Source organism: Sphingopyxis sp. P1IMeth2, assembly GCF_900185685.1.
GTDB classification, from domain to species: domain Bacteria; phylum Pseudomonadota; class Alphaproteobacteria; order Sphingomonadales; family Sphingomonadaceae; genus Sphingopyxis; species Sphingopyxis terrae_A.
On the sequence record NZ_FYAT01000014.1, the window covers coordinates 110,077 to 219,221 of the forward strand.

112 protein-coding genes and 1 riboswitch (2 of these 113 only partly in view) are annotated in these 109,145 nt (G+C 65.8%); of the genes, 67 read left to right on the forward strand and 45 right to left on the reverse strand.

The features are described 5' to 3' along the window. A protein-coding gene (locus P1IM2_RS14030) for a YbaY family lipoprotein (protein ID WP_186402853.1) crosses the window boundary here: on the reverse strand, nucleotide 1 shows a 1-nt sliver of it. The gene continues 422 nt to the left of window position 1, outside the view; only 1 of the gene's 423 nt is visible here; its start codon straddles the left edge of the window (only 1 of its three bases is visible, at nucleotide 1); the stop codon falls past the left edge of the window. A gap of 64 nt (nucleotides 2-65) precedes the next feature. Then, the gene (locus tag P1IM2_RS14035) at nucleotides 66-632 is read right to left on the reverse strand and encodes an HNH endonuclease (protein WP_003041310.1); all 567 of its coding nucleotides are present in this window, start codon (nucleotides 630-632) and stop codon (nucleotides 66-68) included. A gap of 170 nt (nucleotides 633-802) precedes the next feature. Here P1IM2_RS14035 and gluQRS point away from each other — a divergent pair, with 170 nt between their 5' ends. The 8 genes from gluQRS (at nucleotide 803) to P1IM2_RS14075 (ending at nucleotide 7,628) form a co-directional block, all read left to right on the forward strand. Then, nucleotides 803-1,663: a tRNA glutamyl-Q(34) synthetase GluQRS gene (gene gluQRS, locus P1IM2_RS14040; RefSeq protein WP_186402854.1), complete on the forward strand. Its 861-nt coding sequence runs from the start codon at nucleotides 803-805 to the stop codon at nucleotides 1,661-1,663. 9 nt (nucleotides 1,664-1,672) lie between these two features. Continuing rightward, complete coding sequence (locus tag P1IM2_RS14045; protein ID WP_003041307.1) at nucleotides 1,673-1,897, forward strand: HIG1 domain-containing protein; 225 nt, start codon at nucleotides 1,673-1,675, stop codon at nucleotides 1,895-1,897. A 31-nt stretch (nucleotides 1,898-1,928) separates the two neighbouring features. After that, complete coding sequence (locus P1IM2_RS14050; protein WP_062901668.1) at nucleotides 1,929-2,510, forward strand: cob(I)yrinic acid a,c-diamide adenosyltransferase; 582 nt, start codon at nucleotides 1,929-1,931, stop codon at nucleotides 2,508-2,510. Nucleotides 2,511-2,616: 106 nt separating this feature from the next. Beyond that, a complete protein-coding gene (gene egtB / locus P1IM2_RS14055) occupies nucleotides 2,617-3,939 on the forward strand; it encodes an ergothioneine biosynthesis protein EgtB (protein WP_186402855.1) in 1,323 nt (440 codons plus the stop codon). Between the two features lie 2 nt (nucleotides 3,940-3,941). Next, the gene (gene egtD / locus P1IM2_RS14060; RefSeq protein ID WP_186402856.1) at nucleotides 3,942-4,928 is read left to right on the forward strand and encodes an L-histidine N(alpha)-methyltransferase; all 987 of its coding nucleotides are present in this window, start codon (nucleotides 3,942-3,944) and stop codon (nucleotides 4,926-4,928) included. An 82-nt stretch (nucleotides 4,929-5,010) separates the two neighbouring features. Continuing rightward, complete coding sequence (locus P1IM2_RS14065; protein ID WP_186402857.1) at nucleotides 5,011-5,877, forward strand: 3-hydroxyacyl-CoA dehydrogenase NAD-binding domain-containing protein; 867 nt, start codon at nucleotides 5,011-5,013, stop codon at nucleotides 5,875-5,877. A gap of 80 nt (nucleotides 5,878-5,957) precedes the next feature. Then, on the forward strand, nucleotides 5,958-6,449 hold the full coding sequence (locus P1IM2_RS14070) for a hypothetical protein (protein ID WP_186402858.1): 492 nt from the start codon (nucleotides 5,958-5,960) through the stop codon (nucleotides 6,447-6,449). Between the two features lie 36 nt (nucleotides 6,450-6,485). Beyond that, complete coding sequence (locus tag P1IM2_RS14075) at nucleotides 6,486-7,628, forward strand: epoxide hydrolase family protein (RefSeq protein ID WP_186402859.1); 1,143 nt, start codon at nucleotides 6,486-6,488, stop codon at nucleotides 7,626-7,628. A gap of 19 nt (nucleotides 7,629-7,647) precedes the next feature. Here P1IM2_RS14075 and P1IM2_RS14080 read toward each other — a convergent pair whose 3' ends face one another. The 3 genes from P1IM2_RS14080 to P1IM2_RS14090 form a co-directional block, all read right to left on the reverse strand. Further along, the gene (locus P1IM2_RS14080) at nucleotides 7,648-7,968 is read right to left on the reverse strand and encodes an MliC family protein (RefSeq protein WP_186402860.1); all 321 of its coding nucleotides are present in this window, start codon (nucleotides 7,966-7,968) and stop codon (nucleotides 7,648-7,650) included. An 11-nt stretch (nucleotides 7,969-7,979) separates the two neighbouring features. Continuing rightward, on the reverse strand, nucleotides 7,980-8,591 hold the full coding sequence (locus P1IM2_RS14085) for a beta/gamma crystallin-related protein (RefSeq protein ID WP_186402861.1): 612 nt from the start codon (nucleotides 8,589-8,591) through the stop codon (nucleotides 7,980-7,982). A 131-nt stretch (nucleotides 8,592-8,722) separates the two neighbouring features. Next, a complete protein-coding gene (locus P1IM2_RS14090) occupies nucleotides 8,723-10,078 on the reverse strand; it encodes a NupC/NupG family nucleoside CNT transporter (protein ID WP_186402862.1) in 1,356 nt (451 codons plus the stop codon). Between the two features lie 157 nt (nucleotides 10,079-10,235). Here P1IM2_RS14090 and P1IM2_RS14095 point away from each other — a divergent pair, with 157 nt between their 5' ends. From P1IM2_RS14095 to P1IM2_RS14125, 7 genes are read left to right on the forward strand one after another with little or no spacing between them, the layout of a single operon-like run. Beyond that, complete coding sequence (locus P1IM2_RS14095; protein ID WP_222103031.1) at nucleotides 10,236-12,200, forward strand: alpha/beta hydrolase family protein; 1,965 nt, start codon at nucleotides 10,236-10,238, stop codon at nucleotides 12,198-12,200. Nucleotides 12,201-12,243: 43 nt separating this feature from the next. Continuing rightward, nucleotides 12,244-12,921 carry a queuosine precursor transporter gene (locus P1IM2_RS14100; RefSeq protein WP_003041276.1) on the forward strand — a complete coding sequence of 226 codons (678 nt, stop codon included), beginning with the start codon at nucleotides 12,244-12,246 and terminating at the stop codon, nucleotides 12,919-12,921. Continuing rightward, nucleotides 12,918-13,826 carry an acetylglutamate kinase gene (argB, locus tag P1IM2_RS14105; RefSeq protein ID WP_186402864.1) on the forward strand — a complete coding sequence of 303 codons (909 nt, stop codon included), beginning with the start codon at nucleotides 12,918-12,920 and terminating at the stop codon, nucleotides 13,824-13,826. The genes P1IM2_RS14100 and argB overlap by 4 nt, the downstream gene beginning before the upstream one ends. 45 nt (nucleotides 13,827-13,871) lie before the next feature. Beyond that, a complete protein-coding gene (locus P1IM2_RS14110; protein WP_003041270.1) occupies nucleotides 13,872-14,171 on the forward strand; it encodes a YggT family protein in 300 nt (99 codons plus the stop codon). Beyond that, a complete protein-coding gene (gene folD / locus P1IM2_RS14115) occupies nucleotides 14,171-15,076 on the forward strand; it encodes a bifunctional methylenetetrahydrofolate dehydrogenase/methenyltetrahydrofolate cyclohydrolase FolD (RefSeq protein WP_186402865.1) in 906 nt (301 codons plus the stop codon). Before P1IM2_RS14110 ends, folD begins: the two co-directional genes overlap by 1 nt. Further along, a complete protein-coding gene (locus tag P1IM2_RS14120) occupies nucleotides 15,076-15,750 on the forward strand; it encodes a hypothetical protein (protein ID WP_186402866.1) in 675 nt (224 codons plus the stop codon). The genes folD and P1IM2_RS14120 overlap by 1 nt, the downstream gene beginning before the upstream one ends. Then, nucleotides 15,747-16,376, forward strand: coding sequence for a MarC family protein (locus P1IM2_RS14125; protein WP_003041264.1), 630 nt, complete (start codon nucleotides 15,747-15,749; stop codon nucleotides 16,374-16,376). Before P1IM2_RS14120 ends, P1IM2_RS14125 begins: the two co-directional genes overlap by 4 nt. A 58-nt stretch (nucleotides 16,377-16,434) precedes the next feature. Here the strand turns inward: P1IM2_RS14125 and P1IM2_RS14130 are convergent, their stop codons facing one another. After that, nucleotides 16,435-17,124 (reverse strand): OmpA family protein, encoded by a 690-nt coding sequence (locus P1IM2_RS14130; protein ID WP_062901680.1) that lies wholly within the window; start codon nucleotides 17,122-17,124, stop codon nucleotides 16,435-16,437. A 212-nt stretch (nucleotides 17,125-17,336) separates the two neighbouring features. On the opposite strand from P1IM2_RS14130, the gene P1IM2_RS14135 reads away from it, so the two are divergent. Next, nucleotides 17,337-18,662, forward strand: a complete 1,326-nt coding sequence (locus P1IM2_RS14135; protein ID WP_186402867.1) for a hemolysin family protein — start codon at nucleotides 17,337-17,339, stop codon at nucleotides 18,660-18,662. A gap of 48 nt (nucleotides 18,663-18,710) precedes the next feature. Here the strand turns inward: P1IM2_RS14135 and P1IM2_RS14140 are convergent, their stop codons facing one another. From P1IM2_RS14140 to P1IM2_RS14155, 4 genes are all read right to left on the reverse strand, one after another. Then, nucleotides 18,711-18,860: a hypothetical protein gene (locus P1IM2_RS14140; RefSeq protein ID WP_156000971.1), complete on the reverse strand. Its 150-nt coding sequence runs from the start codon at nucleotides 18,858-18,860 to the stop codon at nucleotides 18,711-18,713. A gap of 103 nt (nucleotides 18,861-18,963) precedes the next feature. Next, nucleotides 18,964-19,542 carry an LptA/OstA family protein gene (locus P1IM2_RS14145; protein ID WP_062901682.1) on the reverse strand — a complete coding sequence of 193 codons (579 nt, stop codon included), beginning with the start codon at nucleotides 19,540-19,542 and terminating at the stop codon, nucleotides 18,964-18,966. After that, entirely contained in the window at nucleotides 19,539-20,177 is a 639-nt protein-coding gene (locus P1IM2_RS14150; RefSeq protein ID WP_186402868.1) for an LPS export ABC transporter periplasmic protein LptC, read from the reverse strand. The genes P1IM2_RS14145 and P1IM2_RS14150 overlap by 4 nt, the downstream gene beginning before the upstream one ends. 16 nt (nucleotides 20,178-20,193) lie before the next feature. Beyond that, a complete protein-coding gene (locus P1IM2_RS14155) occupies nucleotides 20,194-20,811 on the reverse strand; it encodes a ribonuclease D (RefSeq protein ID WP_003041249.1) in 618 nt (205 codons plus the stop codon). A 260-nt stretch (nucleotides 20,812-21,071) separates the two neighbouring features. Here P1IM2_RS14155 and P1IM2_RS19020 point away from each other — a divergent pair, with 260 nt between their 5' ends. After that, complete coding sequence (locus tag P1IM2_RS19020; RefSeq protein ID WP_062901684.1) at nucleotides 21,072-21,869, forward strand: cold-shock protein; 798 nt, start codon at nucleotides 21,072-21,074, stop codon at nucleotides 21,867-21,869. Between the two features lie 78 nt (nucleotides 21,870-21,947). On the opposite strand, the gene P1IM2_RS14165 is transcribed toward P1IM2_RS19020, so the two are convergent. The 3 genes from P1IM2_RS14165 to P1IM2_RS14175 form a co-directional block, all read right to left on the reverse strand. After that, on the reverse strand, nucleotides 21,948-22,400 hold the full coding sequence (locus tag P1IM2_RS14165; RefSeq protein WP_062901685.1) for a Dps family protein: 453 nt from the start codon (nucleotides 22,398-22,400) through the stop codon (nucleotides 21,948-21,950). A 123-nt stretch (nucleotides 22,401-22,523) separates the two neighbouring features. Continuing rightward, nucleotides 22,524-23,087 (reverse strand): hypothetical protein, encoded by a 564-nt coding sequence (locus tag P1IM2_RS14170; RefSeq protein ID WP_062901686.1) that lies wholly within the window; start codon nucleotides 23,085-23,087, stop codon nucleotides 22,524-22,526. A gap of 128 nt (nucleotides 23,088-23,215) precedes the next feature. After that, nucleotides 23,216-23,611, reverse strand: a complete 396-nt coding sequence (locus tag P1IM2_RS14175; RefSeq protein ID WP_254535701.1) for a YkvA family protein — start codon at nucleotides 23,609-23,611, stop codon at nucleotides 23,216-23,218. A 24-nt stretch (nucleotides 23,612-23,635) separates the two neighbouring features. Between P1IM2_RS14175 and P1IM2_RS14180 the strand changes: the two genes are divergently transcribed. Next, entirely contained in the window at nucleotides 23,636-24,622 is a 987-nt protein-coding gene (locus P1IM2_RS14180) for a dipeptide epimerase (protein WP_062901687.1), read from the forward strand. A gap of 50 nt (nucleotides 24,623-24,672) precedes the next feature. After that, nucleotides 24,673-25,158: a MarR family winged helix-turn-helix transcriptional regulator gene (locus tag P1IM2_RS14185; RefSeq protein WP_186402870.1), complete on the forward strand. Its 486-nt coding sequence runs from the start codon at nucleotides 24,673-24,675 to the stop codon at nucleotides 25,156-25,158. On the opposite strand, the gene P1IM2_RS14190 is transcribed toward P1IM2_RS14185, so the two are convergent. Next, nucleotides 25,155-25,619: a pyridoxamine 5'-phosphate oxidase family protein gene (locus P1IM2_RS14190; RefSeq protein WP_062901689.1), complete on the reverse strand. Its 465-nt coding sequence runs from the start codon at nucleotides 25,617-25,619 to the stop codon at nucleotides 25,155-25,157. The genes P1IM2_RS14185 and P1IM2_RS14190 overlap by 4 nt on opposite strands. A 62-nt stretch (nucleotides 25,620-25,681) precedes the next feature. After that, on the reverse strand, nucleotides 25,682-26,077 hold the full coding sequence (locus P1IM2_RS14195; RefSeq protein WP_186402871.1) for a VOC family protein: 396 nt from the start codon (nucleotides 26,075-26,077) through the stop codon (nucleotides 25,682-25,684). 88 nt (nucleotides 26,078-26,165) lie between these two features. Here P1IM2_RS14195 and soxR point away from each other — a divergent pair, with 88 nt between their 5' ends. After that, nucleotides 26,166-26,636, forward strand: a complete 471-nt coding sequence (gene soxR, locus P1IM2_RS14200) for a redox-sensitive transcriptional activator SoxR (RefSeq protein ID WP_186402872.1) — start codon at nucleotides 26,166-26,168, stop codon at nucleotides 26,634-26,636. A 59-nt stretch (nucleotides 26,637-26,695) separates the two neighbouring features. Here the strand turns inward: soxR and P1IM2_RS14205 are convergent, their stop codons facing one another. Continuing rightward, on the reverse strand, nucleotides 26,696-27,001 hold the full coding sequence (locus P1IM2_RS14205) for a hypothetical protein (RefSeq protein WP_062901691.1): 306 nt from the start codon (nucleotides 26,999-27,001) through the stop codon (nucleotides 26,696-26,698). A 173-nt stretch (nucleotides 27,002-27,174) separates the two neighbouring features. Between P1IM2_RS14205 and P1IM2_RS14210 the strand changes: the two genes are divergently transcribed. Both P1IM2_RS14210 and aqpZ read left to right on the forward strand, forming a co-directional pair. Next, on the forward strand, nucleotides 27,175-28,458 hold the full coding sequence (locus P1IM2_RS14210; protein WP_186402873.1) for a methyl-accepting chemotaxis protein: 1,284 nt from the start codon (nucleotides 27,175-27,177) through the stop codon (nucleotides 28,456-28,458). 109 nt (nucleotides 28,459-28,567) lie between these two features. After that, nucleotides 28,568-29,293, forward strand: a complete 726-nt coding sequence (aqpZ, locus tag P1IM2_RS14215; RefSeq protein WP_003041215.1) for an aquaporin Z — start codon at nucleotides 28,568-28,570, stop codon at nucleotides 29,291-29,293. A 48-nt stretch (nucleotides 29,294-29,341) separates the two neighbouring features. On the opposite strand, the gene galU is transcribed toward aqpZ, so the two are convergent. The 6 genes from galU to P1IM2_RS14245 form a co-directional block, all read right to left on the reverse strand. Continuing rightward, a complete protein-coding gene (gene galU / locus P1IM2_RS14220; RefSeq protein ID WP_062901693.1) occupies nucleotides 29,342-30,205 on the reverse strand; it encodes a UTP--glucose-1-phosphate uridylyltransferase GalU in 864 nt (287 codons plus the stop codon). A 54-nt stretch (nucleotides 30,206-30,259) separates the two neighbouring features. Further along, nucleotides 30,260-30,769 (reverse strand): OmpA family protein, encoded by a 510-nt coding sequence (locus P1IM2_RS14225; protein ID WP_186402874.1) that lies wholly within the window; start codon nucleotides 30,767-30,769, stop codon nucleotides 30,260-30,262. Nucleotides 30,770-30,789: 20 nt separating this feature from the next. Further along, a complete protein-coding gene (locus tag P1IM2_RS14230) occupies nucleotides 30,790-31,998 on the reverse strand; it encodes a diguanylate cyclase domain-containing protein (RefSeq protein WP_062901695.1) in 1,209 nt (402 codons plus the stop codon). Then, a complete protein-coding gene (locus P1IM2_RS14235; protein WP_238929624.1) occupies nucleotides 31,995-32,537 on the reverse strand; it encodes a YfiR family protein in 543 nt (180 codons plus the stop codon). The genes P1IM2_RS14230 and P1IM2_RS14235 overlap by 4 nt, the downstream gene beginning before the upstream one ends. Nucleotides 32,538-32,677: 140 nt before the next feature. Next, on the reverse strand, nucleotides 32,678-33,211 hold the full coding sequence (gene msrA / locus P1IM2_RS14240) for a peptide-methionine (S)-S-oxide reductase MsrA (protein ID WP_058812172.1): 534 nt from the start codon (nucleotides 33,209-33,211) through the stop codon (nucleotides 32,678-32,680). A gap of 84 nt (nucleotides 33,212-33,295) precedes the next feature. Then, entirely contained in the window at nucleotides 33,296-34,267 is a 972-nt protein-coding gene (locus P1IM2_RS14245; protein WP_062901697.1) for a M48 family metallopeptidase, read from the reverse strand. Nucleotides 34,268-34,366: 99 nt separating this feature from the next. Here P1IM2_RS14245 and P1IM2_RS14250 point away from each other — a divergent pair, with 99 nt between their 5' ends. The 5 genes from P1IM2_RS14250 (at nucleotide 34,367) to P1IM2_RS14270 (ending at nucleotide 38,042) form a co-directional block, all read left to right on the forward strand. Further along, complete coding sequence (locus P1IM2_RS14250; RefSeq protein WP_186402875.1) at nucleotides 34,367-35,410, forward strand: COX15/CtaA family protein; 1,044 nt, start codon at nucleotides 34,367-34,369, stop codon at nucleotides 35,408-35,410. Further along, a complete protein-coding gene (locus tag P1IM2_RS14255) occupies nucleotides 35,407-36,186 on the forward strand; it encodes a hypothetical protein (protein WP_186402876.1) in 780 nt (259 codons plus the stop codon). The genes P1IM2_RS14250 and P1IM2_RS14255 overlap by 4 nt, the downstream gene beginning before the upstream one ends. Nucleotides 36,187-36,363: 177 nt before the next feature. Next, a complete protein-coding gene (gene rplM / locus P1IM2_RS14260; protein ID WP_003041188.1) occupies nucleotides 36,364-36,843 on the forward strand; it encodes a 50S ribosomal protein L13 in 480 nt (159 codons plus the stop codon). Then, nucleotides 36,843-37,340, forward strand: a complete 498-nt coding sequence (gene rpsI / locus P1IM2_RS14265; RefSeq protein WP_003041184.1) for a 30S ribosomal protein S9 — start codon at nucleotides 36,843-36,845, stop codon at nucleotides 37,338-37,340. Before rplM ends, rpsI begins: the two co-directional genes overlap by 1 nt. Nucleotides 37,341-37,481: 141 nt before the next feature. Next, entirely contained in the window at nucleotides 37,482-38,042 is a 561-nt protein-coding gene (locus P1IM2_RS14270; RefSeq protein WP_062901700.1) for a type 1 glutamine amidotransferase domain-containing protein, read from the forward strand. Here P1IM2_RS14270 and P1IM2_RS14275 read toward each other — a convergent pair. The 4 genes from P1IM2_RS14275 to P1IM2_RS14290 form a co-directional block, all read right to left on the reverse strand. Further along, on the reverse strand, nucleotides 38,039-39,082 hold the full coding sequence (locus P1IM2_RS14275; protein ID WP_062901701.1) for a phosphotransferase family protein: 1,044 nt from the start codon (nucleotides 39,080-39,082) through the stop codon (nucleotides 38,039-38,041). The two genes, P1IM2_RS14270 and P1IM2_RS14275, sit on opposite strands and share 4 nt — an antisense overlap. Beyond that, nucleotides 39,079-40,170 carry a hypothetical protein gene (locus P1IM2_RS14280; protein ID WP_260834164.1) on the reverse strand — a complete coding sequence of 364 codons (1,092 nt, stop codon included), beginning with the start codon at nucleotides 40,168-40,170 and terminating at the stop codon, nucleotides 39,079-39,081. Before P1IM2_RS14280 ends, P1IM2_RS14275 begins: the two co-directional genes overlap by 4 nt. Nucleotides 40,171-40,232: 62 nt before the next feature. Further along, nucleotides 40,233-41,078: a metallophosphoesterase gene (locus tag P1IM2_RS14285; protein ID WP_186402878.1), complete on the reverse strand. Its 846-nt coding sequence runs from the start codon at nucleotides 41,076-41,078 to the stop codon at nucleotides 40,233-40,235. Next, a complete protein-coding gene (locus P1IM2_RS14290; protein WP_260834165.1) occupies nucleotides 41,078-41,908 on the reverse strand; it encodes a diacylglycerol/lipid kinase family protein in 831 nt (276 codons plus the stop codon). Before P1IM2_RS14290 ends, P1IM2_RS14285 begins: the two co-directional genes overlap by 1 nt. 137 nt (nucleotides 41,909-42,045) lie before the next feature. Here P1IM2_RS14290 and P1IM2_RS14295 point away from each other — a divergent pair, with 137 nt between their 5' ends. Beyond that, nucleotides 42,046-42,969, forward strand: a complete 924-nt coding sequence (locus P1IM2_RS14295; protein WP_062901704.1) for an alpha/beta hydrolase — start codon at nucleotides 42,046-42,048, stop codon at nucleotides 42,967-42,969. Continuing rightward, the gene (locus P1IM2_RS14300; protein WP_186402880.1) at nucleotides 42,966-43,748 is read left to right on the forward strand and encodes a nucleotidyltransferase family protein; all 783 of its coding nucleotides are present in this window, start codon (nucleotides 42,966-42,968) and stop codon (nucleotides 43,746-43,748) included. Before P1IM2_RS14295 ends, P1IM2_RS14300 begins: the two co-directional genes overlap by 4 nt. A 10-nt stretch (nucleotides 43,749-43,758) precedes the next feature. On the opposite strand, the gene P1IM2_RS14305 is transcribed toward P1IM2_RS14300, so the two are convergent. Further along, on the reverse strand, nucleotides 43,759-44,778 hold the full coding sequence (locus tag P1IM2_RS14305; RefSeq protein WP_186402881.1) for a glycosyltransferase family 2 protein: 1,020 nt from the start codon (nucleotides 44,776-44,778) through the stop codon (nucleotides 43,759-43,761). Beyond that, nucleotides 44,775-45,842: a glycosyltransferase family 2 protein gene (locus P1IM2_RS14310; protein ID WP_186402882.1), complete on the reverse strand. Its 1,068-nt coding sequence runs from the start codon at nucleotides 45,840-45,842 to the stop codon at nucleotides 44,775-44,777. The genes P1IM2_RS14305 and P1IM2_RS14310 overlap by 4 nt, the downstream gene beginning before the upstream one ends. Before the next feature lie 276 nt (nucleotides 45,843-46,118). On the opposite strand from P1IM2_RS14310, the gene P1IM2_RS14315 reads away from it, so the two are divergent. Both P1IM2_RS14315 and P1IM2_RS14320 read left to right on the forward strand, forming a co-directional pair. Then, nucleotides 46,119-47,393 carry a lipopolysaccharide biosynthesis protein gene (locus P1IM2_RS14315; RefSeq protein ID WP_186402883.1) on the forward strand — a complete coding sequence of 425 codons (1,275 nt, stop codon included), beginning with the start codon at nucleotides 46,119-46,121 and terminating at the stop codon, nucleotides 47,391-47,393. Continuing rightward, nucleotides 47,390-48,556 (forward strand): hypothetical protein, encoded by a 1,167-nt coding sequence (locus P1IM2_RS14320; protein WP_062901709.1) that lies wholly within the window; start codon nucleotides 47,390-47,392, stop codon nucleotides 48,554-48,556. Before P1IM2_RS14315 ends, P1IM2_RS14320 begins: the two co-directional genes overlap by 4 nt. Here P1IM2_RS14320 and P1IM2_RS14325 read toward each other — a convergent pair. Next, nucleotides 48,553-49,245, reverse strand: a complete 693-nt coding sequence (locus P1IM2_RS14325; protein ID WP_238929625.1) for an HAD-IB family hydrolase — start codon at nucleotides 49,243-49,245, stop codon at nucleotides 48,553-48,555. The genes P1IM2_RS14320 and P1IM2_RS14325 overlap by 4 nt on opposite strands. 126 nt (nucleotides 49,246-49,371) lie before the next feature. Here P1IM2_RS14325 and P1IM2_RS14330 point away from each other — a divergent pair, with 126 nt between their 5' ends. From P1IM2_RS14330 to zapE, 3 genes are read left to right on the forward strand one after another with little or no spacing between them, the layout of a single operon-like run. After that, nucleotides 49,372-50,154: a succinate dehydrogenase iron-sulfur subunit gene (locus tag P1IM2_RS14330; RefSeq protein ID WP_003041149.1), complete on the forward strand. Its 783-nt coding sequence runs from the start codon at nucleotides 49,372-49,374 to the stop codon at nucleotides 50,152-50,154. Beyond that, nucleotides 50,151-50,642 (forward strand): PaaI family thioesterase, encoded by a 492-nt coding sequence (locus P1IM2_RS14335; RefSeq protein WP_003041146.1) that lies wholly within the window; start codon nucleotides 50,151-50,153, stop codon nucleotides 50,640-50,642. Before P1IM2_RS14330 ends, P1IM2_RS14335 begins: the two co-directional genes overlap by 4 nt. Then, on the forward strand, nucleotides 50,639-51,760 hold the full coding sequence (zapE, locus tag P1IM2_RS14340; RefSeq protein ID WP_062901711.1) for a cell division protein ZapE: 1,122 nt from the start codon (nucleotides 50,639-50,641) through the stop codon (nucleotides 51,758-51,760). Before P1IM2_RS14335 ends, zapE begins: the two co-directional genes overlap by 4 nt. Here the strand turns inward: zapE and P1IM2_RS14345 are convergent. Beyond that, a complete protein-coding gene (locus P1IM2_RS14345) occupies nucleotides 51,731-52,774 on the reverse strand; it encodes a polysaccharide deacetylase family protein (protein ID WP_062901712.1) in 1,044 nt (347 codons plus the stop codon). The genes zapE and P1IM2_RS14345 overlap by 30 nt on opposite strands. An 82-nt stretch (nucleotides 52,775-52,856) precedes the next feature. Further along, nucleotides 52,857-53,408 (reverse strand): phosphatase PAP2 family protein, encoded by a 552-nt coding sequence (locus tag P1IM2_RS14350; RefSeq protein ID WP_186402884.1) that lies wholly within the window; start codon nucleotides 53,406-53,408, stop codon nucleotides 52,857-52,859. Nucleotides 53,409-53,763: 355 nt separating this feature from the next. Between P1IM2_RS14350 and mdh the strand changes: the two genes are divergently transcribed. The 8 genes from mdh to P1IM2_RS14390 all read left to right on the forward strand — a co-directional run bounded on the left by mdh (nucleotide 53,764) and on the right by P1IM2_RS14390 (nucleotide 63,629). Beyond that, nucleotides 53,764-54,726: a malate dehydrogenase gene (gene mdh / locus P1IM2_RS14355; protein ID WP_062901714.1), complete on the forward strand. Its 963-nt coding sequence runs from the start codon at nucleotides 53,764-53,766 to the stop codon at nucleotides 54,724-54,726. Further along, the gene (locus P1IM2_RS14360; protein WP_186402885.1) at nucleotides 54,726-55,034 is read left to right on the forward strand and encodes a hypothetical protein; all 309 of its coding nucleotides are present in this window, start codon (nucleotides 54,726-54,728) and stop codon (nucleotides 55,032-55,034) included. Before mdh ends, P1IM2_RS14360 begins: the two co-directional genes overlap by 1 nt. 27 nt (nucleotides 55,035-55,061) lie before the next feature. Next, on the forward strand, nucleotides 55,062-55,952 hold the full coding sequence (gene sucD, locus P1IM2_RS14365) for a succinate--CoA ligase subunit alpha (RefSeq protein WP_062901716.1): 891 nt from the start codon (nucleotides 55,062-55,064) through the stop codon (nucleotides 55,950-55,952). An 80-nt stretch (nucleotides 55,953-56,032) separates the two neighbouring features. Then, the gene (locus P1IM2_RS14370; protein ID WP_186402886.1) at nucleotides 56,033-58,855 is read left to right on the forward strand and encodes a 2-oxoglutarate dehydrogenase E1 component; all 2,823 of its coding nucleotides are present in this window, start codon (nucleotides 56,033-56,035) and stop codon (nucleotides 58,853-58,855) included. A gap of 31 nt (nucleotides 58,856-58,886) precedes the next feature. Continuing rightward, nucleotides 58,887-60,113 carry a 2-oxoglutarate dehydrogenase complex dihydrolipoyllysine-residue succinyltransferase gene (gene odhB / locus P1IM2_RS14375; RefSeq protein WP_186402887.1) on the forward strand — a complete coding sequence of 409 codons (1,227 nt, stop codon included), beginning with the start codon at nucleotides 58,887-58,889 and terminating at the stop codon, nucleotides 60,111-60,113. A gap of 40 nt (nucleotides 60,114-60,153) precedes the next feature. Then, entirely contained in the window at nucleotides 60,154-61,566 is a 1,413-nt protein-coding gene (gene lpdA, locus P1IM2_RS14380) for a dihydrolipoyl dehydrogenase (protein WP_062901718.1), read from the forward strand. Nucleotides 61,567-61,705: 139 nt separating this feature from the next. Beyond that, nucleotides 61,706-62,329, forward strand: coding sequence for a trimeric intracellular cation channel family protein (locus tag P1IM2_RS14385; RefSeq protein ID WP_186402888.1), 624 nt, complete (start codon nucleotides 61,706-61,708; stop codon nucleotides 62,327-62,329). 400 nt (nucleotides 62,330-62,729) lie between these two features. After that, entirely contained in the window at nucleotides 62,730-63,629 is a 900-nt protein-coding gene (locus P1IM2_RS14390) for an alpha/beta fold hydrolase (protein ID WP_062901720.1), read from the forward strand. Nucleotides 63,630-63,650: 21 nt separating this feature from the next. On the opposite strand, the gene P1IM2_RS14395 is transcribed toward P1IM2_RS14390, so the two are convergent. Beyond that, nucleotides 63,651-64,280, reverse strand: coding sequence for a hypothetical protein (locus tag P1IM2_RS14395; RefSeq protein WP_062901721.1), 630 nt, complete (start codon nucleotides 64,278-64,280; stop codon nucleotides 63,651-63,653). A gap of 59 nt (nucleotides 64,281-64,339) precedes the next feature. Then, nucleotides 64,340-65,617, reverse strand: coding sequence for a phosphoribosylamine--glycine ligase (gene purD / locus P1IM2_RS14400; RefSeq protein WP_062901722.1), 1,278 nt, complete (start codon nucleotides 65,615-65,617; stop codon nucleotides 64,340-64,342). On the opposite strand from purD, the gene xseA reads away from it, so the two are divergent. The 4 genes from xseA to P1IM2_RS14420 all read left to right on the forward strand — a co-directional run bounded on the left by xseA (nucleotide 65,616) and on the right by P1IM2_RS14420 (nucleotide 71,713). Beyond that, nucleotides 65,616-67,046 (forward strand): exodeoxyribonuclease VII large subunit, encoded by a 1,431-nt coding sequence (gene xseA, locus P1IM2_RS14405; protein ID WP_186402889.1) that lies wholly within the window; start codon nucleotides 65,616-65,618, stop codon nucleotides 67,044-67,046. The two genes, purD and xseA, sit on opposite strands and share 2 nt — an antisense overlap. A 76-nt stretch (nucleotides 67,047-67,122) precedes the next feature. After that, on the forward strand, nucleotides 67,123-67,335 hold the full coding sequence (locus P1IM2_RS14410) for a DUF2093 domain-containing protein (RefSeq protein WP_003041102.1): 213 nt from the start codon (nucleotides 67,123-67,125) through the stop codon (nucleotides 67,333-67,335). Further along, nucleotides 67,332-68,270 carry a M23 family metallopeptidase gene (locus P1IM2_RS14415; RefSeq protein WP_186402890.1) on the forward strand — a complete coding sequence of 313 codons (939 nt, stop codon included), beginning with the start codon at nucleotides 67,332-67,334 and terminating at the stop codon, nucleotides 68,268-68,270. The genes P1IM2_RS14410 and P1IM2_RS14415 overlap by 4 nt, the downstream gene beginning before the upstream one ends. 254 nt (nucleotides 68,271-68,524) lie before the next feature. Then, entirely contained in the window at nucleotides 68,525-71,713 is a 3,189-nt protein-coding gene (locus P1IM2_RS14420; RefSeq protein ID WP_186402891.1) for a TonB-dependent receptor domain-containing protein, read from the forward strand. Nucleotides 71,714-71,925: 212 nt separating this feature from the next. Here P1IM2_RS14420 and P1IM2_RS14425 read toward each other — a convergent pair whose 3' ends face one another. Beyond that, nucleotides 71,926-72,942, reverse strand: a complete 1,017-nt coding sequence (locus P1IM2_RS14425; protein ID WP_260834166.1) for a hypothetical protein — start codon at nucleotides 72,940-72,942, stop codon at nucleotides 71,926-71,928. Between the two features lie 44 nt (nucleotides 72,943-72,986). On the opposite strand from P1IM2_RS14425, the gene P1IM2_RS14430 reads away from it, so the two are divergent. The 4 genes from P1IM2_RS14430 (at nucleotide 72,987) to P1IM2_RS14445 (ending at nucleotide 75,337) form a co-directional block, all read left to right on the forward strand. Further along, the gene (locus tag P1IM2_RS14430) at nucleotides 72,987-74,171 is read left to right on the forward strand and encodes an aspartyl/asparaginyl beta-hydroxylase domain-containing protein (protein ID WP_062901728.1); all 1,185 of its coding nucleotides are present in this window, start codon (nucleotides 72,987-72,989) and stop codon (nucleotides 74,169-74,171) included. A gap of 125 nt (nucleotides 74,172-74,296) precedes the next feature. Beyond that, complete coding sequence (locus P1IM2_RS14435) at nucleotides 74,297-74,593, forward strand: hypothetical protein (protein WP_234178496.1); 297 nt, start codon at nucleotides 74,297-74,299, stop codon at nucleotides 74,591-74,593. 35 nt (nucleotides 74,594-74,628) lie between these two features. Further along, nucleotides 74,629-74,982, forward strand: coding sequence for a hypothetical protein (locus tag P1IM2_RS14440; RefSeq protein ID WP_234178497.1), 354 nt, complete (start codon nucleotides 74,629-74,631; stop codon nucleotides 74,980-74,982). 61 nt (nucleotides 74,983-75,043) lie between these two features. Beyond that, nucleotides 75,044-75,337, forward strand: coding sequence for a hypothetical protein (locus P1IM2_RS14445; protein ID WP_234178498.1), 294 nt, complete (start codon nucleotides 75,044-75,046; stop codon nucleotides 75,335-75,337). 30 nt (nucleotides 75,338-75,367) lie between these two features. Here P1IM2_RS14445 and clpB read toward each other — a convergent pair whose 3' ends face one another. Beyond that, nucleotides 75,368-77,947, reverse strand: coding sequence for an ATP-dependent chaperone ClpB (gene clpB, locus P1IM2_RS14450; RefSeq protein WP_186402893.1), 2,580 nt, complete (start codon nucleotides 77,945-77,947; stop codon nucleotides 75,368-75,370). Between the two features lie 130 nt (nucleotides 77,948-78,077). Here clpB and P1IM2_RS14455 point away from each other — a divergent pair, with 130 nt between their 5' ends. The 4 genes from P1IM2_RS14455 (at nucleotide 78,078) to P1IM2_RS14470 (ending at nucleotide 84,955) form a co-directional block, all read left to right on the forward strand. Further along, nucleotides 78,078-80,231, forward strand: coding sequence for an acylase (locus tag P1IM2_RS14455; RefSeq protein WP_186402894.1), 2,154 nt, complete (start codon nucleotides 78,078-78,080; stop codon nucleotides 80,229-80,231). 94 nt (nucleotides 80,232-80,325) lie between these two features. Further along, nucleotides 80,326-83,211, forward strand: coding sequence for a pitrilysin family protein (locus P1IM2_RS14460; RefSeq protein WP_186402895.1), 2,886 nt, complete (start codon nucleotides 80,326-80,328; stop codon nucleotides 83,209-83,211). A 25-nt stretch (nucleotides 83,212-83,236) separates the two neighbouring features. Next, the gene (locus tag P1IM2_RS14465; protein WP_186402896.1) at nucleotides 83,237-83,539 is read left to right on the forward strand and encodes a hypothetical protein; all 303 of its coding nucleotides are present in this window, start codon (nucleotides 83,237-83,239) and stop codon (nucleotides 83,537-83,539) included. A gap of 204 nt (nucleotides 83,540-83,743) precedes the next feature. After that, on the forward strand, nucleotides 83,744-84,955 hold the full coding sequence (locus P1IM2_RS14470) for a multidrug effflux MFS transporter (RefSeq protein ID WP_234178499.1): 1,212 nt from the start codon (nucleotides 83,744-83,746) through the stop codon (nucleotides 84,953-84,955). Nucleotides 84,956-85,012: 57 nt separating this feature from the next. On the opposite strand, the gene P1IM2_RS14475 is transcribed toward P1IM2_RS14470, so the two are convergent. The 5 genes from P1IM2_RS14475 to P1IM2_RS14495 all read right to left on the reverse strand — a co-directional run bounded on the left by P1IM2_RS14475 (nucleotide 85,013) and on the right by P1IM2_RS14495 (nucleotide 95,708). After that, the gene (locus P1IM2_RS14475) at nucleotides 85,013-86,569 is read right to left on the reverse strand and encodes an amino acid permease (RefSeq protein WP_062901737.1); all 1,557 of its coding nucleotides are present in this window, start codon (nucleotides 86,567-86,569) and stop codon (nucleotides 85,013-85,015) included. A 104-nt stretch (nucleotides 86,570-86,673) separates the two neighbouring features. Further along, on the reverse strand, nucleotides 86,674-88,803 hold the full coding sequence (gene pbpC, locus P1IM2_RS14480) for a penicillin-binding protein 1C (RefSeq protein WP_186402897.1): 2,130 nt from the start codon (nucleotides 88,801-88,803) through the stop codon (nucleotides 86,674-86,676). Between the two features lie 171 nt (nucleotides 88,804-88,974). Beyond that, the gene (locus tag P1IM2_RS14485) at nucleotides 88,975-94,812 is read right to left on the reverse strand and encodes an alpha-2-macroglobulin family protein (RefSeq protein ID WP_186402898.1); all 5,838 of its coding nucleotides are present in this window, start codon (nucleotides 94,810-94,812) and stop codon (nucleotides 88,975-88,977) included. A gap of 137 nt (nucleotides 94,813-94,949) precedes the next feature. Continuing rightward, entirely contained in the window at nucleotides 94,950-95,327 is a 378-nt protein-coding gene (locus tag P1IM2_RS14490; protein ID WP_186402899.1) for a histidine triad nucleotide-binding protein, read from the reverse strand. Nucleotides 95,328-95,363: 36 nt separating this feature from the next. Then, a complete protein-coding gene (locus tag P1IM2_RS14495; protein ID WP_062901739.1) occupies nucleotides 95,364-95,708 on the reverse strand; it encodes a phosphoribosyl-ATP diphosphatase in 345 nt (114 codons plus the stop codon). 92 nt (nucleotides 95,709-95,800) lie between these two features. On the opposite strand from P1IM2_RS14495, the gene ung reads away from it, so the two are divergent. The 5 genes from ung (at nucleotide 95,801) to P1IM2_RS14520 (ending at nucleotide 98,603) form a co-directional block, all read left to right on the forward strand. Next, nucleotides 95,801-96,514 carry a uracil-DNA glycosylase gene (gene ung, locus P1IM2_RS14500; RefSeq protein WP_186402900.1) on the forward strand — a complete coding sequence of 238 codons (714 nt, stop codon included), beginning with the start codon at nucleotides 95,801-95,803 and terminating at the stop codon, nucleotides 96,512-96,514. Further along, the gene (locus tag P1IM2_RS14505) at nucleotides 96,511-97,269 is read left to right on the forward strand and encodes a sulfite exporter TauE/SafE family protein (RefSeq protein ID WP_186402901.1); all 759 of its coding nucleotides are present in this window, start codon (nucleotides 96,511-96,513) and stop codon (nucleotides 97,267-97,269) included. The genes ung and P1IM2_RS14505 overlap by 4 nt, the downstream gene beginning before the upstream one ends. Continuing rightward, nucleotides 97,266-97,730 carry a YaiI/YqxD family protein gene (locus tag P1IM2_RS14510; protein WP_186402902.1) on the forward strand — a complete coding sequence of 155 codons (465 nt, stop codon included), beginning with the start codon at nucleotides 97,266-97,268 and terminating at the stop codon, nucleotides 97,728-97,730. The genes P1IM2_RS14505 and P1IM2_RS14510 overlap by 4 nt, the downstream gene beginning before the upstream one ends. Nucleotides 97,731-97,778: 48 nt before the next feature. After that, nucleotides 97,779-98,111 carry a DUF962 domain-containing protein gene (locus tag P1IM2_RS14515; RefSeq protein WP_186402903.1) on the forward strand — a complete coding sequence of 111 codons (333 nt, stop codon included), beginning with the start codon at nucleotides 97,779-97,781 and terminating at the stop codon, nucleotides 98,109-98,111. A gap of 63 nt (nucleotides 98,112-98,174) precedes the next feature. After that, nucleotides 98,175-98,603 (forward strand): OsmC family protein, encoded by a 429-nt coding sequence (locus tag P1IM2_RS14520; protein ID WP_062901743.1) that lies wholly within the window; start codon nucleotides 98,175-98,177, stop codon nucleotides 98,601-98,603. 42 nt (nucleotides 98,604-98,645) lie between these two features. Here the strand turns inward: P1IM2_RS14520 and P1IM2_RS14525 are convergent, their stop codons facing one another. Beyond that, entirely contained in the window at nucleotides 98,646-99,104 is a 459-nt protein-coding gene (locus tag P1IM2_RS14525; RefSeq protein WP_062901744.1) for a glycine zipper 2TM domain-containing protein, read from the reverse strand. A gap of 185 nt (nucleotides 99,105-99,289) precedes the next feature. On the opposite strand from P1IM2_RS14525, the gene P1IM2_RS14530 reads away from it, so the two are divergent. Beyond that, on the forward strand, nucleotides 99,290-100,156 hold the full coding sequence (locus P1IM2_RS14530) for a TauD/TfdA family dioxygenase (protein WP_186402904.1): 867 nt from the start codon (nucleotides 99,290-99,292) through the stop codon (nucleotides 100,154-100,156). A gap of 31 nt (nucleotides 100,157-100,187) precedes the next feature. On the opposite strand, the gene arr is transcribed toward P1IM2_RS14530, so the two are convergent. Beyond that, complete coding sequence (gene arr, locus P1IM2_RS14535; protein ID WP_062901746.1) at nucleotides 100,188-100,628, reverse strand: NAD(+)--rifampin ADP-ribosyltransferase; 441 nt, start codon at nucleotides 100,626-100,628, stop codon at nucleotides 100,188-100,190. Nucleotides 100,629-100,675: 47 nt separating this feature from the next. Between arr and P1IM2_RS14540 the strand changes: the two genes are divergently transcribed. Next, nucleotides 100,676-100,852, forward strand: coding sequence for a hypothetical protein (locus tag P1IM2_RS14540; protein WP_186402905.1), 177 nt, complete (start codon nucleotides 100,676-100,678; stop codon nucleotides 100,850-100,852). A gap of 460 nt (nucleotides 100,853-101,312) precedes the next feature. Next, complete coding sequence (locus P1IM2_RS14545) at nucleotides 101,313-102,038, forward strand: GGDEF domain-containing protein (RefSeq protein ID WP_186402906.1); 726 nt, start codon at nucleotides 101,313-101,315, stop codon at nucleotides 102,036-102,038. Here P1IM2_RS14545 and P1IM2_RS14550 read toward each other — a convergent pair. From P1IM2_RS14550 to P1IM2_RS14560, 3 genes are all read right to left on the reverse strand, one after another. Beyond that, nucleotides 102,035-102,331 carry a hypothetical protein gene (locus P1IM2_RS14550; RefSeq protein WP_186402907.1) on the reverse strand — a complete coding sequence of 99 codons (297 nt, stop codon included), beginning with the start codon at nucleotides 102,329-102,331 and terminating at the stop codon, nucleotides 102,035-102,037. The genes P1IM2_RS14545 and P1IM2_RS14550 overlap by 4 nt on opposite strands. Nucleotides 102,332-102,477: 146 nt before the next feature. After that, nucleotides 102,478-104,364, reverse strand: a complete 1,887-nt coding sequence (thiC, locus tag P1IM2_RS14555; RefSeq protein WP_186402908.1) for a phosphomethylpyrimidine synthase ThiC — start codon at nucleotides 104,362-104,364, stop codon at nucleotides 102,478-102,480. A 27-nt stretch (nucleotides 104,365-104,391) separates the two neighbouring features. Next, nucleotides 104,392-104,829: a hypothetical protein gene (locus P1IM2_RS14560; RefSeq protein WP_186402909.1), complete on the reverse strand. Its 438-nt coding sequence runs from the start codon at nucleotides 104,827-104,829 to the stop codon at nucleotides 104,392-104,394. A 55-nt stretch (nucleotides 104,830-104,884) separates the two neighbouring features. After that, a riboswitch (TPP riboswitch) is annotated at nucleotides 104,885-104,996 on the reverse strand. Between the two features lie 139 nt (nucleotides 104,997-105,135). Here P1IM2_RS14560 and P1IM2_RS14565 point away from each other — a divergent pair. The 5 genes from P1IM2_RS14565 to P1IM2_RS14585 all read left to right on the forward strand — a co-directional run. After that, a complete protein-coding gene (locus tag P1IM2_RS14565; protein WP_186402910.1) occupies nucleotides 105,136-105,417 on the forward strand; it encodes a hypothetical protein in 282 nt (93 codons plus the stop codon). 122 nt (nucleotides 105,418-105,539) lie between these two features. Further along, the gene (locus P1IM2_RS14570) at nucleotides 105,540-106,772 is read left to right on the forward strand and encodes a cytochrome P450 (protein ID WP_186402911.1); all 1,233 of its coding nucleotides are present in this window, start codon (nucleotides 105,540-105,542) and stop codon (nucleotides 106,770-106,772) included. 118 nt (nucleotides 106,773-106,890) lie between these two features. Beyond that, entirely contained in the window at nucleotides 106,891-107,340 is a 450-nt protein-coding gene (locus P1IM2_RS14575; protein ID WP_186402912.1) for a hypothetical protein, read from the forward strand. 3 nt (nucleotides 107,341-107,343) lie between these two features. Next, complete coding sequence (locus P1IM2_RS14580; protein ID WP_062901755.1) at nucleotides 107,344-107,643, forward strand: transcriptional regulator; 300 nt, start codon at nucleotides 107,344-107,346, stop codon at nucleotides 107,641-107,643. 75 nt (nucleotides 107,644-107,718) lie between these two features. Continuing rightward, nucleotides 107,719-109,145: the 5' portion of a hypothetical protein gene (locus tag P1IM2_RS14585; protein WP_186402913.1), read on the forward strand. The gene runs 43 nt beyond the window's last position; the window shows 1,427 of its 1,470 coding nt (coding positions 1-1,427); the start codon lies at nucleotides 107,719-107,721; its stop codon lies beyond the right edge, outside the window.

Consider the following 109,145-nt stretch of genomic DNA (forward strand, 5'->3'; position numbering starts at 1 on the left):
TGGCGATACTCCTGTTGACCAAATATCTGGCAATCGCCTGGCATCCTCCGGCTGAACCGGGCCTGTCAGCCCTCCAGTTCGACATCCCAGTAAAGCCAGTCGATCCAGCTTTCGTGCAGATAGCCCGGCGGAAAGGCGCGGCCATTGTCCTGAAGCTGCCAGCTCGTCGGACGCCACGGCTTCTGGTGCAGCGGCATATGCGCCTGCGCCGGCGTCCGCCCGCCCTTGCGCAGATTGCACGGCGCGCAGGCGGTGGTGACATTTTCCCAGCTCGTCCGTCCGCCCAGCCGCCGCGGCACGACATGATCGAAGGTCAGGTCCTTGCCTGACCCGCAATATTGGCAGGCGAAGCGATCGCGCAGGAACAGGTTGAAGCGCGTGAAGGCGGGATATTGCGACGGCTTCACATATTGGCGCAGCGCGATGACGCTGGGGATCGGCATTGTCCGCGTCGGCGAATGGATTTCGCGCTCGTAATTCTCGACGATCGTGACGCGATCGAGGAATACCGCCTTGACCGCGGTCTGCCACGGCCACAGGCTCAGCGGGTAATAACTCAGCGGCGTATAATCTGCATTGAGGACGAGAGCCGGACAATTATCGGGATGCCGGGCAAGATCGGGATGGAACATGGCTTGGTAACGCTGCCCCCTATGCTGCTCGGGATGGCGCGCCACTGCCTTCCTCGCGTGACACCATCATTACATGACGCATCAGAATCTGGCGTCAAGGGGGGATGTGTCGCAATATATGGAATGGATGGATTGAGAGCCCCACAGCATATGGATTCGGTCGCTGAGCCATGCTGACCCGCTTCGCCCCCAGCCCGACCGGCGAACTGCACCTTGGCCACGCGTTCAGCGCGATCCTCGCGCATGATGCCGCGCGCGCCGCGGGCGGCGGGTTCCACCTCCGCATCGACGACATCGACGGCAGCCGTTCGCGCGAGGCGTTTGTCGGCGCTGCGCTTGCCGATCTCGAATGGCTCGGCCTGACATTCGACGGTGCGCCGGTTCGCCAGTCGCAGCATCTGGGCGATTATGCCGCCGCGCTCGCCGATCTTCGCCAACGCGGGTTCGTCTACCCCTGCTTCTGCACCCGCGCCGATATTGCCGCCAGCCTCGCGGCGCCGCACGGAGCACCGCCGGACGGCGCGCCGCTTTATCCCGGCACCTGCCGCCACCTCGGCGCGGCCGAGCGCGAACGGCGGTTGGCGCAGGAGGCGCATTGCTGGCGGCTCGACATGGCAAGCGCGGTCGCGATTGCGGGCCCGCTCGTCTGGGAGGAGGGGGGGCGGGGGGGGCGCGCCGCCGATCCCGCCGCGCATGGCGACGTCGTCCTCGCGCGCAAGGATGCCCCTGCCAGCTATCATCTCGCGAGCACGATCGACGACGCTGCGATGGGGGTGACGTTGGTGGTTCGCGGCGCAGATCTGATCGCCTCGACCGACGTCCACCGGCTGCTTCAGGCGCTGCTCGGTTTTCGGCCCCCGGTCTACCGCCACCATGCGCTTGTCTGCGGCGCCGACGGCAAGCGGCTCGCCAAGCGCGACGGCGCGGCGGCGCTTGCCGCGCTGCGCGCTGCGGGCGCGGACGGGCGCGCGCTGGCCGACGATTTGCGCGCCGGGCGGCTTCCGGCTGGATATTCGCTGCAAATGCCCTAAATAGAAGACATGCAGGTGCTTCTCATCCTTGCGGTCGTTGCGTCGGCCGGCCTCGTCCTCTTCGCGCTCGCGCGCGGGCTCTTCTATTTCGCGCAGGGTCACCGCGCCGCGATGGAGGGCAATGAGCATGAAAATCAGCTCATGCAGAACCGGATGATGATGGCGCGCGTGAAGTGGCAGGCGGTGACGATCATCCTGATCGTGCTCATCGGCCTTCTCGCCGCGGGTAGCTGATCGCGGCGCGTCCGCCCGCAGCCCCTCGCTTATGGTCAAGCTCAACAAAATCTATACGCGCACCGGCGATGACGGCACGACGGGCCTCGTCGACGGGTCGCGCATCGCCAAGTCCGACGCGCTGATGGAAGCGATTGGCGATGTCGACGAGGCGAACAGCGCCCTCGGCATCGCGGTCACGGCGCTGCCTGCGGGCGGCGAGGCAGCGGCGATGTTCGCGCGCATTCAGAACGAATTGTTCGACCTTGGCGCCGATCTCGCGACGCCTGCCGATCCGCAGCATGGCTTCGGCCCGCACCAAATGGCGCTGCGCATCGTCGCGAGCCAGATCGCGCGGCTGGAGGCGGAGATCGACGCGATGAACGACAGGCTCGCGCCGCTGTCCAGCTTCATCCTGCCCGGCGGCACCGAAGCCGCGGCGCGCCTCCACCTCGCGCGCGCGATCGCGCGCCGCGCCGAACGGGCGGCGGTCGCCGCGGCGGCGACGCGGCCGCTCAACCCGCTGGCGCTTGCCTATCTCAACCGCCTGTCCGACCATCTGTTCGTCGCGACGCGCCACCTCAACGCCGCGGCGGGCGGGGACATCCTGTGGAAACCCGGCGCGACGCGCTAGGCCCGATCGCCTTATTGTTCTTTGTTTGTTCTGTACAATTCTCCGTCCTGTAACCATATTGGGGCAGGCGACGAAACCGAATCGCTCTTCGGGGGATTGTCAAACCATGGCCAGCCGAACCGATGCTTCGCCCACGACCGCTCCTTCGGCGGACGACCTGACCCGGCGCTTCACTGCGACGCGGCAGCTCTCGCTCGACCTTGTCGCGCGCCTGTCCGACGCCGACGCTAGCGTACAGTCGATGCCCGACGCATCGCCCGCCAAATGGCATCTGGCGCATACGAGCTGGTTTTTCGAAACCTTCGTCCTGCGTGATCATTGCCCCGGCTATTCGCTGTTCGATGACCGCTTCGCCTATCTGTTCAACAGCTATTATGAGGCAGAGGGGCCGCGCCATGCGCGCCCACGCCGCGGCCTGCTGACGCGGCCGTCGCTCGATGCGGTGCGCGATTGGCGCGCGCATGTCGATGCGGCGATCGTGAAGGCGCTGCCGACGCTGTCGCCGGCTGCACGCGCGCTCGTCGAGCTTGGCATCCATCATGAACAGCAGCATCAGGAATTGCTGCTCACCGACATCAAGCATCTGTTCGCGCAGAACCCGCTCGGGCCCGCCGTCTGGGACGCCTCCGACAGTGCAATCGCGAATGAAGTTGCGCAGTTTTCCGCCGGTTCTTCGGCATCGTCTGTCGCGGCGGGGCCGCTGCGCTGGATCGCGGGTACCGAGGGGATCGTTGCCGTGGGGCATGAGGGCGAGGGTTTCGCGTTCGACTGTGAACTTCCCCGCTTTTCGGCGCTTCTTGCGCCGCATGCGCTCGCCAATCGACCGGTAACGAACGGCGAGTGGCGCGACTTCATCGCCGACGGCGGCTATCGCACCCCGTCGCTGTGGCTCAGCGACGGCTGGACATGGGTCCAGGCCGAAGGCGTCGACGCCCCCGCTTATTGGGAGGGTGATCGCCAGTTCACCCTTGCCGGATGGCAGGGGATCGACCCCGCCGCTCCCGTGACGCACATCAGTTTTTTCGAAGCCGACGCCTTCGCCAGTTGGGCGGGCGCGCGGCTGCCGACCGAATTTGAATGGGAAGCGGCGGCGGCGGGATATGATCCGCGCGCGGGGCAGCAGCTCGATGCCGCCGGCCCGGTGCATCCGGCGGCGGCGGACGGCTCCGCATCGGACGGCGCTGCGCTTGCGGGGATGTTCGGCGGGGTCTGGGAATGGACCGGCAGCGCCTATCGCCCCTATCCCGGTTTTCGCGCCGCGCCGGGCGCGGTCGGCGAGTATAACGGCAAGTTCATGAGCGGCCAGTTCGTGCTGCGCGGTGGCAGCTGTGCGACCCCGCGCGGCCATGTTCGCGCCTCCTACCGCAATTTCTTCTACCCCCACCAGCGCTGGCAGTTCACCGGCCTGCGCCTTGCCAAGGATTTGTGATCATGGGCGTTGTTCGCCAATTGCGGCAGGTCGATGCCGATGACAGCGGCGTCGATATCGCCTTTCGCGCCGACGTTCATGCGGGATTGTCGCAGGCGCAAAAGGCGATTCCGGCGCGCTGGTTCTACGACGCGACCGGATCGGCGTTGTTCGAGGATATCACCGGGCTGCCCGAATATTATCCGACGCGCAGCGAGGTGGCGCTGCTCACCCGCCATGCGGGCGAACTGGCGGCGGCGATCGGGCCGGGCCGCGCGGTGGTCGAACTGGGATCGGGCAGCTCGACGAAGACGCCGCTGCTGCTCGATGCCATTGCCCCCGGCGCCTATGTGCCTGTGGATATTTCGGGCGATTTCCTGCGCGATAGCGCGGCCGCCCTCTCGGCACGCTTTCCCGATCTTCCGGTCTATCCGGTCGAGGCCGACTTCACCCAGCCGGTGGCGCTCCCGCGCGAGATTTGCGGCCTTGCCAAACTCGGCTTCTTTCCGGGCTCGACGATCGGCAACATGGTGGCGCGCAGCGCCATCGATCTGCTCCGCCATTGGCGCAGCGCGCTCGGCGACGGCGCACTGATGCTGATCGGGGTCGATCGGATCAAGGAGATCGGCACCCTCGAACGCGCTTATGACGATTCGGCCGGTGTCACCGCGGCGTTCAACCTCAACCTGCTCGAACGGATCAACCGCGAGCTGGACGGCACGATCCCCGTTGCCAATTTCGACCACCGCGCCTGCTGGAACGATGTTCATGCGCGTATAGAAATGCATCTGGTGGCGGCGTGCGACCTCGAATTCATGGTCGATGGCCGTCCTTATACGATGGCGAAGGGCGAAACGATCCACAGCGAGAACAGCCATAAATATGGGCCGCGCGACGCCAGCCTGCTCCTCCGCGCCGGAGGCTGGACGCCGATCGCGGCGTGGGACGATGTCGATCCCGCTTTCGCGCTGATCCTCGCCGAAGCGACCGAGGTGCGCGCCGCGCCCTGACGCGCGCGCCCGACTCTCGGCCTTGACGACGCTTGCCCAGTCCCTAGGGGCAGAGCTGCGATTTCCAGCGAAAGGGCATATAATGATCGTCGGCGTTATCGGGGCAGGGCAAATGGGCGCGGGGATCGCGCAGGTATCGGCAGGCGCCGGCCACGATGTGCTGCTGTCGGACATCGACATCGCCCGCGCCGAAGCCGGCAAGGCCGGGATCGGCAAGGCACTCGGGCGGCTGGTCGCCAAGGACAAGATAACGCAGGGCGATGCCGACGCGCTGCTCGGCCGGATCACCCCCGTCGCCGACCACGCCGCCTTCGCCCCGGCTGCGCTGGTGATCGAGGCCGCGACCGAGCGCGAGGAGATCAAGCGCGCGATCTTCGCCAGCGTCGGCGCGCATCTTTCGGACAGCGCGATCCTCGCCTCTAACACCAGCTCGATTCCGATCACCCGACTGGCGCAGGCGGCCCCCGATCCGGCGCGCTTCATCGGCGTCCATTTCTTCAACCCGGTGCCGGTCATGGGCCTGATCGAACTGATCCGCGGCCTTGCGACCAGCGACACGACGCTTGCCAGCGTCGAAGCCTTCGGCCGCGGACTCGGCAAGGAAATCGTCCATGCCAACGACGCGCCCGGCTTCATCGTCAACCGCGTGCTGATGCCGCTGATCAACGAAGCGGTGTTCGCGCTTGGCGAAGGGGTGGCGACGATGCAGGACATCGACACCGGATGCCGGCTCGGCCTCAATCACCCGATGGGGCCGATCACCCTTGCCGATTTCATCGGGCTCGATACCTGCCTTGAAATTATCCGCGTGCTGCACAGCGGCACCGGCGATCCCAAATTCCGTCCTGCGCCGCTGCTCGTCCAATATGTCGAGGCGGGCTGGGTCGGCAAAAAGGCCGGACGCGGCTTCTACGACTGGACCGGCGAGGCGCCCGTTCCCACGCGCTGACCCGGCGGGAGCCGAATCGGTCCTCGTTCGTTATCCCGCTGGCGCCGGTGCGGGCGCCTGCGGGCAACAGGAGGACAGGGATGATGCGGAGAACATGGCTGCCGCTGGCGATAATCGCCGCGCTATCGGTCAATGGTGCGGTGCAGGCGCAGGAAGGCGCGCCCGAGGATTCGACGCTGAAATCGACCGCGAACAGCGTGACCGAGCCCTTCGACGGCAAGGAAGTGCCCGACAAGCTGAAAGCGATCCAGGACAATCCCTATTCACTCGCGGGCTTGCGCAAATGTTCCGCGATTATCCGCGAGGTCAGCGAACTGAACGACGTGCTCGGCCCCGACGTCAACGAACCTGCCGACAAGAGCGCAGCGAAAAAGCGCGAGGAAACCGTCGGCCGCGTCGCGGGCAGCGTCGCCGGGTCGATCATTCCCTTTCGTAGCCTGATCGGCGAGGTCACGGGTGCCAACGCCGAACGTCGGCGCTATGCAGAGGCGGTCTATGCTGGCACGGTGCGTCGCGGCTTCCTGAAGGGCGTCGGGTTGCAGCGCGGTTGCAAGGCGCCGGCGCGGCCCTGACACAAAGCCGAAGCAGTCAGGTGGGGGAGAGGCCGAATGAAGGTCGAAAATATCCGCGCGTTCCGCGCCGAGGTTCCGCAGGCAGCGATCGATGATCTGAAAGACCGGCTGGCGCGCACGCGCTGGCCCGAAAAGGAGACCGTCGACGATTGGGACCAGGGCGTCCCGCTCGCCTATGCGCAGGAACTCGCGGCCTATTGGCGCGACGATTATGACTGGCGCACGGTCGAGGCGCGGCTCAACGCGCTGCCCAATTTTCTGGCCACGGTCGATGGCCTTGACATCCATTTCCTTCATATCCGCTCGGACAATCTGGCGGCGCGGCCGCTGGTGCTGACGCACGGCTGGCCGGGGTCGGTGCTCGAATTTCTCGACGTGATCGCGCCGCTGTCGGCCGACTATCATCTCGTGATCCCGTCGCTGCCGGGCTACGGCTTTTCGGGCAAGCCCGCGGCCGCGAAATGGAGCGTCGAACATATAGCTGCGGGTTGGGACGCGCTGATGCGCGCGCTCGGTTACGATCGCTATTTCGCGCAGGGCGGCGACTGGGGCAGCGCGGTTACCTGCGCCATCGGGACGAACCATGGCGACCATTGCGCGGGCATCCATGTCAACATGATCGTCGGCCAGCCCGACCCGGCGCTGATGGCCGATCTGACCGACGCCGAAAAACTCTATCTCGCGCGTTTCGGCTGGTATCAGGCAAAGGACAGTGGCTATTCGACGCAGCAGGCAACGCGGCCGCAGACCATCGGCTATGCGCTTACCGATTCACCCGTCGGGCAGATGTGCTGGATCGTCGAGAAATTCCACGGCTGGACCGATTGCGGGCATCAGCCGGGCGGCCAGTCGATCGGCGGCCATCCCGAACGCGCGCTGTCGAAGGACACGATGCTCGACACCGTCAGCCTCTATTGGTTCACCGCCAGCGCCGCGTCGTCGGCACGGCTCTATTGGCACAGTTTCCGCAGTTTCGCGGCAGGGGAGATCGAGGTGCCGACCGGCGGCAGCCTGTTTCCGAACGAGATCATGCGCCTGTCGCGCCGCTGGGCCGAAAAGCGCTATCGCAACATCGTCTATTGGAACGAGGTCGACCGCGGCGGCCATTTCGCGGCGTGGGAGCAGCCCGCCCTTTTCGCGCGCGAGGTCCGGGCGGCGCTTGCGCAAATGACGCTGTAACGGGGGAGAGGCGCCCCGCCTACATCGGCCGATTGACGGGGCGGCAGCTCTCGGGCGCGGTGCGCGCGGCGGTGTTCCACGTCACCTCATTGCCGCTGCGGTACAGCCGCGCGCCGCTCTTGTTTTCATAGGCCTGCCCCATGTTGGTCGGCGCGGCCTTGAGCACCATGCTGCGGCGGCCGTCGACGCGGACGATTGCGCCGTTGGCGACATAATCGACCTGCAACCGCGTGCCGCGATTGCATTCGTAAAGCGTGCCGGTGTTTTGCGGGTAGGAGGCACAGCCCGCAACGACAAGAATGGCCGCGCCCGCGGCGGCCAGCTTCGCGATTCGGATCATCTCCATTCCCCTCAATAGCCCGAACGGACGCACAGCACGTCGGCCAGATATATGCGGCCCGAAACCGTCTCCATATGTTCGCGGGCCGATCCGTTCCAGCCGATCGAGCGGCACCATGTGTCGGCAGTCCGCGCCGCGCAGGCGGCAGTCGCCGATCCGCTCTGGCACGCGAGAATGCGATAATTTGCGGTGGCGGGCTGGGTATGGAATTCGGCGAAATTGCCGCGCGCAACCTGATCGTTGGCGACCGGGCCGGGATTCCAGCCGCCGCCCGATCCGACGGGGCGGATAGACTGGATCTTGATGCCGCGCAGGATATTGCCCAATATCGGGGTGTCGCGTTCGACCGTCCGGCAATTGCCGCGATAGCGCGTCTTCTCGCACAGTTCCCAGCGACCGCTGGTCACGCGGATCGAATTGACCGGCCACGACAGGCCCAGATCGGGCTTCGCTTCGCCAATGAACACCGCCGGCCCCTTGTAGGCGGCGTCGCGATAGATGGTCGCCTCAGTCGGACGCATCATCCTGTCCTCGGGCGATTGCGCCTGCGACGCGGCAAGAAAACCGCCGCCGAGCGACACGGCAGCGGCGGCGAAGAGCGACCAGCGATGGATGGATTTCATCAACAACCTCCCTGTTTGGCGAACGCGACCCCGGGATTCGTTTTTCCGGGGCCGAAACTACGCCACAACAGGGGGACTTGCAAATTATCCCGTGCCGACCGGGCCTTGTGCGGCCCGGCGCTGCCCGCGCGTCAAGGTGCCTTGGCCGCGGCGGGGGCAGCGGTATCGGCGGCAGCGGGCGGCGCACCGGGAAGCGGCGCCGCCGCAACCGGCGCGGCGGTCGGGGGCGGCGGTGTGGCGACCGGCGCGGTGAAACTGAGCATAAGGCCGGCGAGCGCCGCCGACATCAGGTTCGACAGGCTGCCCGCAAGCAGCGCCTTCAGCCCCAGCCGGGCGATCATCGGCCGCTGATTGGGGGCGAGACCGCCGGTCACGGCCATCTGGATCGCGATCGAGCTGAAATTGGCGAAACCGCACAGCGCAAAGGTGGCGATCGCAACCGACACCATCGACATCCCCCCCTGGATTTTACCAAGGTCGATGAAGGCGACGAATTCGTTGAGCACGACCTTGGTACCGAACAGGCCGCCGACCGCGGCGCTTTCGTCCCACGGCACGCCCATCAGCCACATCACCGGGCGGAAGATCGCGCCGATGACCGCCTGGAACGACAGATCGGGATAGCCGAACCAGCCGCCGATCCCGGCGAGCAGCCCGTTGGCGAGCGCGACGAGCGCGACGAAGGCCAGCACCATCGCGCCGACCGCGACCGCCAGCTTGACGCCGGTTTGCGCGCCCTGCGCCGCTGCCATGATGATGTTCGCCGGCTTTTCCTCGTCATGGCTTGCCTCTGGCATGATGACGGGTTCGATACCCAAATCCTTGGGGTCGTCGGGCATCATGATCTTGGCCATCAGGATGCCGCCCGGCGCCGACATGAAGCTGGCGGCGAGCAGATAGGGCAGCAGCTGTTCGCCGATCATGCTGGCATAGGCGCCGAGGATGGTCCCCGCGACCCCGGCCATGCCGACCGTCATCACCGTAAAGAGCTGCGACGGGGTAAGACCGGCGAGATAGGGACGGATGACGAGCGGGCTCTCGCTCTGGCCGACGAAGATATTCGCCGCGGCGCCCAGGCTTTCGACCTTGGTGATTCCCGTAATCTTCTGGATCGCCCCGCCGACCCATTTGATCACGAATTGCATGATGCCGAGATAATAGAGGATCGAGATAAGCGAGGCGAAGAAGATGATCACCGGCAGCGCGGCGATCGCAAAGCTGTGGCCGCCCATTTCGGGTCCGGCGAGCGGGCCGAAAATGAAGTCGGTTCCCGCCTTGGCATAACCCAGAAGATTGGCGACGCCGGTCGACATCGCCTGAATGATCGCGCGGCCCCACGGCGTACCGATCACCAGCAGCGCGAACCCGGCCTGCAACAGAAAGGCCGGCACGACGACGCGCAGGCGAATCCAGCGACGGTTCGATGAAAACAGCACGGCAATCGCAAGCAATGCAACGATTCCGAGCAGGCCGATAAGATGTCCCATAAGTGTTTTGCGTCCCCCGCAAGTTTATTGCGCCTGTCTAGCGGGCTTTGCGGATCGGGCAAGGGGGGCGGCGGAGCATTGCAGTCATCCATAACGGCAGCGATCCTGCTTGGCGGCTCCGTGACGGCTTGATAGGCAGCGCTGAAACAGGGGGAATATGATGCGGACTGGCGTTGCGGGACATGTAATCTTGGCGATATGCGCGCTGGTGCAGGCGGGCGTGCCCGCGGCGGCGCAGGCGCCCGCCACGACCGCATCGACCCCCGCTCCGCCATTGCCCACGGCCGCCTTTGCGCAGCTTCCCTTTGCGGAAAATACCGAATTATCGCCTGACGGAACGCATATGGCGGGCCTGTTCGCGGTCCGTGGGGAACAGCGGATCGGCATCCTTCCCGTGCTGGGCGATCAGAGCAAATCGGTCATTATTGCGGTTCCCGACCAGACCGAAATCGATTGGCTGACCTGGGTCAACGACGAACATCTGCTCGTCGGCCTGCGGGCGTTGATGCCGGTGGAGGCCGACAATTGGTACGTCACCCGCATCATCGCCATCGACCGGGCCTCGGGCAAGATCACGCGGCTGTTATGGGATCTCAAGGGCCAGAATGCGTCCGATGTCGTCTGGCTGCCCAAAGACGGCAGCAGCGAAATTCTGGTCGCGGGTCAGGACTCGATATATGACAACGCCGATTTCTGGCCGGCTGTATACCGCATCGATGTGAAGACGGGGCGCAAGAAGACCGAACTGCGGTCGCGCACCGGGGTTATGGACTGGGGCGCCGACCATCTCGGCCGGGTGCGCTACGGCATCGGCTATCGCGACGATACGACCCGGGCCACGCTGCTCTATCGTAGCGCCGGAGAAGGGGCTTTCCGGTCGATCGAGCGCGCTTCGCTACGCGATGACGAGCGGCTGACGGTGCCGATCCTCTTCGTCGACGGCACCGACAACGGATTGGTGTACAAGGACCGGGACGATGGCAAGACCACGATTGCCGAGGTCAATCTTGCTACCGGTGCCGAAGTCCGCACGGTCGTTGCGCCCGACGCGGGCGACATATTGGGCGCCATTCGCGCGCCCGACGGATCGAGGCTGCTCGGCGTTCACGTCGCCGACGACTTGAAACCGGTGCGCTGGCTCGACCCGGCGATGGCAGCGCATCAGGATACGCTGGACGCGACGGCCCGCGCGGCGCGTGTCCGGATCGACAGCTATAGCCGCGACCTGAAGAAAATGCTGGTGCGGATCAGCACCCCCGACAATCCGGGGCTGCTCTATTATTATGATTCGACGACCGGCGATTTGTCGCGTCTTGCGGCAATGAACGAACGGATCGGAGCGAAGCGCCTCTCGCGCGCGAAGCTCGTCCGGTACAAGGCGCGCGACGGGCTGGAGATCGAGGGCGTGCTGACGATGCCGCGGGGCCGAGCGGCAACCAACCTGCCGTTCATCGTGCTGCCGCACGGCGGACCGTGGGGCCAGGATGAGCTGACCTACGATTATTGGGCGCAGTTCCTCGCCGAACGCGGCTATGCGGTATTGCAGCCCAATTTCCGCGGCTCGACCGGCTATGGCGCCGAGTTCGAAAAGGCCGGCGAGGGGCAGCTCGGCTTTGCGATGCAGGATGATGTGACCGACGGCGTGCGCTGGGCGGTCACCGAAAAGATCGCCGACCCCAAGCGCGTGTGCATCGTCGGCGCCTCTTATGGCGGCTATGCAGCGATGTGGGGGATCGCCAAGGATCCTGACCAGTATCGCTGCGCGATCTCGATCGCCGGGGTCGCCAATCTGCGGCGCGAGGTCAATGATTTCGGCGGCACGCTGCGCGCCAATCTGTACCGGACGCAGTGGAAGCGCATGACCCCCGACTTCGCGGCGGTGTCGCCGATCAACGCCATCGACCGGATCAAGACGCCGCTGCTGCTGATCCACGGCAAGAAGGATGTGACAGTCGATCACAGCCAGTCAGCGCGCATGTATGCGGCAATGACCAAGGCGGGGAGGACGGTGGACTTCGTCTCGCTGCCGCTCGCCGATCATTATTTCACGCGCGAGGCCGATCGCCTGATGTTGCTGCAATCGATCGAATCCTTCCTCGCCAAGTATAATCCCGCCGATTGACCGGCATCTTTCCACGCGTCGCAAAAGCGACTATCGGGCGCCGATGACCGAACCGACCTCGACCGCGCTGCCGCGCACGATCACCCCTTCGCTTTTCCTGTTCACGATCATCTATGGCGGCATGGTCGTGCTCGCCGGCGTGCTCGGGAACAAGCAGGTCGCGCTGGGCGCCGGTCTTGCGGTTGAGGCCGGGATTTTCCCGTTCCTGATCCTCGTCGCGCTCTCGAGCACCGTGTCCGAACTGCACGGACAGGCGACCGCGAACCGGCTGGTGCTGTGGGGTTTCGTGCCGCTGATCCTGTCGATCATGCTGACCTCGCTCGTCTATTTCGTCCCCGCCGCGCCCGAGATGGACCCGGCCCGGCTGGCATCGTTCGAAATGATATTGGGACAAACGCCGCGCCTGATGGCAGCCGGTATCGTCGCCTATGGCACGTCGCAGTTTCTGAACGTGACCATCTTTTCCAAACTGCGCGGCCGTGAAGGCGCGGGGACGGGGTCGACCTGGCTCGCGATCCGCGGCGCAGTCGCCAGCGCGCTCAGCCAGATCGTTGACACGCTGCTGTTCGTCACCATCGCCTTTTACGGCGTTTTTCCGATCGCCAATCTGATGGCGGGACAGATGCTGGCGAAGGTCGCGCTGTCGATCGTCGTCATTCCGGCGGTGATCACCGGCCTCGTCGCGCTCGGCCGCAGCCTCGACGCGAAGACCGCGGAATGATGACGATGACCGATCCCACGACCATGCCCGATCTGCTGACCAAGGCCGAAACGCTCGTCGAGGCGCTGCCCTATCTTCAGCGCTATGCGGGCGAAACCTTCGTCATCAAATATGGCGGCCACGCGATGGGCGATCCCGAGGCGCAGCGCGATTTTGCCGAGGATGTGGTGCTGCTGAAGGCGGTGGGGATCAACCCTGTCGTCGTCCATGGCGGCGGGCCGCAGATCGGCGCGATGCTCAAGCAACTCGGCATCGAATCGCAGTTCGTCGGCGGGCTGCGCGTCACCGACGCCGCGACCGCGGAGGTCGCCGAAATGGTCCTGGCGGGCAAGATCAACAAGGAAATCGTCGGATGGATTGCCGGGCTTGGCGGCCGCGCGATCGGTCTGTCGGGCAAGGACGCCAATCTGGTGCTGGCCGAAAAGGTCCACCGTACCGAGCCCGATCCCAATTCGGGGATCGAACGCCACGTCGACCTCGGCTTCGTGGGCGAACCCGTCGCGGTCGACCCGACGATCCTGCAGCGGCTGTCGGCCGACAATTTTATTCCGATCGTTGCTCCCGTCGCGCTCGGCGCCGATGGCGCGACCTATAATATCAACGCCGACACCATGGCCGGGGCGATCGCCGGCGCGCTTGGCGCGCGGCGTTTCTTCCTGCTGACCGACGTGGCCGGCGTGCTCGACAAGTCGGGTGCTCTGCTGACCGATCTCGACCGTCCGGCGATCGACGGGCTGAAGGCCGACGGGACGATCACCGGCGGCATGATTCCGAAGGTTGAAACCTGCGTCGCGGCGGTCGATGCGGGGGTCGATGCCGCGGTTATCCTCGACGGCCGGGTGCCGCACGCGATGCTGCTCGAAATTTTCACCGCAAGGGGTGCAGGCACGCTCATTCACCGCTAAGAGGGCCTGCAAGACCCCCCTTTACGGAGACCCGCCTTGCTTCTCATGCTCATCCAGATCGTCGACATCATCCTGACGGTCCTGTGGTGGTTCATCATCGCGCAGGCGGTGATGTCGTGGCTGATCGCCTTCAACGTCATCAACACCCACAATGACTTCGTGGCGCAGCTGTGGATGATGCTCGACCGCATCACCGAGCCGCTCTACCGGCCGTTCCGGCGCATCATGCCCGATTTTGGCGGGCTCGACCTGACGCCGATGCTCGTCCTGATCCTGATCATCATCATTCAGGGGCCGGTGCTGGGCTATCTCGCGCGCCTCGCCTATTCGAGCGGAATGGCCTGATGTCCGTCGCGACCGAGGCGCGCATCATCGACGGAAAGGCTTTCGCGGCGGGTTTGCGCGCGCGCATTGCCGGCGCCGTCCCAGCGTTCGAAGCCGCGACCGGCCGCGTGCCGGGGCTGGCGGTCGTGCTCGTCGGCGACGATCCGGCGAGCGCCGTCTATGTCGGCTCCAAGGGCAAGGCGACGGTCGCCGCCGGGATGGCGAGTTTCGAACATCGCCTGCCCGCAACCGCAAGCCAGGACGAGGTCGAGGCGCTGCTCGCGTCGCTCAACGCCGATCCCGCGGTCGACGGCATCTTGCTCCAGCTTCCGCTGCCCGGTCATCTCGACGAGCAGCGCGCGGTGGCGACGATCGATCCCGAAAAGGACGTCGACGGGCTGACCCCGGTCAGTGCCGGACGGCTCGCGCTCGGCATCCCAGGCATGGTGCCTTGCACACCCTTTGGCTGTCTGTTGCTGTTGCAGGATGTGCTCGGCGATCTTGGCGGCAAGGATGCGGTGGTGATCGGCCGCTCGATTCTGGTCGGCAAGCCGATGGCGGCGCTGCTGCTCGGCGCCAATTGCACCGTGACCATGGCGCACAGCCGCACCCGCGATCTGCCCGATCTGGTCCGCCGCGCCGATATCGTCGTGGCGGCGGTCGGCCGGCCCGAAATGGTCAAGGGCGACTGGATCAAGCCCGGCGCGGCAGTCATCGACGTCGGCATCAATCGCCTGCCGCCCGAAGCGGGCGCGGCCAAGGGGCGGCTCGTCGGTGACGTTGATTACGCCAGCGCGGCGACGGTGGCGGGCGCAATCACCCCGGTGCCCGGCGGTGTCGGCCCGATGACGATTGCCTGCCTGCTGCGCAACACGCTGGTCGCCGCGCACCGCCGCGCCGGCCTCGCCGATCCGGAGGGGTTCTGATGCGCCGACTACTCCTTGCCGGGCTTGTGCTGACCGCGCTCGTCGGTTGCGCGCAGCAGGGGCCGGAGGCGCGCAAGCGCCCGCTTTCGGCGAATCCGAGCGGCTTTATCGCGGCGGAAATCGCCTTCGCGCGGCTGGCGCAGGAAAAGGGGCAATGGACGGCCTTTCGCGAAACCGCGGCGCCCGAAGCGGTGATGTTCGTGCCGCAGCGGGTCAACGCCCGCGACTGGCTGAAGACGCAAAAGGATCCGGCCGAGGCGGTGCGCTGGCAACCGCACAAGGTGTTCGTAAGCTGTGACGGCAACAGCGGCGTGACGACGGGCGCATGGCAGAAGGGTGCGGCGCAGGGATTCTTCACCACCGTGTGGTCGCGCGATCCGATGAAGGGCGACATGCGCTGGCTGCTCGATTCGGGCGATGCGCTTGCGACCCTGCGCGTAGCGCCCGACTTCATCGAATCGAAGCAGGCGACCTGCACCGGCAAGCCGGGCGTCACGGTGACCGCCGCCGCGGAGGGTGACGATATGATGGTCGGCATGTCGCGCGACCAGACTCTGAACTGGACTTCGGTCGTGCGCCCCGACGGATCGCGCAGCATCACCGTGCGGCTGTGGGACGGGCATGACATGACGACCGTTATCGATGACCGCATCGCGGCTCCGAAGCAGCCATGATCGACCTTTTCATCTCGGCCTTCGTGACGCTTTTCGTGGTCATCGATCCGCCCGGCTGCGCGCCCATCTACGCCAGTCTGACGACGGGAGCCAGCGCGGCGCAGCGCCGGTCGATGGCGATCCGCGCGACACTGATCGCCGGTTTCATCCTGATCTTCTTCGCGATGTTCGGCGAGGCGCTGCTCAGTTTCCTGCACATCGATCTCGACAGTTTCCGCATCGCGGGCGGGGTCATGCTGTTCATCATCGCGATCGACATGGTGTTCGAAAAGCGTACCGAGCGCCGCGAACAGCGCGCCGAAAAGCTGATGGCAACGCCCGAGGTCGAAGATGTATCGGTGTTTCCGATGGCGATGCCGATGCTCGCGGGGCCGGGATCGATTGCGTCGGTGATGCTGCTGGTGTCGCAGAACAGCGGGCTTGACCGCGCGCTGGTGATTTTCGGCGCACTGCTGCTCGTGCTTCTGCTGACGCTCGCCGCGCTGCTGCTCGCCGGACCGTTCATGCGCTTGATCGGCAACAAGGGCGAGGCCGTCATCACCCGCCTGCTCGGCGTGCTGCTCGCGGCGCTCGCGGCGCAGTTCGTCATCGACGGGCTGAAAGCGAGCTTCTCGAGCCTCGCCTGACACGGTAAAGGGCGCCGCCACCCGGCGACGCCCTTTCCATCCTCCACGGGAATGGACTTTATCGTGCGGCGGCCACGTCCGCCTGCGTCACCGGCGCAATGCGGATTTCGACGCGGCGGTTGCACTGATAGTCGGCCTGCGTGCGTTCGGGTGCGCATTTGAGCTGCGTTTCGCCATAGCCCATCGTCGCCATGCGCGCGCGGTTGACGCCGCGACCTGCCAGATAGTCGGCGACCGACGCCGCGCGCCGTTCGGACAGCCCCTGATTATAGGTTTCGCTGCCCTGCGAATCGGTGTGGCCGTAAACGTCGATATAGGTGCTCGGATATTCCGACAGGGTCGAGGCGACGCTGTCGAGCGCGCCCCGGAACTGCGACTTCACGACCGCGCTGTTGAGGTCGAATGTCACGTCGCCGGGCATGTTGAGCACGAGCTGGTCGCCCTGGCGTTCGACATCGATGCCGGTGCCCGCGGTGCGTTCGCGCAGCTTCTTTTCCTGCTGATCCATATAATAGCCGACGCCCGCGCCGGCGACGGCGCCGATGCCCGCGCCAAGGATCTTTTCGGTCCGGTCATTGCGTCCGCCGACGAGATCGCCGAGCAGATAGCCGCCGAGCGCGCCGCCGATGCCGCCGATCGCGGCCTTGGAGATGCGCTGCTTGCCCGTTTCGGGGTCGGTGACGCAACCGGTCAGCGTGAGCGCGCCAAGGCTGGCGACGGCCGCTAGCTTGATCGTCCTCTTGTTCATTTCTGGCTCCCTTTTTTGGGCATCGCCGGTCCATGCGATGCCACGACCACAAGGATAACATATGATCGCGCTTTCCGTTCCGTCATTCATGCTGAACGCTGGCTGAGCGTGCCGATGTCGTCGCCATTGTGCAGCACCGCGGCTTTGGCCTATAGGACCGGCATGACCGAAGCTGACAGGGGCCGGGCGCGCCAGCGCCGTACGACCGCCCAATGACCCCTTTTCCCTGGGCGGATGTGGCGATCATCCTGATCCTTATCCTGCTCAACGGCGTTTTCGCCATGTCCGAACTCGCGATCGTTTCGGCGCGCGACCCGCGGTTGCAGGCCGCTGAGAAGCGCGGCAGCAGTGGAGCGCGGATCGCGCGTCAGCTTGCCTCCGACCCCGGCCGCTTCCTGTCGACGGTGCAGGTTGGCATCACGCTGATCGGCGTGCTGACGGGCGCCTATTCGGGGGCCAGCCTGGGCCAGCCCGTCGCCGAACGGTTGCAGGCATGGACCGGCCTTGATGCCGACACCGCGCGCACGGTTGCGTTCGCCCTCGTCATCGCGCTTACGACTTATGCCTCGCTGATCGCGGGCGAGCTTGTCCCCAAACAATTCGCGCTGCGCGCACCCGAACGGATTGCGATCTTCGTCGCGCCGATGATGTTTTGGCTTGCGCGCATTGCGGCTCCGCTGGTCTGGCTGCTCAACAACAGTTCGGGTCTGGTGTTCCGCCTGCTCGGTCTCAAGCGCGAATCGGACGATCAGGTGACCGCCGAGGAACTGCACCTGATCGTCGCCGAGGCGTCGAAATCGGGCGTGATCGAGGAGAGCGAGCGCGCGATCATCTCGGGCGTCGTGCGGCTTGCCGACCGGCCGGTGCGCGAAGTGATGACGCCGCGCAAGGATGTCGACTGGATCGACATCACGCTCGACGCGAAGGGTGTGCGCGACAAGCTGCTCGAAACGCCGCACAGCCGTCTGCCGGTCGCGCGCGGGTCGGTCGACGATATCGTCGGAGTCGTGCAAGCGCGCGACATCGCGGCGGCGCTGTTCCGTGGCGACCCGATAGACCTCGAGCGGCTGATGCGCCGCGCCGCGGTCATCCACGACCAGATCGATGCGATGGACGCGCTCGCGGCGCTGCGCCTTGCCGAAGTGCCGATGCTGCTCGTTCACGACGAATATGGCCATTTCGATGGACTGGTGACGCCCGCCGACCTGATGTCGGCGATCGCGGGTGAGTTCGCGTCCGATCAGGATATCGGCAGCGAACCCTTCGTCGTCGAACGCGAGGATGGCAGCCTGCTGATCGCCGGGTCGATGCCCGCCGACCAGATGGCCGAGCGGCTGGGGATCGAACTCGACGACGACCGCGACTATGCGACCGCCGCGGGCCACGCGCTCGCGATCCTCAAGCATCTGCCCGAGGAAGGGGAGGCCTTCACCGATCGCGGCTGGAGGTTCGAGATCGTCGATATGGACGGCCGCAAGATCGACAAGCTGCTGGTCAGCGAAATGCGCAAGCCCAAGGTCGAAGCCGAGGGCGATTGATCGGGGTTCGCGGCCTCAACGGCCGGGACTGAAGTGGCAACTGGCCGTTTATCGGGGTCGCGTCGGTCCGACATGATGCATCACCGCTTCCGCGAGTTTTCGCTCCTCGCGGGTCGGACGGACCGGCTCGGTTTCGGGCGTCGCGTGGCGCCGTCCGAACATCGGGCGGCGGACAGGAAGCAGGGGGGCATAACGCATCGGAGCACGCCTTGATCGCACGGCCGCCCCCCGGCACCGCAATGGGTCTGGTCCCCGAAACCATTCTTGCGCGCGCGGCTTGCGCGACGCTTAACGGACAGCGTTACTGGTTTCTTTGCGGTACGCTGAAGGTGCCCTTGACGCGGCCGCCCGAACCGTCGGTGACCGGATTGCCGTCGGGGCCGCGGGCAGCGCCGCGACCGTCGACCGTCGCGCGTCCGCTGTTGAGGTCGATTACAAGTCGTCCGCCCGACAGGCGGTTCGCGCCCTGCGTTAACTGGACATTGCCGACCATCGTGATCAGCCGCCGGTCGAGATCGTAGATCGCGACATTGCCCTTTGCCGTTTCATTGCCCTTGGTGACGGTGACGCCGCCCGTCGCGTCGAGCCGGTTGACGTCGGTGTTGCCGGCGCGGGTATAGGCGACGGTCATGCGCGGTGCGACCACGGTCAACCCCGCCTGCGTTACTCGCACGCCGCCCGCCAGTACGACGCGGTCGGCGCGATCCTGCACCTCGATGCTGCCCGCGTCGAAATCGACGGGGGCGTTGCTGTTGTGATTCGCCAGCGCCTGCGCATAGGCCGCGCCGCCACCATGTCCGCTTGCCAGAATCGCGAGGCTGGTCAGCACGAAGCTGGCGCCGGCCAGCGTCAGGCTCTTCACGGTCCAAAGCCCCTTCATTTGAGCGCTCCCTGGTTGATCCGAAGATGGGCGTTCCCCGACAGGCGGACGATCCGCTGGTCAAGGTCGGCGGTCAGTTCGTTGGCCGAAAAATTACCGATGTTCAACGCGCCATTGACGCCGCCGGTACCGACGAGGCTGCGATTCTTGAGGTCGATGGCGACATTGTTCGCATCGATGCGATAGCCGTCGGCGCCCTTGACTTGTACCAGTCCCGGCACGGTCACCTGTTCGCTGTCCATGTCATATTGTCCGTTCGCGGCGGCGATCGTCGCCGGGCCGTCGGCCAGCTTGATTGCCCCGGACAGTCCGTTCATCCGCACGATCGGTTCGGTCGAGCTTTTCTGCACCGCGCTATCTGCGATGAGCGCAAAGGGCTGGCCTTTGGTGTCCTGGCCGCGATATTCGGCACGCACGACCTTCATCCGCTCCTTCGCCACCTCGACCTTGTCCTTGGCGAGCAGGAAGCTGACCTCGCTGCGCTGGGTGAAGGGCGAAAAGACGAGCACCGCCGCAACGACGCCGATAACGAGCGGCAGGCCGTAGCGCAAAATGCGCACCACGCGGTCGTGGCGCGACCCGCTGGCCGCCCACAGGCGGCGCATCGTGCGGTCGATTTCGGCGCGTTCGGACACCCGCGGCGGCTCCCCGTCAGCTATGCGCGAAGATGTCGACCTCGGGCCATCCGGCGAGGTCGAGCGCGGCGCGCGTCGGGAGGAAATCGAAGCAGGATTGTGCGAGTTCGGTGCGCCCCTCGCGCGCGAGGCGGGCGTCGAGCACCTCCTTCATTGCGTGCAGAAAGCGGACATCGCTCGCGGCATAGTCGCGCTGCGCCTCGCTCAGTTCGGCAGCGCCCCAGTCGCTCGACTGCTGCTGCTTCGATACATCCTGTCCCAGCAGTTCGCGGACCAGTTCCTTGAGCCCGTGGCGGTCGGTGTAGGTGCGCACCAGCTTCGACGCGATCTTGGTGCAATAGACGGGGGCGGTGACAACGCCGAGCGCCTGCTGCATCGCGGCAATATCGAAACGGGCGAAATGGAACAGTTTCAGCCGGTCAGGATCAGTGAGGATCGCCTTGAGGACCGGTGCGTCATAGCGGCTGCCGGGGCCGAATCGCACCAGATGCTCGTCGCCCTTGCCGTCGCTGATCTGGACGAGGCACAGCCGGTCGCGCAGCGGGTTGAGTCCCATGGTTTCGGTGTCGATCGCGACGGGGCCGGGGCCGATCGCGCCTTCCGGCAGATCTTCTTCGTGGAAATATACGGTCATCGACTTGCCTTAGGCGAAGCGGCGGCGCCGCTCAATGACTGGTTTTCGCGGTACCGCCCCTCGGCGCCAGCGCTACGGCAAAGCTTGGAAATCCGCCGATCGCGGCTTTGAATTTTCTGTTCGCAGATGCCGTTCATATAGGTTATATATTGCGCCGTTAGCGGCACGGGGCGAGTCTGTGCCCATGGTGAACTGCGTCCCCGTCCGGCGCAAGGAGCCGGTTCAATCGGGTGTGGACGACCGAAAGCGACTACTAAGCAATGAGTTTCAACAAGGATCGCCGTGGCCATCGCGGACGCGGCAAGCGCGACGACTTCGGCAATTTCGACAGTTTCGAACCGGCACCTTATGGCGGCGGCGGCTTTGGCGGTGGCGACCGCGGTGGTTTCGGTGATCGCGGCGGCTTCGGTGGCGGCGATCGTGCCGGCGGCGATCGTGGTGGTGGTTTCGGCGGTGGCGATCGCGGCGGCTTCGCCGGCGGCGGTCGCGGCGGCTTTGGCGGTGGCGGCGGCGGTGCCCGCGGCGGCATGCCGGCACAGGTCGTCGGCGAAGGCCAGGGCCAAGTGAAATTCTTCAACCCCTCGAAGGGCTTTGGCTTCATCGCGCGCGACGATGGCGGTGAAGACGTGTTCGTGCACATCAGCGCGGTCGAACAGGCGGGACTGCAGGGCCTCGCATCGGGTCAGCCGCTCGGTTTCACGCTCGTCGAACGCAACGGCAAGGTGTCGGCCATCGATCTCAAGATCGAAGGCGAACCGATGCCTGTCGAGGACTTCGCCCCGCGTCCGCGCGAGGATCGTCCCGCTGCGGGCGGTGCGCGCGGCCGGCGTCAGCTGACCGGCGAACGCACGTCGGGCACGGTGAAATTCTTCAACACGACCAAGGGTTTCGGTTTCATCGCGCGCGATGACGGACAGGCGGATGCCTTCGTCCACATCAGCGCGGTGCAGCGCGCCGGCATGGCGGGCCTCGAAGAAGGCGACCGCGTCGCTTTCGACATCGAGGTGGATGATCGCGGCAAATTCGCCGCGGTGAACCTCCAGCCGACGCAGGACTGATTCGGCGTCCACCGGATGAACGAAGGGCGGCCCCGCAAAGGGCCGCCCTTTTTCGTTACCGGTGGTCTGCGCAGCCCCTCAGGCGAGGGTGGCCTTCAGGAACCAGATACGCTGCTGCGTTTCGTCCGCCCAGCCATCGACCAGGCCGCTCGTCGCAATGTCGCCATCGGCTTCGGCCGCCGTCTTGGCATCCTTGAGCTGGGCGAGCAGCGTCTCGTTGTCGGCGGCAAGGTTGCGCACCATCGTTTCGGCGTCGACGCTCGCTGCGTCGTCGTCCTTGATCGACTGGTGACGGCTGATGTCGCCGATCGAGCGGAGCGTCGCTGCGCCATTCTTGCGCACACGCTCGGCGATCAGGTCGGTCGTCGCGAGGATCTGGGCCGCCTGCTCGTCGAACAGAAGGTGCAGGCTGCGAAAACTGGGGCCCTTGACGTGCCAGTGATAATTTTTGGTCTTCAGATAGAGCGCGAAACTGTCGGCGAGCAGCGCGTTCAGCGCATCCGCAACGGCAGGCTGATTCTTGTTGGACATGGGAAAGCCTCCTTTTTCTGCTTCCCGGCCAATATAGTGCCGTAGCGGCAAAGCTGCCCATGAAGCCTGTTCGATGCTGTGATCGATAAAATCGATTACTCGGCGCCATAATCGGATTTTCTGTCAGAGACCGAAGGCGCGCATCGCGGCGTTGAGGCCCCATAGCGTGAGAATCGCGGCGCTCATCAACCGGGCGATCCGTGCCGCGGCCTGATCGGCGAGCGCGGCGCCAAAAGCGAGGAACGGGACCAGCGAGAGCGTCCAGCCGATCAGCCCCCCCGCGGCCGCCCACAGCCCGGCGCCACTCGTCGCCGCCAGCGCGCCGATCAGGAAATGGCTGCGGTCGCCGAGTTGAGCCAGAAACAGCCGTGCCGCGAGCGAGGGCAACGGAGCTTCCTCCAGACTTTGGACCGCCGGGCCGAGGCGCCCCCGCCAGACGAGCGCGACCGCCGCACCGAGCAACGCGAAGGCGAGCAGCAGCGCTACGATACCCTGACCGATCACCCGGTTTGCTGCCGTCCCCGCGACCGCCGCGATGGTCGCATTGGCCAGAAAGGCGGCGAAGGCAATCGCGACGACGGCGCGGCGATCCCCGCGCGCCGCCATCACCTGCGACAGCAAACGTCCGGTTCGGCCATCGGCGTTGGCTAGCAATACCGCGACGAGGGCAAGCATGATGGCATCCATGACGACCAGCCTACTCCAGCTATGGCAGCGAAGAAACGGGGCGGCAGAAGCATCGCAGGGCGCGGAGGATGCGCACGCCGGCCGCCTCCCGACTTCGAATCCCGCCTCCCGACTTCGAATCCCGCCCATCAATGCCAAGGCGAGGTCCGGACCGCCCAATAGACGAGGTAGAGCAGCCCTGCCCACAACAGAAGGATGAAGGCCATGCCCGCGCGGCTCGAGGGGCGCTCGCTCGCAAGCTCCGCCGCTGCATGCAATTCGCTCCACAGCGGATCGGGGATCATCTGTCGGACCAGCCACAGACCCGCTGGGACGATCAGCAGATCGTCGAGCCAGCCGAGTATAGGGACGAAATCGGGTATCAGATCGATCGGCGACAGCGCATAGGCAGCGACGGCGACCGCCAGCAGCCTGGCAATCAGTGGCGTCCGCGGGTCCCGCGCGGCGAGCCACGCGGCGTGCGCCTCGACGGAAAGCCGATGGCCCAGATCGCCGATGCGTTCGGAAAGGGATTTGCCCGTCATCGCGTCGCACATTAGTCTTCCTGCATGGCTATCCAACTGAAAAGCGCACGCGTCGAGCGTTGGCCCGTCGCGGGCGAATTCGTCATCAGCCGCGGTGCAAGCGACCATGTCGATGTCGTCGTCGCCGAAGTCGAGGAAGACGGCGTCGCCGGGCGCGGCGAGGGAACGCCGATCTACTATCAGGGCGAAGATGCGGCCGGCTGCCGCGACGCTCTGCTGCGCGTCATGCCGCATCTCGCGGGACTGGGCGCGGCGGCCGCGCGGGCAGCGGTGCAGGAATTGATGGGGGCGGGTGCGGCGCGCAACGCGATCGACTGTGCGCTATGGGATCTCGAAGCGCGCCAGCGCGCCGTCCCGCTGTGGCAGCTCGCCGGCTGCGAAGCGCCGGCGCCGCGCGTCACCGCCTTCACCATTTCGCTCGGCGGCCCTGGCACGATGGCGGCGCGAACCGAGGAAGCGGTGATGGCGGGCTATCGCCTGTTCAAGATCAAGCTGGCCGGCGACGCCGAAGATCGCGCGCGCGTTGCCGCGGTGCGGGGCGCGGCGCCCGGCGCCCGCCTGATCGTCGATGCGAACGAGAGCTGGGGCGCGCTCGACCTGCTTCCTGAGGTCGAGGCGCTCGCCGACCTCGGAGTCGAAATGATCGAGCAACCGGTGCCGGTCGGCACCGACGTGCTGCTCGACGGCATCTATGCCCCGCTGCCGTTCATCGCCGATGAAAGCTGTCATGTCGCTGCGGATGTGCCGCGCATCGGGGCCTTTTACGACGGCGTGAACATCAAGCTCGACAAGGCGGGCGGGCTGACCGAGGCACTCAAGCTGGCCGATGCCGCCGACGCGGCGGGTCTGAGCATCATGGTCGGCTGCATGCTGTCGACCAGCCTGGCGATCGCGCCGGCGTATCTGCTCGCGCAGCGGGCGCGATGGGTCGACCTCGACGGCCCCGCCTTGCTGGCGCGCGATCGCGCCGATGGCTTCAGCTTCGCCAATGGCGAAATTAGTCCATTTTAATGATAGTAAATTATATTGACTAAATGGCCGAAGCGGGAAATATTCGCCGAATGAGCAATTCGGACACCGCCCGCCACCGCGAGATCGTTATGCCCGCCCTTCTGCGCCATGCGCGCACCATCTATGGCGGAGCAATGCGCCGGGCGCTTGATCGCGCCGGATTTGACGACATCCCGGCAAACGGGCTCTATGTGATCGGCGGTTTGGCGCTGGGGGCGGAGGAGGTGCCGCTGGGGGCTCTGATCCGCGATCTGCGCATATCGAAGCAGGCGGCGGGGCAGCTTGTCGATACGCTCGTCATGCGCGGCTATCTGGAGCGCCAGGCCGATCCCGCCGACCGGCGCCGACTGACTGTGCGCCTGACCGAGCGCGGCGCCGAGGCGGCGACGATCCAGGGTCAGGCGCGCGATGCCATCGACGCGAAGCTCGCGGCGCGGGTCGGCGCCGAGGACGTCGCCGCCGCGCGCCGCGTCCTCTATGCGCTGGTCGAGATGGGGATCGAGGCCCGCGAGCGCGATGCGGCTTCTTCGTCCTAAAGCGCCACCTCGGCATGGCTGCCGAGTTCGCCTTCCTTCACCGTCGATCCGGTCATCAGGCGGAACAGACCCTTGATCCCGGCCTCTGCGGTCCAGATTTCGGCATCGTCGAGATCGAAGCGCAGCATCAGCAGGTCCGGGTCATCCTTGCCGCCTTCGTACCAGGCCTCGACCGGCTTCGACCAATATTTGTCGATCGTCGCACGGTCGGTCACCGGAGTCAGCGTGCCGGAGACGCATGCGAACAGGTCATGGCCTTTGGCGACATATTGCGCCATCGCGCGCCCGCCTGCGGCGAGACGGCCACTCTTGGCGTGGAAAAAATGGAAATAGCCGTCATTGTCTTTGTCGAGCTGCGCGGTCATCGGGATCGCATGGGCGTGACCGGCGTCGAGCGCGACCATCAGATAGGGATTGTCGGCCATTTCCTTCCAGAAACGCTGTTTGATGTCCTTGCTCATCGGGGAGGCTCCTTTCTGCTTGTGTCATGCTAACGCGCGGAGCCGCCCCGATGTTGCGCGCTTTAGCGCGCGGGCCGCGCGGCGTAGCTCACCACCTCATATTCGATGCCGTTCAGGTCGAAGAAATAGAAGCGGCGCCCGGGTTCGTAAACGCCGTGATTGAAAGGGCGCAAACCGGCATCGACCACTTTCGCCTCGATCGCATCGAGATCGTCGACCTGGATGCCGACATGGTTGAGCGGTTCGCCTTTCGCGAAATGCGCGTTCGCATGAAGGCCGTCGGGACCGGTGTAGAATGCGACATAGGCCTCATCCGATCCGACGTGGATCGACATGCCGCCGTCGCGCGCCGGCCCGCGCCAGCGTTCGTGCCAGCCGAAGATCCGCGCCATCAGCGCGGCGCTGCGTTCGGGGTCGCTGACGGTCAGATTCACATGTTCGATAAAGGGATGCGTCACGGGCTGAAACTCCTGATTCGGGTTGACGCAGACAGATATGAAAGTTCAACTAAGCTTTAGATCAAGCATATTTCGCGAAGGGGCTTTCGTGCACCGTGCCGACCTTCTGCCCATCGGCGAGCTTGCCGCACGAACCGGCGTTGCGGTGTCGGCGATCCGTTTCTACGAAGCGAAGGGACTGATCGCGTCGCTGCGCACGGCGGGCGGACAAAGACGCTTTCTGCGCGCCGACACGCGGCGCTTGTCGTTTATCCTTATCGCGCAGCAGATGGGGCTCAGCCTCGACGAGATCGCGGCGGAACTGGCGCGCCTCCCTTCGGAACGTACCCCCAATGCCGCCGACTGGCGCCGGATCAGCACCGGCCTGCGCGCGCGGATCGACGCACAGATCGCGGCGCTGGAACGGACGCGCGACCTGCTGGACGGCTGCATCGGTTGCGGTTGCCTGAGCCTGAAGAAATGCGGGCTTTATAACGCCCGGGACAAGGCGGCGCAGCGCGGCGCCGGCCCGCGCTATCTGCTGGGCGACCGATCGGGCGACATTGCCGATGCGCGATAGGGCGCAAGGAAGTAGGGATTATTCGCTGTTGCCACGGAGGCGGCCAGGTCGCGCCGGGCTTACATCGGTTCGGCCATCACCGCTTCGATTTCATGGTTCAGCACTTCGGCGCGGCGGCATTGATCGTGGTCGCCGCGCTCGCATTTTTCAGCCGCCTTGTCGCGCTGGCGCGAAAGCTTGCCCAGCCTCTCCTCGCGTTCGCGCATCGCCCGGCCGCGGTTGCGGTCGGCCTCGTCCTGGCTGGTGGTCGACCAGTCGACGACCTGTCCTGCGGCCTTCACCGGCGCGGTGACGACCGATTTCACGGTGCTTACACAGCCCGCAAGCAGGGGCAGCGCCAGCATCGCCCCGAACCATATCCGCATCGTCCTTCTCCTCGGCGTCCGGCGTTGCACATTGCCGCAGCAATGGCCAGCGGCTTGCGGCCAAAAGTGCAGCCTTTCGGCGCTTCTGTCATATCACTGAAACAAATAGTTAAATTCGCATTAACCCTCTTGGCCTAGGTCGCCCTGCATCGCTTTGCAGTCAAGAGAGACAGATGACGCCCCCCGATCCGCTATTGGCCCCCGCGACCGGACATTCGATGGCGATCGCTCACGATGCGCATCTGTCGGCGGTGATCGACATTTTCCGGGCGCAGCCGCAGTTGCGCGTCCTGACGATCGTCGACGCCGCGGGCCATCCGGTCGGAATCATCCGCGAACAGCGCGTGCGCGAATTGCTCTTTTGTCCCTATTGGTTTTCGCTGATGCAAAACCCGTCGATCGGGGGATCGATCGCCTCGCTCATCGATCCGTGCCAGATCGCCGATGTCGGCGAGAGCACCGCCGCGCTGCTGAGGATCGCCGCGCAGTCGGCGGCGCAGGAACTCGTGCTTGTCGATCGCGGCCGCTTCGTCGAAACGCTCGACTCGGCGCAACTGTCGAAATTGGCCATGCTGCGCGAGATCGAGGTGGCGCAGGAACGCAGCGCGCGCGCCGCGACGGTCGAAGCAAGCGGGCGCCGCTTCGAACAGGATATCAGCGCGCTGACCGCGACGCTCGCCGAGATGGCGCGTGAGGCAGAGGCGGTGGCGCAGGGGCTGGGGACGCGTGCCGACGAGACGGGGCGCGACGCGGTGTCGGTCGCGGGCGCAACCGCCCAGACGCTCGCGGGGCTTCAGGAGCTTGGGGATCGGGGGCGGGGGCTCGCCGCCAGCATGGCGCGCATCGTCGCCGACGGCACCCGGGCGCGCGACGTGCGGCGTCACGCCCATGCGCGCGTCCGGTCGGCGAGCGAGCGGGCGACCGCGCTGCGCGAGGCGAGCCAGTCGATCGAGCATATGCTGCGCCTGATCATCGACATGGCCAGCCGCACCAACATGCTGGCGCTCAACGCCGGGATCGAGGCGGCGCGCGCGGGGGAGGCGGGGCGCGGCTTCGCTGTCGTTGCCCAGGAAGTGAAGAATCTCGCGGCGCAGACCCGTGCCGCGGCAAGCGACATTTCGCCCTTCATCGACCATATTCGCGAAATCGTCGGGCAGGTTGCCGAAGGCTTTGCCGAGGTCGAACGCGCGATCGAGGCGAACAACGCCTTTTCGGATGCCGTCGATACGGCGGTCGACGGCCAGAGCGCGACGACCCTGCTGATCGCAAGCTATGTCGAGCAGGCGGTTGCCGCGGGGAAGGAGATCGACACGCGCGTCCATCAGATCGGCCGCGGCGCCGCGGCGGTCGGACAGGAGGCGATTGCGCTCGGCGAATTGTCGTCGGGGCTGACCCGCGCGGCGCGATCGTTGCATCAGCGCGCGAGCCAATTCGTCGAGACCGTCGCTGCGGCCTGAATCCCGCCGCGGGACATATGGTTTACAAAGACTTGCCGGGGGCATGGGCTGTGATAGGTTGCTCCCGCGCCCGCGGCGCTTCCGGCCCCGGGCGGGAGGGAGGGTCCATATGACCAATATGCAAAAGGGTCTGGCCGAGTTTATCGGCACATTCTGGCTTGTCTTCGGCGGTTGCGGCAGCGCGGTTCTAGCGGCGGCCTTTCCCGATGTCGGCATCGGATTGCTCGGCGTCGCGCTCGCCTTCGGCCTGACGGTCGTCACCATGGCCTATGCCATCGGCCATATCTCGGGCTGCCATCTCAACCCCGCGGTCACGGTCGGCCTTTGGGCCGGCGGCCGCTTTCAGTCGCGCGACATTCCACTCTATGTCGTCGCGCAGGTGCTGGGCGCGATCGTCGCCGCTTTTCTCCTCTATTATATCGCGAGCGGAAATCCCGATTTCGATCTTGCGACCAAGGGCCTCGCTGCCAACGGTTTCGGCGACGGCTCGCCCGGCCATTACGACATCTGGTCGGCGCTGATTATCGAGGTCGTGCTGACCGCCGGCTTCCTGTGGGTCATCATGGGTTCGACCGACGGCCGCGCACCCGCGGGTTTCGCGCCGCTGGCCATCGGCCTCGCGCTCACGCTCATCCACCTCATCTCGATCCCGGTGACCAACACCTCGGTCAATCCGGCGCGCAGCACCGGCCCGGCGCTCGTTGTCGGCGGGCTGGCGCTTCAGCAGCTCTGGCTGTTCTGGCTCGCACCTCTCGCCGGCGGGCTTGCCGGCGGCTGGCTCTACAAGACGCTGGGCGCCGATCGCTTTCCCAAGCCCGATATCGAGGGCGAATGACGGACGGACCGGCGGGGCGCGTCCCCGCCGGTTTCCGCCCTGCACTTCCTATTTGAGCAGATCGAGCGCGAAGGCGCGCACGTCGGCGGCCATGTCGGGGCGTTCGAGCGCGATCGCCAGATTGGCCTGGATATAGCCGGCCTTTGATCCGCAGTCGTAACGGGCGCCGTCGAAGGTGACCGCGTGAAAGGGCTGCCGGCCGATCATCGTCGCCATGGCGTCGGTGAGCTGGATTTCGCCGCCTGTGCCCTTTTCCTGGCTTTCGAGCACGCGCATCACGTCGGGCTGAAGGATATAGCGGCCCGAGATGATAAGGTTCGACGGGGCATCGTCGATCGCGGGCTTTTCGACAAGGCCGCGGACTTCGGTCAGGGCGCCGTCGGCGCGGCCCGGCGCGATCACGCCATAGCTCGACACCTGTTCGTGCGGCACTTCGAGCACCGAGATCAGGTTGCCGCCGACCTTGTGATAGGCATCGACCATCTGCTTCATGCAGCCGGGGCTGCCGTGCATGAATTCGTCGGGCAGGAAGATCGCGAAGGGTTCGTCGCCGACGATGTCGCGCGCGCACCAGATCGCATGGCCCAGCCCCATCGGCTCCTGCTGGCGGACGTAGGCGCAATTGCCGGGACCGAGCCGCGTGGGTTCCAGGACCGACAAATCCTTGCCGCGTTCGGACATCGTGCGTTCGAGTTCGAAGGCGATGTCGAAATGATCCTCGATCGCGCTCTTGCCGCGGCCGGTGACGAAGATCATCTGCTCGATCCCCGCCTCGCGCGCCTCGTCGACCGCATATTGGATCAGCGGCCGGTCGACGACAGGCAGCATTTCCTTGGGGATCGCCTTGGTCGCGGGCAGGAAGCGCGTGCCGAGGCCGGCGACGGGAAAGACGGCTTTGCGGATCGGTTTCATGGCCGGGCTCTTAGCGCGGATCGGGCAGTGTGGAAAGGCAGGGCCGACGGCGCTTCAGGGCGTCACGATGATGACGACGCGGCGATTGTCCTGCCGGCCTTCGGGCGTGTCGTTCGAAGACAGCGGCATGGTTTCGCCGCGTCCGATAATCTGGCCGGGGGCGAATTGCATTCCGCCCGCGATCAGCGGCGCGGCAACGGCCTGGGCCCGGGCTTCGGAGAGCTTCTGGTTATAGTCGGGAGCGCCCGTTGAATCGGTGTGACCTTCGACACGCGCGCTGGGGATGCCGACCGCGATCAGGCGCCGGGCAAGCGTGCCGAGGCGTTCGGTCTGTTCGGGCTGGATTGCGCTTTCGTTGGTCGCGAACAGCAGGCGATCGGCCATCGTGAGCTGCCAGCTGTCGTCGGCGGCCGCGGGGGCGGGGATGAAGCCTTCTTCCTTCAGCACCGCGATCTGTGCGGCATTGAAGCCCTTTGGCGCCGGCATGCTCTGGCACGCTGCGAGCAATGCGGCGACGGCCAGCGCGAACAGGGTGCGAAGGTGGCGGGGGGCGGCATGGGTCATTGCAGGTCTCCGGGGGGTCGTCATTTCGAAAGCTTGCCGAGCTTGTCGGCATACATGGCGGCGTCGGCCGCGGTCAGCATCGCGGTGGGATCGGTGCCGTCGGCAGGATGCACGGCAACGCCGATGCTCACCGACAGGCGGTAGCTGTCGCCGCCGGGCAGCGTGATCGGATCGGCGATGGCCGCGCGAAGGCGCTCGGCGAGCGAGTCGGGTTGTGCGTCATGTCCGGCCGGATCGACGATCATCACGAATTCGTCGCCGCCGATGCGCGCGGCGAAATCGCCCGGGTGAAGCAGCGCCTTGATCCGCTGCGACAGCGCGACGAGCACCGCGTCGCCGGCGGCGTGACCAAAGCCGTCATTCACCGCCTTGAAATTGTCGGCATCGATGAACAGCAGCGCAAAGCGGGCGGCACCCGCAGCCAGCCTCGCCGCCAGCGCTTCGTCGAACGCCGCGCGGTTGGGCAGCGCGGTGAGCGGATCGTGCGAGGCGCGGTGGGCGAGCAGCGCCTTTTCGCTTTCCATATGCCCCTGCCAGCCCTGCAGCTCGTCAAGCAGGGCATTGATGTCGCCGCCGAGCCGGTCAAGCTCGGCAATGCCGAGCCCCTGCACCCGCTTGTCGAAGCGGCGGTGCAGCCGGACATCGTGCGCGACGGTAGCAATCTCGCCGAGCGGCTTGACCAGCTCATATTCGAAGCGCCGGGCGAGGATGACCGTGCCGATCGCGGTAATGAGCAGACAGGCGAGACCGGCGAGCAGGCCGAGCCGTACATAATGGGTCAGCGTCGAACTGTCGCCCCACACCTCGATCGTCCCGATGACCGATCCGTTGCGCTGGACGGTGGTCGCAAAGGGCCGCGGAAAGAAAAAGCCCGTCAGCATCGGCATTGCATCGCCGTGCGGCGACACCCATTCGGTGAGCAGCCGTCCCTTGTCGTCAAGCACGCGCAGGCGCGCGATGCCGGGAATTCGGGTGAGCGGTTGCAACCCCTCGCGCGCCGCTTGGGGATCGTTGAAGACGAGCGCGGGTTCGACGCCATAGGCCGCGACCTGCGCCGCCAGCTCCATGTTGCGATCTGCATAGCCGCGCAGCGTCGTGATCCCGGCGAGCAGGATGGTGATCCCCGATAGGGCGACCGCAAGCAGCGTCACCCCGAAATGAAAGCGCGACAGCAGCTTTTGCAGGGTGGTGTGCGCGCCGCTGCGTTCGGGGGCAGGAGCCGGCGTCATCGCGGCCCCCCGTCGCTGCCGATCTTGAGCACGCGCGGATCGACGCGCACCGATCCGCGGCCGATCGAATCGAGATTGACCGAAAAGCTGAGCCGCTGGCCCTGCGCGCTCAGGCAGAACATCGCGCCGAGGTTGCAGTTGTTGTCATCGTCAGTGACGGTCAGGATCGCCTTTCCGTGCACCCAGCCGATCAGGCGTTGCCGGTCCGCCACGGGCATCTGCCCGAGATAGAGCATATGACAGCCCGCCCCGCCGATTGCCGCTGCGGCGCTGATGCGCCGGACGCTCACCGATCCGCGGCCGGGCAGGTCGGGCGCCGGACGTTCGGTCAGGCGCGGCGTGCCGATGATGCACATGGTGCGCGGCGCGCCCGACGCCTCGTTCGGCCATGTCGCATAGGTCACGATGCCGCCGAGCATGCGGTTGACCGCCAGCGCCATGCCGCCTGGACTGTCATCCACGACAGTTTGCGCCGCCGCCTGCATGGCGAGCTGCGGCGCCGTCATCGACGAGCCGATCAGAAGCAATGGTATCAGCACGCTGTAGCGGTCCCCACCTCGGATGGGGGTGATCCTGCCCCCGCGAGGCGGCGTCCGCTAGAGAAAAGCGCCGCTAAGTCAAGGAAAAGTGACGCCATGCGGCCATATTGCAACAGTCGGCCGGACGATGACCGACGGGCTCAGGCCTCGCGCAGCCGCTCCGAAAAGCCCTTGCGCAGCTTCGCGAGCTTCGGCGGGATTACCGCCATGCAATAGGGGTTGCGCTGGCCTTCGCCGTCCCAATAATCCTGATGATAATCCTCGGCCGGATACCAGGTCGAAGCCGGTTCGATGCGGGTCACGATCGGCGCGGGCCAGTCGGGCTGCGCGCGCGCGATTGCGGCCTCGGCGGCGGCGGCCTGCGTTTCGTCGAGCGGGAAGATGGCGCTGCGATACTGGGTGCCGATGTCGTTGCCCTGGCGATTGAGTTGCGTCGGATCGTGCGTCGCGAAGAACACGTCGAGCAGATCGGCATAGGAAATGGCCGCCGGATCATATCCGATGCGGATCGCCTCGGCATGGCCGGTATCACCGCTGCACACCTGCTTGTAGGTCGGATTGGCGACCGACCCGCCGATATAGCCGCTTTCGACGCTTTCGACCCCCGCCAGCGATTTGAATACCGCTTCGGTGCACCAGAAGCAGCCTCCGGCAAAAATGGCGGTCTCTGTCATCGCGTCGATCCTTTGATGGGGTGGGCCTTTGATGGAGTGGGCCTTGGATAGGGTGGGAGACGTCCAGATAGGATCGGGCGCTCCTTATTCCAAGGGCGGCGGTGCGCCGATGAGTGGCGGCGCGAGCGGCTGCCCCGCCGCGCGCAGCGCGTCGATCGCCCGAACCTCCTTTTCGATCGAGGCGGCGCGGTCCTCCCAACGAGGGTGGGTTCCCGCCTGAAGCAACGGACGGCCGGCACGTTGGCCGAAAGCGGTCCAGAAGCGGACTGCGGCGCGCGGATCATAGCCGGCATTCGCCATCAGCCAGGGCGAGAGGCGATCGGCTTCGATCTCTGTCTGCTTGAACAGCCGCGCATTGCGGCCGAACTGCTGCAACAGTCCGCGATCGACCCCCGCGGCGTCGAGCCGGGCGCGGTGCCTAAGAATATTATGCGCGAGTTCGTGCGCGACGGCGGCCGCCAGCTCGGCGTCGTCCTTTGCGAATTGCGCCAGCCCTGCGGAAATGACGACGAGCCGGCCGTCGGCGGCCCCGTCGGGGCGGTCGCGGGCGTCGACGCGGAAATCGGTCGCGCAGCCGACCACCGGTACGATCCGTACCGGAGCCTTGCCGGTGTCGAGCATGGCGGGCCGGTCGCTCGGCAGGCCTGCAAAAAGCCTTTCGAGGGCGGCGATGCGGGCATAGGCGTCGCTGCCCTCGCCTTGCGGCGGCAGGGAACCGGCCAGGCCTTGCACCAGGCTCCCCGCATGCAGCCCGGCGGCGGCAGCGGGCGAGCCCGCGGCGACCGCGGCGAGGAACGGCGTGTCGGTGTCCGCGGCGTCATAGGCGGCCTCGGCATCCGGGCGCTGCGCGTCGGAATAAAGCCGCGGATCGCCCCATAGCCAGCCGAACTGCGGCTGGACCCTCGCGCACCATGGGGCATTGCCCGTCGTCAGGCGGTAGCCGATGGTCGCGACGCGCGCCTCGAGCGCCGCGAGCGCCGGATAGGGAGAGGGCTCGGCCATCGCGGCGGCGGGGGCGGCGATGGCAAGCAGAAGGGCGGCGGACAGGCGCAGCATGGGGGCCGACTTATCAGCGCCTTTCTGTCGGAGCCATGAATTTCGAGCGGCGCCGCCGCCTCTTGCCTATCGCCCGGCAAGCGCCGATAGGGCGGGGCGATGTTGAACGCTTCGTCATCGGCCCGGCCGCTCCATCCCCGCCCCGCCGCGCTCGCGCGCTGGCTGTGGGCCGTCGCCATCCTCGTCATCATGGTTGTCGCCGTCGGCGGCATCACCCGGCTGACCGAATCGGGGCTGTCGATCACCGAATGGAAGCCCGTATCGGGGGTGCTGCCGCCGCTGACCGAGGCCGGATGGCAGGCCGAGTTCGAAAAATACAAGCAGATCCCCGAATATAAGGAGATCAACCTCGGCATGTCGCTCGCGGCCTTCAAGGGGATTTTCTTCTGGGAGTGGCTGCACCGGATCCTTGGCCGTCTGGTCGGCATGGCTTTGCTGGTGCCGCTTGCCTGGTACGCGTGGCGCCGCGCGATTCCGGCCGGCTATGGCTGGCGGCTGTTCGCGCTCGCCGCGCTTGTCGGCCTGCAGGGCGCGATCGGTTGGTGGATGGTCGCGTCGGGACTCGAATATCGCACCGATGTCAGCCATTTCCGGCTCGCGACGCACCTCCTGACCGCGTTGTTCCTGCTTGCGGGGCTCGTTTGGACGGCGCGCGACCTTGCGCTGCTGGCGCGCGATCCCGGTGCGCGCCCGGCGCGCCTGACGGGCGCGGCGATTGCAGTCATTGCGATTCTGATCGTCCAGCTCCTGCTCGGCGCGTGGGTTGCCGGGCTCAATGCGGGCTATGTCGCGAGCACCTGGCCGCTGATGAATGATCATTTTGTTCCCGAAGGTATCGACTGGTCGGGTGGGACCTGGCTCGCCGTCACCAACGATCCCTTGCTCATCCATTTCCTCCATCGCTGGTGGTCGTGGGTCGCGGCGGGCGCGTTGCTGTTGCTGGCGCGCTCGCTCGCCCGGCAAGGGTCTCGGCGCGAGGCCGGTCTGCTGCTGCTGGTCGTCGCGGCGCAGATGACGCTCGGCATTCTGACGGTCGTGACCGGCGTATCGATGTGGATTGCGGTGTTGCACCAGGTGACGGGCGCCATTCTCGTCGCGACGACTGCCGCCGCGCTCCACCGGCTCGGTCGCGCAGCGGCATGATCGTCCTCGGCGCCCTGTTGCTGCTTGCGGCGCAGGCGCCGGAGCCTCCGGTCCCTTCGGAAACGCAGCAGGTTGCCGCACTCGCGTTCGCACCGCCGCTCGATCGTCCGCTCACCTACCGCGTCGCAACGCGGCGGTCGAGCCGCGACGGCGGCTTCACCAGCTTTGCGCTCATTTATGATTTGCGGTGGCGGCGCGTCGGGCGCGGTTATCAGTTGTTGGCGCGGTTCGACCGCGTCGAGTCGGACGCGCATCCCGAAGTCGTGCGCACGCTGCGGCTGCTGATCGACCCGCTGATTGGCGAGACGCTGACCTACTTCGTCCCCGCCGACGGCAGCTCGGTCGATATGGTCGACCCCGAAGGACTGTGGCGCCGCGTCGTCGACCGGGCGCAGGCGCTTGCGGATGCGTCCGGCCGCCCCGAGGCGAAGCGGGCCGCGCAGATCATCGCCACCTTGCCGCCAGCCGAGCGCGACAAGCTGGCGAGTGCCGACATCCGTGCCCTCGTCGTGCCCGCAAACGGCGCGATCCCGAACGGCGCCGACGGCCCGATCATGACCGTGACGGTTGCCGGTCGGCGCACCATATCGGCGAGCGAGCCGCCCGCTGCCGGCCCGGCGCAGCCGATTAAGGTCGATACGCGCTGGACGATCGATCTGGGGACCGGGCTGCTCGCCGAGGAGCGCCGCCAGAGCTTCCTGACGAGCGGAAACGCCACCGATCGCAAGCTGGTCGAGGAGCGGATCAGGGCACTCGAACCGGGTGATCCCAGCTGATGGTATCATAATACCCGTCAGCAAAGCCGCTCTCAGCTTGACTTTCGGTCTGTCTAGCGCCATTGGCCCGCGTCGAAGCGCCGCTGAGTCCCCCTGGGGTCGGGCGGCGCGGTTTGTTTTCGGGTTGGCGGGCCTTCCGGCCGGTCACTCCCGTCCATCTCTGTCAAGGAGCGTGCCATGAAGGCGCTGACCAAGACGACCCAGTCGGCGAACGCCGGTACGGTCGAGAAGAAATGGGTGCTGATCGACGCCGACGGCCTGGTTGTTGGCCGCGTCGCTTCGATCATCGCCAATATCCTGCGCGGCAAGCACAAGCCGAGCTTTACCCCCCACGTCGATTGCGGTGACAATGTCATCGTCATTAACGCCGAAAAGGTGAAGTTCACCGGCAAGAAGCTGTCCGACAAGGTCTATTACAAGCACACCGGCTATGCCGGCGGCATCAAGGAAGTCACCGCCCAGAAGGTTCTGGAAGGCCGCTTCCCCGAGCGCGTGCTCGAAAAGGCGATCGAACGCATGATCCCGCGCGGCCCGCTCGGCCGCCAGCAGATGCGCAACCTGCGCATTTTCGCCGGCAGCGAACATCCGCACGAAGGGCAGAGCCCCGAAGTGATCGACGTCGCGTCGATGAACCGCAAGAACAAGGTGGGTGCATAATGGCTGACGAACAGACCATGACCGATCTCAAGGATCTCGCCGGCGCCGTCGAAGGCACCGTCGCTCCGGCCGCTCCGACGGCTCCGCTCCGCGAAAAGCAGGTCGACAAGCAGGGCCGCGCTTATGCGACCGGCCGCCGCAAGGACGCCGTCGCCCGCGTGTGGGTCAAGCCCGGCACGGGCAAGATCACCGTCAACGGCCGCGACCAGGAAGTCTATTTCGCGCGCCCGACGCTGCGCCTCGTCATCAACCAGCCCTTCGGTCTGACCGAACGCGCCGGCCAGTATGACGTCGTCGCGACCGTCAAGGGCGGCGGCCTCTCGGGTCAGGCAGGCGCCGTTCTGCACGGCATCGCGCAGGCGCTGACCCGCTTCGAACCGGCGCTTCGCGGCACGGTCAAGGCGGCCGGCTTCCTGACTCGCGACAGCCGCGCGGTCGAGCGTAAGAAGTACGGCAAGGCGAAGGCCCGCCGCAGCTTCCAGTTCTCGAAGCGCTAAGTTTCTTCCGCCGACGGGTGGAGAAAAGGAGGGCGGTCCGGCGACGGGCCGCCCTTTTTGCGTGGTGCTTTCTAGGCGCCGACTGCAACATCGGGCGATGGCGGCGCGTTGGTTTGGCAACAACATCGAAGGAGAAAGCCCATGCCGAACGCCGCAGCGCTCAGCGGCCGCCAGATATTGATCATGGCGACCGATGGTTTCGAACAATCCGAACTCGAAGTGCCGTTGAAGCAGCTTGAGGAGGCAGGCGCCGACCTAAGCATCGCCTCGCTGGGGACGGACGATATTCGTGGCTGGGACGGCGACGACTGGGGCGACAAGGTCGCGGTCGATTGTCTGATCAAGGACGTCGAGGTGGAGGATTATGACGCGCTGGTGCTCCCCGGCGGGCAGATCAATCCCGATCTGCTGCGCGTAGAGGACGCGGCGATCGACCTCATCCGCGCCTTCGCCAAGGCGGGTAAGCCGATTGCCGCCATCTGCCATGCGCCATGGCTTCTGATCGAGGCCGGACTGGCCGAAGGTCGTCGGATGACCGGTTACAAATCGATCCGCACCGACATAGGCAATGCCGGTGCAAGGCTGCTCGACGAAGCCGTGGTTGTCGATCGCGGGATCATCACCAGCCGCTGCCCCGACGACCTCGACGCCTTTTGCGCTGCGATCGTCGAAGCAGTCGCCGACAGCCGCGTCGCCACCTAAAGGAGGTCGAGGCTGCCCAGCGCAATCGCCTGCCGCGCGGGGCGCTCGGCCATCACCGCGAACATTTCGTCGCCGCGTTCGGTGCGTTCGACGTTCATCGACGCGAACACCGCCATGAAATATCCGCTGAGCGCGCCGACGCGGTAATCGTCCCACAATTCCGCCTCGTCGGGTTCCACGCCGCGCGCGCGCAGCGCAGAGATCCAGGCGTCGAAGGCGGCGCGATCGGCGGCCGCGCGTTCGGCGGGATCGGCGATGCTCGTCCCCACCAGATAGGCGATGTCGGTCGCGCCGCTGCCACGGCCCAATGTCTGCCAGTCGACCAGCCAGCAACGCGCTCCGTCGGGGGCGAAGAGGATATTGTCGATGCGCAGGTCGCCGTGAACGATCGTGCGCGCGGCCGGCGTGCGGGTCAGATAGGCGTCGAGACGATCGACGATCCCGGCGCCGAGATCGAGCGCGTCGCGGTCGAGCCGACCCGCGTAGCGCTCGCGAAACCCCTCATAGAGTCCGGGAAACAGCGCGCGGACGATTTGGCTCGTGTCGCGGTTCAGCCATGGCAGCGCGTCCGCGCGGACGTCGTTCCATAACAGCGCATGCAGCCCCGCCGCGGCGTCGATGCACGGCGCGAGCCCGGCAAGACCGAGGCCGGCGAGCTGGTCGCCCTGCCGCGCCGGCGCGAGGTCGGAGAGGAGCAGGATGAAGTCGACGTCATTGTCCGCAATATCGGCATGGTAGCAGTGCGGCGCCGCGACGCCGCTGCCCGCTGCCAGTTCACGATACCAGCTCACTTCCTTGACATAGGTGGCGGTGAGCGCCGCGATATTGCGGCTTGCCTCGTCATGGCTCGGGCATTTGGCGACGATCGTTGGTGGCAGCCCGGTGCCGTCCGACCAATCGAGCGTCAGACGAAAGCTGTCGCACATCTGCCCGGTGCCGATGGCGGCAGCGCTAAAGCCTATGAGCGCGCCCTGGGGCTGACCCAGCTTGTCGGCGATCCAGTCGGCCGTCATTGCCTCCGGCGCGGTCGGAAATCTCATGCAGCGGGATCCATCAGGCCAGTCAATCCGGTCGGGCTGTGCGGTCCGACGAACAATTGTTCGAGCACCCCGACGCCGCGGTGCGTCCGCCCGCCGTCGACCAAGTCTGCGGTCACGAAAGCCTGGATGTGCATTGCCAGCGGATTGCCCCAGCCGCGCTCGGCCTCGTTCAGCCGGTCATGTGCGACGGCAAGCTCGGCGCCATGGTCGAGCCCGTGACCCCAGACGGGATGCGTGTAGCCGAGCCCGCTCATCGCGAACACCGGACCCGCCGGGGTCAAGGTCAGGGCGCGGCCGCCGCCGAGATCGGCGGTCATTCGCGCGACCCGGCGCGTCCCGCTCTGCCAGTCGATGGCAAAGCCGGGCGCATCGAAATGGCGTTCGGTTCCGTCGTCGCCGCTGATCACGCCGCGCCGGTTCCATGGCGCGCCGACACCATCATCGTTGCTGTGGAAGAAGAGCGATAGAGCCTCGAAATTGCACGGCGTCCACAGCCAGAAGAACTGGTTGAAATTGCCCTCCGGCGGCGGTTGCGGTTCGGCGGCGCCGACCGGACGCACCCCCCAGCTCCGGTCGCGCGTACCCGTCCAACCCGCGCCGAGATCGGTGCGCGCGCCCTCGACCGAAAGCCATCCCGACCAGCGGCCGTTCTGCGTCATCCGCGTATAGTCCATGAACAGCCGCGTGCCGTTGCGGCGGATGAAGCGCGGTTCCTCGATCGGAAAATGCCGTCCGGTGAACGTCAGTTCGGCGGCCAGCGGTCCATCGTCGGCGGCGATCCGCAGCGTCACTTTTTGCAGCGGTTCGTCAATCGCTATGGCGATGGGGCCGACCGACAGGTCGAGCCGTTCGCCGCCCGAACGACGGCTGGCGCGCAGATTATGCTGCACCCCGTCGGCGATCACGCAAAAGCTGGCATCGACGATGCCGAGCTGGGGATAAAACCCCATCGCGGCGGCGAAAAAGACGCTGCCGTCGGCGCTGTAGCCGTTGAAGAAATAGCGGTCGTAGAAGTTGCGGTCCGTCCCGGCGAACGCAATCGGCTCGCTGGTCTGGTGCAGCGGATAATCGTCGCCTTTTGTCAGCATGATCCTCATCCCGTTTTTTTGTGCAACCTAACGGGACGCGGCACTGCGTCAATCCCGATGCGTCAATGGACGGGCGGATCGGTCGGCGGCACCGCGCCGACGGGTGCAATGGGCTCGCCGGGTTCGCGTGGCGGCCGTGCGTCGGGCGGTATGGCGTCGATCAGCATGTCGGGAGTCGGCACCCGCGCCAGATTGCGGACGCGGACCGAAATTTCGCCGCCGCTGATACGCAATTCGTTGAAGCTCGGCGGCGTCGACCGGATCCGGCGCGACAGGGTGCCGGCGCCGATCATGCGGATGGGGCCTGCGGGGGTGTCGGCGATCAGATCGAAGGCGTCATGGACATGGCCGGTCAGTACGGCGGCGACGCCGCGATCGGCAAGGGCGGCAAGAGCCGCCGCGCCGCCGCGGGTCAGCGCGCGCCCCTTGGTCCCCGCTTCGGTGAGCGGGTGGTGTGCCGTTACCAGTATCTGCGTTCCGCGCGGCAGCGCATCGATCGCGGCGAGTGTGCGGGCAAGCGCCTTGCGCGTCACCCAGCCTTTCGACCAATCGAGCCGCCATTGCGCCCGCGCCGTGGTTTTCAGCGGAACGACGGCCAGATTGCGAAAGTCGAGCTCGCGTTCGACCAGCGCCTCGATCCGCCGAATCCGGCGATAGGGGTGCAGGGATCGCGCGACGGGGTTGAAATAAGGCAGGTCGTGGTTGCCGACTTCGACCGTCACGGGGAGGTCGAGTGACATGATCCAGTCGCAGGCGGCGGCGAACTCGCGACTCCGCGCCCGCATCGTCAGATCACCGGTTATCAACACCGCGTCGGGTTGTTCGCGGCGGACGCATTCGCGGAACCAGGCGAGCGCGTCGCGATCTTCAAGACCGAAGTGCAGGTCGCTGATATGGAAGAGGCGCATCAGGCGGTCGCGATGAAGTCGATCGCGCTCTGCCCGATCGAGAAGCGGGCCGGCGAGGGGATTTCGGCCAGTTCGCCGTCATATTCGAGCGCGATGATGCGATCGCTTTGGAGGATGATCGTTTCCGCGGTCGCAACGCGCTCGTGCGGACCATCGCGAAAATCGCCGCCGAGCCATGCGAGCCCGTGGCGCAGCACATCGCCCGTGGCGTCCGCCACTATGCCGTCGGCGGTAATGCCGTCACGGGTCGGGGTCAGGATGATCGCTGGATAGACGGCGCCCGATCCCGCCACCTGCACCCCGGGGGCGTTGAGCATTTCCTCGAGCGCATCGGGCGCTTCGCGGCTCGCCTCGATCAGCCCTTGGCTGCGCATCGTTTCGCGGACCTCGGCCCAGCGTGTTGCCGGCCCCGCAACGACGGTGATGAACGCTTCTCGCGCCGCCGATCGGATGGTCGGGACCGGCGCGCGTCGCCCGCCGCTCGCTAGCGCGCGCTCCAGAATCGTGGGAGCCGGATGGTCGCCATGCAATTGTTTCGACAGGAGGTTCAGCGTCCCGCCGGGCAGCGGCAGCAGCGGGCCGTGCCAGCCTTCGCAACCGGTCGCGGCGGCATTGATCGTCCCGTCGCCGGTCCACACGATCAGCAGGTCGATGTCGCTTGCGCGCAGCGCCGCCGCGTCGGGCAGATCGTCCTTCGGCAGGACGAAGCTTGCCGCGACTCGCGCGCCTGCGGCTGCGCACGCGTCAATCAATTGGCGGTGGATGCTCTCGTCATAGCTGCCGCTCCGGTCGTTGCAGATCAGGGCGGGGCGCGAAAAGGGGCTGGTCATGCCCGCCCAACGCACGACGCGCGAAAAGGTAACGCGCACGGCGCTTGTTCGCGCTCGCCGACATCTGTAGGGCGCGGAGACGGGCCGGGTCGCGGGGTGAAGCAATGGCGGATCGGACGGTCAGGGAACAACGGCGGTTGATCAAATTCCTTCTTCTCATCGGCTTGCTCCTGCTGCTGTTCGGCGGCGGAGCCAGGGCGATCGTTGCGGGCGGTGCCAAGTCGCTCGACCTTGCCGACAAGCTGCTCGGCAGCGGCAAGGGCGCGCGCCTGCTCCTTGCGGACCAGCCCTATGGCCGCGGGGTGCGGCAGTCGCTCGATATCTGGGTGCCCGAACAGGCGCAGGCGGGCGACCGGCTGCCGGTCGTGGTCTTCTTCTATGGCGGCGGCTGGGGCAGCGGTGAACGGCAAAGCTATGGCTTCGCCGGCCGGGCGCTGGCCAACCAGGGCTTCGTCGTCGTGATCCCCGATTACCGGCTGGTCCCCAGGGCGCATTGGCCCGACTTTCTGGAGGACGCCGCGGCGGCGGTCGCGTGGACCCACCGCCACATCGGCGAACTGGGCGGCGATCCCGGTCGCATCGCACTGATGGGCCATTCGGCGGGTGCCTATAATGCGGTGATGCTCGCGCTCGATCCGGTATGGATGCGCGCGGCCAAGTGCGACGCGTCGGTGATCCGCGGCGTTGCGGGCCTCGCGGGCCCCTATGATTTCCTGCCGTTCGAAAAGGGCGGCATGGCCGACCGCGCGATGGGCAAGGTGCGCCCGCCCGAAAAGACGCAGCCGATCCACTATGCGCGCGGCGATGCGCCCCCGCTATGGCTGGCAAGCGGTGACGAGGACGAAACGGTGCGTCCGCGCAACAGCCGGAACCTTTCCGCCGCGATCGAACGGCTGGGCGGATCGGCGACGCTGCGCGTCTATCCGGGCATGGGGCACACCGGCATCGTCATGGCGCTTGCGGCCCCCTTTCGCGCGAAAGGGCCGGTGCTCGACGAGGCCACCGACTTTCTGCGCGGCGTGACGGCGCGCCGGGTCGCGCCTGCGGCGGCGGCGCAATGACAGCTCCGACGCCCGGTCCGATTTCTGCCATCGTCCTCGCCGGAAGCCGCCCCGGTGCCGACCCGCTGCTGACCGGCAGCGGCGTATCGACCAAGGCGCTGCTGCCGGTCGGCGGACGGCCGATGCTTGCCCATGTCATCGCCGCGCTGCGTGCCGCGCCCGAGGTGGGCGCGATCCGGGTGCTCGCGCAGAACAGCGCCGAACTGGCGCGCGAGCCCATGTTGGCGGCCGTGCCCGACCTGCACTTTGCCGATTCGGGACAGGGGATCAGCGCTTCGCTCGCTGCTGCGCTGCCCGAAGGCGACGCGCCGGTGCTGGTGACGACGGCCGACAATGTGCTGCTGACGCCCGCGATTATCGCCGAATTCCTCGCCGGCGCAGCGGGCAGCGATGTCGCAGTTGCGATGGTCGAGCGGCGCGCGCTGCTCGCGCGCTACCCCGAATCGCGGCGGACCTGGCTCAAATTTCGTCGCGGCTGGTGGTCGGGCGCCAATCTCTTTCGCCTGCGCGGGCAGCGCGTGCTGCCGCTGCTCGACTTTTGGGGACGGATCGAACGCGACCGCAAGAAGGGGCTGAAGATCGTTGCCGCCTTCGGACCGTGGCTGCTCGCGGGGGCTTTGCTGCGGCTGTTCACGATCCAGGGCGGCGTCGCCCGCGCCGGGCGCCGCTTCGGCCTCACCGCGCGCGTGGTGCCGATGTCCGACGCCGAAGCCTGTATCGACGCCGACAAGCCGTCGGACGTGACGCTGATTGAACGCATTCTGGCCCAGCGCGGCTAGGGTCAGGGCCCTATGCGGCCAGACGCACAAACAGGGCCAGAACGAACCAGCGCCCGAATTTGTGGTGCTGTCGGTGCGTGCGGAGCAGCGCAGCGAAAGGCATCGGCGAGGCCGCCTCGGTGAGATCGCGGTAGCGTCGCAGCTCGCGGCGCAGCGCCTGCCACGGAAGCCGGCCGGCGCGCGTGCTGACGAGACGCCAGCCGATTTTCGTATATTCCTTCGCGCAAAATTGGGCGAGGCAGTAGCGCATGTCATCGTGCATGGCGGGCAGACCGGCCGTCACCGCCGCCATGATGTCCGCCAGAACCGCTGTCAGCGCGTCATTGCCAGCCGTGTCGAAATGTCCTGCCGTACGGGTCGCGAGCCCGGTCAGGCTGCCCTCCCGCACACGGTAGTCGATCCACGGCGCGGGCTCGTAATAATGACTGCGCACCGTCAAGAACAGATGCGGGACGACTGCCATATCCTCAAAGCAGGCGAGGGGCGGAAAGCGCAGATCATGCCATAGGTTGCGGCGCGCGATCTTGGTCCATAAATGCATCCGGCGGCGAGCGAACAGGCCATAAAGCAACGCTTCGCGGTCAGTCACGATGCGGCGCGCAGTTCCCGTGAAAGCCGCCTCGTCGCGGCCCCGTTTGCGATAATCGCAGAGGACCAGATCGGGTGCATCGCGCATGACGATCGCGTGTAGCGCGGCGATCGCGCCAGGAAGCAGCACGTCGTCGGCATCGATGAACCAGACATAATCGCCCCTCGCCAAGTTGAGCAGGCGATTGCGCGCTGCGGCGACCCCGCCGTTTTCCGCCTGCCGATGCAAGCTTGCCGCCGGTCCGATCTCAGCACAGATCCGCGCGCCGATCGCGTCCGATCCGTCGTTCGACCGATCGTCCAGAAGCAGCAGTTCCACTCCCGCCGCCGGAAGCTGCGCGGCGATCGAGGCAAGCGTTTCGGCCAGACAGGGCGCGACGTTGAAGACTGGCATGAGAATGCTGAGCCATGGCCTGTTGCCGTCCGCCGCATCGTCGTTCACCTGGCATCGTCCGCTTGTCCCAGCCACAGGCAGGCGGATAGTACCACCGCGCGCGGCAAGTGCCCGCGGCTTCTGTAAAGGCGCGCGAGCGTCGCAAAAGCGATCGGCGATTCGGCGTCCATCATGCCGCGGTAGCGGGCAAGCTTGCGACGCAGGTCGCGCCAGGGCACGTGAAAGGCGCTGCTCGACAGGAGCCGCCAGCAGATTTTGGTGAACTCCTTCGCCCAGAAATGCGCGATGTGGTGCCGGGTGACGTCGCTCATGGCGGGCAGCGCCTCGCGCGTCGCCGCGTCGAAGCCGGCGAGACTCATTGCCAGATCGTCGTTCCGGCAATCGTCGAAGCGTCCCCGCGACCGGCGCAGCGACCCCATGATGCTGTCGGGACGGTCGCGATAGCGCACCCAGGCCTCGGCTGCGTGATAATGGGTTCGGGCCCGGAGCAGCAGCCACGGTGTCGTCGCTATATCTTCGAAGCATCGTCCGGCGGGGAAACGCAGGTCGTCACCCCAGAGCGACCGGCGCGCGATCTTGCTCCAGCTGTGCAGCCGCCGCTGCGCAAAAACGCCTTGCAGCAACGTCTCCCGATCATCGCTGGGCCGACCGGACGGGCCGGCGAAGCTGCTCAGATGCCGGCCGCCGCGCGCGTAATCGCAAAGGACAAGATCAGGCGCATAGCGGTCGATAATAGCCCGGAGCCTGGCGATCGAGCCCGGCATGACTTCATCGTCCGAATCGATGAACCAGATATAATCGCCCCGCGCCGCGTCGAGCATCGTATTGCGCGCCGCGCTCAATCCCGCGTTGCTGACATGGCGCATCAGCCGGACTTGCGGGTGGGACTGCGGGCAGATTTCGCTACACAGCCCCAGTGAGCCATCGGTCGAAGCGTCGTCGAGCAGGATCACCTCCACCCCCTCCGGCGGGAGCTGGGGCAACAGCGACGCCAGGCAATCACGCAGATAAGGCTCGACATTATAGACGGGGATCAGGATGCTCAGCCACCGGCGCTCGCTGCGTGGCGCACCGCCTGCGGTTCCCCCTTCGATATGTGCGGACAGACCCACGCGCATTCCCGTTTCCATTCCCGAACGCCTCTGCCCCGTCCCGCGTTACTAGATCAGCAGAGTGAAAGGGAAGTCGTTTTCCGTCGATTTGGCTGTGCAAATGGATGGAAAACGACGCCAAAGGCGATATAGGCCGCGCGCATGGAACCCGCTCCGCCCCCGGCCGACCGCCGGCCACTCTTCTATCGGACCTGGATCGATAAGGGTATTGCGGCGGTACGGCGCCTCGGCGCGCCCGCTGCAGACACGGGCGACCAGGGACCTTTCCGGCGCATCATGACCCACCTGAGCTGGATTCTCGGCGGCAAGGGTTATGGCGCAATCCTCAGCCTCTTCTACCTTGCGATCGTCACGCGCGGCCTGGGGCCGGCCGCTTATGGTTCCTTTGCCCTGATCCTCAGTTCGACGCTGGTCCTGCAGGCGATCCTCAATTTCAACATCTGGCAGGTGCTGGTCAAATATGGCCAGGAACATATCCACAGCGGCGATCATCCGGCCCTGGCGCGCCTCATCCGCTTTTGCACCGCGGTCGATCTGGCGATGGCGCTGCTCGGCATTGGCGCGGCGGCGCTGATCCTCTGGCTGGGGCGGGGGTTGCTGGGCATGCCGGCCGAGCTCGTCTGGACGGCGTTCGCCTATGTCGTGCTGTTCATGCTTTCGATCCGCAACGTGCCGCGCGGGATATTGCGGCTTCACTCCGAATTTTCGCAAACCTTCCTCGCCGAAGCGGTGGTGCCCACGCTGAAGACGCTGGGTGCCGTTGTCGCCTTTTTGACGCACCCGTCGCTCGAGATTTTCCTGATCGTGTGGGCGGGTTCGGAGATGGCGAGCACGCTCGTCTTCTGGTGGCTCGCCAACCGGTCGTGTCGCCGCGCTTATGGCCGACCCGACGGCCGGCATTGGTGGCGCGTGTGGCGCGACAACAAGGGGCTTCCCGAATTGATGGTCGCATCCAATTTCGGAACCATGGCCTATACGGTGGCGCAGCAACTGCCGGTCTTGCTGGTCGGCTCGTTCGCGGGCGCCACCGAAGCTGGCATCTATCGCCTTGCGCATCAATTGACCCAGTCGATCACGATCATGGCCGGGTTCATCGGCCTCGCCAGTTACACCGAGATGACGAATATCTACGTCAAACAGGGGCTGCGCGGCGTGGCGTCGCTCTATGTCCGGTTGACGCTGATCGCGCTCGGCCTGTTTCTTTTGCTCGCACCGGCAATCGTGCTGCTCGGCAAGCCGCTGTTGCTGCTCATGTCGGGTCCGGCGTTTCTGGGCGCCTATCCGTTCCTACTTGTGCTCGGCCTCGCAGCCTGCCTTCAAATGGCGACAGTCAGCTGCGAACCGATGCTGATGGCGGCCGGACGATCGCGCCTCATCATCGGTATCAGGCTGGCGGGCACGGCCACGCTGATCGCCGCCATTTATCTGATGCTGCCGGAGATGGGCGCGATCGGCGCCGCCTGGTCCAAGGTGCTGGCCGAAACCGTGACCTTGCTGCTGCTGTTCGGCGCCAGCTTCCTCGTCCTTCGCGAAAGCCGGATGCCGTCATGACGAAGCGTATCTTGTTCCTGTTCAACCATGATGCGGCGCATCAGGCGGCGCATATCGCAGGCATAGCGGGCGAACTCGCGCTGCACGCGCCGACGGTTCAGGTCGTCGTCGCATGCGGCGTCGAGGCGATCCGGCACAAGGTGGCAGAGATCATTCCGGCGGCGGCGCACGACCGTATCGAATGGCGGATGCTCGACCTGCCGACGGCGGAGCAGCGGCTGCTGGCGCCGATCAACAAGGTGGCGCCGGTGCTGCGTGTCGCGCGTCTTTACCGGCATCTCGATCTGTTTCGCAGTGTCGACCTGGTGGTATCGACCGAACGCACCTGCCTGCGCGTCCGGCGCCGATTGGGGGCGGCGGGGCCGCGCTTTGCCTATGTGCCGCACGGATCGGGCGATCGGAGTGTCGCCTATCACCCCGAACTCGCGCAGTTCGACCTCATGCTGCTCAGCGGACCGAAGCTAGTCGACGAAATGGTGCGCCACGGCATAACGACCGCCGACAAGTGCCGGGTCATCGGTTATCCCAAGTTCGATACGATCGATCCGGCGGTGCGCAAGCGCTTCTTCGACAATGATCGCCCGGTCTTTCTCTATAATCCGCACTTCGATCCGCACCTGTCGTCCTGGTACGGCATGGGCGAGGCGGTGATGGATTTTTTCCTCGCGCATCGCGACTATAATCTGATCGTCGCGCCGCATGTGATGCTGTTCCGCAAGCGGCTGCATTATTCGCTCGAATATCGGACCGCCAAGCTCCGGCCGGACATCGCCGACCGCTTCCGCGCGGCCGACAATATCCTGATCGACGTCGACGGCCCCAATCTCTTCGACATGAGCTACACGATGGCAGCCGACGTCTACATCGGCGATGTTAGCAGCCAGGTTTACGAGTTTCTGCTGCACCGCGGCGCCTGCTATTTTCTCGATCCGAACGGCAAGCCCGCCGACGGCGTGGCCGAACGCTATGAATTCTGGCGCAACGGAGAGGTCTTGTATGGCCCCGCTGAGCTTGCCGAGCGGATTCCGCACTGGCGCGAAAGTGCGGCGCTGCACCGCGCCGAGCAGGATCGGCTGTTCGCCTACACAATGGACCACCGGGCGGGCGAGGCGTCGGTTGCGCGGGGCGCCGCGGCGCTGGAGGCTTTCGTCGAGGGGCGCTAGCCCGTCCCGAAATCCATCAGCGTCCAGCCGTTGTCGCGTGCCGCTTTGGCAATGCGGCCGCGACGCCCGATCGCAAAGGCCTCGTCGGCTAGCGCGAACAGCGGTGCGTCGCTCGCATGGTCCGAATAGGCGCGCATATGATGCGCGGCGCGTTGCGGGTCGGCGGCAAGCCATTCGGCGACGCGGCGCGCCTTTTCCGGCCCATAGCAATTGGTACCGTCGAGCGCCGCGAGCCAGCCTCCGTCCGCGGCGCGCCGATGCCGGGTGGCGATGCAGGCATCGAAGCCCAGCGCCTCGGCCAAGGCGGCTGCGTAAAATTCGGGGGCCGCGGTTGCCAGCAGCAGATGGTAACCGGCGGCGCGGTCGCGGGCGATGGCCGCTCGGGCCCCCGGTTGAACGTCGGCGGGAACGCGCCAGGCGGCAAAGTCCGCAGCCAGGCGCGCCATTCGCTCCGCCGGCAGTCGCCGCCCGAGCATCAAGGCGATCGCCGCGGGCTTCAACGCATCGCGGCTGTAGAGGCCGAGCGCATGGCCCGCGAGCAGCCCGAGGAAAACGGGCGCCAGCAGAAGGCGCCATGGCGCGCTGCGCGCGGCCGCCCACAGAAGGAAGAGCGTGAACGTCGGCATTCGCAGCACGGTGCGATCGAGATCATAGACGGCAATGCGAAAGGGGGCTGCGGCGTCGCTCATCGCCGCCGGGCCTAGCCGCTCGCTTTGCGTGCCGCCACCGCTTTCGCGCGTGCGCCGCCGCACACCCTCTTGTCGCGGCGGTTCAATGGGGCTACGCAGCCCGCGATTGCATAGGGAGCCCGCGATATGGCCGAATTTCGTCTGCCCAAGAACAGCCGCGTCCAGAAGGGCGGCACGGTCCACAAGGCCGAGGGCGCGAGCAACGTCAAAAAATTCAAGGTCTATCGCTACAATCCCGACAGCGGCCAGAATCCGCATTTCGACACGTTCGAGATCGACACCGACAAATGCGGCCCGATGGTGCTCGATGCCCTCATCAAGATGAAGAGCGAGCAGGATTCGACGCTGACCTTCCGCCGTTCGTGCCGCGAAGGCATTTGCGGCAGCTGTTCGATGAACATGAACGGCAAGAACGGTCTCGCCTGCACCACCGCGATCGAGGATCTGAAGGGCGACATCCAGATCACGCCGCTGCCGCATATGGAGGTCATCAAGGACCTCGTCCCCGATTTCACCCATTTCTATGCGCAATATGCCTCTATCGAGCCGTGGCTGAAGACCAAGTCGACGACGCCCAGCGGCAAGGAGCGGCTCCAGTCGCCCGAGGAACGCGAGAAGCTCGACGGCCTTTACGAGTGCATCCTGTGCGCCTGCTGTTCGACGAGCTGCCCCAGCTATTGGTGGAACAGTGACAAGTTCCTTGGGCCCGCGATCCTGCTTCAGGCCTATCGCTGGCTCGCCGACAGCCGCGACGAATATACTGGCGAACGGCTCGACGATCTCGAAGATCCGTTCCGCCTCTATCGCTGCCACACGATCATGAATTGCGCCAACGCGTGCCCCAAGGGACTGAGCCCCGCACGCGCGATCGCCGAGATCAAGAAGCTCGAGGCCGAGCGGCAGGTGTGAACGACGGAATAGAGGACCCCAAGCGCGCGGATCATTTCAGTGCCGAGGCGCTGGAGGGCGGCTGGATCAGCTGGAACCTCAAGGACGCGAGCCGGTTCAACGCCTTTATCGAACCGCTGTCGGTGCGCCTCGAAAGCCCGACCGAGGATGGCCGGCCGCGCGCCCGCGTGCGGATGCTGCCGACGCGCAAACACAGCAATCTGGGCGACAATGTCCATGGCGCGGTAACGCTGGCGCTGGTCGACATTGCCCTCTTCGCCGCCTCGCACCAGTTCGGATCGCTCGAGGCCGGCCATTCGGTGACGCTCGATTTGTCGACGCAGTTCGTCGGCGGCGGCCGCCTCGACGAACCGCTCGATGCGGTGGTCGAGCAGGTGCGCGAGACGGGGCGGCTGATCTTCCTGCGCGGGCTGGTCGTTCAGGGACCGGGTGACGAGCATATCGTGCTGAGCTTTGCGGGGACGATCCGCAAGGCAAGCCGCAAGTGACAGGATTGCTTGCCGCCTATGACGCGCTGGTCGCCGCGGGCGAGCTGAAGCCTGACGCCGAACAGCGGGCGGCGGCAGAACGCCTTGCCGCGCTGCAATCCGATCTGCAGGCGGCGCCGCCGCGCGGCAGCATCCTGTGGCGGATCGCCGGGCGCAAACCCGACGCGCCGCGCGGTGTCTATCTTTGGGGCGCCGTCGGCCGCGGCAAGTCGATGCTGATGGACCTTTTTTACGACCATCTGGCCATCCAGCGCAAAAGGCGCGTCCATTTCCACGCCTTCATGCTCGACGTCCACGCGCGGATGCGCGAGGTGCGCAAAAGCGAGAGCGGCGATCCGATCCCGCAGGTTGCGGCCTCGCTGGTCGAAAATGTCCGCTGCCTCGCCTTCGACGAAATGGTGGTGAACAATAGCGCCGATGCAATGATCCTCTCGCGCCTGTTCACCGCGTTGATCGCGCACGGGGTGACGGTGGTCGCGACGTCGAACCGCCCGCCCGCCGATCTCTACAAGGACGGTCTCAACCGCGAGCATTTCCTGCCCTTCATCGCACTGATCGAGGAACGGCTCGACGTGATGGGCCTTAATGGCCCCACCGATTACCGGCGCCACCGGCTTGGCGACGGCAAGCGCTGGTTCGTGCCAGCCGACGCGGCGGCGACCGAGGCGCTGTCAGCGGCCTTCTTTCGCCTGACCGATTATCCGCCCGAGGACCGCGCGCACGTACCCTCGCTCGATCTCGACGTCGGCGGCGGGCGGACGCTGCATGTGCCCAAGGCGCTGAAGGGCGTGGCGGTCTTTTCATTCAAGCGCCTTTGTGCGGAGGCGCGCGGCGCATCGGATTATCTGGCCGTCGCGCGGCATTTTCACGCGGTGATCATTGTCGGCATCCCGCGCATGGGCCCCGAGAACCGCAACGAGGCCGCGCGCTTCGTGACGCTGATTGACGCGCTCTACGAATATAAGGTCAAACTGCTCGCGAGCGCCGCGGCCGAGCCCGATGCGCTCTATGTGGCCGGCGATGGCGCCTTCGAGTTCGAGCGCACAGCGAGCCGTCTCGCCGAAATGCAGTCCGACGAATATCTGGCGCTAGGCCACGGCCAGGATGACACCGCATAGTACCTTGCCCCACCGCGACGAGTTGATGGTCATGGCGACGACATCGCGAACATAGCGGATTTCGTGCGCGATATGTCCGACCGTCTGCTCGGCGACGCGCCGCAGCGTGCGGAGCGGCTTGGGCGCCGCCGCCGGGATGCGGCCGGGGCGGGTCGGCGGCGCGGGAAGGGTCGCGAAGCCCCCGCTGCGGACTCGCGGATCGTCGGCGACTGCCCGGCACAGCGCCTCCATCCGAGCGATTGCGAGCCCGTTCCGAACCTGACGGTCGCGGCTCAGCAATTCGAAGCTGTGGCTGAAAGCCGAAAACTGGATCGCGCCGCTCGCCGCCGCATGATCGAGCGCGTCGCGCATTTCCTCTTCGGACATGGCGCACAGCTGCGCGGGACGGAAGCTGTTCGCGCGGTCGCGCAGGCCGCTGACCGGCACTTCGCAGATGCCATGATGGACGCGCATGCCCAGATTGGCAGGATCGAGCGTGATGTCGCACCCGAGCCCCTGCCAGGCGGCGTTGAAGCTGCTGTCGAAGCGGAAGCCCAGCGCGGCGAGGGCGCGCAGTGTATCGTCGTTGGCGCCGAAATTGCCGGCGCGGAAGGCGGTCGGTCGGGGCGCCCCGGCACTCGTCAATATGTCGCGGGCGAGCGCGATCAGCCTCTTTTGCGCTGCGAAGGGGAAATCGCCGATATTGCGGCCGCGCAGCTTGCCGACCGGATTGAACCGCGCAAACTCCAGCCATTCGGTGTGGAGATGGAGCTGCACTTCATGGCCGCGCGCCAGGATCGGGCCGACGATCGCATCGACAATCCCGGGGCCGTGGACAAGCGCGGGCATGGGGTCGACGAAATAGACGCCTTTCAGACCGAAGCGGTCGAGCATGTCCATCTGGAAATGGATGCCGAAATCGCCGTCGCGGCAGCGCCCGAGGATCGAGCTTTCGAAATTGGTGCGCGCGCATGCGCCGCGGCGATGGAGCCCGGCGGACAATTCGGTATCGAAGCTGATGATCGCGCGCGTCACCCGCTCGCGCTATCAGCAGCGGTGTAACGAAGCGTTAAGCTGCCGCTGCGACCGCCCCGCAGCGATCGTTCAGGCCGACCTTCTAGAAGCGCATCGTCATCGCGACGCCGCCGCCTCCGGCATCTGCCCACGGAAAGACCTGAACCCGGTCGCTTGCGCGGCGCGCGATCAGAAAGCCCGATGCCTCGCCGATCGCGGCGCCGACCAGCACGTCATGGACATGATGCTTTCTGGCTTCGACGCGGCTCAATCCGACGAAGGTGGCAAGCGCCTGCGCGGGAAGCCCCACTTTCCAGCCGTAACGGTTCTGCAGCGTCGCGGCCGCCGCAAAGGAAACCGACGTATGGCCCGAGGGGAAGCCCTTGTTGTCGCTTCCGTCGGGGCGTCGCTCCGGAAAGGCCTGCTTCAGACCGGCGGTTACGCCGGCGGCAGCGACGAGGCTGCCGCCGGCTTGCAGCGTGCCGTCCCAATCGCTCTGGGCAAGCGGAACCCCGAACGCGGCGATCACCAGGGCGTCGCGCGTGATCGATCCCGCGTCATTCCATGTCTTTTCGCCGGCATGGGCGGGCGGCGTTGTGGCGGCGGTCAGGAAGATGGCGCAGGACAGCGCGGGGATAAAAGCTCTCTTGGTCATGGTGGCGTCGATCCTTTTGCAGGCGCAGGGCGCACGGCCCCGCCTGGCGACGCCCCAAGATCGCCACCGCCTGTCTTACGCTTGTGGCCGACCGGCGCAAGCGATGTTCACGCGGCCGGTATCGATCGCTTAGGATCGTCAGTGTTCTGGGTCTGAATCGTACCCGATCTTGCAATAACGCTATTGCGAACTATTTGCATGAAAACGCGGTTTTTCGTCCTTTTCGCGGTTGTTTCGTTAACGGAATCGGCGTAGGGCGTCGCGAGTCTTTGGGATCGGCAGGCGGCTTTGGCCCGTGGCCCCGCCGATCTGGAAATCACTGCCGGGCTTTGCCAGGAAGGGAGTGCCGCGCGCCATGGGACGCAAGAAGATCGCTTTGATCGGAGCCGGGAATATCGGCGGGACGCTGGCGCTGCTCGCCGCGCAGAAGGAACTGGGCGACGTTGTCCTGTTCGACGTGGTCGAAGGCGTGCCGCAGGGCAAGGCGCTCGACCTGTCCCAGGTCGGGCCGATCGCCGGCTTCGACGCGAAGATCACCGGCTCCAATGATTATGCCGACATTGCGGGCGCCGACGTCATCATCGTCACCGCCGGCGTCGCCCGCAAGCCGGGCATGAGCCGCGACGACCTGCTCGGCATCAATTTGAAGGTCATGAAGGCGGTGGGCGAAGGCATCAAGGCGAATGCCCCTGACGCTTTCGTCATCTGCATCACCAACCCGCTCGACGCCATGGTCTGGGCTCTCCGAGAATTCTCGGGTCTGCCGCACAACAAGGTGGTTGGCATGGCTGGCGTGCTCGACTCGGCGCGCTTCAGTCACTTCATCGCCGACGAATTCGACGTGTCGGTGAAGGATGTGAACACCTTCGTCCTCGGCGGCCACGGCGACACGATGGTTCCGGTCGTCCGCTACTCGACCGTTAACGGCATCCCCGTTCCTGATCTCGTGAAGATGGGCCTGTCAAGCCAGGACAAGATCGACGCGATCGTCAAGCGCACCCGCGGCGGCGGCGGCGAAATCGTCGCGCTGCTCGGCACCGGCTCGGCCTTCTATGCCCCGGCCGCCTCGGGCATCGCGATGGCCGAAGCTTACCTCGGCGACCAGAAGCGCATCCTGCCCTGCGCCGCCTATGTCGATGGCCAGTATGGCGTCGATGGCCTCTATGTCGGCGTGCCGGTGATGATCGGTGCGGGCGGCGTCGAGAAGATCGTCGAAATCGAACTCGACGATGCCGACAAGGCGGGCCTGCAGGTGTCGGTCGACGCGGTGAAGGAACTGCTCGACGCGTGCAAGAATCTGGATCCCAGCCTCGCCTGATGGACGTGGGCCTGCTTCTTGTAATCCTGATTGGGGCGCCGATCATTGTGGTCGGCGGCATCCAGTTTCTGATTTTCAAGCTTGCGGGTGCCGCGACGCTTAGAGCGGTTTATGTCGTTGCGGCGTCTTATTGTGCGTTCGTATGGGTGTCCGCTTACGGCGCTCCGCCGGTTTATGGAAACCGGGCCGCCTACGCGGGAATCGCAGACGGAATTACGGGAGTTCTACTTCTCGAATGTCTCGCGATTTTGCTCTGGCCGTTGGGGCGTCGCTTTTTCAGTTTGCTAGAGGCGCCGGCGCGCGGCTGATGCCGGAACAATGATAGGAATAGATAAATGAGCATCCTCATCGACAAGAATACCAAGGTCATCACGCAAGGGATGACGGGTGCGACTGGCACCTTCCACACCGAACAGGCGCTTGCCTATGGTACGCAGATGGTCGGCGGCGTGACGCCGGGCAAGGGCGGCACGACGCATATCGGCCTGCCGATGTTCGACACCGTCGCCGAAGCGAAGGCGACGACCGGCGCGACCGCGTCGGTCATCTATGTGCCGCCGCCGTTCGCGGCCGATTCGATCCTCGAGGCGATCGACGCCGAGATCGAGCTCATCGTCGCGATCACCGAAGGCATTCCGGTGCTCGACATGGTCAAGGTGAAGCGCGCGCTGTCGGGTTCGAAGTCGCGGCTGATCGGCCCCAACTGCCCTGGCGTGCTGACCCCCGACGAATGCAAGATCGGCATCATGCCGGGCAGCATCTTCAAAAAGGGCAGCGTCGGCGTCGTCTCGCGTTCGGGCACGCTGACCTATGAGGCGGTGTTCCAGACCACCAACGCCGGGCTCGGCCAGACCACCGCGGTCGGCATCGGCGGCGACCCCGTCAACGGCACCAACTTTATCGACGTCCTCGAACTCTTCCTCGCGGATGAAGCGACCAAGTCGATCATCATGATCGGCGAAATCGGCGGCGACGCCGAGGAGCAGGCGGCGCAGTTCCTGATCGACGAAGCCAAGCGCGGCCGCAAGAAGCCGATGGTTGGTTTCATCGCGGGCCGCACCGCGCCTCCGGGCCGCCGCATGGGCCACGCCGGCGCCATCGTGTCGGGCGGCAAGGGCGATGCCGAAAGCAAGATTGCGGCGATGGAAGCCGCCGGCATCACCGTGTCGGCCAGCCCGTCGGAACTCGGCACGACGCTTGCCGAAGTGCTGAAGGAACGCGTCTGATCGGATGGCCCGCCGGCGCCTGATGCCGGCGGGCTACCTTTCCCCGAATATCCCATCCCTTCCTCCCCGTGGAATCGCAGATGAACCTCGAACGACAAAGCTTCGACGTCGATGAAGTCCAGGCCGGGCCCAGCTGGGCGCCGAAGAACTGGCCCCTGATCGACAGCGATGATCTGACCGCCGCGCTCGACCCTCAGCAGATGCAGGTCGCGGTCAAGGCGGCCGCGGCGAAGGCGGGGGCGCCGCTCTCGAATGCCGAAGTCGAGCGCGCTGCCGACGATTCGATCCGCGCGATGATGCTGATCCGCACCTATCGCGTGCGCGGGCACCTTGCGGCGACGCTCGATCCGCTGGGCCTGACCCACCGCGAACTGCCGGCCGATCTGACGCCCGAATATCACGGCTTCGTCGGGGCCGACCAGGACCGTCCGATTTTCCTCGGCGGCACGCTGGGGCTCGAGAAGGCGACGATTCGCGAGGTGGTGTCGATCCTGCAGGCCAATTACTGCGGGCACGTCGGCCTTGAATATATGCACATCGCCGATGTCGAGGAGCGCCGCTTCCTCCAGGAGCGGATGGAAGGCGCCGACAAGTCGATCGACTTCACCGCCAACGGCAAGAAGGCGATCCTCAACAAGGTGATCGAGGCCGAGGAATGGGAGAAATTCCTCGCGCGCAAATATGTCGGCACGAAGCGTTTCGGGCTCGACGGCGGCGAATCGATGATCCCTGCGCTCGAGGCGATCATCAAATATGGCGGCCAATATGGCGTGAAAGAAATCGTCTACGGCATGGCCCATCGCGGCCGCCTGAACGTCCTCGCCAATGTGCTGGCCAAGCCGTACAAGGTCATCTTCCACGAATTTCAGGGCGGCACCGCGAACCCCGAGGATGTCGGCGGTTCGGGCGACGTCAAATATCACCTCGGCACCTCGACCGACCGCGAGTTCGACGGCGTGTCGGTCCATATGTCGCTGGTCCCCAACCCGTCGCACCTCGAAGCGGTCGATCCCGTCGTGCTGGGCAAGGTGCGCGCGCAGCAGGTGATGCGCGACGATCTGGCCGAACATAGCCAGGTGCTGCCCGTGCTGATCCACGGCGACGCCGCCTTTGCGGGGCAGGGGATCGTGTGGGAATGCCTCGGCTTTTCGGGCATTCGCGGTTACAATACCGGCGGCTGCATCCACTTTATCGTCAACAACCAGATCGGCTTCACGACCAGCCCGCAGTTCGCGCGCTCGTCGCCCTATCCGTCCGACGTGGCAAAGGGCGTGATGGCGCCGATCCTGCACGTCAACGGCGACGATCCCGAAGCCGTGACCTTCGCGTGCAAGCTGGCGATCGACTTCCGTCAGCAGTTCAAGCGCGACATCGTCATCGACATGTGGTGCTATCGCCGCTTCGGTCACAATGAAGGCGACGAGCCGAGCTTTACCCAGCCGCTGATGTACGCGATCATCCGCAAACATCCGCCGGTATCGGACCTCTACGCCACGCGGCTCGAGGCAGAGGGCGTCGTTTCGGCTGGCGATGCCGAAGCGCACCGGGCCGAGTTCGTCGCGCGGCTCGAAGACGAATTCGAAGCATCGAAGACTTACAAGTCGAACAAGGCCGACTGGTTCGCCGGTCGCTGGTCGGGCTTGCACGCGCCTGCCGATCCCGAAAATGCCCGGCGTAATATTTCGACCGGCGTATCGGAAAAGCTGTTCGACGCCATCGGCCGCACGATGACGACGATCCCCGACGATCTGGAGGTGCACAAGACGCTGCGCCGCGTGATCGACGCCCGGGCCGCGATGTTCGCGAACAGGGACGATGCCGAGGTGTTCGACTGGGCGACCGCCGAACAGCTCGCGTTCGGCACTTTGCTCAGCGAAGGCTATCAGGTGCGCCTGTCGGGCCAGGATTCGGGCCGCGGGACGTTCAGCCAGCGTCACGCCGTCTGGGTCGACCAGAAGGACGAGCATAAATATATCCCGCTGACCACCGTGCCACACGGCCGGTTCGAGGTGCTCGACAGCCCTCTCTCCGAATATGGCGTGCTCGGCTTCGAATATGGCTATGCGATGGCCGATCCGAAGAGCCTCGTGCTGTGGGAGGCGCAGTTCGGCGACTTCGCCAACGGCGCGCAGATCATGATCGACCAGTTCATCGCGGCGGGCGAAGCCAAATGGCTGCGCGCCAACGGCCTCGTGCTGCTGCTGCCGCACGGCTATGAAGGGCAGGGGCCTGAGCATAGCTCGGCGCGTCTCGAACGCTTCCTTCAGCTTTGCGCCGGGGACAACATCCAGGTGTGCAATATTTCGACCCCGTCGAACTATTTCCACGTCCTGCGCCGCCAGATGCTGCGCCCATTCCGCAAGCCGCTGATCATCATGACGCCCAAGTCGTTGCTCCGCCACAAGCTGGCCGTGTCGCAGCGCTCGGACTTCATCGGCGAAGCGCATTTCCGCCGCATCATGTCGGACCGCACCCCGCCGGAAGATGCGAAGGTCAAGCGTGTCGTCCTGTGTTCGGGCAAGGTCGGCTATGACCTGATGGAGGCGCGCGACGCCGCCGGGCTTGGCGACACGACGGTGATACGGATCGAACAGATTTATCCTTTCCCGGGCGAGGCGCTGGCCATCCGCCTGAAGAAGATGAAGAATCTCGAAGAGGTCGTTTGGGCGCAGGAAGAGCCGCGCAACAACGGCGCCTGGTTCTTCGTCGAGCCGCTGATCGAGGAATCGCTGATCGACGCCGGCCACAAGGGCATGCGCGCCCGTTATGCCGGCCGGGCCGCTGCGGCGTCGCCCGCCACCGGCCTGATGAGCCGCCACCAGACCGAACAGGCGGCGCTCGTCGCCGACGCGCTGGGCCTCAATGTCCGCGCCGAAATCCGTCGCAACAAGAATAAAGCCTGAGCCAGAGCTTAAGCCCTAAGGAACTGCATCAATGAGCACCGAAGTCAAAGTCCCGACGCTGGGTGAAAGCGTGACCGAAGCGACGATCGGCGAGTGGCTGAAGCAGCCCGGCGAAGCCGTCGCGCTCGACGAGCCGATTGCCAGCCTCGAAACCGACAAGGTCGCGGTCGAAGTGCCGTCGCCCGTCGCCGGCGTGATGGGGCAACAGGTCGTCGCCGTCGGCGATACCGTCAATGTCGGCGCGGTGATTGCGACGATCGAGGCCGGCGACGGCAAGGCCGCCGCCCCCGCTCCTGCGCCCGCGGCGAAGGCCGAAGCGGCGGCGCCCGCTCCCGCAGCGACCGGCGGCGAGGATGCGGTCGTCACCCTGTCGCCCGCGGTGCGCCGCCTCGTCCTCGAGCACGGCCTTGATCCGAGCAAGATCAAGGGCACCGGCAAGGACGGCCGCCTGACCAAGGAAGATGTGCTGGCGGCCGCCGAAGCCGCCCCCGATGCGGCGCCCGCGCCCGCGGCCGCCCCGGCACCTGCCGCCGCGCCCGCTGCAACGGGTGCGCCGGGCCGTCAGGAAGAGCGGGTCAAGATGACCCGCCTGCGCCAGACGATCGCCCGGCGCCTGAAATCGGCGCAGGATACGGCGGCGATGCTCACCACGTTCAACGACGTCGACATGACGGCGGTGATCGAGGCGCGCGGCCGCTACAAGGATCTGTTTGAAAAGAAGCATGGCGTGCGCCTGGGCTTCATGGGCTTCTTTACCAAGGCCGCCTGTCTTGCGCTCAAGGACATACCGGCGGTCAACGGCCGTATCGATGGCGACGAGATCGTCTATAATAATTATATGGATATCTCGGTCGCGGTCAGCGGTCCGAGCGGGCTTGTCGTGCCGGTGATCCGCAACGCCGAAAGCCTGTCCTTCGCCGGCATCGAAAAGACAATCGGCGATTTCGGCAAGCGCGCCAAGGAAGGCACGCTGACGATGGACGACATGACCGGGGGCACCTTCACCATCTCGAACGGCGGCGTTTTCGGCTCGCTGATGTCGACCCCGATCATCAATCCGCCGCAATCGGCCGTGCTGGGCCTCCATCGCATCGAGGACCGCCCGGTCGCGATCAACGGTCAGGTTGTGATCCGTCCGATGATGTATCTGGCATTGAGCTATGACCACCGGCTGGTCGACGGCCGCGAGGCGGTGACCTTCCTGAAAACGATCAAGGAAGCGATCGAGGATCCGACGCGGCTGCTGATCGACCTCTAAGAGATTTCTCCCCATCCCCCGAGGGGTAAAGGAACAACAAATGGCTGATTACGACTACGACGTCCTTGTCATCGGTGCCGGTCCCGGCGGTTATGTCGCGGCGATCCGCGCGGCGCAGCTCGGGCTCAAGACCGCGTGCGCCGAAGGGCGCGAAACGCTGGGCGGCACCTGCCTCAACGTCGGCTGCATCCCGTCGAAGGCGATGCTGCACGCGTCGGAATATTTCGAGGCGGCGGCGGGCGGCGCGATGGCGGCGATGGGCATCAAGGTGACGCCCGAACTCGACCTTGGCGCGATGCACGGCCAGCGCAAGGATGCGGTCAAGGGCCTGACCGGCGGCATCGAGTTCCTGTTCAAGAAGAACAAGATCGACTGGCTGAAGGGCTATGCGCAGTTCACCGGCAAGGACAGCGTCGAGGTTGCGGGCAAGGCCTATCGCGCCAAGAACATCATCGTCGCCACCGGATCGTCGGTGACCCCCCTTCCGGGCGTCGCGGTCGACAATGACAAGGGCGTGATCGTCGATTCGACCGGCGCGCTCGAACTTGCGAAGGTGCCTGGCCATATGGTCGTGATCGGCGGCGGCGTGATCGGGCTTGAACTCGGCAGCGTCTGGCGCCGGCTTGGCGCAAAAGTCACCGTGGTCGAATTTCTTGACCAGATCCTGCCCGGGATGGACGGCGACGTTCGCAAGGAAGCGAACAAGATCTTCAAGAAGCAGGGCATGGACTTCAAGCTGAAGACCAAGGTCACCGGGGCCGAAGTGAAAGGCAAGAAGGCCGTGCTGACGCTCGAGCCCGCCGCGGGAGGCGACGCCGAAACGCTCGAAGCCGATGTCGTCCTCGTTTCGATCGGCCGCCGTCCGAACACCGATGGCCTCGCGCTCGACAAGGCGGGGCTGACCACGAACCAGCGCGGTCAGATCGAGACCGATCATGATTTCCGCACCGCCGTCGACGGCATCTGGGCGATCGGCGACGTCGTTCCCGGCCCGATGCTCGCGCACAAGGCCGAGGATGAAGGCATTGCCTGCGCTGAAAATATCGCGGGGCTGACCGGCATCGTGAACCACGACGTCATCCCGTCGGTGGTCTACACCTGGCCCGAAATCGCCGGCGTCGGCCTGACCGAAGAGCAGGCTGTTGAGAAGGCTGGTGGGGAAAAGGACAAGGTCAAGGTCGGCAAATTCCCGATGCTCGCGAACAGCCGTGCGAAGACCAACCACGAACCCGACGGCTTTGTGAAGGTGATCGCCGATGCCAAGAGCGACCGCGTCCTGGGCGTCTGGATCATCGCCGTGCCGGCGGGCACGATGATCGCGCAGGCAGCTCAGGCAATGGAATTTGGCGCGACGTCCGAAGACATCGCCTACACCTGTCACGCACACCCGACGCACAGCGAGGCGATCAAGGAAGCCGCGATGGCAGTGACCGGAAAGCCGATCCACATCTGAGTTACCCGTCCACTGGGGTAGGGCATGGGGCGGCGGCGACGTCGCCCCATTTCCGTTGCGCCGCGCCGCCGATGATCGCATGACGAAGCGGTTGCCGGCACCGGTACCGGCCTGCGGGACGAAGAAGCATCGCTGATCCATGGACACCCAGACGCTCGTTCGCCTTCTCGATCTGACCGGCATCGCGGTCTTCGCGCTGTCGGGCGCGTTGATGGCGGTGCGGCTGCGCCAGACGCTGGTGACGGCGAGCTTCTTTGCGCTCGTCACCGGGGTCGGCGGGGGTAGCGTGCGCGACCTGCTGATTGGCGCGCCGGTCTTCTGGGTTCAGGACGGCGCGATCGGCGCGGTGTGCATCGCGATTGCGCTGGTCGTGTGGGTGACCCCCGAACGCTGGTGGCAGGGGCAGCTTCTGGAATGGGCCGATGCGGTCGGGCTCGCCGCCTATGCCGTGTTCGGGACGGCCAAGGCCCTTGCCTGGGGCGTGGCGCCGGTTCCCGCGCTGATGATGGGCGTCATCACCGGCTGTGTCGGCGGGACGATCCGCGATATACTGGCCGGGGTGCCGTCGATCATCATGCGGCCCGAAATCTATGTCACCGCGGCAGCGCTAGCCTCCGGGCTGTTTCTGATCCTGACCTGGCTCGGCGTCGCAACCTCGGTCGCCGCTGTCGCGGGCGCCGCGTCGGGTTTCGTCCTGCGCGGCGCAGCAATTCGCTGGTCTTTGGCGCTTCCGACGTATAGGGGGCGCCCCGAATCGCGGTGAATAGCGGCAGTGGGAGCCGCAACGCTCGCTTAACGCTGATCCTGTAGAGGATCCGGTGACGCGCGGAGAGGCGCGTCGTGGGGACCAGTTTCGACCTTGAAGACATTGCTGATTCATTTCGGCGCCGGGGTGGCGGCGTCCGACTGCGTGGATGCTTGTCACGACACGGCGCACACCGGGCGATGGATCATCGGCCTGTCGCTGGTGATATTTGCGCTGCCGTTTTGCGCGCATGCGGCGCGACGCGTCCTTCTGTCGCGCGCGCGCGCCGGCCGGCGCATCCGGGGTGGCGCGGTTCCGACGAAGCCGGCCCGGTTTCGCTTTCGCAGACGGGCGCCCTCTTGACCGCGCCGCGCGCAGCGGCACAGTGGCGGTTTGACGATCGGGGAGCGGCGACGGCATGGCGACAGAGCAGGCAGCGGTAAACGGGATCAGCATCACCTTCGAAGACAAGGGGCCGCGCGATGCGCCGGTGATCCTGCTGGTGATGGGGCTGGGCGGGCAGTTGACACTGTGGCCCGACGAATTTGTCGATGCGCTGAATGCGCGCGGCTTTCGGACCATCCGGTACGACAACCGCGACGTCGGCCTGTCTACGCGCTTCGACGCGGCCGGTGTCCCCAATCTCAAATGGATGTTCGTGAAGTCGCTGCTGCGCCTCCCGGTGCGGAGCGCTTACACGCTCGCCGACATGGCGGCCGACGGCGTGGCCTTGCTTGACCATCTGGGCATCGCGCGGGCGCATATCGTCGGCGTGTCGATGGGCGGGATGATTTCGCAGCATATCGCCGCGCGCTATCCGGACCGCGTGCTGTCGCTGACGTCGGTGATGTCGACGACCGGCAATCCCCGCCTGCCGCGCGCGCAGAAGGAAGCGATGCAGGTGCTGACCAGCCGCCCGATGAGCGGCGATCCCGAAGATCTGATCGCCTATTCGGTGCGCGCTGCCAAGGTGATCGGCAGCCCCGGCTACCCGCCCGACGAGGAGCGGTTGCAGCGGCGCGTGCGCAGCGATTTCGAACGTGGCTGGTATCCGCAGGGCGTCGCGCGCCAGATGGCGGCGATCGTCGCCGATGGCGACCGGCGGCCGATGCTGAAGTCGATCGACGCGCCGACGCTGGTGATCCATGGCGAGGGCGATCCGCTGGTGCCGCTGGCGGGCGGACGCGATACCGCCGACAATATTCCGGGCGCCCGACTGCTCACCATCCCCGGCATGGGGCATGATTTGCCGCTGGGATTGGTCGATACGCTGGCCGATGCGATCGCCGGTCACGCCGGGGCGGTTGCCCGGGCCTGAGCTATAGGGCGGCTTTTTGCCTTATAGCTCGCCGCCGAGGGCACCATATTTCGCCTCGAACCCCGCCTTGTCGCCCTTCGCCAGATAGCCGGCCTGGTCGACGATATTGTCGCGGACGATGCGGCCCTGAAACGCGCCGAGCTGTGGATCGATCGCGGCGATATCGGCGTCGGTCCAGGCGGCGATCTGCGCAAAGCTGGTGACGCCAAGGCCGCCGAGCAGCGTCGCCATTTTCGGCCCGACGCCCTTCAGCAATTGCAGATTATCGGCTTTGGCGGCGGCAGGGGCGGGAGCGGCTTCTGCCGGCGGGGCAGGGGCGACCGGTGGAGGCGCGGCCGGTTCGGGCTCGGGCGCATGCGCGACGGGTGCGGGCGGGACGGTGGGTTCCGCCGGAATATCGGAGGCTGTGGGCGGTGCAGCCGGCACCGGAGGCGGCGACGCGGGCGCGGGTTCCTTTGGCTTGAAGCGCGCTGGTTCGGCTTTGACGATGTCGGGCTTCGCCACTTCCAGCGGTTTTTTCGGCTCGGCCGGCATCGCTGCGGGCGGCGCTGCTTCGTCGGGCCGCTTGCGGCCGAACAGCCACCACAGCAGGACGACCGCGACGACCAGTCCGACGACCGCGATGATCCAATTTTCCTGAAGCCACGTCATGATGATCTCCCTGTTTCACTGTCAGCCTAAGCCGACGGGGGTGGCGCGTCCAGCACCGCTCAGCGCGCCTCTCGGTTGACCTCGCGCCAGCCGATGTCGCGGCGGCAGAAGCCGCTCGGGAAATCGAGCTTGTCGACCGCGGCATAGGTGCGCGCCTGCGCTTCGGTGACACTCTTGCCCGTCGCGGTGACGTTGAGAACGCGTCCCCCCGCGGCGACGATCGCGCCGTCGGCGCGCGCGGTCCCGGCATGGAAGACGCGCACGCCTCCCGCTTCGGCCGCGGCGATGTTGCGGATCGCGCCACCCTTTTCGGGGGTGCCCGGATAGCCGTTCGCCGCCATCACGACGGTCAGCGCATAGCCGCCGGTAAAGGTCGGCGCGGGCACGTCGGCGAGCCGCCCGGTCGCGGCGGCATGAAGCAGCGCGGCAAAATCTCCGGTCAGGCGCATCATCAGCACCTGACATTCGGGATCACCGAAACGGCAATTATATTCGATCAGCTTGGGGCCTTCGCTGGTCAGCATCAGCCCGGCGAACAGCACCCCGACATAGGGCGTGCCTTCGGCGGCGAGTGCGGCGACGGTGGGACGGATGATCCGATCCATCACCTCGGCTTCGAGCTCCTTGGTCAGCACAGGCGCCGGGCTGTAGGCGCCCATGCCGCCGGTGTTGGGCCCGGTGTCGCCGTCGCCGACGCGCTTGTGATCCTGGGCGCTGCCGAAGGCGATGACATTGGTGCCGTCGGACAGCGCGAAGAAGCTTGCCTCCTCGCCGGTCATGAATTCCTCGATCACCACCTCGGCACCCGCGCCGCCAAAGGCGCCCGCGAACATGTCGGCGATCGCGGCTTCGGCCTCGGCGCGAGTCTCGGCGATGATCACGCCCTTGCCCGCGGCGAGCCCGTCGGCCTTGATCACGACCGGAATCGCGAAATCGGCGAGCGCGGCCAGCGCGGCGTCGGCGCTGGTGCAGCGCACATAGCCGGCGGTCGGAATCGCGGCGCGCGCACACAGATCCTTGGTAAAGCCCTTCGATCCTTCGAGCTGCGCGGCGGCGGCGGACGGGCCGAAGACCGGAATGTCGATCGCGCGCAACCGGTCACCGAGGCCGGCGACGAGCGGCCCTTCGGGGCCGACGACGACGAAATCGATCGCATGGGTGCGCACGAAGGCGACGAGCCCGTCAACATCGTCGGCTGCGATCGGCACACATTCGGCATAGACTTCGATCCCGGGGTTTCCGGGTGCTGCATAGAGCTTGGCGCAACTCGGCGATTGTGCCAGTTGCCAGCTCAGCGCATGTTCGCGCCCCCCAGATCCGACCAGCAGGATATTCATGAGCGTCCCTTTTCCGTCCGACGATGGCACCGAAGCGCGGCTGTTAGCCGAGGCGACGGCGGGCGACAATGCACCCGCGCTGTCGGTCACGCAATTGTCGGCGGCGATCAAGCGGACGGTCGAGGACGGCTTTGCGCGGGTCCGCGTGCGCGGTGAGCTGTCGGGGGCGAAGCGTGCGGCATCAGGGCATTTCTACGCCGCGCTCAAGGACGACAACGCGCTGATCGACATGGTGATGTGGAAGGGGCAGGCGGCGCGCCTCGCCTTCCGGCCCGAAGATGGCATCGAGGTGATCGCGACGGGCAAGCTCACCACCTATCCCGGCCGCTCCAAATATCAGCTGGTCGTCGAAAGCCTGGAGGTCGCGGGCGAAGGCGCGTTGATGCTGTTGTTCGAAAAGCTGAAGGCGCGGCTTGGCGCCGAAGGGCTGTTCGACCGAGAACGCAAGCAGCCGTTGCCCTATCTGCCGCGCGTCATCGGCGTCGTTACCTCGCCGACCGGGGCAGTGATTCGCGACATTCTTCATCGCCTCGCCGATCGCTGCCCGACGCGCGTGATCGTGTGGCCGGTGCTGGTGCAGGGCGAAGGGGCGGCGGCGCAGGTTGCGAATGCGGTGCGCGGTTTCGATGCGCTCGCGCCCGGCGGACCGGTGCCGCGCCCCGACCTTGTCATCGTCGCGCGCGGCGGCGGTTCGATCGAGGATTTATGGGCGTTCAACGAAGAGATGGTGGTGCGTGCGATCGCCGATTGCCGCATTCCGACGATCAGCGCGGTCGGCCATGAAACCGATGTGACGCTGGCCGATTATGCCGCCGACGTGCGCGCGCCGACGCCAACCGCCGCCGCCGAAATGGCGGTGCCGGTGCGCGCCGAGCTCATCGCGCAGCTTGCGACGTGGCGCAGCCGTATGACGGGCGCGGCGACGCGCCAACGCGCGCTCGCCGGCGAGCGATTGACTGCGCTCGCGCGGCACCTGCCGAAGCGCGAGGCGCTCTACGCCCCCCAGCGCCAGCGGCTCGACGACGCCGCCGAACGGCTCGATCGCAGCCAGCGCCACCGGCTCGCGCTCGCCGGCGAACGGCTGGTGACGCGCAGCGCGGCGCTGCGCCCGGCGCTGCTGGCGCGTGCCTGGGACCGCGATCGCGCCAAGCTGGCGGGGCTTGCGCGGCTGCTGACCTCGCTCGACCCGCGCGCGTTGCTTGCCCGTGGCTATGCGATGGTGCGCGATGCCGACGGGGCGATCGTGCCGAGCGCGGCGCGCGCCCGTGGGGCAGGCCATCTGCGACTTGCCTTCGCCGATGGCGAGGTGCCGGTGACGGTGGTGGAGGGCGATGCGCCGCCACCCCCTGCGCCCTCCGCTGCGCCGGCGCCAAAGCCCGCGCGCAAGCCCCCCGCCGCGCCGGGGCGGGGACAGGGCGAGCTGTTCTGAGCGCCGCAGGGGTGGCCGAAATCGCGCAGGTCGCTATATTGGCCCCGATATCTTGGACAATTTGATGGACCCCGCCATGTTGATCGCCAGCCGCAACCGCCTTGCCCGCCTGCAATATGGCCCGAACGGATTTCGTATCCTGTCGCCGGGCGACCATGTGCTGTGCGCGGTGAGCGGGGTGCCGATCGGGCTCGACGAGCTGCGCTATTGGTCGGTTGCGCGGCAGGAGCCCTATGCGACCGCGGCGATTTCGGTGCAGGCCGCACTGGACGCGGCGCGCGGCGCATGACCGCGCGCGGGGCAGCGCCCCGAGCGATTGCTTCGCTGACCCTGGCCATTGCGGCGGCAGGCTGTGTACCCGCCGTGGCCGACAGTCCCCCGGCGCCCAAGGTGGCAGCGCCCGCTGCCGCCGCGCCTTCCGTACCGACCACACCCCCGGTCCCGAAGCCGCTTCCCGGTCCCGCCGATTTCGCCTTTCGCGGCAGCATGATCCAGGGCGGAACGCTGATCGGCCAAGTGCCGGGCGGAACGCGCATGTTGACGCTCGATGGCGCACCCGTTCCGGTCGCAGGCGATGGCGCTTTCCTGATCGCCTTCGATCGCGATGCGCCCGCGAGCCAGCAACTGGTAGCGACCCTTTCCGACGGGCGCACGGTTACGCGGACGCTGAGCATTGCGGCGGGGAATTGGCGGATCGAAAATATCAACGCGCCCTATCGCGGCAGCGCATCGAGCGACGCCGAGTTCGAACGCCGCCGCCCCGCCGAACTGGCGCAGATCGCCGCGGCGCGCGCGAGCCATGTCGAATCGGACGGCTGGCGGCAGCAATTTCGCTGGCCCGCTACGGGGCGGCTTTCAGGCTTCTTCGGTTCGCAGCGCGTCTATCAGGGCAAGCCGGGCAGCTATCATAGCGGCACCGATATCGCCGTGCCCGCGGGCACGCCCTTTTTCGCGCCTGCCGACGGGGTCGTGGTGCTCGCGGCCGATGCGCCCTTCACGCTCGAAGGAAATTTGCTGATCGTCGACCACGGCATGGGGCTGACCAGCGCTTTTCTGCACTGCCAGCGCCTCGATGTGAAGGTCGGCGACCGTGTGACGCAAGGGCAACAGCTCGGTACGGTGGGCGCGACGGGACGGGCAACAGGGCCGCATATGCATTGGGGGCTCAAATGGCGCGACGCGCGGCTCGACCCGGGCACGCTCGCGGGACCGATGGCGCGATAATCGAGGCGTTTCGATTGGAGGCGTAATTTAATTACGTACTAGGGTCGTTGATTATTCGAAGTGTGTGAGCGCTCATTTGTGTTGTTGCAAATTCGTCACAATCGCTCGTGAAACCGCGTCCCTCGGGGGGAATTCCCTTTACTCACCATGAATGAGCGATCATCCCGCACGCTATCGGGGTGTCTGTTCGGCGGCTTTGCGCTGCGAAAATAGGGGCCCGGGTATAACCACCACCAGTAGCAAGGGACTGCACTGTGAAGAAAACCCACTATTCCAAGCTGAAGCTTGGCGCTGCGCCGATCGTTATCGGCGTTGCCCTTGCTTCGGTTCCTGCCTTCGCGCAAGACGCCGAAGAAGGCGCCGCTGCGCCGGGTTCGGAGATCGTCGTTACCGGCACCCTGATCCGCAACCCCAACCTCGAACAGTCGACGCCCGTCAACGTCACCACTTCGGACGCGATCGAACTGAAGCAGTCGAACGTCGCTGAGGAAGTTCTTCGCGAATTGCCCGGCGTCGTTCCGAATATCGGTTCGGCGGTGAACAACGGCAACGGCGGTGCGTCCTACGTCGATCTTCGCGGTCTCGGCTCGACCCGTAACATCGTCCTGCTCAACGGCAACCGCGTTGCGCCGTCGGACGTGAACGGCCGTGTCGACCTCAACAACATTCCGCTTGCCCTGATCGAACGCGTCGACGCGCTGACCGGTGCGGCGGTGACCACCTATGGCGCAGATGCCATCACCGGCGTCGTCAACTTCGTCACCAAGCGCGATTTTGCCGGCTTTGAAATGACCGCGTCGGAACAGATCACTGAAAAGGGCGACGGCAACATCTTCCGTGTTGACGCGACGATCGGTGCGAACTTCGACGATGGCCGCGGTAATGCGGTGCTGAGCATCGGCTATCAGCAGGCCGACCCTGTCTATCAGGGTGCGCGCGGTTTCTCGGACAACACGCTCGACAGCTATTCGGACACGTTCATCGGTTCGGGTACGTCGGTCCCCTCGCGCTTCTCGGGCACGCGTCCGCTTACCGGCGGCGTACCGAACGTCCTCGCGCAGTATACGCAGACCGGCACCGTGCCGAACCCGAACTTTGACCCGACCCAGCCCGTCAGCGCAACGAACCCGGCGACTCTGCCGGTTCTCGCTCTGACGCCCGGCGGTGCTGCCAACGGCGGCGTTCGTCAGGTCAATAGTGCTGGCCAGGCGGTCGGCACGTTCCAAACCTACAACTTCAACCCGTTCAACATCTTCCAGACGCCGTTCGAGCGCTTCAACATCTATGGCCAGGCCAATTATGAAGTGTCCGATGCGGTGGAAGTGTACACCCGGGGCATGTTCTCGAAGAACACCGTGTCAACGATCATCGCACCGTCGGGTTCGTTCGGTGGCTCGGTTGCGATCAATCTGAACAACCCGAATCTGCCTGCGGCGCTGCGTGACCAGTTCTGCGCGTTCAACGTCGCTCCGGTGGTCAATGGCGTCGATGCCAACGGGGATCCGATTTCGGGCCAGGCTGAATATACGGCGCGCTTCACGCCGGCTGAGTGCGCAGCGGCAGCTACGGCTACTGGCCGGAGCGATCCCAACTACCGCGAAGTCACCGTCACGCTGAACCGTCGTACGCCCGAAGTCGGCCCGCGTATCAGCAACTATCAGACGACCTTCTTCGATTATCGCGTCGGTGCGCGCGGCGGCATCACCGATACGCTCGATTGGAGCCTCGAGGGCGCCTATGGCGAGTCGGAAAATATCCAGAGCATCAACGGCTACACGCTGCAGTCGCGTTTCCGCGAAGCGTCGCTGTCCGATGATGGCGTGACCTGTCAGAGCGGCAACGCTGATTGCGTTCCGGTCAACCTGTTCGGTCCTGAAGGATCGATCACGCCGGAAGCCGCGCGGTATCTCTCGGAAAAGAGCACCTCGACCAACCGCACTTCGCTTGCGCAGGTCCGCGGCATCATTTCGGGTGATCTCGGCTTCTCGTCGCCGGGTGCGGTCCAGCCGATCGGCTTCGCGATCGGTGGCGAATATCGCAAATACACCGCGCAGCAGTCTTCGGATCTCCTCGCCAAGACGCCGGGTGAACTCGGTGGCGCCGGCGGCGCGGCTCCCGACATCGACGGCGCTTACGATGTCTATGAAGCCTATGCCGAAATCGTGGCCCCGCTGATCGAGGACAAGCCTTTCTTCGAGAGCCTGACCCTCGAAGCGGGCATCCGTTACTCGGATTACAGCATCCGCGGCGCTGGTGGCTACAATGCCACCACGTGGAAGGCTGGCGGCAGCTGGGAACCGGGTGCGGGTCTGAAACTTCGCGGTAATTACAGCCGCGCGGTTCGCGCTCCGAACATCGGCGAACTGTTCACGCCGCAGACGGTTGGTTTGACCAACCTCGGTATCGACCCCTGCGCCGGTGGCGCTCCGGTGGCCGACGCCAATCTGCGCGCGGTCTGTATCGCGCAGGGTGCTCCTGCCGGTACGATCGGTTCGATCACCAACCCGACGGCGGCGCAGGCCAACATCACGGTGGGCGGTAACCTGAACCTGAAGCCTGAAAAGGCAGATACCTGGACGCTGGGCCTTGTCTGGCAGCCGGACTTCCTGCCGCGCTTCAACATGTCGGTCGACTATTACAACATCAAGGTCAACGACGTGCTTGGCACGCCGCTGCCGGGCGATATCATCAACGCTTGCTTCGATGGTTTGTCGGCTTCGAGCGCAACCGATCCGGCTTGTACCTCGATCCGTCGTAACCCGATCACCGGCGGCCTTGACGGTGACCCGTCGACGACCCCCGGCCTGTTCGGTCTGACCAACAACCTCGGCCGTCTGTTCACCGACGGTGTCGACCTGTTGATGAACTACAACACCGATGTCGGCTTCGCGAACCTCAGCTGGTCGTTCGTCGGCAACTGGACGCACAGCTCGAAGTATAACGCCAACGTAGCCGATCCGACTTCGCTCAACCGCGAATGCGTCGGTTACTACAGCGTGAACTGCTCGTTCACGGGTTCGATTCAGCCGGAATTCCAGTTCTCGCAGCGCTTTACGCTGGGCTTCGACAAGGTCGACGTCTCGCTGCTGTGGCGCTGGATGGACTCGGTCGACTTCGAGCCGGCGCAGCTCGCGGCGGACATCGCTGCAGCGCAGGCGGCTCCGGACGACTGTCCGAACCCGACGACGAGCGACGATGGTGGCTGCGTGGTCGATCCGAAGTTCCGTCACATCAAGGCGGCACATTATTTCGATCTCGCCACCCGCTTCAACGTGAGCGACAATCTGGTCATCACCATGACGGTCCAGAATCTGCTCGACAAGAAGCCGCCGATCGTTGGCAACACCATCGGTTCGACGACTTACAACAGCGGCAACACCTTCCCGTCGACTTACGACGCGCTGGGTCGCCGCTATGCGATCTCGGCCAAGCTGAAGTTCTAAAGAACTCTCTGCTTGGAAGGAAATTGGGGCGGGCAGCAATGCTCGCCCCTTTTTCTTTGGCAGTCAGAACCATGAGGAGCGGCAGCTTCCGACGACCTTGTTTAGGGCGGCCGCCAAGACCGTGCCTCGGGCTTGGCGCCCAACCTTCTCCGCAAGCTGTGCCTATGACGGCATAGCTAACCCGACCACTGGTGCCCGATCGCAATAGCGCATCAGGGCATAGGTAGCGCCCCTGGGAGAGCTAGCGGGATACCGGCCTGATCGGCGACAGCTTCTGCCCATCCGAGGACCTGATTGATTTCGTCTCCGTACGCCGCGTCGGCGGCAGCGAGATCACGCTGACGCTCGCCGGCTGCAAACGGCGCCCCCGACTTGCTATTGCGTGCCAGCGCTGGATGCTCGGCCAGAGCCTCTCGGTCGGCGGTAAGGCCATAATGGTCCATTGCCCCGGCGACGGCCCGAACGGGGTCGCGGGTCAGTGCCTCGCTGTCGAGTGAAGCGATCCGGTCGGGCGCCCAAGCTATGAGGGTCGCGAAAGCCCGCTGCTGGGCAAGCCACCCCATGGCGGCGATTTGTAGGTCGGACTGGCGGAAATAGTCGCGCGCATCGAAACCGAATTGCAGGAAGTCGTCTGCCAGATAGCCTTCAAACAATTCCCTGCACCACAGCCGGCACCATAGACCCTTCCGCGCGACCGACAGAAGAAAGGCGCGCAGCGGCGCATATAGCAGAATGGCGTGCGCCCCCGGACGCAGGGTTAGCGCACCGCGCGCGAGCGGATTGAAAATGTTGGAAGGCTTGATGATTACGGCTTCACCAGCGGTCAAGGGCCGTGCGAGCATCGCGAGCGCATCATCCATAACCCGCGCGTGATCGCGCGGCGCCGCGCCGCGCCGCCGCCATCCGACCATGTCATTGAGCAGCACGGGTTCGGACAATCCGGATGCAATGCCCGGCTGATCAATCGCCTGGACCAGCATGGTGGAGGCACAATAGGCCGAATGGAATAGGAAATGAACTGGCGCCGGCTCTACGTTCTGACGAGACGCGGTGCGGGACAGGACGAGCGGTGCTGCTTCCTCGCCCAAATGCATGTCTGTAAGAAAGGGGATCTCCCGGCGGATGTCGCGCGGCACGCGGCGGAAATGAAACGCGTCGTGATTGGAATCGTACCGATGCGCGAGCCATTCGGGATCACGTAAGGCGGCGGCAGAAGCGGGATGCAACATCGTTCGACCTTGCCGATTGCTGCAGTCGATGGCAAGCATCGGACATGGCCAGTATACAACCGCCCGCGCCCGCCGTGGAAGCCAATCGTCTTGGTATTGCGGCTTTGCAGGCCAACGATCCGGCGGCGGCGGCGGCGCACTTCGGCCGGGCGATTGCGTCCGATCCTCGGTCCGGTGCGCTCCAGAGAAATCTCGCGTCGGCATGGCGGGCGCTGGGAGAGGAAGAGCGTGAACTTGACGCACTTGCAGCGGCTCTAGCGATTGACCGCCGCGATCTGGTCGCCTGGATCCGCAAGGCCGAACGGCATGAATCACGAGCGGAGCGCGGTGCGGCGCTGGAGGCGTGGAGCGCGGCGCTCGCGCTTGCGGCGCAACTCGATCCTGTGCCCGATCCGCTCGTGCCGCTCCTGGCGCACGGACAAGCCTTCGTCGCGCAGGCGACCGATACTATGTTTGCCGCGGCCTCCGGCGCGATCGCTTCAATGGGCGATATACTCGATGAAACCGACACGCGGCGTGGAAAAGCATTCGTCGAAAGCACGCTTGGCCGGCGCAGGATCTATCGAAATGAATGTGCGGGCATCTATTACCCATTTTTGCCCGCCGACGAATTTTTTGACCGGCGGCATTTCCCTTGGTTCACTGAAATTGAGGCACATACCGACGCCATTCGGAGCGAACTACTCGCGCTGCTCGACGACCCGGGAGATGCGTTGCGTCCTTACGTGCGAATGGATGCCGGAACCCCCGATTCGATCTGGACCCCCCTCGACAATCGACTTGATTGGGGCGCCTGCTTCTTGTGGGAATATGGCGCCGCGAACCAAGTAGTGCTCGACCGCTGTCCGGCAACCGCTGCCGCGCTAGCAGCCGTTCCCGGCGCTCGTATCCCGGGCCGAGCGCCGAGCGCCTTTTTCTCGATGCTCAAGCCGCGCACGCGCATCCCGCCCCACACAGGCGTCACCAACACACGTGCAATTGTCCATCTGCCGCTGATCGTGCCGCCCGGATGCGGCTTTCGGGTGGGGGGTGAGACGCGCAGTTGGGAGGAAGGCCGCGCTTTCGCCTTTGACGACACCATCGAGCACGAGGCCTGGAACGATAGTGACCAACTGCGCGCTGTGCTGATCTTCGACGTATGGAACCCGCATCTCAGTCTGGCCGAGCGCGACTTGCTGGTGCGATATTTCGCATCGGCCGATTCGTCAGGCTACGCCGTACCGAGATAAGCTGTAGCGGTGGAGAAGCATATTTCGCTTGGGAACGAGAGACGTGCATCATATGGTCTGGGGATAAATGCCCAAATTTGAAGGGCTGAGGAGATTTTTGAATGTTTAGGATCATGACTTGGGCAGTGGCGGCAAGCCTGCTCGCGGCGCCAGCTGCGGCCGAGGAATTGGCCGACCGGGCGCCGCCCCCGAAGAAGCCGTCGTTGATGACTCCGACAGAAATCGAAGCCTATAACAAGGGCTTGGCACAAACCCATCCTTATTACATCAAGTGCCGCAAGACGTTGGAGATCGGCTCGCTGGTCAAGAAGACCCGCGTTTGCCACACCAATGCCGAATGGAAGGACGTGATTGCGCGCGGCAACCAGGATGCGCGCGATACGGCCGAAGCCATGACGAGCAAGGGGAGCACCTCCAACTGACGCTGGTGCCCATACGAGCCGTTATTGTGGGAGAAATGGCGATGCGAGGATGGATTACTTTGGTTGCCGCATTGAGTGCGGCAAGTGCGGTCAGCGCCAGCGAACCGACCAATCTAGCGCGAGCGCCTTCCGACATGAGCGGTGCCGAGATTGACGCATATAACGAGGGCCGCTCAGCAAATGATCCGGAGTATATCCGATGTAGACGCATCGCTGAACCCGGATCGCTGGTGAAAAAGAGCCGCATCTGCAATACAAATGCGCAGTGGCGGGTGATTACCGATCGGGGCAATCAGGATGCACGCGATTCGATGGAAATGCTCGCCCGAGGTTGGAGCAATTCGGTCGAGCCGAAGGACAGCCTGATGACCGAGATCAAGCCAAAATAGCGCGCTGCGCCGGACAGGGGTTGGTACAATGCCGAATTTCACGACCACCGTTGCGATAATCATGGCAGTCGCATCCGCGCCGGCGGCGGCGGATGCGTACACCGACCGCAAACCTCCCGATCGCCCGGCTTCGACGATGACCAACGCCGAAATCAAGGCGTTCAACCAGGGTATGGCATCGACCCATCCCTATTACATTAAGTGCCGCAAGATTGAGGAAATCGGATCTTGGGTGAAAAAGGCGCGGGTTTGCCACACCAATGAGGAATGGAAGCAATTGTGGGCGCAGGGTAATCAGGACGCGCGCGACACCGCCGAAGCGATGACGCGCGCGCCCGTCAACCACAGCAATTGACCGCTTCGCAGGTCGCCGGGTCGACCCGACTTATGCCGGCGTGAGGACAAGGCCGCCGTCGCCTTCGTCCACTTTGATCGTCGATCCGTCCTTGACTTCACCTTTCAGGATCAGGTCGGCGAGCGGGTCTTGCAGATATTTTTGCACCGCGCGCTTCAGCGGCCGCGCGCCGTAGACGGGATCGTAGCCTACCCGGCCGAGCCACGCGCGCGCGGCGTCGGTGAGGTCGAGCGTCACCTTGCGATCGTCGAGCAGCTTCTGGACGCGCGCGACCTGAATGTCGACAATGCCGCCCATATGCTGCTGCGCGAGACGGTGGAACAGCACGATCTCGTCGAGCCGGTTCAGGAACTCGGGCCGGAAATGCGCGCGCACCACCTCCATCACCGCGGGTTCGGCCTGTTCGACCGGCGCGTCGTCGGGCAGCGCCGCGATCGCCTGGCTGCCAAGGTTCGAGGTCAGGATGATCAGCGTGTTGGTGAAGTCGACCGTGCGCCCCTGCCCATCGGTCAGCCGCCCGTCGTCGAGCACCTGCAAAAGGATGTTGAACACGTCGCCATGCGCCTTTTCGACCTCGTCGAATAGGACGACCTGATAGGGACGGCGGCGGACGGCTTCGGTCAGAACCCCGCCTTCCTCATAGCCGACATAGCCCGGAGGCGCGCCGATCAGCCGCGACACGGCGTGCTTTTCCATGAATTCGGACATGTCGATGCGGACCATCGCATTGTCGTCGTCGAACAGGAACCGCGCGAGCGCCTTGGTGAGCTCGGTCTTGCCGACGCCCGTTGGGCCGAGGAAGAGGAACGAGCCCAAGGGCCGGTTCGGATCCTGTAGCCCCGCGCGGGCACGGCGGACGGCGGTCGAGACGGCGCGCACGGCTTCGTCCTGACCGATGACGCGCTTGCCGAGCGTCTCCTCCATGCCGAGCAGCTTTTCGCGCTCGCCCTCCATCATCCGGTCGACCGGGATGCCGGTCCAGCGGCTGACCACCGCGGCGATGTCGTCGGCGGTGACTTCCTCGCGCAGCATCGCATTGCCCGCGGCGGCCTCTGCCTCCTCGAGCCGCTTTTCGAGCGCGGGGATCGTGCCGTAGCTGAGCTCGCCCGCACGGCCGAGGTCGCCCGCACGCTGCGCCTGTTCGAGCGCCGAGCGTGCAGCGTCGAGTTCTTCCTTGATCTTCGCCTCGGCGTGGATCTTGTCCTTTTCGGCCTGCCATTTCTGCGTCAGTTCGGCCGACTGCTGTTCAAGATTGGCAAGCTCGGCCTGCAGCGCGGTGAGCCGGTCTTTCGATGCCGCATCGGTCTCCTTGGTCAGCGCCGCTTCCTCGATCTTCATCTGGATGATGCGGCGGTCGAGATTTTCGATCTCCTCGGGCTTCGATTCGACCTCCATGCGGATGCGGCTCGCGGCTTCGTCCATCAGGTCGATCGCCTTGTCGGGCAGGAAGCGGTCAGAGATATAGCGGTTCGACAGCGTCGCCGCAGCGACGATCGCGCCGTCGGTGATGCGCACGCCGTGGTGCAGTTCGTATTTTTCCTTGAGCCCGCGCAGGATCGAGATCGAATCCTCGACCGTCGGTTCGCCGACGAACACCGGCTGGAAGCGCCGCTGAAGCGCGGGGTCTTTCTCGACATATTTGCGATATTCGTCGAGCGTCGTCGCGCCGATGCAGTGAAGTTCGCCGCGCGCGAGCGCCGGCTTCAAGAGGTTCGACGCGTCCATCGCGCCGTCGCCCTTGCCCGCGCCGACGAGCGTGTGCATCTCGTCGATGAACAGGATGATCTCGCCCTCGGCGGACTTCACCTCGTCGAGCACGCCCTTGAGTCGTTCTTCAAACTCGCCGCGATATTTGGCGCCCGCGATCAGTGCGCCCATGTCGAGCGCAAGGAGGCGGCGGTCCTTCAGGCTGTCGGGTACGTCGCCATTGGCGATGCGCAGCGCCAACCCTTCCGCGATGGCGGTCTTGCCGACGCCCGGTTCGCCGATCAGCACGGGGTTGTTCTTGGTGCGGCGCGCGAGGATCTGCACGGTGCGGCGAATTTCCTCGTCGCGGCCGATCACGGGGTCGAGCTTGCCCGACCGCGCGACTTCGGTGAGGTCGCGCGCATATTTCTTGAGCGCTTCGAAACTGTCTTCGGCGCCCGCGCTGTCGGCGGTGCGGCCGCGGCGCAGTTCGTTGATGACAGTGTTGAGCGCGTCGGCCTTCACGCCCGCGTCGGCGAATGCCTTGCCGACCGGAGTCGAGGAGGCGAGGACCATCGCGAGCAGCAGCCGTTCGACGGTGACATAGCCGTCGCCCGCCTTGGTCGCGACCTGTTCGGCCTGATCGAGCAGGCGCACCGCGTCATTGTCGAGCCCCGGCGTCGCCTGCGCGCCCGATCCCGACACGGCGGGAACCTTGGCGAGCAGCGCGTCGATGCCGGCGACCGCGCGCGGCATGTCGCCGCCCGCCCGCTGGATCAGGCCCGCGGCCATGCCTTCATTGTCTTCGAGCAGCGCCTTGGCGATATGCTCGGGACTGATCCGCTGATGGTTCATGCGGATCGCGATCGTCTGCGCCGCCTGCAGAAAGCCCTTGGCGCGATCGGTAAATTTTTCGAGGTTCATGTGGATAAGCCCCTTTCTCGACACCAGAGATAGTGTTGCCCATTTGCAACACAAGAGCATGGCTATTCGCGCGGCAAATTTTCCGCCATGAGGTCGCCCAGTCGCCATAATATATGGAGCGGGAAAGCCGATGCGTAAATTTTTCCTTGGCCTCGTCCTCCTGCTCGTTGCGGTGGCGGTTGGCCTTGCGGCGTGGGATCCCCTGACTGCCGAAGCTTCGCCCGCGCCGGCGTTCCGGCCAACCAATGTGCAGATCGCACGCGACAGGTTCGGGGTGCCGCATATCTTCGGCAAGACCGATGCCGACGTCGCCTATGGCGTCGCCTACGCCCATTCGGAGGATGATTTCGCGACGCTGCAAGAGGTGATCGCGATGACGCGCGGGCGCACCGGCGCGCTGCTTGGTGCCGATGGCGCCAAGATCGATTATGTCGCGCAGCTCCTCGATATCCGCAAGACCGCGGCACGCGACTGGCCGCGCCTGCCCGCCGACGTGCGTGCGCTGTTCACTGCCTATGCCGCAGGTCTCAACCACTATGCCGACAAGCACCCCGACGAGGTGCGCCTGTCGGGGCTGTTCCCGGTGACCGGCGAGGATGTCGTTGCCGGTTTCGTGCTGCGTTCGCCCTTCTTCTTCGGGGTCGATTCGGTGCTGGGGCGCCTGACCGAAGGCAAGCCGTTGTTCCGCGAAGGCGGTCCAGCGCTCGATGCCGTCGGCAAGCTGGTCCCGCGCGAGCTGACCCCGGTCGGCCGCGACCCCGACCATAATGGCTCGAACGGCATGGCGGTGGCGCCGGGCCGGGCCCCCGATGGCGCGACGCGGCTCGTTTCCAATTCGCATCAGCCATGGACCGGCGGGGTCGCCTGGTACGAACTGGTCGTTCATTCGGGCGAAGGGTGGGATTTTGCGGGCGCCAACTTTCCCGGTTCGCCTTACCCTTTCCTTGGCCACAATAAATATCTGGGCTGGACCAACACGGTGAACCGGCCAGACCTGATCGACGTGTACAAGCTGGTGCTCGACGACAGCGGCGAAAAATATCGCTTCGATGGCAAATGGCTGCCGCTGGAAAAGCGGCGCGTGTGGCTGCGCGTCAAATATGGTCCCTTCGTGCTGCCGGTGCCGCAGACCGTGTGGCGATCGGTCCAGGGCCCGGTGATCAAGAATGCCAAGGGTGCCTTTGCCATTCGCTATGCCGGCATGGACCAGTCGGCGATGGTCACCCAATATTATCGGCTGAACAAGGCGAAGAATTTCGCCGAATGGCGCGCGGCCATGGCGGGGCAGGGGGTTCCGGCGACCAACTTCATCTATGCCGATGCCCAAGGCAATATCGGCCTGTTCTACAACGCGATGTTCCCCGACCGCCCGGCGGGTTTCAACTGGCGCGGCGTACTGCCCGGCGACACATCTGCCGACGTCTGGACGAAGTCGCTGCCGTTCGAGCGGGTGCCGGCGCTGGTCAATCCGCGCTCGGGTTTCGTGATGAACGCCAACAATACGCCGTGGGTCGCGGCGGGGCCGGGCAGCGAACTCGATCCGGCGGCCTTTTCGCCGCTGATGGGGATCGAGGACGACATGACCAATCGCGCGGTGCGCCTGATCGACCTGTTCGGGGCGCCAGGACCGATCGATGCCGCGCGGCTGAAGACGATCAAATATGACACCGCCTATGCGAAGAGCGGCTATGCCAAGGTCTGGATCGACCGGCTGCTCGCGCTCGATGCCAAGGGCGATGCGCAGATCGCGGCGGCGCAAGATTTGCTGCGCGCGTGGGACTGGAACCTGGACGGCAAAGGGCAGGGCGATGCGCTGGCGCTGCTTGTGCTGCGCCCGGCGAATGGCAGTCACTATCAGCGCAAGGCCGACCCCGATCCGATGACGGTGCTGCGCGACAGCGCTGTGCATCTTCAGAAATATTTCGGGACGCTCGACCCCGCGCTGGGGACCGTGCTGCGGCTGCGCCATGGCGAAGGTGCCCACCGGGTCGACCTGCCGCTCGATGGCGGCAACGATACGGTGCGGGCTTCGACCCTGTGGGACGTTGAACCCGACGGCCGGCTGAAGGTGCGGCACGGCGACAGCTTCATCATGTTCGTGACGTGGGACAAGGCGGGACGCGTCCATTCGGAATCGGTGCAGCCCTTCGGTGCCGCGACGACGCGACCGGAAAGTCCGCATTACAACGACCAGGCCCCTCTGTTCGTCGCGCATCGGTTGAAGCCGGTGCTTTTCGATCCGGCGGCGCTTCGCGCGAGCGGAGCGCGATTCTATCGGCCTTGAAAGCGCAGCAGAGCTGTCCTAAACCGTTGATACAGTGCCGTCCGGCATGCTCGTCACCGGCGCGTTTCGTGCCCCCGGTTTCAAGAGGATATCCATGACCCGCTTCCATCGCTTTGCCGTCGCCCTGGCCGTATCGACGTCGCTCGTCGCGGCCGGCCCCGCCCTTGCCAAAGCCAAGGAGGCGCAGCCCGCGCCGATTTCCGAACTGGTGAAGGCGGTCGATATTCCGTACCAGAGCTTCACGCTCGACAACGGACTGCGCGTGATCGTGCACGAAGATCACAAGGCGCCGGTCGTCGCGGTGTCGGTCTGGTATCGCGTCGGATCGAAGCACGAACCCGCGGGCAAGACGGGTTTTGCGCATCTGTTCGAACATCTGATGTTCAACGGTTCGGAAAATTCGCCGGGCGACTTCTTTGAACCGCTGCAACAGGTCGGCGCGACCGATTTCAACGGCACGACCAATACCGACCGCACCAACTATTTCGAAACGGTGCCGACCGGCGCGCTCGACCGCGCGCTGTTTCTCGAAAGCGACCGCATGGGCCATCTGCTCGGCGCAGTGACGCAGGAAAAGCTCGATAACCAGCGCGGCGTCGTCCAGAACGAAAAACGCCAGGGCGACAATAATCCCTACGGTCTGCTGCGGTACGAAATCTTCGAAAATCTGTTCCCCAAGGGGCATCCCTATCATCACAGCACCATCGGTTCCATGACCGACCTCAACACGGCGAGCCTTGCCGATGTGAAGAAGTGGTTCAGCGACAATTACGGCCCCAACAATGCCGTGCTCGTGCTGGCGGGCGACATCGACCTTGCCACCGCAAAGACCAAGGTCGCCGAATGGTTCGGCGACATTCCGCGCGGCCCCGAAGTGAAGGCGCCGCAAACCTCTGTTCCGACACTTCCCGCACCGCTCGCCAAGGAGGTCAAGGATCTCATTCCGACCACCCGCATCTACCGCATGTGGGCGATTCCCGGCCTCAACGATCCCGAATCGGTGCCGCTGCAAATGGCGACTGCGGTGCTTGGCGGCCTGTCGTCGTCGCGGCTCGACAATGCGCTCGTCCGCAAGGACCCGGTCGCGGTCAGCGTCGCGGCGTTCGCGCAAACGCTGGAGGATGCAGGCTTTCTGATCGTGCAGGCCGACGTGAAGCCGGGCGTCGACCCCAAGGTCGTCGGCGAAAAGCTTGACGCGCAGATCGCCGATTTCCTGGCGACCGGCCCGACCGCGGACGAATTGCAGCGTGCCGCGGCCAGCTATCTCGGCGGTACGATTTCGGGGCTGGAATCGGTCGGCGGCTTTGGCGGCAAGGCGGTGACGCTCGCGGAGGGCGCGCTCTATTCGAACGATCCCGCCTATTACAAGACCGAGCTCGACCGGCTGGCGAAGGTGACCCCCGAGCAGGCGAAGGCGGTGGCCGACAAATGGATGTCGCGTCCGGCTTTCTCGCTGACCTACTCGCCCGGCGAGCGTACCGAAGGCGGTGAAAATCGTGGCGGGGCCTTCACCGAAGGCAAGCCGGTGGCGGCGGTATCGCCCGACCGTTACTGGAATGCGGCGCTCGGCGACGTCGGGCCTGACACGGGTGTCGGCACGGCGACCTCGATCGCCGATCGTTCGCAGCTTCCAGCGGTGATGGACCTCAAAGCGCTCGAATTTCCGGCGATCGAACGCGCCAAGCTAAAGAACGGAATGGAAGTCGTCTTCGCGCGCCGGACCGCGGTACCGACGGTGCAGGTCGCGGTGAGCTTCGATGCCGGCTATGCCGCCGATCCGCACAATGCGCTCGGCACCCAGTCGTTGATGCTCAGCCTGATGGACGAAGGCACGACGAGCAAGGATTCGATCGCCTTCGCCGAAGCGAAGGAACGCCTCGGCGCCCAGATCGACGGTTCGGCGAACGCCGACGAAACGGTGTTCAGCCTGTTCGCGCTCAAGCCGAACCTCAGCGCGTCGCTGGGCCTGCTCGCCGATTATATCCGTAACCCGGCCTTTGACGGCAAGGAACTGGAGCGGGTGCGCGCGCAGCAGCTCAACCGCCTGAACGCTGAACTCAACAATCCCAATGCGATCGCCAGCCGCGTGCTGATGCCGGTGCTTTACGGCGCCGATCATCCCTATGGCATCCCGCCGTCGGGCCTCGGCAACGAAGCGGCGGTCAAAGCCGCGACGCGCGACCAGCTCGCGGCATTCCACCAGACGTGGATTCGCCCCGACAATGCCCGCATCTTCGTCGTCGGCGACACGACACTGAAAGACGTCACGAAGCAGCTCGACGCCGCTTTCGGCGACTGGAAGGCGCCGAAGACCGCGAAACCCGAAAAGCATTTCGAGATTGCGATTCCGAAGCCGCAGCCGCGCATCCTGCTCGTTGATCGGCCCAAGTCGCCGCAGTCGATCATCATCGCGGGCAAGGTACTCGACGTGAAGGGCGGCGACGATCTGGAAGTACTGCGCCAGGCGAACGATATTTTCGGCGGCAGCTTCCTTTCGCGCTTCAACATGAACCTGCGCGAGACCAAGGGCTGGTCCTATGGCGTGCGCTCGCGCGTTTCGGGCGAAGCCGACCGCGTGACCTGGGTGGCGGTGGCGCCGGTGCAGGCCGACCGCACCGGCGATTCGATCCGCGAATTCCAGAAGGAATTGACCGCGTTCATCGGCGACAAGGGCGTAAACGCCGAAGAGCTGGAACGCACGACGAACGGCAGCGTACGCGAACTGCCGGGCAGCTTCGAGACATCGGGCGACGTGCTCGGCGGCTTGCGTGCGATCGTCAAATATCACCGGCCCGACAATTATTATGAAACGCTGCCGGCGAAATATGAGGCGATGACGGCCGAGGAACTCGATGCTGCGGCGCGCAAGGAGCTGAGTACCGGCGACCTCGTCTATGTCGTCGTCGGGGATGCCGCTGTGGTGAAACCGCAGCTTGACGGATTGGGTCTGCCCGTGGAAACAGCGAAGCCCGCTAACTAACATTAGTTTCAGTAGGAGAGTTTCGATGTCTCAGGTCGATGGCAAATATGACTGCGTTACCAAGTCGCCGATGGGCGACCAGAAGTCGGTTTTCACCGTGAACAGCAACGGCGACAGCTTCACCGGCCAGAATGCCGGCGCGATGGGCTCGCTCGATGTCGAGAATGGCAAGGTCGACGGCAACAAGCTGACGTGGACGATGAACATGAAAGTTCCGATGCCGATGACGCTCGAATGCGAAGCGACGATCGACGGCGACGCGCTGACTGGCACGATCAAGGCCGGCCCGTTCGGTTCGATGGCGATGACGGGCACCCGTCAGGCCTGATCGTCCGGATATCGGAAATGAGAGGGGTCGCTCCGTTGGAGCGGCCCTTTTTTTGTGGACAGATGGGGCGGCATGGACTGCCGACCGCGCCGATGTTGCTGCATTGCATAGCTTTTCGGCGGCGCGGGGCTATCCAAAACCGTGCCGGAGGCGCATAGGCCTTTCGCAATGCACAAAATGACCGAATCCGCCCAGCGGTCCCGCATGCCCGGCGACCGCGAAATGGTGTTCATGATGGCGATGGTCATGGCACTCAATGCGCTCGCCATCGATTCGATGCTCCCCGCGCTCCCCGCGATCGGCGAGGGGCTGGGGGTCGCCGTCGCGAACGACCGGCAATATGTGATTTCGACCTATTTGCTCGGCATCGGCATCGGTTCGCTGTTCTACGGGCCGCTGTCCGATCGCTTCGGCCGCAAGGGCGTGCTGGTGCCCGCCCTGTTCGCCTACGTCGCCTTTTCGATCGGCTGCGGGCTGGCGAACAGTTTCCCGCTGCTGCTCGCGCTGCGCTTCGGGCACGGCATGATCAGTGCAGCGCTCGGCGTGATCGTCGTCGCGGTCATTCGCGACCTCTTTTCGGGCGACGCGATGGCGAAGCGGCTGTCGATGATCTTTCTGGTGTTCATGATCGTTCCCGCGATCGCGCCGACGATGGGCGCGGGGATCACGGCGGTCGCGAACTGGCGCGCTATCTTCATCGTGCTGGCGGTGATGGGCGTCGTGATGCTGCTGTGGCTGCGCCGCCTGCCCGAAACGCTCGATCCGGCCGACATCCGGCCGCTCAATGCGCGCACGATGATCGCGGGCTGGGCGACGGTGACGCGGCACCGCCGGGCGGCGGGCTATATGATCGCGTCCGCGATGATGCAGGGCGCGCTCTATGGCTATCTCAACAGCAGCGAGCAGATCATCGCCGAAGTGTTCGGCGCGCGAAGCTGGTTTCCGCTCGTCTTTGCCTGTGTTGCCGCGGGTATCGCGATCGCCAATTTTTCGAATGCCGCGATCGTCGAGCGCTTCGGTGCGCGGCGCGTGTCGCAGAGCGCGGTCTTTGCCTTCATGGCGACCGCGACGGTACAGATCGTCGTCGCGCTGAGCGGCACCGAGACGTTGTGGATGTTCACCGCGCTGATGATGGTCAACGTCGGGCTGATCGGCTTCATCGGCAGCAATTTCGGGTCGATCGCGATGGAGGATTTCGGCCATATGGCCGGGGTCGCCTCCTCCTATCAGAGCTTCTGCAAGACGCTGTTGGCCGCGGTGATGGGCGCGCTGATCGGGCAGCTTTACAACGGTACGACGCTGCCGCTTGCCTATGCCTTTCTGGTGTCGGGCATTGCCGGGCTGGCGCTGGTCTTCTGGGCCGAGCGCGGCAAGCTGTTCACGCGTCCGGGGACCGCGCCGAAAAGTCCCTATTAAGTTGAGCAAAAGAAAGGGGGCCGAAGCCCCCTTTCCCATTCGCGCGACGATGCCGCATCAGTCGAACGACGGCGCCGGGGGCACTGGCGGCGGCGGCGCATCGGCGTCGTCCTCATGCACCTCGACGATCCCGCGGCCGACGTGGCTGCGACGATAGCCATAGAGAAAATAGAGTACCAAGCCGACGCCACCCCAGACCGGGAGCACCATTTTCGCGTCGAACGGCAGGTTCATGTAGAGACCGAGCGTGCCGAAAATGGCGAGCGGCGATACGACCCACACGAGAGGCGTGCGGAACGGCCGATGCCGGTTGGGTTCCTTTATGCGCAGAATCAGGACCGCGATGGCGACCATGAAAAAGGCGAACAACGTGCCGGAGTTCGAAATATCGGCGAGCTTGCCGACGGGCAGGAAGGCGGCGAAGAAGGCGACCGCGACCCCCGTGATCATCGTGACGACGTGCGGGGTTTTCCACTTGGGGTGAATAGTGGCGAGCTTTTCAGGCAGAAGGCCGTCGCGTGCCATCACGAAGAAGATCCGCGTCTGCCCGAACAGCATGATCAGAATGACCGATGGCAACGCAAGGAAAGCGGCAAGACCGATGGCATTGCCCAGCGCCGGGTGGCCGATCTCACGCAGAACATGAGCCAGAGCTTCGCGCGAGCAGACAAGCGGTTCGGAGCCGGCAGCGGCGAGCGATGCGCAGCGCGCGGCAAGTTCGCTCGACCCAGGAGCGAGAATTTCGCCTCCGAGGCCTGAAACCGGCTGAGCGCCGACGGTGCCGATCGCGCCCGCTGCCACCGCGAGATAGAACACCGTACAGATAGCAAGCGAAGCGATCAGGCCGATCGGTACATTGCGCTGCGGGTTCTTTGTTTCTTCGGCTGCGGTCGAAACGGCGTCGAAGCCCACATAGGCAAAGAAGATCGAAGCGGCTGCGCCGACGGCGCCAAGCCCGGAAGCCTGACCGAACCAGCCATTGGGCAGGAAGGGTTCGAAGTTCTTCCCCTGCATCATCGGCAGAGTGAGAATGATGAACATCGTGAGGGCCGTTACCTTGATGATGACAAGGACGGCGTTAACGCGCGCGCTTTCGGTCGTGCCGATCATCAGCAGCCAAGTCACGAGCAGTGCGATAACCAGCGCCGGGAGGTTGACGATCCCGCCGGCATAGGGGCCGACGGTCAGCGACATGGGCAATTCTATGCCGGCATTGGATAAGAGCCCCACGAAATAGCCCGACCAACCGACCGACACGGCTGATGCGGCTACCGCATATTCGAGGATCAGCGCCCAGCCGACAGTCCAGGCAAGCAATTCGCCCATGACAGCATAAGTGTAGGTGTAGGCACTACCCGAAACCGGCACCATGGATGCGAGTTCGGAATAGCAGAGCGCCGCCACAACGCAGACCAGCCCCGCAATCACGAAGCTCCACATCATGCCGGGGCCGGCCTTCTGCGCCGCCTCTGCGGTCAAGACGAATATCCCCGTCCCGATGATGGCGCCAATGCCGAGCATCGTGAGCTGAAAGGCACCGAGCGTTCGGTGCAGCGACTTTTTCTCGGCCGTGGCCAAGATGGCGTCGAGCGGTTTGACGCGACCAAATATCATGCAAATATCCCCTTTGAGGCCCCGAACGGGCCCGTCTCCTGGCGGGGCAGACTAACCGCTCCTCGCGGCAGCGCAACTTAATTTCAGAGGTGTGACAGTCCGCTTTACCGCACCGTGAATCGGACGCGGTCGATCATCCGTCCACCGGGGTCGACGAGGGTCAGGATATGGCTTCCGGGGCGCGGCAAAAGCTGTTGGCCCGCGTCGGCGTCGCCGAGCACCGCCTTGTCGAGCAGCAGGCGGTAACCGGCGACGTCGCCGCTGACGATCACCGCCAAGCGCTGCCGGTCGATCGGAATATCGGGATCGAGCGCATAGACGCTGCCGCTGACCGGGCTGGTGATGCGCGGGCGGCGCGCGGCGGCCGGGGCGGCCGCCATTTCGCTTTGCGCGGTGCCGCGCAGGAAATATTCGCGTCGCGGCGGTTCGCGCGTGCCGGGAAGGCTGATCCGCCTCGTTTCGACATTGCCCGGCATCGCCGGCGGTTTGCCCGGCCGGCCCGCGTGGAGCGCGAGCATCACGTCGCGCCAGACCGGCGCCGCGCCCGATGTGCCCGACACTGCGCGCATCGAATCGCCCTCGAGATTGCCGACCCAGACGGCCACTGTGTAGCGATCCGAAAAACCGATACACCAATTGTCGCGCATCCCCTTCGACGTGCCGGTCTTCGCCGCGGCCCAGAAGGGAAGGCGCAGCGCGCTGTCGGCGCCGAAGGCATCGGTGCGCGCCGACGCGTCCGCCAATATGTCGCCGACGATGAAGGCGGCCCCCGGATTGACGATCTGGCGTTCCTCGCCGCGCGGTTCTCCCATGATGAAGTGGACGGGCGACCAGCGGCCGAGATTGGCAAGGGTGCGAAAGGCGTTCGCCTGTTCGACAAGGCTGACTTCTGCCGAGCCGAGGGCAAGGCTGAAGCCATAATATTCGCCGTCCTCGACTAGCCCGTGATAGCCAAGCGCCCAGAGCCGGTCGCGAAATTCCTGCACATCGTCAATGACGAGCGTGCGCACGGCCGGGACGTTGAGCGACGAAGCGAGCGCGCTGCGCACGCTGACCGGCCCCTTGAAGCTGTGATCGTAATTTTTGGGAACATAGAGGCCCGAGGCGGTGTCGAGCTGAACCGGGCTGTCGTCGAGGATCGAGGCGGCGGTCAGCCAGCCATGCTCGATCACCTGCGCGTAAAGATGCGGCTTCAGGGTCGAGCCCGCCTGCCGCCGCGCATTGGCGCCGTCGACCTGCGCCGCGGTCGATTTGAGGCCCACACCGCCGACATAGGCGAGCACCTCGCCGGTCGCATTGTCGAGGACGACGACCGCGCCGTCGCGGACGCGATCGGGGCCGAGCCCGGCGAGTTGGCGCCGCATCGCGACGATCGCGGCGGCTTGAACGTCGCGGTCGATGGTCGAGGTGACGCGCTTGCCCGGTTTGTCGAGCAGGCGCACCGCGAGGTGCGGCGCGAGCGCCGGGTCGTAGCGCGCGGCGCGCTCGCCCGAGGTCAGCACGCCTGCCGCGGCGCGGATCGCGCCGCAATCGGCGGCATGCGCGATGCGGCAGGCGCGTGCACCGAGCGCGTCGGGGCTTGCCGCCGGATTGGGCAGCAGACCCGCGAGCAACGCGGCGTCGGTGCCGCTCATGTCGGCCGGACGCTTGCCGAACAGATTTTCGGCGCCCGCGCCGATTCCCTGAATTTCGCCGCGCAGCGGGACGAGGTTCAGATAAGCTTCGAGCATCTGGTCGTGCGTCCAATGCGCCGCGAGTTCCTGTCCCGCGCGCATCTGGCGCAGCTTGGCGAGCCAGCCGCGCTGGCCGGGCTGTGCGAGTTCGGGCGCCAGAAAGGCGGCAAGCTGCATCGGCAACGTCGAGGCCCCACGCGAGCGTCCGCCGGTCCAGCGGGCGCGTACGGCACTCGCTATCGCCAACCAGTCGACCCCGCCATGCGACCAGAAGCGCTTGTCCTCCGCCGCGACCACCGTGTCGCGCACCGCCGGGTTGATGTCGTTCAGCGGCACCCAGGCAAGGCGGCGGCGCTCGAAATTGACGCGTTCGCTGTCGAGCAATCGCCCCTCGCGGTCGTAAAGCCATGCTTCGCTCGGCTTCCATGCAGCGCGCACCGCATCATAGTCGGGCATCGCCGGCGGGCGCGCAACCAGGTGCGCGGCGGTGGCGAGGACAAGCGCGGCGAGCGCCACCCACGCCAGCATATCGAACCAGCGGCGGCTCGGGGTTGTCGTCATCGATCGAAACGCCTGAAAATCCTCCCCGTGCCAAGGGCATGGGAAGGGGGACCATCCGAAGGATGGTGGAGGGGGCCGCAAGGGTGCGTCAAAAGCCCCTCCGTCAGCGCTGCGCGCTGCCACCGCCCCATCGCTGCGCGACAGGGAGGAACATGTTGGGCCGCAGATCCATCACTGCGCCGCGGCCGCGACCGTCATCGCACCGTTCGGCCACTGGCCGCGGATTGCGGGCGAATACATCGCCTCGACCCGCGTAGGGGGCAGGGTGAAGCGGCCCGAGCCGTTGAGGCGCAGGACATATTCCACCGCATGGGTGCCGGCGGGCATCCAGCCATAAAAGCCGCGCCAGCTGTCGCGGCCCCGCTCGACATAGCTCGGCTGCCAGTTCGATACGGTCGCCTGGGCACCGAGCATCTCGGACTGTCCGCCCAGATTGCCGACGATCGTCGCGCCGGGCGGGACCGGATCGTTGACGACGACCCAGGTGCGGCCCGCACTTGCGACGATTTCGATCCGTACCTTGATCACGTCGCCGCGGGTCAGCCGGTCCTTGTTCGCCGCCTTGACGATGCTGACCGACCGCTTGATCCGGTAGCCGGCGTCGAGCGGTTCCTTGAGCGGGACGGCCGCGCGTACGCTGACCGTCGCCCACGGATTGCCGGTGCCTTCCTGCTTCAGGCTCATCGTCCCGCTGACCAGCGGCAAGCTGAGCGGCGCGGCGTCGGCGGGAAGCGACCAGGTCTGCGCCGCACTGCCGCCGCCGAGCGCGATACGGGTCACGCCGGTGATCGCGCTTGCCGGATTGAGCTCGGCGAAGCGGCGGACCGCAATGGCGCCCCAGGCATTAGCAGGCGTCGTATCCCAATGGCCGCGACGCTGGCGCTGCGCGACGCCGACCATCATCTTGCCGGTGTCCTCTTCCCAGCCCTTGCGGCCGAGCACGGCTTCGAGCGCCTTGATCGCCATTTCGTCGCCGCTGGTCATCATCCACCAGGGCGCCTTCGCGTCGTCGACGAGGTCGAGCCGCGTGCCTTCATAGACAAGCCGCTTGCGCAGTTCGGCTTCGGCCGCGGTGCGCAGCGCTGCGGCGCCGCGGACCCCCGGCGTCCGTTCGATCGCGACGAGCCAGTCGGCAAGCGTGCCGGTCGCCATATCGACGGGCTTGACGTCGATCGCGGCGACGAGCTGTGCGCTCGAGGCATTGTTGCGGGCCAGCGCGGCGAGCGCGGCGATGCGGACCGGGCGCAGATCATAGGGGCCGTAGCCGCGGCGCGTCAGCCGTCCTTCGACGACCGCCTGCAGCGCCTTGATCATCCGTGCCTTGGGCTCTTCGGGGATCGCAAAGCCATTCGCTGCGGTCACCGCCATGACATAGGCGGTAAGCTCGGCCGAACCGTCGAGCCGGTCGTTCGGCCAATAGCGCAGCAGCCCATCCTTATCGAGATAGGTGGGCAGGGCGCCTGCCTGCGCCTGCCAGCGACCGAGGTCGCCGAGCGCGATCGCACGCGAGGTCGATTGTTCGAAGCAATTATAGGGATAGATCGCCATATAATCGCGCACTCCGGCGAGCGGCGGTGCGAGCGTTCCCGCGAGGGTGACATCGACATAGCCGCCGGGCAAGGCGCCCGCGGGCACGCCGATCGGCAGGCTGCTGGTCGAGCCGACGCGAACAAGGCTGGCGGCCCAGGTTTCGATCGGCACCGCCGGTTCGACCTGCTGGTCGAAGACGAGCCGGTCGCGCTGCTTGCCATTTTTCGACACCGCTTCGACCGTCCATTGCAGCGGGCCGGGCTGGGCGGGCGCGGTCATCGACCAGCTGATTGGCACCGCACCGCCCGCCGGGATCGTGACGGTGAGCGGCGGCGCGGTCGCAATTGCGGGCGACAGCGTGGCGTTGGCGACCACCTCCATCGGTTGATCGGTGCCGTTGCGCAGCGTGAACCGCGCATCATAGGTGTCGCCGGTGCGGACAAGGTCGGGCAGGCCGGCAAAGACGCCCAGATCCTGAACGGTGCGGACGCTCGTTTCGCCAGTGCCGAAATATTGGGCGCCGTCGGTCGCGATCGCGACGAGGCGGAAGGCTGAAAGATTGTCGGAAAGCGGCACGTCGACGACGGCGCGGCCTTTGCTGTCGAGCGCGACATGGCCCTTCCACAGCAGCACGGGACGAAAATCCTCGCGCGTCAGGCCGCTGAGGTCGCCGCCCCCGCCGCCGCCGGGCGCCAGCGCCTTGCGGCCATAGTGACGCTTGCCGACGACCTGCATCTGCGCGGTCGAGGTGAGCACGTCGAGCGGGCGTTCGCCCATCATCGCATCGAGGAGTTCCCAGCTCTTGTTCGGCGAAAGCTGGAGCAGCGCTTCATCGACCGCCGCAAAGGCGACGTCGGCGCCCGCCGCGGGTTTGCCGTTCGGGGTGCGCACCTCGATCGCGACCTTGGCATTGTCGCGGATCGCATATTTCGCCTTGTCCGCCTTGACCTTGACGTCGAGCTGATGCCCTTCCCAACCCACCTTGATGCGCGCGATGCCGAGGCGATAGCTCGGCTTGGCAAGATCGACGAGCGCGGTCGGCGGCGCGCCTTCGCTATTCTCGATCTTGAAGCCGACGGCGCGCTTCATCTTGCGAAACCAGCTCTCGCCGCCGGTTACGCGGCCGCGCACCGCCATCACCGAAACATAGACGTCGGGTGCATAGGTCGCTGGTAGCTTGACCTTCACAACCGGGTCGGTGCCCTTCAGCGGGACGACGAAGCTCGACAGCACGCCTTCGCGTTCGACGGTGACGAGGCCGGTGGCCTCGCGGAAGGGCATGCGGACCTGGAAGACCGCCGTGTCGCCGGCGGCATAGCGCGGCTTTTCGGCGATCACGTCCATGCGGTCGCCATTGTCACCGCCGAACCACCAATCGTCATCGCCCGCAAGCCAGACCGAACGGACCGCGCGCGCTTCGTTGCCATCGGCATCGACCGTGGTTGCGACCACCGTCACCTCGCCCGACACGCCGGGCGCCATCGCGCAGCTCGCCCGGCCGAGCTTGTCGGTCGTTGCGGTGCAACTGGTGCCGAGCCGGGTCGTGCGCATCTGGTTGTCATAGGCATAGAAGCCGCCGATCAGGCGCCGCCGCGCGGTCAGTATCTCGCGATTGTAGAGCGCAACCTGGATGCGCTGCCCCGCGATCGGCTTGCCGTCGAGATCGAGCGCAATGAATTTGAGCCGCAGGTCGTTGTCGCGCATCAGCCATCCGTCGGTCTTGAGCCCGAGGCGCACCGCCGAGGGGTAGAGCATGATGCCGCGGCGGCTGGTCAGCGTTTCGCCATTGGCATCCTCATAGTCCATCTCGACCGCCATCTGCGTCGGTTCGACGATCGGCTGATCGACGGTGATGCTCGTCTGCGCGCTGCCGTTGGCGTCAAGGACGAGCGGCGTCGAGCGCGCGAGTGGCATGTCGGGTTCGGGCTCGTCGCCGCTGTCGTCGAGCTGGACGATGCCCTCCTTCACCGGCTTGCCGTCGAAATCCCAGTCGCGATAGTCTTCGGGCGGTGACCAGCGCGGGGTGAAATCGGTGCGGATCTCGATCGGCAGATTGGCCGCCGGGCCGCCCGACAAATAGCCGACGAACAGCGACAACGGCACCTGCGTCGGCCGCACTGACGCCGTCTTGGGGCCGGTGATCGCTGCCTTCATCGTCGGCAGGCGATATTCGTCGACGCGGATCGATTCGGACGACCAGATCGTCTTTTCCTCGCCCTTCTTGTCCTTGGTGACGAAGACAAGGTCGTAATCGCCCATCGGCGCCGATGCAGGCACATTCCAGACATTTTCGCCGCTGCCGTTGGCGTCGATCGCGAAGGGCATGTCGAATTCGGTGTCCGAACCGCGATGGACGAGGCGCAGCTTGCCCGTCATCGCCTCGGGTATCGCAAATCCTTGGCCGACCTGTCGGCGCAGAACATGCTTCATGTTGACCGATTCGCCGGCCTTGACCAGCGAGCGGTCGAACAGGGTGTGCAACAGATCGTCGCGTTCGGACCAGCCATAGGGCAGGTCGAAATCATAGGGACGGATGCCGTCACCCCAATCGGTCAGCGTGAAGCTGTAATCGTCACCCGATCTCGCCGACACCATCAGCGCATGGCCTTCGCTGTTCGCGGGGTCGGCATCCTCTTCGCAGCTCGAATAGGTTTCGGGCTCGGGGAGGCCGGTTGGGAAGGCGAGCCGGCCGGCCTTGTCGGCGGTACCGCGCGCGAGCAGGCGCCCGGTGCAACTGTCGGTGATCCGGACATCGGCGCCGCCCACGGGCAAGCCGGTGTCGAGCGCGGTCACCCAGGCGAGCGAGGATTCGCGGCCCCATTTGAAATGCACCGCCATGTTGGTGACGAGCGCAGCGGTTGCGACATAGCGGGTCGCCTTGCGCCCCAGCAGTGCGGCGCCGAGTTCGGGGCTGGCGATTTCGACGACGTGAAAGCCCTTTTCGGCGAGCGGGATGCCGACGACCTCGAACTCCTTGCCGCCACCCGGCGGGGTCAGTTGCAGGTCGCGCCGCTCGCCGCCTGCGGGGGCGCCATCGAATACCGACGTCGTGCCGGTGTAATTGACGCTGATATCCTCGCCCTTCGCGTTCTTCTCATCGCGAAAGTCGGTCTTGCCGGCATCCTCGACGCGCTTCAGCCAGCGCGCGACCGCGGCATCGTCATCGCCGACGCGCAGGGTCGCGGCGGGCATCTTGAGCCCGCGCTGGACCAGCGAGGCTTCCACCCCGCGCACGGTAACCGGCAGGACGCCGCCCTCGCTTGCCTCCAATATGCCGAAGTCGGCCGCGAACTTGACCAGCGGCGGGGCGCGGTCGATGTGGAATTTCAGCGGAAAGTTCGACTGATTCTGCAGCGCACGGCCGCTCTGATCGCGAATGTCGGCGGGCAGCACGATCGTCGCGTCGACATTCTGCGGCAGCGGCCCCGCAAAGCGCACCTGCGTCAGCCAGGCATCGTTCTTGTCGTCGTCGCTCGCTTTGGGCGTCAGCTGTTTGCCGTCAGAGGTCTTCAGCGTCGCGGCGAGCGCGGCCGCGCGCGCGACCGGAGCAGCGAAGCTCAGCACGACATCCTTGATCGGGTTGCAGCCCGCCTGCGGATTGACGCGGCTGCACGCCATCTTGGCGGTGAAAGCGGGGCGCACATCATAGTCGAAGCGCTGATCGCGGCCGGCGGTACGGCTCGGCGCACCAAGCTGGGCGATGCGGGCATCCCAGACGAGCGCCATTTCGCGGCCGGGGGGCAGCGGACGGCGGCATTTGACCGGGACGATCCGGTCGAGCATCGCTTCGCGATCGGCGCCTGCTGCGGGCAGCCGCAGCGGCAGGCCGGCATCGTAGCTGAACTGCTGTCGCCGCCAGTCGCCGTCGCCGACGCCGGTCAGGATTTCGGTGGTCGTTTCGCGCGGCAGCACGTCGAGCGGAATCTTCTCTCCGATGCCATCGACGGCGCAATAGCCATAGCGGCCCACCGAGGCGCGATCGGCCGCGACGTTGGTGGCGACGAGGAATATCTGGTCTTCCTCGATCCCGTCATAGCGGTCGCCCGACAGGACGGCGCGCGCCGACGGACCGCCGGTGTCGATCTCGAACCGGTCGTTGCCGACGACGCTGACGCCGCGCGCCGTGCGCAGGTCGGCGCGCAGTTCGACATGGCAGCTGACACCGCCGGGGAGCGATTTGGCAAATTCCAGAACCCATGTGCGCGTATCGACCCAGCGTCCGGTCGACGGCACTTTGCAGTCGTTCGTCGCGGGTGCCTTGGCGCGCGGATCGCCGAGCGGCACCATGTCTTCGGAAAAGCGCAGGGTGAAACGGCTGATCGTGCCGTCGCCGTTTCCGGCGCTGCCCGGCGTGGCGAGCGTGACCTGCGGGACGGTGTCGCCGCCAGCGGCCGCAAGCGCAACCGCGACGGGCACGATGAGCGCGAATCGCATCTTGCCGGCCAGCCGGTTCGCCAGCCCACGCCATCCCGTCATCATCGAGTCGTCTCCCCGTCTGGACCCGTCATTATCCTGCTGGAAACAGGTGCAACTGTCCAGCATGCCCCGCGTACCGGTCCCGCCTAGCCGGAGGGCGGGGCGCCGCTGTGACACGGGTCACAGCAGCATGGGAAAGCTCAGCGCGCGAGCATCGGTCCGAGCCACTGGCCGCCGAAAATATGGACGTGGAGATGCGGCACTTCCTGCCCGCCATGGCCGCCGATGTTGGCGAGCAGGCGGTAGCCGGGTTCGACGAGCTGCCGGTCGCGGGCCACCTTGCCGACGGCGCGGATGAAACCCGCGATTTCGGCATCGCTGGCGCGTGCCGAAAAATCGTCCCAGCTGACATAGGCGCCCTTGGGAATCACGAGGATGTGGAGCGGCGCCTGCGGATTGATGTCGTGAAAGGCGAAAGCGAACTCGTCTTCATAGACGGGTTTGGACGGCAGATCGCCACGCAGGATGCGCGCGAAGATATTATTCTCGTCATAGGGCAGGGTGGCGTCGATGGGCATGGGGACTCCTGGTTTCGTACCGGTTGTGGCTCACAGCTATGGCGCGCGCGCGGCCTTTTCGGCGTGGCCCGAAATGCCGTGGCGGCGGGCGAGTTCGGCGGCGACGGCATCCCAGCCGATGCCGCGTTCGGCCAGCAGGACGGTCAGGTGAAAGACGAGGTCGGCGGCCTCGCCGGTCAGCGCCGCATCGTCCTCGGTCAGCGCTGCGATCACCGTTTCGGTCGCTTCTTCGCCCAGTTTTTGCGCGATCTTTCCGCGCCCCTTGGCGGCGAGGCTGGCGACGTAGGAGGCGCCGGCGTCGCCCGCGGCCAGGCGCGCGCGCACCACGGCCTCAAGCAGCGTCAAGGCATCGCCGATCGCGCCATCCCGTTCCTGCGTCATTCGCCCACTCCTCCGGTGCCATGGCCGTTGCAGACCGCCTAGCGAGGGAATGGACGCTGGACAAGGCGGCGCGGCTCTGGTCAAGCGCCGGCATGGCCGATGTCAAATTGCATCCCGACTGGCTCGCGCGCATCGGTGGCGAGTTCGACCAGCCCTATATGGCGCAGCTCAAGGCCTTTCTGGGCGACCAGCGCGCGAAGGGGAAGACAATCTTTCCCCGCCCCCGCGACTGGTTCGCCGCGCTTGATGCGACGCCGCCGCAGGACGTCCGCGTCGTCATCCTGGGACAGGATCCCTATCATGGGCTCGGACAGGCGCACGGGCTGTGCTTTTCGGTCCAGCCGGGCGTGCGCACGCCGCCCAGCCTCGTCAACATCTACAAGGAAATGGCGAGCGACCTCGGCATCCCGCCCGCGCGGCACGGATATCTGAAGCATTGGGCCGAACAAGGCGTGTTGCTGCTCAACAATGTGCTGACGGTCGAAAGCGGGCAGGCGGCGTCGCATCAGGGCAAGGGGTGGGAGAAGTTCACCGACGCCGCGGTCGCAGCGGTCGCTGCCGACCCCGCGCCCAAGGTCTTCATCCTGTGGGGCAGCCATGCGCAGCGCAAGGCGGCGAACGTGCCGGGACTGGGCGCCGACGGCCCGCACCTGATCCTGCGCGCACCGCATCCGTCGCCCTTGTCGGCGCATAACGGCTTTTTCGGGTCGCGGCCGTTCAGCCAGGCGAATGCCTTTCTGGAGGCGCACGGCCGGGGCGCGATCGACTGGCGGCTGCCCGACCCGGTCGACCCGCCGGTCGTATGAGCATCCTTGCCGATCCGCTGACGCTCGCGGTGCTGATCGTCGCGGTCATCCTGCTCGGCATGGCGAAGGGCGGGCTGGCCGGGGTCGGCGCGCTCGCAACACCGCTGGCGGCGCTGGTGCTGCCGCCGGCCACCGCGGCGGCTTTGTTGCTGCCGATCCTGATCGTGCAGGACGTCATCAGCGTGTGGTCGTTTCGCAAGACGTGGGACGGCTGGGTCATCGGCTGGATGCTCCCCGGCGCGGCGGTGGGCGTTGCGGCGGGATATTATTATGCCGACCGCGTCGATGAGGCGCAGTTGATGGCGGCGCTCGGTGCGATCACGCTCGCCTTCGGCCTCTATCGCCTGTGGGTCGAACGCGGCGGACGCATCGTCGCGGCGTCGCGCTCGCCGGGCTGGGTGGGGACGCTGTTCGGCGGGCTGATGGGGTTCACCAGCCAGATCGCGCATGCCGGCGGCCCGCCGTTCCAGATGTGGGTGACGCCGCGCAAGCTGCCTCACCTCAGCTTTATCGGGACCAGCGCCATCCTGTTCGCGATCGTCAACTGGATGAAGGTTCCCGCCTATCTGGCGCTCGGCGCTTTCCCGCACGAGGTGATCGTCGCGGCCCTGCTCCTGATGCCGCTGGCGATCGTCGCGACGCTGCTGACGGTGCGCTGGCTGAAGCGGATCGACGGCGCACGCTTCTATGTGATCATCTACGGGTTGATGGTCTTGTTGGGTGCGAAGCTGTTGTGGGACGGGGTTGCCGGATGAGTGGGGTGCCGACGATCCTGGTCGACGCCGACGCCTGCCCGGTGAAGGACGAAATCTACCGCGTCGCCTGGCGCCACGAAGTCCCGGTGAAGGTCGTCAGCAACAGCCGTCTGCGCGTCCCCGACCACCCGCTGATCGAGCGGATAACCGTGTCCGACGGTTTCGATGCTGCCGACGACTGGATCGCAGCGGAGGCCGATGCGCTCAGCATCGTCGTCACGGCCGATATCCTGCTCGCCGACCGCGCGCTCAAGGCGGGGGCAACCGTGTTGGCGCCGAATGGCAAGCCGTTCACTACAGCCTCGATCGGACCGGCCATCGCGACGCGCGCGATCATGGCCGATCTGCGTGCCGGCATGGGCGCCGGGATCGGCGGTCCGCCACCCTTTTCAAAGGCCGACCGCTCGCAATTCCTGCAAGCGCTCGACGCTGCACTCGTCCGGTTGAGCCGCGCGGGGTAGTGCGTTGCCGGGCTTGACCCGCGCCGCGACCCTGCGCATCTTGCCCTCATGGCGCGCAATTACAGCAGTTTTGCGGAATTCTGGCCCTTCTACCTGCGCGAGCATAGCAAGCCGCGCACGCGGGCGCTGCACTATGTGGGGACATCGCTCGTCGTGCTGCTGGCGGTAGCCGCGCTTGCGACCGGGCGCTGGTGGTTGTTCGCTGCGCTTCCTGTCGCGGGCTATGCCTTTGCCTGGGCGGCGCATTTCGGGGTCGAGAAGAATCGCCCGGCGACCTTTACCTATCCCTTGTGGAGCCTCGCCGCCGATTTTCGCATGTGGGCGCTGTGGCTGACCGGCCGGTTGGGCCGCGAGCTCGACGAGGCCGGTGTTGCCCGCTGATCCGGAACCATCGCGGCGCTGCGGGCTTCCTGCAAAGAGAGAGCCATCAGAAGGAGCAAAGCGATGACGGTCAACAGCGGTTCGGCGCGGTACGAAGGGTTCGGCAAGGACGGCAAGGGGCATATCTGGACGGCGCGCGGCGCGCTCGATGCGCAGCCCTATGGCTTTGCTTCGCGCTTCGAGGACGGGCCCGGCACCAATCCCGAAGAGCTGATCGCGGCGGCGCATGCGTCCTGCTTCACGATGGCGCTGTCCTTCGCACTGGCACGGGCAGGGTTCAGCGACGGGCAGATCGATACCAAGGCCGATGTGACGCTCGACAAGGATGGCGACGGCTTTGCAGTGACCAAATCGGCACTGACGCTGACGGCGCGGGTGCCGGGGATCGAGGCGGACCGTTTTGCGGCCATCGCCGCCGATGCGAAGGCCAATTGCCCCATCTCGAAGCTTTTGAACTGCGAAATCACGCTTGAACACACGCTCGAGAATTGAGGCGGTGCGCCGGGCCGGCACAGGCCGGCCCGGCGGAGACGCTTAGCGACAGCGCACGTCGTCCTTCTTGCTGCCGCGGTCGATCGCATTGCCCGCGACCGCCCCGCCTATGGCGCCAATCACCGTGCCCAGCGTCTTCGAATCGCCCGGCGCGATGACGTTGCCGAGGACGCCGCCCGCGATGCCGCCGACGATCAGCCCGGTGGTGCCGTCGGAGCGGCGGCAATAATATTTGCCGTCGCGGCCGCGATAGATGCGGTCGCCATCAGACATCCGGCGTTCGCGGTAGCGCCGGTCGTTCCGGTAATAATTGTCGGCATAATAGCCGCCGTAGCGCGGATCGGGATTGTTCCAGTCGTAGCGGCCGTAGCGGTCGTGATAGCTGTTGTCGTAATAGCCATAGCCGCCATCGTCATAGCCATAGCTGCCGGTCGAGGCGCAGCCCGCCAGCGCGGTCGCCGCGGCGAGGGGGGCGAGGGTGAGCATCGTTGCTTTTTTCATATCGTCTCTCCTGACCTGTCGGGGGGAAGGCCGGGGGACGGCCGGGTGGAGCGCAGGTCTTCCGTCATAGAAGACCCGCGAATGCCTCCAGTGGTTCCGTCGCGGGCCGGAGCGGCCGCCTTGACTCGGCGGCGGCGAGGGCGCCTATTCGCTGCTGAAAACAGGAACGGTTGGAGAGAGATGCCATGAACGTCGCCGCGTCGCCGCGCAGTTTTGCTCGCCTGAAAGTCACGCCGATGACCCCGTCGATCGGCGCCGAGATCGATGGAATCGACCTGTCGGCTGAGCAGGATGACGAGACGATCGCCGAAATCCGCGCCGCGCTGCTGGCACATAAGGTGATCTTCTTTCGCAACCAGTTCATCACCGCGCAGCAGCATATCGCCTTTGCCCGCCGCTTCGGGACGTTGGAGATTCACCCCGCGACGCCCAAGGACCAGCCCGATCCCGAAGTGCTGCACATCGCCTATGGCCCCGATTCGAAGGGGCAGGAGAATGCGTGGCATTCGGACGTCACCTGGCGCGCCGAACCGTCGCTGGGGTCGATCCTGCGCGCGGTCGAGGTGCCGCCCGTCGGCGGCGACACGCTGTTCGCCGACATGGGCGCCGCCTTTCGCGGCCTGTCGCCGGCGATGCAGGACTGGTGCCGCGGCCTGACCGCCGTTCACGACATCGCCCGCGTCTTTGCCCGCCGACTGGGCAAGCGGCCCGAGGAACTGCACGACCAATATCCGCCGCAGCGCCACCCAGTGGTACGCACCCACCCCGAAACCGGCGATCAGGCGCTATACGTCAACACCGCCTTTACCAGCCATATCGAGGGGCTGATCGAGAAGGAGAGCGATTGGCTGCTGACGCATCTCTACGCGCAGGCGGCCATACCCGAATATCAGTGCCGCTTTCGCTGGGAGGCGGGGTCGGTCGCCTTTTGGGACAATCGCGCCGGCCAGCATTATGCGGCATCCGACTATTTCCCCGCGGTGCGCCGGATGGAGCGGGTGACGATCGCCGGCGACCGGCCCTTCTACAAGGACGAGCGCCCGAGCAGCTGATCCCGGCGGCGCCGCGGCCCCTCCCGCCCGGTCAGTCGATGATCACATCCTTCCCCTCGGCCTTCAGCTGGGCGAGGCCGTCCTTCATCGCGGCGAGAACGTCGGGCGGGTGCGGGGTCCAGCTTTCGACTTCGCCGACGATGCGCAGCGGTGCGCGGCTGCGATAGCTGCGCGTCGGGTTGCCGGGAAATTTCTTGTCGGTGAGATTGGGATCGTCGAACCAGTCGCCGGTCGGTGCGACGATGTAGATGCGCTCGCGGCCGTCACCCGCGGCGAGCTCGCAGCCCCAGATCGCGGATTCCAGCGCGGCGGAGAAATAGATCCACGATAGCGGCTTTTCCGTGCCGTAATTGCTGGTCCAACCCGCGGCGAGCAGGTCGCCGACGGCCAGATCGGCGCGGGTGCCGTGATAGAAGGTTGCGCCCTTTTCGGGGCCGCCGGGTTCGGGGACGGTGGGAGCGGTGTCATTCATTCGGGCCCGCTTTGCCATAACTTGTCAAACTTGTCACCTCCGGGCCTTTGAAATCAGTCACTTGGTTCCGCGCCATCGCGGTCGTCGGCAGCCGGGCCGGGCAGGCGCAGCGGGTCGGCGGGCGGCGGGTCGGCGGGCACGCCGATCCGCGCGAGCGCCTCGGCCAGCCGGGCTTCGGCAGCGTCACCATCGGCAATCGCGGCGCCGCGGCCTGTGTCGCCTGACCCTGCGGCGCCAAAGCGATGGGGGCGCGCGTGCGCATCAGGAACATCGCGACCCGTTCGAGATATTCGCGCCGCGCGCCCACCTGTTCGCCCTTGTAAAATATGCGAACGGGCATGCTGTGGACCGCGCGAGCTAGCGCGGCGTCGACCAGCCGCCGCATCCCGCAATCGGTCGCGGCATCCCACGCATGGCGGAACGCATGGGCATCGGGGCGGCGGCGGAGGTTATAGGCCGACGTCGCCGACAGCCCGACGCTGCATCGGTCACGCAGGCCGTTGCGGCGAGCGGCTCGATAAACTTGCGCTGGCGGTCGGGGTGCAGGCGTTGATGCGCCGGCCGGGGTAAAGGCAGACAGCGCGGCGATCCGACTTTGCGGCTCCGGGCCTTGCAAGGCCGGGCCATGCGGCAGCGCGGCATTTTGCTTAAGATGTTTTTGCCGTGCGCCGTTACAACCGGGCCATGCCGCATCGTACTGCCTGCCGTTTCAACCCCGCCCTGCGCCTGATCCTAGGCGGGGTGTTGGTCGTTGGCTTTTCGGTCACGGCGTCGATGCTGTTCACCCACCTAAGTTATACGCAGTTCGGCGATCTGAACTATGCCGATGCGATGTGGGCATCGGCGATCGTGCCGTTGCTGGTCGCGCCCCCCGCCTATGGCTGGATCGCGTGGCTGAGCTGGCGATTGCACCGGGCGAATGCGGCGCTGGATAAGCTGGCGCGCTGCGATGCGATGACCGGGCTGGCGAACCGCCGCGCCTTTGTCGAGGCAGCGCGCGAGCGGCTGGCGGCGGGGGAGCCGATGCAGTTGCTTGTTGCCGATATCGACCATTTCAAGCGGATCAACGACAGCATGGGCCATGCCGCAGGCGACCTGGCCCTGACCCACGCCGCCGCCGTTCTGGCGCGCGCCGCGCCCGAGGCCGGGCTAGTGGCGCGGATCGGCGGCGAAGAATTCGCGCTGCTGGTTCCCGCGGAAACCGACGCGGCGGCGCTGGTCGCGCGCATCGCCGACGATCTGGCGCACACGCCCGTCCCCGCCGCGGCCGAGCTGCAACGCATGACGTGCAGCTTCGGCGTCGCGGTGGCGCAGGCGGGCGAAGGGCTCGACGGCCTGCTCTCGCGCGCCGACGCCGCGCTCTATGCGGCGAAGGACGGCGGCCGCAACCGGATGGCATTGGCCAGTTAGCAGTGGCGCAGGCACTCGGATTCAAGCGCCGGCGCGGAGCGGCCGTGTTCAACATGGGTGGTCTTGCCGACGATGCTTTCGGTCAGGATGATCTCGTCGACCGTCCAGCCGATCGGGGGCAATTTCAGCACGTTTAAACTCTGCGAATCCCGCAGGTCGCCGCGATAAGTGATCTTGATATGCGGTGCGGGGCTGATGCCGTCCATGTTCGGCGCCTTTTCGCGTAGCAGATGGTTCCCTAGCGCCTTCTGGAACGCCGGCGCCTCGGCCTGCGGCGCGCGCGTGCGCAGCATCGCCGCCTTGCGGTTCTCGATCCGGCCGAAGGCGAGCGGAAAGGGCGCCGCGGCGAAGCTGTCCGGCGCGGCGATGGTCGCGGGCAGCCCGCCCTTAACGAGGCCAAGCTATAGCGAGAAGGCTAATTGGTGCGCACAGCTGCGTATCAATCATGCTCCCGGCTACCAGCCCCCATATACAATTCGCGGCCGGTGTCCTCATAGACCTGGCTCATTTCCGCCATCCCCTTCTCGGCTTCCTCCGCCGCGATGAAGCCGGCGCTGTCCTGATTTTGCAGCTTGGCGAACTCGCGGACTTCCTGGCTGATCTTCATCGAGCAGAATTTGGGGCCGCACATGCTGCAGAAATGCGCGGTCTTGGCGCCTTCGGCGGGGAGCGTCTGGTCGTGGTACTGCTCCGCCGTGTCGGGATCGAGGCTCAGGTTGAACTGGTCGCGCCAGCGGAATTCGAAGCGCGCTTTCGATAGCGCGTCGTCGCGGACCTTGGCGGCGGGGTGGCCCTTGGCGAGGTCGGCGGCGTGGGCGGCGAGCTTGTAGGTGACGACGCCGACCTTCACATCGTCGCGGTCGGGGAGGCCGAGATGCTCCTTGGGCGTGACGTAGCAAAGCATCGCGGTGCCGTACCAGCCGATCATCGCGGCGCCGATGCCGCTGGTGATATGGTCGTAGCCCGGCGCGATGTCGGTGGTGAGCGGCCCTAATGTGTAGAAGGGCGCCTCGCCGCACGCCTCGAGCTGCTTGTCCATATTCTCCTTGATCTTGTGCATCGGGACGTGCCCCGGCCCCTCGATCATCACCTGCACATCCTGATCCCACGCGCGCTTGGTGAGCTCACCGAGCGTGTAGAGCTCGGCGAACTGCGCCTCGTCGTTCGCGTCGGCGATGCTGCCGGGGCGGAGGCCGTCGCCCAAGGAATAGGCGATGTCATAGGCCTTCATGATCTCGGTAATCTCGTCGAAGCGTTCGTAGAGGAAGCTTTCCCTGTGATGCGCGAGGCACCATTTCGCCATGATGCTGCCGCCGCGGCTGACGATGCCGGTGACGCGCTTCGCGGCGAGCGGGACGTAGGGCAGGCGGACGCCGGCGTGGATGGTGAAATAGTCGACGCCCTGCTCGGCCTGTTCGATCAGCGTGTCGCGGAAAATTTCCCACGTCAGCTCCTCTGCGATGCCGCCGACTTTCTCCAGCGCCTGATAGATGGGGACGGTGCCGATCGGCACGGGCGAATTGCGGATGATCCATTCGCGCGTGTCGTGGATGTTGCGCCCGGTCGACAGGTCCATGACGGTGTCGGCGCCCCAGCGGATCGACCAGACCATCTTGTCGACCTCGCTCGCGACGTCGGATGCGACCGCGCTGTTGCCGATATTGGCGTTGATCTTGACGAGGAAGTTGCGGCCGATCGCCATCGGCTCGCTTTCGGGGTGGTTGATGTTGTTGGGGATGATCGCGCGGCCGCGCGCGAGCTCTTCGCGGACGAATTCGGGGGTGACATAATCGGGGATGCTGGCGCCCCAGTCCTGCCCGTCGCGGATGTACTCGCTCAGGCGTTCGCGGCCGAGATTTTCGCGGGTCGCGACATATTCCATCTCGGGCGTGATGATGCCGCGGCGGGCGTAGTGTATCTGGCTGACGTTATGGCCGGGTTTGGCGCGCAGCACCGTCTTGCGGACGTTGGGGAAGGCGGGGACGCCGCCCGACCGGTCGGGGCCGAGCTGGCCGTTATCCTCGGGCCGCACCTCGCGCTGGGTCACTTCCTCGACATCGCCGCGGGCGCGGATCCACGCGGCGCGCAGTTCGGGGAGGCCCTGCGCGATGTCGATGCTCGCGTTCGGGTCGGTATAGGGACCCGACGTGTCGTAGACGCGGACGCTGGGCTCGCCCGAATGGGGGTCGAGGTCGATCTCGCGCATCGCCACGCGGATGCCGCTGCCCGTCGGGCTCGCGATGTGAACCTTGCGGCTGCCCCGAATAGGTCCGGTGGTGACGCCGATGCGGTCGGCGGCTTCAATGCGGGAATCGATGTCGGCCATGGGGTTCAGCTTTCCTTGGGGTGGGGTTCAGACAAGACGGAAGAGGCCCGCGGCGGTGAAGCCGAGGCCGAGAAGGAGCGCGAGGACGGCGAGCGGGCGCGTCCGCGTCCCCAGCTTGCGCATCCAGAAACGGACGTAGAGATCGGCAAAGGCGGTGACCGCCAGCGCCTCGATCACCGCGAGGCCGCCGAGGATGGTGAGGACAATTGCGAGCGGATCGCCCGCGGGCCAGCCTTCGGGGCCGCGATTGGCGAGATAGAGCAGGGTGCCGAAGATGATCTCGAACAGCCCGGTGAGCATCTGGAGCGCGGGCGAGCCTTCGATCTCCTCGATCATCCGGTGCCACTGGCCGGGACGGCGCAGCTCGTCGATCGCGGCCGCGAGCAGGAACAGGCCGAGGATCAGCGCCGACCAGGCGGGCGCCTGCGCGGCATAAGGAACGGCGGGGATGGCAGCATCGGGCATGGCACGCTCTCCTTCCTTCCTGACGGACGGGAAGGGGGTGCAAGCGGTCCGGTGACGATCCAGCGCGCGCCCTCCCTCCGCCCGTATTACCGGGATCAGGTTCGACGGGTCGCGGTCTATTCCGCTCTCAACCTGCGATTGCGCGGCAGGCTCCCCGGGGACGTGATGCTTCTAGGCCTGTCGCGGTGGCGTGTCCAGCGGTGCGGTGCGCGCGCCGGATTGCGCCTTTGTAATGTTGCGGACGCAGGGGCGCCATGATGGGCGTGTCATCTTCGCCTTCCCATCGGGATGAAAGGAAGGCCTGTCATGTTGAGGATCAAACTTGCCACGCTTGGCGCCGCCGCGTTGCTGGCGCTGTCGGGAACGGCGGCGGTCGCGCAGGACGCGACCCCCTATTGCTCGAAGACGGTGACCGATAATTGCATGCAGCGCGAAGACCATGCAGTCGCGGCCACGCACCATGCGGCCCGCAAGCATCAGGCAGTGCGCAAGCACGCCGCCGCGCGGCGCCACGCCGCGACGCATCGCAAGGCGGCGCATCGCAGGATGGCCGCGAAGACCCCGCCGGCACCCGCGCCCAAGAAGTGAAGCCGCGCCGTGCGTCGCCGCGGGCCGCGCGGCGCACGGCCATTTACCCCGCACGTCGCGGCTTGCGGCGCGGCGTGGCCCCGCTACACTCGCCGTCGAAGCGACGATAGCGGGAGAGCGATATGGCGTCGGTGATGGACGAAGCGCGGGCGGTCACGCCGGTCGATGTCAGCGACATCGCGCTCTATGTCGAGGATCGGTGGCGCGAGCCTTTCGCGCGGCTGCGCGCCGAGATGCCGGTGAGCTGGTGTCCCGAAAGCCCCTATGGCGGCTATTGGTCGGTCGCGACGCATGCGCTGGTGCAGGCAGTCGAGCTTGATCCGGCGACATTTTCCTCATCGTGGAAAAATGGCAATATCGTCATCGCCGATCCGCCCCCCGAATCGAACCTGCCCAATTTCATCGCCGCCGATCCGCCGGTCCACACCGCGCAGCGCAAGGTGATCGCCCCCGCCTTCAACCCGAGCCAGATGGCGGAGCGCGAAAAGACGGTGAAGCGGCGGACGCGCGAGCTGTTCGACGCGCTGCCGGTCGGCGAGACGTTCGACTGGGTCGAAAACGTGTCGGTGCCGCTGACAATCGGGATGCTGTGCATCCTGTTCGATTTTCCGTGGGAAGAACGCCACGACCTCAAACGCTGGTCCGACTATGGCGGCAATGTTTCACCCGAGACGGCAAGCGAGGAATATCGCGCGCAATGGATGGCCGAAATGGGCGCGATGCTGGCGCGCTTCGACCGCGAGCTCGAAGCGCGCAAGGCGCTGCCGCCGAGCGACGACTTGTTGTCGCGCATGGTCCACAGCGAGGCGATGGGCAGCCTCAACCCGATGGAGCGGCTCGCCAACATCGCGCTACTGATCGTCGGGGGCAACGACACGACCCGCAATTCGATGAGCGGGCTGGTCGAGGCGCTGCACCGTTTTCCCGGCGAACTCGATCGGCTGCGCGCCGACCCCGCGCTGATCCCCAATGCGGCGCAGGAGATCATCCGCTGGCAATCGCCGGTCACGCACATGCGGCGGACCTGCATGGCTGACACCGAACTGGGCGGACAGACGATCCGCCGGGGTGAAAAGGTGATCCTCTGGTATATTTCGGCGAACCGCGACGAGAGTGTGTTTCCGCAAGCCGACCTTTTCGACGTCGGCCGCGACAATGCGCGGCGCCATGTCGCCTTCGGTCACGGCATCCACCGCTGCGTCGGGGCGCGGCTGGCCGAAATCCAGCTTTGTACGCTGATCGAGGAAATCGTGGCGCGCGGCATCCGGATCGAACCGCAAGGCGCGCCCGAGCGGCTGGCGAGCCCCTTCCTCCACGGGTTCGTCCATATGCCGGTGCGGATCGTCGCCGACTGACTTTCCAGACTGGAAAATTGTCACTTGCCGAATCGGAAAGTCGGACGTATTACTTTCCGAACTGGAAAGTGATGCGGGGCACCGGTCGTTTCCGCATCAGACCCGAGGAGCAAGAGACATGAACCCGATCGAAGCCCGCGCCGCGCTCGACAGCATCGACGACGTCCAGCGCGACCTGGCACTGAAGGCGACCTATTGCCCGCCGTGGCGCCACGCGGCGTTCGGCGCGGTCATGGCGCTGCTAGTGCTGGGACAGGGTTTCGGCATCGCGATCATGGCGCCGCTGTTCGCGGTCGCGATGCTGTCGGTGGTGCTACTCGTCGCCGACGACCGGAGGCGTTATGGCCTTTTTGTAAACGGTTATCGCAAGGGCCGGACCCTGCCGGTTACGCTGGCGCTGCTCGGCGCGATGCTGGCGGCGATGTTCGGCGAAATCCACGCCCGCGAAGCCGGACTGACGCTGGGCACGAAGATAGGCATCGCCGCCATCGCCTTTGGCGTCGCCGTCGCCGCGAGCGTCGCCTGGAGCCGCATCTATCGCCGTGAGCTGCTGAAGGGCACCGCCTGAGCCATGGACGGGATCGACATGGTGCTGCATGCGCCGGCGCGGCTGCAGATCGCCGCGCTACTCGCCAAGGTCAGCGAGATGGAGTTCGCCAAGCTGCGCGAGCTGGTTCAGGTCAGCGATTCGGTGCTGTCCAAGCATCTCGCCGCGCTGGTCGACGAAGGCTATGTCGATTTGCGCAAGGCGCCGCTCGGGGGACGCCAGCGGACATGGGCTTCGCTGACCCGCGCCGGGCACCGCGCGCTCGAGGCGCATGTCGCCGCGCTGCGCGCCATCGTCGCCCATCTTCCCGTCGCGGCCGAATAAGGCTAGGGGCGTCGCGGCTTTCCGGTCGGGGTGCGGGGGCCGGCTTTGCCCATTGCCTCGCCGGATGATCTGAGCATGAAAGCAGATATGGTGCCCGATAGCGGCATCGCCGCGGGGACGGTGTCGCGGCGTGACTGGACGGCGTTGCTGGCGCTGGCGCTCGTGTTGCGGCTGGTCGCGGCGTGGCAGGAAAGCGTGCTGCACCCAGACGAGGTCTTCCAATATCTCGAAGGCGCGTTCCGCCTGTTCCACGGCTATTCGGTCGTGACCTGGGAGTATCGCGACGGGATGCGCGGCGATCTTTATCCCGCCTTGCTCGCGCTGCCGATGCGGCTCGGCGAATGGATCGCGCCCGACGGCAGCCTGACCATCTGGTTGCCGCGAATGATGATGGCGATATTGTCGCTGTCGATCGTCGCCGCAGCCGGGGCGATCGGGGCGCGCGTGTCGCGGCTGCATTTCTGGACCGCGGGACTGATCGCCGCATGCTGGCCTGACCTTGTTGCCTTTGCGCCGCATCCGCTGACCGAGCAGATGGCGGCCCTGCTCGCGGCACCAGCGATCGCGCTGCTTGGGCTACCAGGGCGCAGCGCACGACAGCTGATGATCATCGGCGCTGCCGTGGGCCTGGCGGTCGTGTTTCGGCCGCATGTCGCGCCCGCGCTGGCGCTGGGGCTGCTCGTGCACGTCTGGCGGGCCGGGCCGCGCAGTCTCTGGCCGCTTGTCGCCGGGGGTTTGGTCGGGCTGGCGATCGGCGCGGTCAGCGATGTTGCGGGGGGGCATTGGCCGTTCGAATGGTTGGTGCACAATGTCGATCGCAACATCGTCGATAATGTGTCGGCGCGTTACGGCGTGTCGGGACCATTCCAATATGCGGTCGATCTTCTGGCGCTGTGGGGCCTGTGGACCGCTCCAATCCTCGTGCTGGCGGCGCTCGGTGCGCGGCGCTATCCGCTGCTCGCGGTGGTTGCGATCGCCAATATCCTGGTCCACTCGGCGATCGGCCACAAGGAATATCGGTTTATCATCCTGTCGGTGACGGCGATCATATTGCTCGCGGGCGTCGGTACCGGCGATGCGATCGCTGCACTGCGCGCGCAGCGGGGGCGACAGGGGTGGCGGGTGGCGCTGGTGCTGGGCGCGGGCTGGATTGCCGCCGCGGCCCATGTTGCGCCCGCGCTGCATAAATGGGGCGCGCGGGTCGTAACGCCCTTCAGCGCCGCGGCCTCCGACGGGCTGCGCGCAGATCCGGGACTGTGCGGCATGGCGGTGGTCGGCAATCGCTTTTTCCGCGTCTATGGCTACGCGCGGCTGCAGCGGCGGGTGCCGATCTTCGTTCAGGCGCCGGGCGATCCGCACGTCGACCCCGCCCAGTTCAACGCCGCGCTGGTCTGGAAAGGACATGCGGACGCCCTGACCCCCGATTTTCGCGCGACGATCTGTTCTGCCGACGGCAGTCAATGCCTGTACGAGCGGAAGGGCGGTTGCAGCGCCGCGACCTC

What these genes read in the sequence shown, in the direction of transcription:
- P1IM2_RS14575 (WP_186402912.1), top strand. Translation starts at nt 106,891, where the DNA reads ATGAACCCGATCGAAGCCCGCGCCGCGCTCGACAGCATCGACGACGTC.
- P1IM2_RS14120 (WP_186402866.1), top strand. Translation starts at nt 15,076, where the DNA reads ATGCGCCGACTACTCCTTGCCGGGCTTGTGCTGACCGCGCTCGTCGGT.
- egtD (WP_186402856.1), top strand. Translation starts at nt 3,942, where the DNA reads ATGGGCGTTGTTCGCCAATTGCGGCAGGTCGATGCCGATGACAGCGGC.
- P1IM2_RS14255 (WP_186402876.1), top strand. Translation starts at nt 35,407, where the DNA reads ATGATCGTCCTCGGCGCCCTGTTGCTGCTTGCGGCGCAGGCGCCGGAG.
- P1IM2_RS14465 (WP_186402896.1), top strand. Translation starts at nt 83,237, where the DNA reads ATGTCTCAGGTCGATGGCAAATATGACTGCGTTACCAAGTCGCCGATG.
- odhB (WP_186402887.1), top strand. Translation starts at nt 58,887, where the DNA reads ATGAGCACCGAAGTCAAAGTCCCGACGCTGGGTGAAAGCGTGACCGAA.
- P1IM2_RS14370 (WP_186402886.1), top strand. Translation starts at nt 56,033, where the DNA reads ATGAACCTCGAACGACAAAGCTTCGACGTCGATGAAGTCCAGGCCGGG.
- P1IM2_RS19020 (WP_062901684.1), top strand. Translation starts at nt 21,072, where the DNA reads ATGAGTTTCAACAAGGATCGCCGTGGCCATCGCGGACGCGGCAAGCGC.
- P1IM2_RS14410 (WP_003041102.1), top strand. Translation starts at nt 67,123, where the DNA reads ATGTTGATCGCCAGCCGCAACCGCCTTGCCCGCCTGCAATATGGCCCG.
- galU (WP_062901693.1), bottom strand. Translation starts at nt 30,205, where the DNA reads ATGAAACCGATCCGCAAAGCCGTCTTTCCCGTCGCCGGCCTCGGCACG.
- P1IM2_RS14125 (WP_003041264.1), top strand. Translation starts at nt 15,747, where the DNA reads ATGATCGACCTTTTCATCTCGGCCTTCGTGACGCTTTTCGTGGTCATC.
- P1IM2_RS14350 (WP_186402884.1), bottom strand. Translation starts at nt 53,408, where the DNA reads ATGACCAAGAGAGCTTTTATCCCCGCGCTGTCCTGCGCCATCTTCCTG.
- P1IM2_RS14165 (WP_062901685.1), bottom strand. Translation starts at nt 22,400, where the DNA reads ATGTCCAACAAGAATCAGCCTGCCGTTGCGGATGCGCTGAACGCGCTG.
- P1IM2_RS14525 (WP_062901744.1), bottom strand. Translation starts at nt 99,104, where the DNA reads ATGAAAAAAGCAACGATGCTCACCCTCGCCCCCCTCGCCGCGGCGACC.
- folD (WP_186402865.1), top strand. Translation starts at nt 14,171, where the DNA reads ATGTCCGTCGCGACCGAGGCGCGCATCATCGACGGAAAGGCTTTCGCG.
- P1IM2_RS14490 (WP_186402899.1), bottom strand. Translation starts at nt 95,327, where the DNA reads ATGCCCATCGACGCCACCCTGCCCTATGACGAGAATAATATCTTCGCG.
- argB (WP_186402864.1), top strand. Translation starts at nt 12,918, where the DNA reads ATGATGACGATGACCGATCCCACGACCATGCCCGATCTGCTGACCAAG.
- P1IM2_RS14580 (WP_062901755.1), top strand. Translation starts at nt 107,344, where the DNA reads ATGGACGGGATCGACATGGTGCTGCATGCGCCGGCGCGGCTGCAGATC.
- P1IM2_RS14170 (WP_062901686.1), bottom strand. Translation starts at nt 23,087, where the DNA reads ATGGATGCCATCATGCTTGCCCTCGTCGCGGTATTGCTAGCCAACGCC.
- P1IM2_RS14130 (WP_062901680.1), bottom strand. Translation starts at nt 17,124, where the DNA reads ATGAACAAGAGGACGATCAAGCTAGCGGCCGTCGCCAGCCTTGGCGCG.
- aqpZ (WP_003041215.1), top strand. Translation starts at nt 28,568, where the DNA reads ATGACCAATATGCAAAAGGGTCTGGCCGAGTTTATCGGCACATTCTGG.
- P1IM2_RS14510 (WP_186402902.1), top strand. Translation starts at nt 97,266, where the DNA reads ATGAGTGGGGTGCCGACGATCCTGGTCGACGCCGACGCCTGCCCGGTG.
- P1IM2_RS14390 (WP_062901720.1), top strand. Translation starts at nt 62,730, where the DNA reads ATGGCGACAGAGCAGGCAGCGGTAAACGGGATCAGCATCACCTTCGAA.
- xseA (WP_186402889.1), top strand. Translation starts at nt 65,616, where the DNA reads ATGAGCGTCCCTTTTCCGTCCGACGATGGCACCGAAGCGCGGCTGTTA.
- P1IM2_RS14290 (WP_260834165.1), bottom strand. Translation starts at nt 41,908, where the DNA reads ATGACCAGCCCCTTTTCGCGCCCCGCCCTGATCTGCAACGACCGGAGC.
- P1IM2_RS14045 (WP_003041307.1), top strand. Translation starts at nt 1,673, where the DNA reads ATGCAGGTGCTTCTCATCCTTGCGGTCGTTGCGTCGGCCGGCCTCGTC.
- P1IM2_RS14495 (WP_062901739.1), bottom strand. Translation starts at nt 95,708, where the DNA reads ATGACGCAGGAACGGGATGGCGCGATCGGCGATGCCTTGACGCTGCTT.
- P1IM2_RS14140 (WP_156000971.1), bottom strand. Translation starts at nt 18,860, where the DNA reads ATGCGTTATGCCCCCCTGCTTCCTGTCCGCCGCCCGATGTTCGGACGG.
- P1IM2_RS14520 (WP_062901743.1), top strand. Translation starts at nt 98,175, where the DNA reads ATGACGGTCAACAGCGGTTCGGCGCGGTACGAAGGGTTCGGCAAGGAC.
- P1IM2_RS14085 (WP_186402861.1), bottom strand. Translation starts at nt 8,591, where the DNA reads ATGAAATCCATCCATCGCTGGTCGCTCTTCGCCGCCGCTGCCGTGTCG.
- rplM (WP_003041188.1), top strand. Translation starts at nt 36,364, where the DNA reads ATGAAGGCGCTGACCAAGACGACCCAGTCGGCGAACGCCGGTACGGTC.
- P1IM2_RS14090 (WP_186402862.1), bottom strand. Translation starts at nt 10,078, where the DNA reads ATGGGACATCTTATCGGCCTGCTCGGAATCGTTGCATTGCTTGCGATT.
- P1IM2_RS14270 (WP_062901700.1), top strand. Translation starts at nt 37,482, where the DNA reads ATGCCGAACGCCGCAGCGCTCAGCGGCCGCCAGATATTGATCATGGCG.
- P1IM2_RS14470 (WP_234178499.1), top strand. Translation starts at nt 83,744, where the DNA reads ATGCCCGGCGACCGCGAAATGGTGTTCATGATGGCGATGGTCATGGCA.
- egtB (WP_186402855.1), top strand. Translation starts at nt 2,617, where the DNA reads ATGGCCAGCCGAACCGATGCTTCGCCCACGACCGCTCCTTCGGCGGAC.
- P1IM2_RS14395 (WP_062901721.1), bottom strand. Translation starts at nt 64,280, where the DNA reads ATGACGTGGCTTCAGGAAAATTGGATCATCGCGGTCGTCGGACTGGTC.
- pbpC (WP_186402897.1), bottom strand. Translation starts at nt 88,803, where the DNA reads ATGACGACAACCCCGAGCCGCCGCTGGTTCGATATGCTGGCGTGGGTG.
- P1IM2_RS14320 (WP_062901709.1), top strand. Translation starts at nt 47,390, where the DNA reads ATGACGAAGCGTATCTTGTTCCTGTTCAACCATGATGCGGCGCATCAG.
- P1IM2_RS14455 (WP_186402894.1), top strand. Translation starts at nt 78,078, where the DNA reads ATGCGTAAATTTTTCCTTGGCCTCGTCCTCCTGCTCGTTGCGGTGGCG.
- P1IM2_RS14360 (WP_186402885.1), top strand. Translation starts at nt 54,726, where the DNA reads ATGGACGTGGGCCTGCTTCTTGTAATCCTGATTGGGGCGCCGATCATT.
- P1IM2_RS14145 (WP_062901682.1), bottom strand. Translation starts at nt 19,542, where the DNA reads ATGAAGGGGCTTTGGACCGTGAAGAGCCTGACGCTGGCCGGCGCCAGC.
- gluQRS (WP_186402854.1), top strand. Translation starts at nt 803, where the DNA reads ATGCTGACCCGCTTCGCCCCCAGCCCGACCGGCGAACTGCACCTTGGC.
- P1IM2_RS14050 (WP_062901668.1), top strand. Translation starts at nt 1,929, where the DNA reads ATGGTCAAGCTCAACAAAATCTATACGCGCACCGGCGATGACGGCACG.
- P1IM2_RS14110 (WP_003041270.1), top strand. Translation starts at nt 13,872, where the DNA reads ATGCTCATCCAGATCGTCGACATCATCCTGACGGTCCTGTGGTGGTTC.
- P1IM2_RS14250 (WP_186402875.1), top strand. Translation starts at nt 34,367, where the DNA reads ATGTTGAACGCTTCGTCATCGGCCCGGCCGCTCCATCCCCGCCCCGCC.
- P1IM2_RS14440 (WP_234178497.1), top strand. Translation starts at nt 74,629, where the DNA reads ATGGCGATGCGAGGATGGATTACTTTGGTTGCCGCATTGAGTGCGGCA.
- P1IM2_RS14205 (WP_062901691.1), bottom strand. Translation starts at nt 27,001, where the DNA reads ATGCGGATATGGTTCGGGGCGATGCTGGCGCTGCCCCTGCTTGCGGGC.
- P1IM2_RS14035 (WP_003041310.1), bottom strand. Translation starts at nt 632, where the DNA reads ATGTTCCATCCCGATCTTGCCCGGCATCCCGATAATTGTCCGGCTCTC.
- P1IM2_RS14300 (WP_186402880.1), top strand. Translation starts at nt 42,966, where the DNA reads ATGACAGCTCCGACGCCCGGTCCGATTTCTGCCATCGTCCTCGCCGGA.
- P1IM2_RS14425 (WP_260834166.1), bottom strand. Translation starts at nt 72,942, where the DNA reads ATGTTGCATCCCGCTTCTGCCGCCGCCTTACGTGATCCCGAATGGCTC.
- P1IM2_RS14100 (WP_003041276.1), top strand. Translation starts at nt 12,244, where the DNA reads ATGACCGAACCGACCTCGACCGCGCTGCCGCGCACGATCACCCCTTCG.
- P1IM2_RS14545 (WP_186402906.1), top strand. Translation starts at nt 101,313, where the DNA reads ATGCCGCATCGTACTGCCTGCCGTTTCAACCCCGCCCTGCGCCTGATC.
- purD (WP_062901722.1), bottom strand. Translation starts at nt 65,617, where the DNA reads ATGAATATCCTGCTGGTCGGATCTGGGGGGCGCGAACATGCGCTGAGC.
- P1IM2_RS14570 (WP_186402911.1), top strand. Translation starts at nt 105,540, where the DNA reads ATGGCGTCGGTGATGGACGAAGCGCGGGCGGTCACGCCGGTCGATGTC.
- P1IM2_RS14135 (WP_186402867.1), top strand. Translation starts at nt 17,337, where the DNA reads ATGACCCCTTTTCCCTGGGCGGATGTGGCGATCATCCTGATCCTTATC.
- P1IM2_RS14225 (WP_186402874.1), bottom strand. Translation starts at nt 30,769, where the DNA reads ATGACCCATGCCGCCCCCCGCCACCTTCGCACCCTGTTCGCGCTGGCC.
- P1IM2_RS14285 (WP_186402878.1), bottom strand. Translation starts at nt 41,078, where the DNA reads ATGCGCCTCTTCCATATCAGCGACCTGCACTTCGGTCTTGAAGATCGC.
- clpB (WP_186402893.1), bottom strand. Translation starts at nt 77,947, where the DNA reads ATGAACCTCGAAAAATTTACCGATCGCGCCAAGGGCTTTCTGCAGGCG.
- P1IM2_RS14485 (WP_186402898.1), bottom strand. Translation starts at nt 94,812, where the DNA reads ATGATGACGGGATGGCGTGGGCTGGCGAACCGGCTGGCCGGCAAGATG.
- P1IM2_RS14245 (WP_062901697.1), bottom strand. Translation starts at nt 34,267, where the DNA reads ATGCTGCGCCTGTCCGCCGCCCTTCTGCTTGCCATCGCCGCCCCCGCC.
- P1IM2_RS14095 (WP_222103031.1), top strand. Translation starts at nt 10,236, where the DNA reads ATGATGCGGACTGGCGTTGCGGGACATGTAATCTTGGCGATATGCGCG.
- P1IM2_RS14210 (WP_186402873.1), top strand. Translation starts at nt 27,175, where the DNA reads ATGACGCCCCCCGATCCGCTATTGGCCCCCGCGACCGGACATTCGATG.
- P1IM2_RS14190 (WP_062901689.1), bottom strand. Translation starts at nt 25,619, where the DNA reads ATGAGCAAGGACATCAAACAGCGTTTCTGGAAGGAAATGGCCGACAAT.
- P1IM2_RS14505 (WP_186402901.1), top strand. Translation starts at nt 96,511, where the DNA reads ATGAGCATCCTTGCCGATCCGCTGACGCTCGCGGTGCTGATCGTCGCG.
- sucD (WP_062901716.1), top strand. Translation starts at nt 55,062, where the DNA reads ATGAGCATCCTCATCGACAAGAATACCAAGGTCATCACGCAAGGGATG.
- P1IM2_RS14385 (WP_186402888.1), top strand. Translation starts at nt 61,706, where the DNA reads ATGGACACCCAGACGCTCGTTCGCCTTCTCGATCTGACCGGCATCGCG.
- P1IM2_RS14230 (WP_062901695.1), bottom strand. Translation starts at nt 31,998, where the DNA reads ATGACGCCGGCTCCTGCCCCCGAACGCAGCGGCGCGCACACCACCCTG.
- rpsI (WP_003041184.1), top strand. Translation starts at nt 36,843, where the DNA reads ATGGCTGACGAACAGACCATGACCGATCTCAAGGATCTCGCCGGCGCC.
- P1IM2_RS14315 (WP_186402883.1), top strand. Translation starts at nt 46,119, where the DNA reads ATGACCCACCTGAGCTGGATTCTCGGCGGCAAGGGTTATGGCGCAATC.
- ung (WP_186402900.1), top strand. Translation starts at nt 95,801, where the DNA reads ATGGCCGATGTCAAATTGCATCCCGACTGGCTCGCGCGCATCGGTGGC.
- P1IM2_RS14080 (WP_186402860.1), bottom strand. Translation starts at nt 7,968, where the DNA reads ATGATCCGAATCGCGAAGCTGGCCGCCGCGGGCGCGGCCATTCTTGTC.
- P1IM2_RS14530 (WP_186402904.1), top strand. Translation starts at nt 99,290, where the DNA reads ATGAACGTCGCCGCGTCGCCGCGCAGTTTTGCTCGCCTGAAAGTCACG.
- P1IM2_RS14445 (WP_234178498.1), top strand. Translation starts at nt 75,044, where the DNA reads ATGGCAGTCGCATCCGCGCCGGCGGCGGCGGATGCGTACACCGACCGC.
- msrA (WP_058812172.1), bottom strand. Translation starts at nt 33,211, where the DNA reads ATGACAGAGACCGCCATTTTTGCCGGAGGCTGCTTCTGGTGCACCGAA.
- P1IM2_RS14275 (WP_062901701.1), bottom strand. Translation starts at nt 39,082, where the DNA reads ATGAGATTTCCGACCGCGCCGGAGGCAATGACGGCCGACTGGATCGCC.
- P1IM2_RS14415 (WP_186402890.1), top strand. Translation starts at nt 67,332, where the DNA reads ATGACCGCGCGCGGGGCAGCGCCCCGAGCGATTGCTTCGCTGACCCTG.
- P1IM2_RS14330 (WP_003041149.1), top strand. Translation starts at nt 49,372, where the DNA reads ATGGCCGAATTTCGTCTGCCCAAGAACAGCCGCGTCCAGAAGGGCGGC.
- P1IM2_RS14280 (WP_260834164.1), bottom strand. Translation starts at nt 40,170, where the DNA reads ATGCTGACAAAAGGCGACGATTATCCGCTGCACCAGACCAGCGAGCCG.
- P1IM2_RS14550 (WP_186402907.1), bottom strand. Translation starts at nt 102,331, where the DNA reads ATGCTGCGCACGCGCGCGCCGCAGGCCGAGGCGCCGGCGTTCCAGAAG.
- arr (WP_062901746.1), bottom strand. Translation starts at nt 100,628, where the DNA reads ATGAATGACACCGCTCCCACCGTCCCCGAACCCGGCGGCCCCGAAAAG.
- P1IM2_RS14565 (WP_186402910.1), top strand. Translation starts at nt 105,136, where the DNA reads ATGTTGAGGATCAAACTTGCCACGCTTGGCGCCGCCGCGTTGCTGGCG.
- P1IM2_RS14155 (WP_003041249.1), bottom strand. Translation starts at nt 20,811, where the DNA reads ATGACCGTATATTTCCACGAAGAAGATCTGCCGGAAGGCGCGATCGGC.
- P1IM2_RS14070 (WP_186402858.1), top strand. Translation starts at nt 5,958, where the DNA reads ATGATGCGGAGAACATGGCTGCCGCTGGCGATAATCGCCGCGCTATCG.
- P1IM2_RS14075 (WP_186402859.1), top strand. Translation starts at nt 6,486, where the DNA reads ATGAAGGTCGAAAATATCCGCGCGTTCCGCGCCGAGGTTCCGCAGGCA.
- P1IM2_RS14175 (WP_254535701.1), bottom strand. Translation starts at nt 23,611, where the DNA reads ATGACGGGCAAATCCCTTTCCGAACGCATCGGCGATCTGGGCCATCGG.
- P1IM2_RS14325 (WP_238929625.1), bottom strand. Translation starts at nt 49,245, where the DNA reads ATGAGCGACGCCGCAGCCCCCTTTCGCATTGCCGTCTATGATCTCGAT.
- lpdA (WP_062901718.1), top strand. Translation starts at nt 60,154, where the DNA reads ATGGCTGATTACGACTACGACGTCCTTGTCATCGGTGCCGGTCCCGGC.
- P1IM2_RS14460 (WP_186402895.1), top strand. Translation starts at nt 80,326, where the DNA reads ATGACCCGCTTCCATCGCTTTGCCGTCGCCCTGGCCGTATCGACGTCG.
- P1IM2_RS14560 (WP_186402909.1), bottom strand. Translation starts at nt 104,829, where the DNA reads ATGCCCGATGCTGCCATCCCCGCCGTTCCTTATGCCGCGCAGGCGCCC.
- P1IM2_RS14475 (WP_062901737.1), bottom strand. Translation starts at nt 86,569, where the DNA reads ATGATATTTGGTCGCGTCAAACCGCTCGACGCCATCTTGGCCACGGCC.
- P1IM2_RS14065 (WP_186402857.1), top strand. Translation starts at nt 5,011, where the DNA reads ATGATCGTCGGCGTTATCGGGGCAGGGCAAATGGGCGCGGGGATCGCG.
- P1IM2_RS14430 (WP_062901728.1), top strand. Translation starts at nt 72,987, where the DNA reads ATGGCCAGTATACAACCGCCCGCGCCCGCCGTGGAAGCCAATCGTCTT.
- P1IM2_RS14515 (WP_186402903.1), top strand. Translation starts at nt 97,779, where the DNA reads ATGGCGCGCAATTACAGCAGTTTTGCGGAATTCTGGCCCTTCTACCTG.
- thiC (WP_186402908.1), bottom strand. Translation starts at nt 104,364, where the DNA reads ATGGCCGACATCGATTCCCGCATTGAAGCCGCCGACCGCATCGGCGTC.
- mdh (WP_062901714.1), top strand. Translation starts at nt 53,764, where the DNA reads ATGGGACGCAAGAAGATCGCTTTGATCGGAGCCGGGAATATCGGCGGG.
- P1IM2_RS14180 (WP_062901687.1), top strand. Translation starts at nt 23,636, where the DNA reads ATGGCTATCCAACTGAAAAGCGCACGCGTCGAGCGTTGGCCCGTCGCG.
- P1IM2_RS14185 (WP_186402870.1), top strand. Translation starts at nt 24,673, where the DNA reads ATGAGCAATTCGGACACCGCCCGCCACCGCGAGATCGTTATGCCCGCC.